This window comes from Streptomyces sp. NPDC046887 (assembly GCF_040644755.1).
In the GTDB taxonomy this organism is placed as follows: domain Bacteria; phylum Actinomycetota; class Actinomycetes; order Streptomycetales; family Streptomycetaceae; genus Streptomyces; species Streptomyces lichenis.
This window is the reverse complement of the sequence record NZ_JBEYXH010000031.1, coordinates 1-91,118: the sequence shown is the minus strand read 5'-3', so window position 1 is coordinate 91,118 and position 91,118 is coordinate 1. Positions and strand designations below refer to the sequence as shown.

Here is a 91,118-nt window from a genome sequence, read left to right as displayed (position 1 = left end):
GGAGCGCGGCAACAGCGGGGAGCGGGACGGCTCCACCGGGCTCGGCCTGGGCACGCCCGTGCGGACGGCGGGGGCTGTTTCGAGCGGCGGTGGCCGGGCCGGGGCCGTATCCGGCCGGAAACCTCCGGTACGCGGGCCCGGGCCGCCCGGCCCCGGCCCTCGGCTTTCACCCGAACACCCCGGGGCGGTACGTTGAGCGGGAAACATGACTCCGGGTGTCCGGCCCTCGGGCGCCCGGCTCCGGGCGGCTCCGGGGAACCGCAAGGCTCCGCGGGACCCGGCGGCAGGCTCAGCGGAACCAACAGAAGAGGTGCGGGGCGTCGATGGCGATTGCCAAGGCCGAGCGGCTGATGAACCTGGCGCTGTGCCTCCTCGGCACCCGGCGCCCGCTCAGCAAGCGTGAACTGCGCGGCTCGATCGAGGCCTATCTGGAGGCCGGGTCCGACGACTCCTTCAACCGCATGTTCGAGCGGGACAAGGACGATCTGCGGGAACTGGGCCTGGTCATCGAGACCGTGGAGAGCCTCGACGGCGACACCGGCTACCTCGCCCGCCGCGACTCCAACCGGCTGCCCCCCGTACAGCTCGACGCCGAGGAGGCCGCCGCACTCGGGCTCGCCGCCAAGGTCTGGCAGCAGGCCCGGCTGGCCGGCGCCGCGAGCGGCGCCCTGCAGAAGCTGCGCGCCGCCGGGATGCCCGAGGCCCAGGACGCCTACGACCTGCCGCACAGCGCCCTCGAACCCCGTATCCCGGTCCACGAGGCGGCCTTCGAACCGCTGATGCTGGCCTGCCGCGACCGGCGGCCCGTCGCCTTCGAGTACCGCAAGGGCAACGCCGCCCAGGCCGAGACCCGGCACGTCGAACCGTGGACCCTGGAGTGCTGGCGCGGCCACTGGTACCTGGCCGGCTGGGACCGCGACCGGGGCGCCGAGCGGGTCTTCCGGCTCTCCCGGATCACCGGCCGGGTGCGTTCCCGGGCCGGCGCCTTCACCGCCCCCGTACCCGACGCCTCCACCGTCCGGGAGACCGTGGAGAGCTGGGCCGGCGAGACCGCCACCCGCTCCGCGTACATCCGGCTGCGCACCGGCTGCGGCTACCCGCTGCGCGCCCGCGCCCTCGCCGTGACCGAGCTCGGCGACGGCTGGGACGAGCTGGAGATCCCGTACGGGCACGGCCTGGACGCCTGGCTCGTCGAGTTCGGCCCGGACGTCGTCGTCCTGGAACCGGCCGACCTGCGGGCCGATGTGGTGGACCGGCTGCGCGCCGTGGCCAAGGATTGATCGGTCCAGACCGGCCCGGCCCGAAGACTGAACGGTCGAGGACTGGCCGCGGCGGAGGACTGATCGGCCGAGGAGTGAGCGGCCGACGGCTGACCGGTCGATGACCGACCGGCCGAGAATGAACCGGCAAGGCTGACCGGCCAAGGCTGACCGGCCGGGAACGGACCGGCTGAAGGACTGAGAAGGGGACGACGGAAGCGACCATGGCCGCGAACGCGATCGACCAGACCCGGCGGATGCTCTCCCTGGTGACCTATCTGCGCGAGCGCCCCGGCGCGCACGTCGCCGATGTCGCCCGGGCCTTCGGCATCACCGAGGACGAGCTCATCTCCGACCTGGACGTGCTGCCCATGTGCGGCACCAGCTTCCGCGGCGGCGACCTGCTCGACATCGACACCGACGGCGACCGGATCTGGTGGCACAACCCGGACGACGTGGCCGCCCCGCTGCGGCTCGCCGCCGACGAGGCCACCGCCCTGCTGGTCGCCGCCCGGGCCGTCGCCACCCTGCCCGGGCTGCGCGAGGGCGACCGGGAGGCGCTGCTGCGCGCCACCGCCAAGCTGGAGGCCGCGGCCGGCGAGGCGGCCGGCGCCAGCTCCCGGCTCTCGGTCACCTTCGAGTCCGAGGGCGGGGTCTTCGCCGACGTGGACCGGGCCATCTCCGAGCGGCGCCGGCTCTGGCTGCGCTACTACTCGCCCGCCCGCGACGAGCTCACCGAGCGAGAGGTGGACCCGATCCGGCTGTTCGCCGTCGGCCACACCTATATGGAGGCCTGGTGCCGGCGCACCGAGGCCCGGCGCACCTTCCGGCTCGACCGGGTCGCCGAGATCCGCCTGCTCGACGAGCCCTCCGAGCCGCCGGAGATCGAGCTGCGGGACCTCTCCGAGAACCTGGTCCAGCCCTCCGCCGACGACCCCGAGGTGGTGGTGGAGGTCGGCACCGGTGGTCGCTGGGTGGCCGAGTACTACCCGCACGACAGTGCCGAGGAGCTGCCGGACGGCGGGCTGCGGATCACCCTGCGCACCCCCGACCCGGCCTCGCTGCGCCGGCTCGCGCTCCGGCTCGGCGCCGAAGGCCGTATCGTCTCCCCGCCCGAGCTGGCCGGCAGCGCCCGCCGGGCGGCCGCCGAGGCCCTGGCCGCGTACGAGGACGACCGCCGCTGACCCGCGGCCGGGAAACGGCCGGGAGACGGGCGGGAAACGGTCGGGAAGCGGGCGGGAAGCGGGCGGAGGAGAGGAAAGAATGCTGATGACGGGTGCGGCCGGATCGGTGCGGGCCGCCGGACCGGTGCTGTTCAAGGCCGCGTGCCCGGCGTGCCGGGCCCGCTTCGAGCTCTCCGCCGGATCGCTGCGCCTGGTCATCGGCGCCAGCGCCCGTACCACCTTCTACTCCTTCACCTGCCCCGAGTGCGCCAGCGCGGTGCGCAAGCCGGCCGGTGAGCGCATCGTGGAGCTGCTCACCGGCGGCGGGGTGCGCACCCTGCGCCTGCACACCTGACCGGCGCCCGCCCTTCGGGTCCCCGGCCGTTAGGCTCTGCCCATGTTCTGGCCCATGCTCGCCATCGCCCTGGGGTTCGCCGGCATCGCCATGCTCGGGGTCCTCGGTATCCGTGTGTTCGTCGAGGCCGAGCGGCTCGGCCGGCAGGTGGAGGCGGGCAGCCGGCGGATCAGCCGCGCCGCCGAGGAGCTGGAACGGGCGGCGACGGACGCGGCACGGACCGGGGACGCCCTGCGGTAGCGGCGGTTCCGCCTGCCCCCGGACGCGCCCTCCCGGGGTGCGGCGGGCCGGAGTACGCTGCTGGATGACCGGCTGATCGGCCTGGTGGTCCCGGCAGGCGCGCGGTACGCGGCGGAACGCGTAGTACGCACAGGGATTGCCCGGTGTTTACCCATCCGCGTTACGATCGCTGGCGGCCGTGGTTCGGACAGCCATCCGATCGTCGGCCGACCGACCGCCCCACGCCGCCTCGGTGAGAAGGTAGACACGCTTATGTTCCATCAGATCGGTGCCACCGAGATCGTCCTGATCCTGCTCGTGGTCGTGCTCCTCTTCGGCGCCAAGAAGCTGCCGGAGATGGCCCGCTCGCTGGGCAAGTCGGCCCGCATCCTCAAGAGCGAGGCGAAGGCGATGAAGTCGGAGGGCGGCCAGCAGAACGCCCCCGCCGACCCGCCGGCCGACCAGGTCGGCCACCGCACGATCAAGGCCTCCCCCGGCGACACCACGTCCGCCCGTCCGGTCGCCGAGCCGTCGGACTCCACCCAGCGCTGACCTGGGCCGGGACGAGAAGCCCGGCCCGCCGCACGAGATGAGGACGTGGGTTGCTCAAGCCTGCCCGCACGAAGAGGGAGAAGGACCCCGAGGGGCGGATGCCGCTCGCGGAGCACCTGCGCGAGCTGCGCAACCGGCTGGCCAAGGCCGTGCTGGCGATCACGATCACCTCCGTGGTGGCCGCCTTCTTCAGCCAGCAGCTCATGGAGTTCCTGGCGTCACCGGTGACGACCTGCACCCCGGGCACCTCCATTCAGGAGAACACCGGCGGCCGGTGCGTCATCCTCGCCTACCAGAGCGTGCTCTCGCCCTTCACCTCCACGGTGAAGGTGGTGCTGCTGGCCGGGCTGGTCGCGGCCACCCCGGTCTGGTTCTACCAGCTGTGGGCCTTCGTCGCGCCGGGACTGCACCGGCACGAGAAGCGGTACGCCTACTACTTCGTGAGCGCGGCCGTCCCGCTGTTCCTGGCCGGTGCCGCCCTCGCGTACATCGTGATGCCGATGAGCATCGGCGTGCTGATCAGCATCACCCCCGACGTGGCCTCCAACTTCCTCTCGCTTGACGACCTGCTGGACTTCGCCACCCGGATGGTGCTGGTCTTCGGCCTCGCCTTCGAGCTGCCGCTGCTGCTGATCATGCTCAATGTCACCGGCCTGGTCACCGCCAAGCGGATGGCCGGCTGGTGGCGCGGCGTGGTCATGGGGATCTTCGTCTTCGGCGCGGTCGCCACCCCCTCCACCGACCCGCTGGGCATGCTGGCGCTGTCGGTGCCGATCATCGCGCTGTACTTCCTCGCGGTCGGCGTCGCCTTCCTCAACGACCGCCGCCGACGCAAGGCCGACCCGGACGCCGAGCTGTCCGACGACGAGGCGGCCCCGCTCGACCTCACCCCCGAGCCGGTGCCCGCCGTCGGCCGGGTGCCCGCCGCGTCCGCGCTGCCGGAGCAGGCGGACGGCGACCGGGCCGCCCAGCGGCAGCTGGGCGCCGGCTACGACGACGTGACCTGAGCCCGGCCGGGCACGGCACGGCACCGAGCGGTACGGGGCCGCGGGAGCGCACGGGTGGTGCGCACCCGCGGCCCCGCGGCGTAGGGACGTGTCCCCGGCCTCCCGCACCGGTCGGTTAAAGATCGGCTGAGTGTCGGTGGCGGCGGGTAGTCTCGAAGACAAGATGACAGACGAACTCTCACCCGCGGAGGCGTACGCGGCGGCCAAGCTGCGCGCCGCGGAGCAGCGCACGGCACTCGCCCCCTTCCGCGAGCTGTACGACTTCGGCCTGGACCCGTTCCAGATCGAGGCCTGCCAGGCTCTGGAGGCCGGCAAGGGCGTCCTCGTCGCGGCACCCACCGGCTCGGGCAAGACCATCGTCGGTGAGTTCGCCGTGCACCTCGCCCTGGAGCAGGGCCGCAAGTGCTTCTACACCACGCCGATCAAGGCGCTGTCCAACCAGAAGTACGCCGACCTGGTCAAGCGGTACGGCCCCGGCAGGGTCGGCCTGCTCACCGGTGACAACAGCGTCAACGCGGACGCGCCCGTGGTCGTGATGACCACCGAGGTGCTGCGCAACATGCTCTACGCCGGCTCGCAGGCGCTCAGCGGCCTGGGGTATGTGGTGATGGACGAGGTCCACTACCTCTCCGACCGGTTCCGCGGCGCCGTCTGGGAGGAAGTGATCATCCACCTCCCCGAGTCGGTGACCCTGGTCTCGCTCTCCGCCACGGTGTCCAACGCCGAGGAGTTCGGCGACTGGCTGGACACCGTGCGCGGCGACACCGAGGTGATCGTCTCCGAGAGCCGCCCGGTGCCGCTGTGGCAGCACGTGCTGGCCGGCCGCCGGGTCTACGACCTCTTCGAGGAGGAGACCGACCACGGCGGCCGAGGCTCGGCCCGCCGCGAGGTCAACCCCGACCTGGTGCGGCTCGCCCGGATGGAGAACACCCGGCCGCTCACCCGCGGCCGCCGGGGCCGGGAGGCCGATCGGGAGCGGGAGCGCCGCCAGCGTTCCCGGATCTGGACGCCGGGCCGCCCCGAGGTCATCGAGCGGCTGGACGCGGACGGGCTGCTGCCCGCCATCACCTTCATCTTCAGCCGGGCCGGCTGCGAGGCCGCCGTGCAGCAGTGCCTCTACGCCGGGCTGCGGCTCAACGACGAGGAGGGCCGCCGCCGGGTCCGCGAGATCGTCGAGGAGCGCACCGCCTCCATCCCCCGCGGCGACCTGCACGTCCTCGGCTACTACGAGTGGCTGGAGGCGCTGGAGCGCGGGATCGCCGCCCACCACGCGGGGATGCTGCCGACCTTCAAGGAGGTCGTGGAGGAGCTGTTCGTCCGCGGCCTGGTCAAGGCGGTCTTCGCCACCGAGACCCTGGCGCTCGGCATCAACATGCCCGCCCGCACCGTGGTGCTGGAGAAGCTCGTCAAGTGGAACGGCGAGCAGCACGCCGACATCACCCCCGGCGAGTACACCCAGCTCACCGGCCGGGCCGGCCGCCGCGGCATCGATGTCGAGGGCCACGCCGTGGTCCTCTGGCAGCGCGGTATGGACCCGGCGCACCTCGCCGGGCTGGCCGGCACCCGCACCTATCCGCTGCGCTCCAGCTTCAAGCCCTCGTACAACATGGCGGTCAACCTGGTCGACCAGTTCGGCCGGCACCGCTCCCGGGAGCTGCTGGAGACCTCCTTCGCCCAGTTCCAGGCCGACCGCTCGGTGGTTGGCATCTCCCGCCAGGTCCAGCGCAACGAGGAGGGCCTGGACGGCTACCGCGAGGGCATGACCTGCCACCTCGGGGACTTCGAGGAGTACGCGCGGCTGCGCCGCGACCTCAAGGACCGGGAGAACGAGCTGGCCAAGCAGGGGGCGACGCAGCGCCGGGCGGCCGCGGCGACGGCCCTGGAGCGGCTCAAGCCGGGTGATGTGATCCATGTGCCCACCGGCAAGTTCGCCGGGCTGGCCCTGGTGCTCGACCCGGGTGTCCCGGCCGGGCGGACCAACGGCCACCGCGGCTTCGACCACTACGACGGCCCGCGCCCGCTGGTGCTCACCGCGGAACGGCAGGTCAAGCGGCTCGCCGCGATCGACTTCCCGGTACCGGTGGAGCCGCTGGAGCGGATGCGCATCCCCAAGTCGTTCAACCCGCGCTCCCCGCAGTCCCGCCGCGACCTCGCCTCGGCGCTGCGCACCAAGGCCGGGCACATAGCCCCCGAGCGGCACCGCAAGCAGCGGTCCGGGGCCGCCGACGACCGCGAGATCAACCGGCTGCGGGCCGAGCTGCGGGCCCACCCCTGCCATGGCTGCTCGGACCGGGAGGACCACGCCCGCTGGGCCGAGCGCTACCACCGCCTCCAGCGCGACACCCGCCAGCTGGAACGGCGGATCGAGGGCCGCACCAACACCATCGCCCGCACCTTCGACCGGATCGTCGCCCTTCTCACCGAGCTGGACTATCTGCGCGAGGACGAGGTCACCGAGCACGGCAAGCGGCTCGCCCGGCTCTACGGCGAGCTGGACCTGCTGGCCAGTGAGTGCCTGCGGGCCGGGGTCTGGGAGGGGCTGAAACCAGCCGAGCTGGCGGCCTGCGTCTCCGCCCTGGTGTACGAGTCGCGGCAGGCCGACGACGCGGTGGCGCCCAAGGTGCCGTCCGGCGGCGCCAAGGCCGCGCTCGGCGAGATGGTGCGCATCTGGGGTCGGCTGGACGGGCTGGAGGAGGACTTCCGGATCCACCAGGCCGAGGGCGTCGGCCAGCGCGAACCGGACCTCGGCTTCGCCTGGGCCGCCTACGAGTGGGCCTCCGGCAAGGAGCTGGACGAGGTGCTGCGCGAGGCGGAGATGCCCGCGGGCGACTTCGTCCGCTGGTGCAAGCAGGTCATCGACGTGCTCGGCCAGATCGCCGCGGCGGCGCCGAGCCAGGACAGCACCGTCGGCAAGAACGCCCGCAAGGCGGTCGAGGCGACGCTGCGCGGGGTGGTGGCGTACAGCTCGGTGAGCTGAGCCGCCTGCCTGCGGCGGGTGCGAGCCGGCGAGGGTTGCGCGGCCCCGCCCGGGGGTTCCCGGGCGGGGCCGTTCGCGGGTACGCGAGGGCGGGGCCGGACGCGTCCGCACCCCACCGCGTACGCGCGCAAGGGCTGCCCCACGTACACGCTCAGGGCACCCCCGCACCCCCCCCGCGTACGCGAACGGCGGCCGGCCCCCGTCCAGTGGGGGCCGGCCGCCGGGGCGGGAGGCGTCAGGCGGCTGCCGAGTCGCCTTCCTGCTCGCGCTCGACCTGGTCGTTCCAGGCGCGCTTGACCTCGCGCCAGGCCTCGTCGGTCTGGCCGAGCCGCCAGTAGCCCGAGATGGACAGGCGGTCGCGGTCGATGCCGCGCTCCAGGCGCAGATGGCGGCGCAGTTCCTTGACGAACGCGGCCTCGCCGTGGACGAAGGCGTGCACCTCGCCGGCCGGGAAGTCCAGGGACGTGACCGCCTCCACCAGGGCGTCGCCCACCGGGCGGCCCGCGCGGTGCAGCCAGCGCACCTCCACACCCGCCGGGGCGGTGATCTTCTGCTCCTCGGCCGGACCCTCGATCTCCACCAGCGCGTGCACCACCGCACCCTCGGGCATCCGCTCCAGCGAGGCGGCGATCGCGGGCAGGGCGCTCTCGTCGCCGACCAGCAGATGCCAGTCGGCCGCCGGGTCGGGGGTGTAGCCGCCGCCCGGGCCCAGCAGGTACATCACGGCGCCGGGCTCGGCCCGGGCCGCCCAGGGTCCGGCCAGGCCCTCGTCGCCGTGCACCACGAAGTCGATGGCCAGCTCACGCTGGGCCGGGTCCCAGGAGCGCACCGTGTAGGTGCGGTTGGCGGGCCACTGGTGGCGCGGGAACTCCTCGCGGATGCGGCCCATGTCGAAGGGCTCCGGGTAGGCCACGCCCTCGATCGGGAAGAGCAGCTTCACATAGCTGTCCGTGGACCCGTCGGTCTCGAACGCGGCCAGTCCCTCGCCGCCGAGGACGACCCGCACCATGTGCGGGGTGATGCGTTCGGTGCGCACCACCCGGCCCTCGTGGACCGTCGGTGCCTTACGGGCAGGCTGTTCCGCCACGGTGATCTCCCCTGATGGGTCACGGCGCGCTGGTCTCGGCGCTGCCTGACTGCTCATATCGCTACTTAGGTATGCCTAAGTTAGCATGCGGGGCGGGGAGGTCGACCGGCGGACCGCACCCCGGGGCGTCCGGCGGCTCAGGCGGCCAGCACCGTCAGCAGCCGCTCCAGCGAACCGCCCAGGCCCCAGCGGGCCGCCAGCCGCTCCAGCTCCGCCGGATCCTTGGGCTCGCGCGGGAGGACCGGGTCAAAGGCGGGCAGCGGGACGTCCCCGGCCACCCGTACGACCTTGGGCGCCACCGCCACGTACTCCCGGGACTCGTCCAGCCGCCGCCGCTGCGCCGGGGTGAGCTTGGAGCGCGGGTCGTCCACCGCGGCCATGATCCCGGCCACGTCCCCGTACTCCGCCAGCAGCTTGGCGGCCGTCTTCTCGCCGATCCCCGGCACGCCCGGCAGCCCGTCGCTGGGGTCGCCACGCAGCAGCGCCAGGTCCGCGTACCCCGGGCCGTCCACCGCGTACTTCTGCCGGAGCCACGCCTCGTCCGTCAGCTGGAGGGTACCGACGCCCTTCAGCGGATAGAGCACCCGTACGCCCCGGGCGTCGTCCACCAGCTGGTAGAGGTCCCGGTCGCCGGTGACGATGTCCACCGGGCCGTCCGCCCGGCCCGCGAGCGTGCCGATCACATCGTCCGCCTCGTACCCGGCGACCCCGACCCGGGCCACGCCCAGCGCGTCCAGCACCGCCTCGATCACCGGGACCTGCGGGGAGAGGGTGTCCGGCACCTGCTCCTCGTCCGGCCCGCTCGGCGTCTCCTCGGCGACCCGGTGCGCCTTGTACGAGGGGATCAGCTCCACCCGCCAGGCCGGCCGCCAGTCCGCGTCCATGCAGGCCACCAGCGCGTCCGGCCGGTGGTCCTGGACCAGCCGGGCGATGAAGTCCAGCAGCCCGCGCACCGCGTTCACCGGAGAGCCGTCCGGGGCGCGCACGGAGTCCGGGACGCCGAAGTAGGCGCGGAAGTACAGCGAGGCGGTGTCGAGCAGCATCAGTCGGCGGGGCGCGTCTGCGGTCATGCTCCCGATCATGCCGTACGCCACCGACAGCGCCCGTCGGAGCCGGGCGGCGGACGGCGGGCGGCGGGCGGCGGGCGCCCGCCCACGCCGCCGGGGGACGTGAACCGGATCACCTTTCCGTTTGCCGCGCATGCGTACGGGCAGGGACGGCATCGGAGCGGATCCTGTCCAGGTTTCCGCTGGTACGTACAGCTAGTCATGTTTCTGTGCAGCACCTTGGCGAACACCCGCTCCACGGTCTGCCGAGCGGGGGCGACGGACCGTCACGCTCCGACCCGAGAGGTGTATGTGTCCAGGCTCCAGGCCGACGGTCTGTACAAAGTGTTCGGCAGGGCGCCCGACGAGGCGGTACGCCGGCTCGCAGCGGGCGCCGACCGCGGCGAACTGCGCGCCGACGGGACCACGGCCGCGGTGATCGACGCCTCCTTCACCGTCGACCCCGGCCAGATATTCGTGGTGATGGGCCTGTCCGGCTCGGGCAAGTCCACCCTGCTGCGCATGCTCAACGGGCTGCTGGAGCCGACCGCCGGACGCGTCCTCTTCGACGGCCGCGACCTCACCTCGCTGCCCGCCCGCGAACTGCGCCAGGTCCGCGCCACCAAGATCAGCATGGTCTTCCAGCACTTCGCGCTCTTCCCGCACCGCAGCGTGCTGGAGAACGCCGCCTACGGCCTGGAGGTCCAGGGCGTGGCGCGCGCCGAACGCGAGAAGCGGGCCGCCGAGGCGCTGGAGCTGTGCGGGCTCGGCGGCTGGGCCGCCTCCTGGCCGGACGAGCTGTCCGGCGGTATGCAGCAGCGCGTCGGACTGGCCCGCGCGCTCGCCACCGACGCCGACCTGCTGCTGATGGACGAGTCCTTCAGCGCCCTGGACCCGCTGATCCGCCGGGACATGCAGGACCAGCTGCTGGAACTCCAGAAGCGGCTGAAGAAGACCATCGTCTTCATCACCCACGACCTCAACGAGGCCATGCGCCTCGGCGACCGGATCGCCGTGATGCGGGACGGCCGGATCGTCCAGCTCGGCTCCGCCGAGGACATCCTGCTGCGCCCCGAGGGCGAGTACGTCGCCTCCTTCATCCAGGACGTGGACCGCTCCCGGGTGCTCACCGCCTCCGCCGTGATGACCGAGCCGGAGCGGGACGGCGAGGGGGAGTGCGACTGCCCCTCGGTCAGCCCGGACACACCGGTCGCGGAGGTGTGCGCGGTCAGCGCCCGCGTACCGCATCCGGTCGCCGTACGGGACGCGCACGGCAACGTTGTCGGGACCGTGCCGCGGGAGCGGCTGGTGGCCTTCATCGGCGGGGCGGAGCCGGACACCCGGCCGGTGCCCTGCGCCTCCGGCACCGCCGCCCCCGAGGCATCCGCGGCCTCCGTGAAGGAGGCGGCGCATGCCTAGGCTCGCCCTCGGCGAGTGGGTCGACAGCGCCGTCGACTGGCTCCAGTCCCATCTGTCCTGGCTGTTCGACGCCATCAGCTCGGTCGTCACCGGGATGTACGACGGCATCAGCGCCGCCCTGACCGCGCCCGAACCGCTGCTCTTCGCCGGCATCCTCGCCGTACTCGCCTGGTGGCTGCGCGGGCTGCTCGCCGGGGTGCTGGCCTTCGCCGGCCTCGCCCTGGTCGACTCCATCGAGCTGTGGGAGGACGCCATGTCCACCCTCAGCCTGGTGCTGGTCGCCACCGTGGTCACCCTGGCCATCGCCGTACCGCTCGGCATCTGGGCGTCCCGCTCCAAGACCGTCAGCGCGGTCACCAAGCCGGTGCTGGACTTCATGCAGACCATGCCGGCGATGGTCTACCTCATCCCCGGAATCATCTTCTTCGGCGTGGGTGTGGTGCCCGGCATCATCGCCACCATCATCTTCGCCCTGCCGCCCGGCGTGCGGATGACCGAACTCGGCATCCGCCAGGTCGACGGCGACCTGGTCGAGGCCGCCGAGGCCTTCGGCACCAGCCCGCGCGACACCCTGCTGCGGGTGCAGCTGCCGCTCGCCCTGCCCACGATCATGGCCGGCGTCAACCAGGTGATCATGCTGGGTCTGTCCATGGTGGTCATCGCCGGCATGGTCGGCGGCGGCGGCCTCGGCGGCGCCGTCTACCGCGCCATCGGCAACGTCGACATCGGCCTCGGTTTCGAGGCGGGCGTCTCCATCGTCATCCTCGCCATGTACCTGGACCGGATCACCGGCGGACTGGGCCGCCAGGTCTCCCCGCTGGGCCGCCGCGCCGCCGCCAAGGCCCGCGCCGCCGCCGGCGGGCTGAAGATCTGGCACCACCGGCCCCGGCCGGTCGTCGCCGTCGCCGGTGTGCTGGTCCTCGCCCTGGTCGCCGGAGGACTCAACCTCTTCGGCGGCGCCGGCAAGAACGCCACCGCGGCCGGCGGCGACATCGGGCAGGGCAAGAAGGTCACCCTCGGCTACATCCCCTGGGACGAGGGCATCGCCTCCACCTTCCTCTGGAAGGAGCTGCTGGAGCGCCACGGCTTCGAGGTCGATGCCCAGCAGTACGAGGCCGGGGCGCTGTACACCGGGATGGCGAACGGCCAGATCGACGTCCAGACCGACTCCTGGCTGCCCACCACCCACGCCACCTACTGGAAGAAGTACCAGGACAAGCTGGAGGACCTCGGCTCCTGGTACGGCCCCACCTCGCTGGAGCTGACCGTCCCCTCGTACGTCAAGGGCGTCGACTCGCTGGCCGACCTCAAGGGCCAGGCCGGGCGGTTCAAGGGCCGGATCGTCGGCATCGAGCCCAGCGCCGGCGAGATGGGCCTGCTCAAGGACAAGGTGCTCAAGGAGTACGGCCTGGACGGCGAATACCAGGTCGTCGACGGCTCCACGCCCGGCATGCTCGCCGAGCTGAAGCGCGCGTACGCCAAGAAGGAGCCGATCGTCACCACCCTCTGGTCACCCCATTGGGCGTACTCCTCCTACGATCTGAAGAAGCTCAAGGACCCGCGGGGCGCCTGGGGCAAGGGCGACGGGGTGCACACCCTGGCCCGCAAGGGCTTCGCCGCCGAGAACCCCGAGGTCGCCGGCTGGCTCAAGCGCTTCAGGATGAGCGAAAAGCAGCTCACCGACCTGGAGGCCACCATCCAGGAGACCGGCAAGGGCAAGGAGCAGCAGGCCGTCCGCACCTGGCTGGACCGGCACAAGGACCTCGCCGAGAAGTGGGCCCCGGCCCCCGGCGGCGCCTCCGCGGCCTCCCGCAACGCCGACGGCAAGGACGAGCGCACCCGCCCGCTGAACGTCGCCTGGTTCCCCTGGGAGGAGGACATCGCCGCCACGTACCTGTGGAAGGCGGTCCTTGAGCGGCGCGGCTACCGCATGAACCTCCAGCAGTTCGAGGTCGGCCCGATGTACGCGGCGCTCTCCCGCGGCCAGATCGACGTCCAGTTCGACGGCTGGCTGCCCACCACCCAGAAGCGGTACTGGGACGCGTACGGGGACAAGCTCAACGACCTCGGCTCCTGGTACGGCCCCACCTCCCTGGAGATCGCCGTCCCGGACTACGTCAAGGACGTCCACTCGCTGGCCGACCTCAAGGGGAAGGGCGGGCAGTTCAAGGGCCGGATCGTGGGCATCGAACCCGGCACCGAGACCATGAACATCCTCAAGAAGAAGGTGCTGCCCGGCTACGGCCTGGACGGCGAGTACGAGGTCGTGGACAGCTCCACCCCCGGCATGCTCGCCGAGCTGAAGCGCGCGTACGCCAAGAAGGAGCCCATCGCGGTCATGCTGTGGACCCCGCACTGGGCCTACGACGAGTACGGGCTCACCAAGCTGAAGGACCCGAAGAAGGCCTTCGGCGGCGGCGACCGGCTGCACACCGTCGCCTCCAAGGAGTTCCCCCGCCAGTACCCGCAGCTGACGAAGTGGTTCAAGGACTTCACGCTGACCGAGAAGCAGCTCTCCGGCCTGGAGAACGAGATCCAGCAGCGCGGCAGCGGCCATGAGGAGGAGGCCGTGAAGGCCTGGATGGACCGCAATCCAGGGATCGTGGACACCATGGCCCCGCTGTAGTCCTCTTCTTCTCTCTCATGGGCCCCCGCCGGGGATTCGAGCGTCCGGCGGGGGCCCGTGGTTTCCGCCGGGGCCTCCGGTTTCCGCTGGGGCCGGTGGCCGGGCAGCGGCTCATTTCCGACCCCGCGCCTCCGCTTTCCCACCCGTTGCGCTACTCGGGCGTACCGCCGCTGCGTAAGGTGGTCGCAGAGGGAGGGAGACCCCGACATGGACGAGAAGGAAACGCTCCGGGTGGGCGCCGCCGTCCGCAGACGACGCAGAGCGCTCGCGCTCACCCTCTCCGCGGTCGCCGAGCGCAGCGGGCTGTCCGTGCCGTTCCTGAGCCAGGTGGAGAACGAGCGCGCCCGGCCCAGCATGCGCTCGCTCCAGCGGGTCGCCGCCGCGCTGGACACCACCACCGTCGAACTGCTCGACGCCGCCGACTCGGCCCGTACCGTCGGCGTCGTCCGGGCCACCGAGGACGCCGGACTGCCCGGCGCCCGGCCCCTGGTCCGCGGCGAGCACCAGATGCACGCCGAGGAGTTCACCGGCGACCACGACAGCGGCCGCGAGCTGGTGCTGCGCAACGACGCCATGCTCTACGTCGCCGACGGCAGCGCCCAGGTGGAGGCCGAGGGCCGCGCCTACCGGCTGGAGCGCGGCGACACCCTCTACCTCTCCGGCGGCGTACGCCACCGCTGGCGGGCCGGCGACCCCGGCACCCGGGTCCTGGTCATCGCGGTCACCGAGCACCTCGACCCGGCCGGCTGATGCCGGGCGCCCGCCCCCGGGTGGTCTCCCTGGTCCCCTCCCTCACCGAGGCGGTCGCCGTGAGCGCCCCCGGGCTGCTGGTCGGCGCCACCGACTGGTGCACCCACCCGCCCGGCCTCACCGCCGCCCGGATCGGCGGCACCAAGAACCCGGACACCGCCGCCGTCACCGCCCTCCGCCCCGACCTGGTCATCGCCAACGAGGAGGAGAACCGCGCCCCCGACCTGGACGCCCTGCGGGCCGCCGGGCTGGCGGTGCTGGTCACCGAGGTGCGCACGCTCGACCAGGCGTTCACCGAGCTGGACCGGGTGCTCACCGCCTGCGGGCTCACCTCCCGGCCGCGCTGGCTCGATGAGGCCGAGGCCGCCTGGGCCGTCCCGCCCCCGCCGCCCGCCCTCCGCACGGCCGTCGTCCCCATCTGGCGGCGCCCCTGGATGGTGCTCGGCCGGGACACCTTCGCCGGCGACCTGCTGGCCCGTCTCGGTGTCGCCAACCTCTACGCGGACCACGCCGACCGCTACCCGCGCGTCCCGCTCGACGAGCTGCGCGCCGCCGGCGCCGACCTGGTGGTGCTCCCCGACGAGCCGTACCGCTTCACCGCCGACGACGGCCCCGAGGCCTTCGCCCCGCTGCCCGCCGCGCTGGTCGACGGGCGGATGCTCACCTGGTACGGGCCCTCGCTGGCCGAGGCGCCGAGGGCGCTGGGAGCGGCGCTGGCGGGGGCGGGGCGGTAGCGAGGCCTCCGGCTCCCCGTGTACCGCCCGGTTCAGGCCTTCCGGCCGTGCTGTCGGAGGCGCGGTGCATGATAGGGCGCATGACGAGCAACGGGGGACGACACGAGGAGCCGACCAGCTACGGGCTCCAGCCGCCGGCGCCCCGCCCGGCGCCCGCCCAGCCGGGCCCCGCTGGGCCCGCCGGGCCGGCTTCGGGACCGCACCCGGGGCCGCCTTCGGATCAGCGTTCAGGGCCGCTTCCGGGGCCGCGCTCCGGTACGGAGTCGGGGCCGGCCTCTCGTACGGAGGCGGGAACGGACGGCGGCGGGTCCGGGATGCCCGGCGCCGTGGCGGCCGCTGCCGCCGGGGTGCGCACGGTCGGCCCGGACGCGGGCGCGGGGCGGTTGGTGGGTGGCCGCTACCGGCTGCTGGAGCGCCTCGGTGCCGGGGGCATGGGCACCGTCTGGCGGGCCCGCGACGAGGCCGTGGACCGCGATGTGGCGATCAAGGAGCCGCGGGTCCCGGAGCACTTCAGCCCGCACGAGCGGCGTACCGCCCATCTGCGGATGCAGCGCGAGGCCCGGGCCGCCGCCCGGATCGACCACCCCTCGGTGGTGGCCATCCACGACGTGGTCACCGAGGGCGACAGCCCCTGGATCGTGATGGAGCTGGTGCGGGGCCGCTCGCTCGCCGAGACGCTGGAGGAGGGCACGCTCGCCCCGCGCGAGGCGGCCCGGATCGGCGCCGCGGTCCTCGGCGCGCTGGCCGCGGCCCATGAGGCGGGCGTACTGCACCGCGATGTGAAGCCCGGCAATGTGATGCTCGGCCGCCATGAGCGGGTGGTGCTCACCGACTTCGGTATCGCCACAGTGGAGGGGGAGGAGAAGCTCACCGAGACCGGCGGCTTCGTCGGCTCCCCGGAGTACATCGCCCCGGAGCGGGTGCTCGGCCGCGGCTCCGGACCGGAGTCGGACCTGTGGTCCCTGGGGGTGATGCTGTACCAGGCGGTGGAGGGTGTCTCGCCGTTCCGGCGGCAGACCACCCCCTCCACCCTCCAGGCGATCCTGCTGGCCGAGCTCCCGCCGCCGCGGTACGCCGCCGGGCTGGTCCCGGTGATCACCGGGCTGCTCCGCAAGGAGCCGGAGGCCCGGCTCACCGCGCAGGCCGCGCTGCCGCTGCTGCGGTCCGCCGCCGAGCCGCAGCCGGCCCCCAGGCCACCGGACCACGCCCCCACCGCGGTGGGGGCGGGCGCCCCCGGTATCCCCGGTGGACCGGACGGCCCCGGTCGGGGGAGCACGGGGCGCGGCAACCGCCGCAACCGGCTCGCGCTGGCCGGAGGGGCCGCCGTCCTGGTGCTGGCGCTGGTGGTCACCCTGTTCCTCCAGTTCCGCGGGGAGGACGTCCCGGACGGCTGGAAGCGGTACGAGGAGTACCGGATGGGGGTGACGGTCGCGGCGCCCGCCGACTGGCGGATCGCCACCGGGGACGACCTCGACGACTCCGACGGCCCCTATCTCAGCACCCGCTACACCTCGCCCAAGGGTGAACTGTCGATCCTGGTGGACCGGCAGGCCGAAGCCACCGAGACCGCCCGGGCCACCGCCGACCGGTGGAAGGAGGAGCTGGAGCGGGCCACCCCGCCCGAGGGTGGCACCAAGGCCGTCGCCACGGTGGAGGATGCCGCCGAGCAGGGTCGCGATGCCGCGCTGCTCACCACCTCGTACAACAGCGAGCGGGACGGCGCGCCCCGGCGGCTGGAGAAGACCCTGCTGGTGGTCACCGCCGAGCAGCACCGGCTGTCCATTCGGGTGAACGTCCCCGAGGGGAAGTCCGCCGAGGCCACCGCCACCGATCTGCTGGCGAAGGCGCGTTCGCTCTACCGCATCGACGACGCCCCCGAGCGGCCCCTGCCCTCCGCGACACCCTAGGTCGTGCGTCCGGGGCCGCCGGCCGTGCGGGGCGGGGCGGGTGTCAGCCCCTCCCGGCGGTGGCCGTCCCGGCCACAGGCGTCCGGTACGGGCGTACCGGCACCGCCCGCGCCTCGGCCGGAGGCGTCCCGGCCACGGGGGGCTCCTCCGCGCCCGTCTCGGCCGGGGTCGGCTCTCCCGGGGGCGGTCGGAGCAGGGAGCCGGTGGCCAGGCCGTGCCCGGTGCGGACGGCGACCGTGCACCAGGCGGCCACCAGGAACACGTACAGCGCGATGGCCAGCCAGTGCAGTGCGCCGATCCCGGTGTGCCGTGCCAGTCCGGCCGCCCCGGTCGCACAGGTGCCCACCGGGAAGGTGAAGGCCCACCAGGTCATCGAGAAGGCCATGCCGTGCCGCCGGGCGCGCACCACCAGGGCACCGGCCAGGGCCAGCCACAGCAGGGCGAAGCCGAGCACCGGCACCCCGTACAGCACGGCCGCCGCCGGTGCGTACGGGACACCCGGGGCCGCGTCCGCGAAGGCGCCGGCCGCCGTGACCGACTGGCCGAGCGGTCCGAGGACCAGGAACAGCACCGGGGTGAGCGCGGCCGGCGGCGGCCCGTCCGCCAGCAGCCGGCCGACGACCAGCGGCAGCAGCGCGAGCGTCGCCAGCAGGCTCAGCCCGAACATCCCGTGGCAGGCCGTCAGCAGCGCCCGCTGCCCCGGCCCGGCGGGCAGGTGCGCCACCAGCGGCGGACCGAGCGCCGCCGAGACCATCGGCGGCACCACCGCGAGCAGCCACACCGGCGAGGCGGTGGCGGGCCGGCGGGCCACCACCATCAGATACGGGACCGCCACGGCGACCGCGAGCCCGAGCAGCGTCCCGGCCGTGTACAGCACCGCGTCCAGGACGACCGCCGCCGGCAGCCCGATCCACTCCCGGCCCGCGGTGAGCGCGGCGCCGCCGACCGCGAGCGGGGCCATCGCCGCACAGCCGTGGAACGGCGCCGTGGACGGGTCCCGCACCTGGGCGAGGGCCCGGTCGCGATGGCGGGCCCAGTGCACCGCGCGGGCCGCCACCAAAGCGGCCAGCATCAGCAGCGACAGCGCCCAGACCGCGGCCAGCGCCGTGGGCAGCCCGGGCACCGGCAGCCGCAGCGCCGCCCCGGCGCCCGCCACCATCGCGGTGCCCATGACCGCGGCGTACCAGTGGGGGCCGAGGTACCGGACCCCGGCCGACGGCACGGGGCGGCGACTCGGCGGGGGGACCGGGACGGGGGAGCGGCTCATGGCCACCAGCCTGTCCTGGTCCCACGTCCCCCACCAGGGACAACGACCCTATGACCTCATAAACTGACCTTATGAGTCCGAGCCCGAGCCTGAGTCCGAGTCTGTCGCATCGCGTCCCCGACCTCGGCGCGCTCGAACTCCTGCTCGCGGTCGCCCGGCACGGCAGCCTCGGCCGGGCCGCCCGCGAGGTGGGCATCACCCAGCCCGCCGCGAGCAGCCGTATCCGCTCCATGGAACGCCTGCTCGGGGTCGCCCTGGTCGACCGCTCCCCGCGCGGCTCCCGCCTCACCGACGCCGGGGCGCTGGTCACCGACTGGGCCCGGCGGGTGGTGGAGGCGGCGGAGGCCTTCGACGCGGGGGCCCAGGCGCTGCGCGACCGGCGGGACTCCCGGCTGCGGGTGGCGGCCTCCATGACCATCGCCGAGTACCTGCTGCCCGGCTGGCTGATCGCGCTGCGCGCGGCCCGCCCGGGGACGGCGGTCTCCCTCCAGGCCGGCAACTCCGCGGCCGTCGCCGAACTGCTGCTCGCGGGCGAGGCCGACCTCGGCTATGTGGAGGGCCTGGCCGTGCCCGAGGGCCTGGACGGGGCGGTCGTCGCCCGGGACCGGCTGGTGGTGGTCGCCTCTCCCGCCCACCCCTGGGCCCGCCGCCGCCGCCCGATAGCCCCCGCCGAGCTGGCCTCCGCCGCGCTGGTGCTGCGCGAGTACGGCTCCGGCACCCGCCAGGTCCTCGACGCCGCCCTCGCCGACCACGGCGGCCTGGCCGAGCCGCTGCTGGAACTGGCCTCCACCACCGCGGTGAAGGCCGCGGCGGTGACGGGCGCCGGTCCGGCCGTGCTCAGCGAACTGGCCGTCACCGAGGAACTGGCCTCCCGCCGCCTGGTGGAGGTCCCGGTCGCCGACGTCTCCCTCACCCGCGCCCTCCGCGCCGTCTGGCCCACCGGCCCCCTCCCCGCCGGCCCCGCCCGCGACCTGCTCTCCCTGGCCGCGGGCAGCGCCTCCTGAGTCGCCCCGCCGGCCCGCCCCCCCCGCCGCCCGGGCGCCGGACGTGCGCCACGCCCCGACTGCCGAGCGCGCTCTACTGTCAACCGAGGGTTGACGCCTCCTGACTGTCAACCTAAGGTTGCCTCATGGAGACGAACCCGACGAACCCTCTTCCCCTGAACCCGCCCATCCGGCTGGACGAACTGATCGAGACCATCAAGAAGGTCCACCCCGACGCCGCGCTGGAGCAGTTGACGGACGCGGTACTGGCCGCGGAGCACCTCGGCGAGCTGGCGGACCATCTGATCGGGCACTTCGTGGACCAGGCCCGGCGCTCCGGGGCCTCCTGGACCGACATCGGCAAGAGCATGGGCGTCACCCGCCAGGCGGCCCAGAAGCGCTTCGTGCCCAAGGAGCCCGGCGGCGGCGAACTCGACCCCAACCAGGGGTTCGCCCGCTTCACCCCCCGGGCCCGCAACGTGGTGGCGGCGTCCCAGAACGAGGCCCGGGAGGCGGGCAACACCGAGATCGGCACCGCCCACCTGCTCCTCGGCCTGCTCGCCGAGCCCGAGGGTCTGGCGGCGAAGGCCCTGGTGGCCCAGGGCGCGACGGCGGACGCGGTACGGCAGGCCGCATCCGCCGTACTGCCCGCGGCCGCCGCCGAACCGCCCGAGCTGGTCCCGTTCGACGCGGGGGCCAAGAAGGTGCTGGAGCTGACCTTCCGGGAGGCGCTGCGCCTGGGCCACAACTACGTCGGCACCGAGCACATCCTGCTGGCCCTGCTGGAGTTCGAGCACGGGGGCGGGCTGCTCGGCGGCCTGGGCGTGACCAAGGCCGCCACCGAGTCCGACATCACGGCGGCCCTGGCGAGGATCGCCGCGGAGAAGTAGGCCGGGGGCTGGTCAGCGGCTGGTGGCGGCTGCTACCAGTCCTTCCATGACGCGGAGGTCGTGGCCCATCTCCGGGTGCCACTGGACGCCCAGGGTCCAGGCGGGGCCTTCCGCTTCCAGGGCCTCCACGGTGCCGTCGGCGGCGTGGGCGCAGACGGTGAGGCCCTGGCCGAGGCGGTCGACGGCCTGGTGGTGGTAGGAGGGGACGGCGGCCGTCTCGGGGGTGAGGGCGGCCAGCAGGGTGCCCGGCACGGGCGTGATCTCGTGGTGGGTGAAGGTGCCCGGCCCGCCGGTGTGGCCGTCCAGATGCTGGACCAGGGTGCCGCCCAGGTGGATGTTGAGCAGCTGCATACCCCGGCAGATCCCGAGCAGCGGGGTGGAGGTGGAGAGGGCGGCCTCGATCAAGGCCAGTTCCCAGGCGTCCCGTTCGCGGGCCGGTGGGCCCGTACGGGGGTCGGGCTCCGCGCCGTAGTGAACCGGCTCCACATCGGCGCCGCCCGCCACCACCAGGGCGTCCAGCCGGGCGACCACCTCGTGGGCCGCCTCCGGCGCGTCCGGCGGCAGCAGCACCGCCGTACCGCCCGCCGCCTGCACCAGCCGGGGGTAGCCGGCCGGCAGCAGGGCGGCGGGCAGCCGCCATACGCCCCAGGCCGCCGGCTCCAGGTAAGTGGTCACGCCGATGAGGGGTTTGGGCACCAGGGGGTCCTTTGCTGTGCGGTGAGGCTGTGTGAGCTCACAAGTACGGTCGGGACCGGTCAGTCCCGGGTCAGTTCGGCTTCGGCGGCGGCCAGGGCGGCGAACTCCTCCTCGGGGGCGGCGGCGACCAGGCGGTGGCGGCTGTAGAAGGCGAAGTAGGCGAGGGCGACCGCGTAGACGGCGAGGGCGATGAGCGCCGCCGTCACGTCCACCAGGAAGGTCGCCACCAGAGCGGACAGGGCCAGGACGAACGCGGTGGTGGAGGTGACGATCCCGCCGGGGGTGCGGTAGGGGCGGGGCAGGTCCGGCTCGCGGCGGCGCAGCACGATGTGGGAGAGCGCCATCAGGGCGTACGAGATGGTGGCGCCGAACACCGCGATGTTGAGCATCCGGGCGCCGTTGCCGCTCGCGGCGGCGAGGGCGAAGCCGATGGCGCCGGGGATGAGCAGGCCGAGGTAGGGGGACTTGCGGCGGGAGGTGAGGGAGAGGAAGCGGGGCAGATAGCCCGCCCGGGAGAGGGCGAACAGCTGGCGGGAGCCCGCGTAGATGAGGGAGAAGAAGGAGGCGACCAGTCCGGCCAGGCCGGCGTAGTTGACGAAGCGGCTGAGGGGGGTCGGTTCGCCGTCGCCCTGCAGCGCCACGACGAGGGGGTTGCCGGCTTCCTGGATGGCGGCGGAGCCGCGGGCGCCGGTGGCGGCGAAGAAGGTCAGCACGGCCAGGGCCACCAGGATCAGCAGGGAGAGGGAGAGCGCCTTGGGCATGGAGCGGACCGGGTCCTTGGCCTCCTCGGCGGCGAGCGGCACGCCCTCCACGCCCAGGAAGAACCACATGCCGAAGGGGAACGCCGCCCAGATGCCGAGCAGGCCGTAGGGGAGCCAGGAGGTGGAGCCGAGGGCGGAGGTGTCCACCGGGATGTCGTTGAGGCCGTCGGCGTGGAACTCGGTGAAGGCGCCGACCGCGAAGATGAGGAGGGCGGCCACGGCGATGGCGGTGACGACCAGGCTGAAGCGCAGGGCCTCGCCGACGCCCCATAGGTGGATGCCGATGAAGATCGCGAAGCAGGCCAGATAGACGGGCCAGCCCGACTCCAGGCCGAAGAGGCCCAGGGACTCGACGTAGTCGCCGATGAAGATGGAGATCGCGGCGGGCGCGAGGACGTACTCGATAAGGATGGCCGTACCGGTGAGGAAGCCGCCCCAGGTGCCGAGTGCCCGGCGGGCGAAGCCGTAGCCGCCGCCCGCCGCGGGCAGGATGGCGGACAGCTCGGCCAGCGCGTACACCAGACAGGCGTACATCGCGCCCATCAGGACGGTGGCGATCGCCAGTCCGCCGAAGCCGCCTTGGGAGAGGCCGATGTTCCAGCCGGAGAAGTCCCCGGAGACGACGTACCCGACGCCGAGACCGGTCAGCAGCAGCCAGCCCGCGCTGCCCCGGCGCAGCGTCCGGCGTGTGAGGTAGTCGTCCGCCGGAGCCGCGGCATCCTTGGTGTCGTCCAGTGTCATGGCAGTGCTCCCGTGGTGCGTTCGGGGCCCAATGGAATGGCTACATACCATTGCGGTGGGGGAGCGGTCTGGCAAGACCCTGGCGTTACTTTCGGGTTACGGGGGGGCGGGGGGAGGGCGCGGTGATCCGGTCGCCGGCGGGCGGGGCGGCTGCCGGTCGGGGGCTCCTGCCCCGCCGGGCACGGTTCACGCCAGAAAGCCGCGGAGCAGTGCCGCCGTGCCGAGGCAGTGCTCGCGCATCACCTCGCGCGCCCCGTCCGCGTCGCCCTCCAGTACGGCCTCCACCAGGGCGGTGTGCTGGGCCTGGGAGTGCTCCAGGTTGCGCACCAGCAGCGGGATGCAGTCCAGCAGGTCGTTCACGGTGGCCCGGACCGCCGCGTAGCTGCCGGTGAGGGAGGGGGAGCCGGACAGTTCGGCCAGGGAGAGGTGGAAGAGGGTGTCGGCCCGGCGGTACTCCTCCAGCGGGGCGTCCCGGGTCGCGCGCAGCGCCGTGCGCAGCCGCTCGGCGCCCTCGTCGGAGAGTCCGTGCGCCGCGCACAGTCCGGCCGCCCCCACCTCCAGCACCTCCCGGAAGCGCAGGGTGTCCTCCAGGTCCACCGCCGCCACCCGGCGCCGCAGCTCCTCCTCGTCCGCCGAGCGGCCTGGGCGCAGGACGAAGGTGCCGCCGTAGCGGCCCCGCCGGCTCTCCACCAGCCCCTGGTCGGCCAGCACCTTCAGCACCTCGCGCAGGGTCACCCGGCTGATGCCCATCCGCTCGGCCAGCTCCCGTTCGGCCGGCAGCCGCCCGCCGTCCGGCACCAGGCCGAGCCGCACCAGCTGGAGGATCTGCTCCAGCGCCTCCTCGAAACCGCTGCCCGCCCGCACCGGACGCAGTACGGGTGCCAGGCGGTCGCCGGACTCGTTTGTCGCCACTGTGGGTCTCCCCTTCCCAAGCAAAGGTCTTCCGTCATACCTTATGGCTCCCGGCTGGCCGAAGGAGGAGCATTCCCGTGGCAGACCGCACACCCCCGCTCACCGTCGAGGAGCTTCGCGCCCTCGTCGAGAGCGGCGAGATCGACACCGTCGTCCTGGCCTTCCCCGATATGCAGGGGCGGCTGGCGGGCAAGCGGTTCGCCGCCCCGTTCTTCCTCGACGAGGTACTGGAGCACGGCGCCGAGGGCTGCGCCTATCTGCTCGCCGTCGACGTCGAGCTGAACACCGTGGACGGCTACGCCATGTCCTCCTGGGACAGCGGCTACGGCGACTTCGCCATGCGCCCCGACCTGGCCACCCTGCGCCGGGTCCCCTGGAACGAGGGCACCGCCCTGCTGATGGCCGATCTGGTCTGGCAGGACGGCTCCCCGGTCACCGCCGCGCCCCGGCAGATCCTGCGCCGCCAGCTCGACCGGCTCGCCGAGCTGGGCTACAGCGCGCACGCCGGCACCGAGCTGGAGTTCATCGTCTTCAAGGACAGCTACGAGCAGGCCTGGGACGCGAACTACCGGGGCCTCACCCCGGTCAACCAGTACAACGTCGACTACTCGGTGCTCGGCACCGGACGGGTCGAGCCGCTGCTGCGGCGTATCCGCAACGAGATGGCCGCCGCCGGCCTGATCGTGGAGTCCGCCAAGGGCGAGTGCAACCCCGGCCAGCACGAGATCGCCTTCCGCTACGACGAGGCGCTGACCACCTGCGACCAGCACTCCGTCTACAAGACCGGCGCCAAGGAGATCGCCGCCCAGGAGGGCCTGTCGCTCACCTTCATGGCCAAGTACGACCAGCGCGAAGGCAACTCCTGTCATATCCATCTGTCCTTGCAGGACGCCGACGGGCGCAATGTGATGGCGGCGGGGGACGGGGACCCGGACGACCCGTACGGGATGTCCCCGCTGATGCGGCACTTCCTGGCCGGGCAGCTCGCCGCGCTGCGGGACTTCACCCTGCTGTACGCGCCGAACATCAACTCGTACAAGCGGTTCCAGCCCGGTTCCTTCGCGCCGACGGCCGTCGCCTGGGGGCCGGACAACCGCACCTGCTCGCTGCGGGTGGTCGGCCACGGCCGCTCGCTCCGCTTCGAGAACCGGCTGCCCGGCGGGGATGTCAACCCCTATCTGGCCGTCGCCGGACTGGTCGCCGCCGGACTGTACGGGGTGGAGAACAAGCTCGAACTCCCCGAGGCGTGCGAGGGCAACGCCTACACGGCCGGTCTCCCCACCGTGCCGTCCACCCTGCGGGAGGCCGCCGAGCTGTGGGAGTCCAGCCCCATCGCCAAGGCCGCCTTCGGCGACGAGGTGGTGGCCCACTACCTCAACATGGCCCGGGTCGAACTCGCCGCCTTCGACGCCGCGGTGACCGACTGGGAGCTGCGCCGCTCCTTCGAACGGCTCTGAGACACCCCGTACACACCCATAGGCACGTCCGCACGTGAGGAAACCCGTGACCGACCTTCGGGAAACCACCGAGCTCACCGTACTGAACCCCGCCACCGAGGAGACCGTCGCCACCGTCCACGCGGCCGGTACCGCCGAGGTGGACGCCGCGGTCGCCCGGGCCGTCGCCGCCCAACGGGGGTGGGCGGCAGCCGCCCCGGCCGACCGGGCCCGGCTGCTGCGCCGCTTCGCCACCGTCGTGGACGAGCACATCGAGGAGCTGGCCCGCCTGGAGGTGACCGAGGCCGGGCACACCCTGGGCAACGCCCGCTGGGAGGCGGGAAACGTCCGCGACCTCCTGGACTACGCCGCCGGGGGAGCGGAGCGGCTGAACGGCCGGCAGATCCCGGTCCCCGGTGGACTGGACGTCACCATCCTGGAACCGCTCGGCGTCATCGGCGTCATCGCGCCATGGAATTTCCCCATGCCCATCGCCGCCTGGGGCACCGCGCCCGCCCTGGCCGCCGGCAACGCGGTGATCCTCAAGCCCGCCGAGACCACCCCGCTGACCGCGCTGCGCCTCGCCGAGCTGGCCTTGGCGGCCGGGCTGCCGGAGGGGCTGTTCCAGGTGTTGCCCGGCACCGGGCCGGTGGCGGGAAACGCGCTGGTGGAGCACCCGGACGTGGCCAAGATCGTGTTCACCGGTTCCACCCCGGTCGGCAAGTCGATCATGGCCAAGGCGGCCGGTCGGCTGAAGCCGGTCACCCTGGAACTCGGCGGCAAGAGCCCCAACATCGTCTTCGCCGACGCCGATGTGGAGGCCGCCGCGGCCGCCACCCCGATGTCCTTCCTGGACAACGCCGGGCAGGACTGCTGCGCCCGTACCCGGATCCTGGTCCAGCGCGAGGTGTACGACCGCTTCCTGGAGCTGCTGGCCCCGGCGATCGAGGCGGTACGGGTCGGCGACCCCGCCGACGAGAACACCCAGATGGGGCCGCTGATCTCGCGTGCCCAGCTGGAGCGGGTCCGCGGCTATGTCCCGGGCGGTGCCGCCGCGATCCGGGGCAAGGCGCCCGAGGGCCCCGGCTTCTGGTTCCCGCCGACCGTCCTCACCGCGGCCGGGGCGGACGACCCGGTCGCCGTGGAGGAGGTCTTCGGGCCGGTGGCCGTGGTCCTGCCCTTCGCGGACGAGGCCGACGCGGTACGGCTGGCCAACGCCACCGACTACGGCCTGGCCGGCTCGCTCTGGACCCGGGACGTCGGCCGCGCGCTGCGGGTCTCCGCCGCCGTCCGGGCCGGCAACCTCTCCGTCAACTCCCACTCGTCCGTCCGCTACTGGACCCCGTTCGGCGGCTTCAAGCAGTCCGGCATCGGCCGCGAACTGGGCCCCGACGCCCTCACCGCCTTCACCGAGACCAAGAACGTCTTCCTGAGCACGGAGGTCTGACCCCATGACCGACACCCCCGACACCACCGCCCCGGACACCACCCCCGTGGTCCCCGGCGCCGCCGCCGCGAGCGCGGCCCCGGTCTGCCGCCGGCTGGTCGGCCGCACCGCGGTGATCACCGGCGCCGGCAGCGGCATCGGGCTCGCCACCGCCCGCCGGTTCGCCGCCGAGGGCGCCAAGGTGGTCTGCGCGGACATCGACGAGCGGGCCGGCAAGGCCGCCGCCGACGAGGTCGACGGGCTCTTCGTACGGGTCGACGTGACCGACCCGGAGCAGGTCGAGGCGCTGTTCCAGACCGCGTACGACACCTACGGCAGTGTGGACGTCGCCTTCAACAACGCGGGCATCTCGCCGCCCGACGACGACTCCATCCTGGAGACCGGCCTGGAGGCCTGGAAGCGGGTCCAGGAGGTCAACCTCACCTCCGTCTACCTCTGCTGCAAGGCCGCGCTGCCGTATATGCGGCGCCAGGGCCGGGGCTCCATCATCAACACGGCCTCCTTCGTCGCCATCATGGGCGCCGCCACCAGCCAGATCTCCTACACCGCCTCCAAGGGCGGGGTGCTGGCCATGTCCCGGGAGCTGGGCGTGCAGTTCGCCCGGGAGGGCATCCGGGTCAACGCGCTCTGCCCCGGGCCGGTCAACACCCCGCTGCTCCAGGAGCTGTTCGCCAAGGACCCGGAGCGGGCGGCCCGGCGGCTGGTGCACATCCCGGTCGGCCGGTTCGCCGAGGCGGAGGAGATCGCCGCCGCGGTCGCCTTCCTGGCCAGCGACGACTCCTCGTTCATCAACGCCACGGACTTCCTGGTGGACGGCGGTATCTCGGGCGCCTACGTCACCCCGATGTAGGGCCGGGCGTGGTCGGGGCGGGGGCGGGGGCCGGAAGCCCCCGGCCCCGGAGCCCCGGGACCAGGCCCCCTACAGTGACGCCATGGCCATGACGACCCCGCCCGGCTGGTACCCGGACCCCGCCGCCCCCGCCCTGGAACGCTGGTGGGACGGCGGCGCGTGGAGCGGGAGCACCCGGCGACCGGGGACCGGTGGGGCGGGCGCTCCGGGGTCGGCCCCTGCGCCCGGTGGGGCGGCCACTCCCGGCCCGTATGCGGTGGAGGCTGGTGGGGCGGCCGCGTCTGGTGGCCCGCACCCGGTGCCCGGTGGCACGGCCAGCCCCGGCCCGTATGCGGCGGAGGCCGGTGGGACGGCCGTGCCTGGCGGCCCGTACCCCGCGCCCGGCGGGGCGGCCATTCCCGGCGGGTATGCGGTGGAGGCCGGTGGGGCGGCCGCACCTGGCCGCCCGTACCCCGCGCCCGGCGAGGCGGCCAGCCCCGGCGCGTACCCCTCGGCCCCCGGTCCGGACGGGGCCGCCCCCGGTGGGTTCGGCCCCGCCGGCTTCGGCCCGGCGGCTCCGGGCCCGTATCCGGGGAACCCGTACCGGGACCTCCCGGTGGCGGGCCCGTACGGGGGTACGGCCCAGGGGCACCCGGCCGCGGCCGCCGCCCCCGGTCGTGGTCGGCGCCGGGTCGGGCCGGTGCTGCTCGCCGCTATGGCGGTCGCCGCGGCGGTCACCCTGGCGCTGGTGCTGCTCCGCCCCGGCGACGAGCCGGGCGACGGGCCGGGGGGCACCACGGCGCCCGCGCCGACCGGGTCGGCGGGCCCGACGGCCACCGGGGTCACCTCCGCGCCCAGCCCGGAGACCGGCGGCGCGGACGACGGCTCCGAGGGCGAACCCACCGCGCTCACCGACCAGTTGAACGGCATCACCGTGCCCATCCTGGACGGCTGGGAGAAGCCGGAGTTCTCCAGCTCCGAGGTGCCCCTCGCCACCACCACCGCCACCGACGACTGCCCCGCCTCCTCCTGGCGCTCCTGTCCGCGCGGCAGCGTGAACTCCCGTACCGCCGCGACGGCGGGCGACGGCAGCCCGGCCGCGATCGCCCGCGCCGACATCGCCGAGGCCGCCGAGGAGGCCTTCGGGGAGGACCCCCTGGGCAACCGCCCCTACGGCGGCATCCGTTCCCACCAGGTCGTCGCCGAGCGGTCCGTCTCGGTGGCCGGCCGCACCGGCCATCTGGTCCGCTGGCGGGTGACCACCGAGCAGGGGCCCGGCGGTCACATCCAGTCCGTGGTGTTCCCCTCGCCGGTCGGCAGCGAGGCGCCGGTCGCCGTACGGATCGCCCTCTCGGCCGCCCCCGGCTCCCCGCCGCTCACCACCATGGACCGGATCACCGACGGCATCCGCCCCATCGGCGACGCCACCGGCGGCGGGGTCGGCAGCTCCATCGGCCCCTGAATTCCCTCGCGGGCCGGGCTCTAGAGGAAGGTGCGGCCCTCGCCGCGGTAGGTGGGCACCGAGGCCGTCACCTGGTCGCCTGCCACCAGGTGCAGGGTGTCGAACCGCTCGCACAGCTCGCCCGCCTTGGCATGCCGGAACCACACCTTGTCGCCGATCAGCAGATCGTCCGCGGCCGGGCCGAGCAGCGGGGTCTGCACCTCCCCGGCCGCCTCCAGCGGGTCGTAGCGCAGCCCCTCCGGAAGGTACGGGACGGGCAGCCGGTCCTCGCCGACCGGCCCCGACGCCGGGTAGCCGCCGCCGAGCACGGTCACACAGCCCACCCCCGGGCGGCGCACCACCGGCTGGGCGAAGAGCGCCGCGGGGCGCCCGGAGAACGACGAGTAGTGGTCGAACAGCCGAGGCTGGTACAGCCCCGACCCGGCCGCCACCTCGGTCACCGCCGCCTCCGCCACCGTGTGCTGGACGCTGCCGGTACCGCCGCCGTTGACGAACTCCAGCTCCGGCGCCACCGCCCGTACCGCCGCCACCGCGGCCGCCCGCCGCACCGCCAGCTCCCGGCGGGCCGCCGACTGCATCAGCCGGATGCCGCGCGAGCGCAGCGGGTGCCCGGCCACCGCATCACCGACCCCGGCCACATGCCCCTCGTACGCCATCAGCCCGACCACCCGGAAACCCGGGCGCCGCGCCACCGAGCGGGCCAGCTCGGCGAGTTGACCCGGCTCCCGCAGCGGCGAGCGGCGCGCCCCCACCCGTATCCGGCCGCCGAGCAGCCGCAGCGAGGTGTCCAGCTCCAGGCAGACCCGGACCTCCTCCCGGCCGCCGTCCCGGGCGCAGTCGATCAGGTCCAGCTGGGCCGGGTCGTCCACCACCACCGTCACCGCGCCGGCCAGCTTGGCGTCCCCGGTCAGCTCGGCGAAGCCCGCCTGGTCCACCGACGGATAGGCGAGGAGCACGTCCTCGAACCCGGCCCGGGCCAGCCAGAGCGACTCGGCCAGGGTGTACGACATCACCCCGGCGAACCCGTCCATGGCCAGCACCCGCTCCAGCAGCGCCCGGCAGCGTACGGACTTGCTCGCCACCCGCACCGGCTTGCCGCCCGCCCGGCGCACCAGATCGGCCGCGTTGGCGTCGAACGCGTCGAGGTCGACCACCGCGAGCGGGGCGTCGAAGGAGGCGGTGGCCCGGTCGTAGCGGGCGCGGTCGGCGGCGCGCGGAGTCATGGGCGGAGTCATGCGGCGAGCCTGCCAGAAGCCACTACCGGTGGGTAGGGGGATGTTCCGGTCAGATCCGGCCCCGCCCCTGAGTGGGGCCTCGGTCGCGTTCTCCGACGGGCCTGGCCAGCCCGTAGAGTGAGCCGTACACGCTGACGAACGGGCCTGCCCCGCGCGGCGATCCGGACGACCGCCAGGGGGGCGGATGAGCACCGAGGCGCGACGCCCGCCGGCCCGCACCACCGGCGCGCCACCGCCGCCCGTCGATCCGCCCCCGGCCCCCGCCGCCCCGCCCGGTCCCACCCGGCCCCCGGCCGGCACCTCCGCCTCCCGCCCGGCCGGGGCGCCCGCCCCCATCGCCGGCCCTGCCGCCGCGCCCGCCGCGCCTGCTTCCCGTCCGGTGACGCCCTCGTCCGCGCCTCGGCCGCCCGCGGTCGGGTCGTCCGCGCCTCGGTTGACTCTTGATCCGTCCGCGTCCAGGCCCTGGCCGACCCCTGATCCGTCCGGGGCCAGGTCGTCCGCGACTGATCCGTCCGGGTCCCGGCTGTCCGCGCTTGATTCGTCCGGGTCCGGGCCGTCCTTGCCGGTGGCGCCGCCCGCGCCCGCGGTGCCGCCCCGACCGGCGGTGCCGCCCGTGGCCGTGCCGCCGGGAGCCGGGGCCGTGCCGCCCGGGCCGCTGCCCCCGGCCGCACCCGCCTCCGCCGGGCCGCTGCGCCAGGCCGCGCCTGCCTCCGCCTCCGCCTCCGCCGGGCCGCTGCCCCCGGCCGCGCCCGCCCCCGCCGGGCCGCCGCCCGCGCCCGTACGGCGATCCGATCCGGTAGGACAGTCCGCCCCCGTACGGCGATCCGATCCGGTACGGCAATCAGCTCCCGTACGGCGATCCGCCCCCGTGCAGCGATCGGCGCCGCCCGACCGCGCGGCCGGGTCGCCTCCGTCAACGCCCACTGCGCCCCCCGCCGTTCCGGCCGCCCGACGGTCCACAACCGCCCCCCGGCCCGCGACCGCCCCTCACCCCGGAACCACCCCCGGGCCCGGAAGCACCCCCCGGCCCGCGACCGCCCCCCGGCCTGCGACGGCCCCCCGGCCCGCGACCGCCCCTCACCCCGGAACCACCCCCGGGCTGGGAAGCACTCCTCGGTCCGGCGCCGTGCCCGGTCGCCCGGCGGCGGCGCCCGGGAGCCCTCCGCCGCACTTCAGCACGGGGCCGCACCGGCCCACCGGCCTGGGCGTCCCCACCGGCCTGGGCGTCCCCACCGGCCTGGGCGTCCCCACCGGCCTGGGCGTCCCCACCGGCCTGGGCGTCCCCACGGGCCTGGGCGTCCCCACCGACCTCGGCACTCCGCTGCCCGAGGCGCCGGTGGAGAGCACCGTGCGGCTGCGGCCGATCCGTGCGCGCCGCCCGGTCCGTACCGTCGCCGCGCTGGTCTGCCTGGTCCTCGGCCTCGGGCTCACCGGCGGGGCCGCCGCCGGGGCACTGATCGCCGCCCGGCCGGACGGCGCACCGGCGGCCGACCGCTGGGAGCAGGCCCGCGAACTGTGGCACCGCGCCCCGGTCGACACCCTCTTCCCGGCCACCCTCAAGGGGTCCGGCGCCGGACCTGGCCGTGCCGACCGCAACTGGACCCGAATCGCCGTCGCCCCCGCCGGGACCTGCGCCGACGCCCTCGACCCGCTGCTCACCCGGACGCTGCGGCCGGTCGGTTGCGCCCGAGTGGTGCGGGCCACCTACCGGGAGGCCACCTCCTCCCTGGTCACCACCGTGGGCATGGTGTTCACCAAGGGCGACCGCACCCGGATGACGGCGCTGCGCGACCGGTTCACCGACGAACGGCTCGACCGCCGTGCCGATCTGATGCCGAAGGCGCTGCCCGCCCCCGGCACCGCCGCCGCGCGCTTCCACGACCCGCAGCGGGCCAGCTGGCGGGTGAGCGTGCTCACCGACGCGCCCGTGCTGGTGTACGCGGTGTCCGGCTTCGCCGACGGCCGTACCGTCTCCACCCCGCAGCCCGCCGCCGAGGCGATGGCCCCGGGCCAGACCACCGCCCCCGCCCAGTCCGGGCTCGGCCACGAGGCCAAGGGCGTCGCCGACCGGGTCGAGCGCGGCCTGCGCAAGGCCGCCGCCGCGGCCGGACGGGAGTCCGAGCAGTGACCGCTCCCGCCCGGGGCCCCGGGCGGGCCCGGGAGGCCGACGCGGCCGGACCGGCCGCCGCCCACGATCGGACGGGAGCCCGGGCAGTGACGGGCGTCCGTGCCCGGGGCTCCCGGCGGGCCCGCGCGCGGCTCGCCGCCGCCGCTCTGGCCGCCGCGTTCACCGTGCTGCCCGCGGCACCCGCGCACGCCGCCGACGGCATTCGGCCCCAGCAGTGGGGGCTGGAGGAGCTCCGCACCGAGCAGGCCTGGCGCACCACCCAGGGTGCCGGGGTCACGGTCGCGGTGCTGGACACCGGGGTCGACGCCGGCCACCCCGACCTCGCCGGCAGCGTCCTGCCCGGCAAGGACCTCATCGGCTTCGGCGCCGAGCGCGGTGAGCGGGCCTGGGCCCGGCACGGCACCGCCATGGCCGGGATCATCGCCGCCCACGGCCACGGGCCCGGCGGGCAGGACGGGGTGATGGGTATCGCGCCCGAGGCGCGGATCCTGCCGGTGCGGGTCATCCTCGAAGGCACCGACCCGGAGCGCGCGCAGGCCCGCAAGACTAAGGGCACCGCGCTCGCCCGGGGCATCCGCTGGGCCGCCGACCAGGGCGCCGACGTCATCAATCTCTCGCTGGGCGACGACAGCGCCGCCGCCCACCCCGACCCGGGCGAGGACGCGGCCGTGCAGTACGCCCTGGCCAAGGGCGCCGTGGTGGTCGCCTCGGCCGGCAACGGCGGCGAGAAGGGCGACCACATCTCCTATCCGGCCGCCTACCCCGGGGTGATCGCCGTCACGGCGGTGGACCGGTACGGGACCCGGGCCGCCTTCTCCACCCGCCGCTGGTACGCGACGGTGGCCGCGCCCGGTGTGGACATCGTGATCGCCGACCCCGACCGCGGCTACTACCAGGGCTGGGGCACCAGCGCCGCCGCCGCCTTCGTCTCCGGGGCCGCCGCGCTGCTCAAGTCGGCCCACCCGGACCTCACCCCGGTCGAGGTGAAGCGGCTGCTCGCGGACACCGCCCGGGACCGCCCGGCCGGCGGCGCGCACGACGACGCCAAGGGGTACGGGACGGTGGACCCGGCCGCCGCCCTCCGCGCGGCCGCCACCCTGCGCCCCGCCGCCGTGCCGAAGGCGGCCGACGGTGGGCCGGCCCGCTTCGGCCCGGCCCCCGTACCGCCCGCCGAGGAGGCGGACGGCCCCGGGCTGCTGGCCCCCCTGGCGGGCGCCGCCGGGGTGCTGCTGCTGGCCGCCGCGGTGGTGCTGTGGCGCGGCGGACGGGCCCGCGCGACTCCGCCGTCACGGTCCGTTTCGGGGGCCGATAGGCTCGCGGGGTGGCGCTGAAGAACATCCCCGACCCCGGTTTCTCCGACGACGACGGTACGGCCGACCCGCGGCTCGCCGAGGCCCTGGCCGCCTGGTCCGCGGACCGGTCCGCCGAGGCCCGGGCCGGGGTGCTCGCCGCCCTGAAGGAGGCCCGCCTCCTGGTGCCGGTGGTCGCGGTGCTCGGCGAGGTCGAGGAGGACCAGGCCACCGGGCTGCGCCGGGAGAAGACCAGCGATATGGCGGTGCCCACGCTCACCGCGGGCGACCGCCGGGCCCTGCCCGCCTTCACCTCCCTGGAGACGCTGGCCCGCTGGGACCCGGCCGCCCGCCCGGTGGCCGTACCGCTGCACCAGGCGCTCCAGGCGACCGCCCACGAGAAGGCCGACACGCTGGTGCTCGACCTGGCCGGTCCCGTCCCGTACGAGCTGACCGGGCCCGCGCTGCTCGCCCTCGCCGAGGGCCGCACCAGCACCGACCCGCTCACCGACCCGGCCGTCATCGAGGCGGTCCGCCGGGTGGTGGCCGCCGAGCCCGCCGTGCTCCGCGCCCACCTCGGCCCGGGCACCGCCGACGGCACCCTCGCCCTGGTGCTGGCCGAGGACGCCGTGCCCGCCGAGGCGGCCGGCCGGATCGCCCGGGCGCTGGCCGCTGACGAGACCCTCCGCGCCCGCCTGGTACGCGGCCTGGACCTGGCCCTGCTGCGGCCCACCGCCACACCCCCGGGCGAGCCCCTGCACATGCGGCCGTAAGACGGGCTCCCCGTACGGCCATGGCGAGTCAGGACGCAGCCTGGGCCTGCTCCGGCGGGGGCCCGTACGCCGGGATCGGGCCGGGCCGTCGGCCGGTGGTCGCGGCGGTGGCGGCCAGGGCCGTCTCCAGGGCGCCGAGCGCCTGCCGGGCGGTGGCGATACGGGCCGCCAGCTCATCGCCGTCGGCGCCTCCCCCCACCACCCCTGCCGCCCGCTCCTCCCGTTCCAGTTCCCGGGCCTCCTCCATCGAGCTGATGACCACGCCGATCAGCATGTTGACGAGCACGAACGAGGCGATCAGGACGTAGGAGGCGTAGTAGAGGACGCTCCACGGGGAGATCTCCAGCCCGGCGCGGACCACCTCCCCGATGCCGTCCAGGGTCATCAGCAGGAACAGGGTGAGCAGGGCACGGCCGGCCGATCCGTACTGGCGCGGGTCCTCCTCGCCGAAGGCGACCCAGCCGACCATGGCGTAGACATAGAGCACCAGGCCGCCCAGCAGCAGGAAACTGACCGTGCCGGGCAGACTGCGGCCCACCGCGACCATCAGCAGGCGCAGTTGGGGCAGAAAGCGGGCGGTGCGCAGGACGCGGGCGAGGCGCAGCAGCCGCAGCAGGGTGGTGTTGTCGCGGACCGTCGGCAGGAACGCGGAGGCGACGACGGCCAGGTCGAAGAGGTTCCACGGGTCCCGGAGGAAGGCCCGCGGATCGTCGGCGTGCGCGGACAGCCGCAGCAGCATCTCGACGGTGAAGGCGGCCAGGCAGAGGTGCTCGGCGAGGTGGAGCCAGCGCCCCCAGGAGTGGACCAGCCCGGGGTAGGTCTCCAGCCCCAGCAGGACGGCGTTGGCGAGGATGACGCCGATCATGGTGAAGGCGAACCGGCGGTCCTCGGTGACGGTGCGGGCCCGCCGGGCGAGGGTGAGGCGCACGGGGTGGACGGCCGTAGCGGCGGCGGGCAGTGGCAGCCGGCCCTCCCCGCTCACAGCCGCCACCGCACGAGTACGCCGCCCTCGTGCTCCACCAGCTCGCCCGCCCCGCGATGGTGGTGGGTCGGTACGAAGCCGGGCACGCCCCCGGTCCGCTCCCCGGTGTCCGGGTCGAAGGCGTCCAGACCGTCCGGCGCCGCCGCGTACAGGGTGCCGTCCGCCGCGAACAGCCGGCCGCGCACACCGAGGAGGACCGTCAGCTCACGGCGCCGTACCGCGTCGAAGACGCGCACCCCGGCCCGCAGGGTCCTGATCGCGGAGCCGGCCTCGCCGATGCCGCTGATGGCGATCCGCCGCTCGTCGATCCAGCACTGGGGGTTGTTCCAGTAGTACGGGCGGTGGGCGAGCTCCTTCCGGGTCCGCCCGGTCTCCGCCTCCCCGGTCCGCCCGGCGGTCCAGTTGCGCAGGTTCCACACCGTGGGCACCCCGTGCGGCCCCCAGACCCAGCCGTCGTCCGCTATCCGGGTGCCGCCGGGGGAGACGGCCAGCGCGCCGTGGAAGTAGTCCAGCGGCCGCGCCCCGTCCGGCTCGCGGGGGGTCAGCGGTGCGCCGGTCTCCGCGTCCGAGACGTCCAGCCGGTTCCAGGCGGTGCGGTGGACCGCGAGGGTGCGGCCCGCCCGCTCGGTGAACGCGAAGGCGAAGGGCACGGTGTACGCGCGGTGGTCGCCGCCGTCCAGAGGGAGGACCACCCGGCCGGTGCGCAGATCCAGCAGCTGCCCGGAGCGGCCGAAGTCGTGGACCACCGCGGCGAACCGGCCGTCGGGGGAGGCATGGAGCCGGCGCCGGGGGGCGCCGCCCGGCCGTGCGTGCGGGTGCGGTGCCTCCTCGGGCAGCCGGACCGAGCCGACGGTGTCCGCGGTGGAGCGGTCCGCGTCGAACCGTACGAGGCGGCCGTCCTGCCCCAGCAGCAGCCAGACCGATCCCGCCGCGCCGGCGACCGGGGCCAGGTCGGCCACCTCACCCGCCTCCGCCGGCAGGCGGGTGATGAGCAGCCTCCTGTCCCCGCCGCCGGCGGTTCGCCAGGGCGCTGCCGGCCGGTTCGCGCGGGGGCCGCCGGAGGACTCCAGCCGCTCCCGGAGCGCGGCCGAGCGGTCCGGCCAGCTGGGGCGCGGGTCGCCGTCCGAGGGCGCCTTGGCCGGGTCGTCGGTGAAGTCGGCGCAGGAATGGGTCTCCTGGACGTCACCGGCCCGGTCGTCCCAGAGGTCGATCAGATCGAATTTCGACCTGACGGCACGGAATTCCTCCTTCTTGTTCCGGAAACAGCCCAGCGAGCCCATGAGGGCGTAACCGCCGGGGTGGTAGTCGGAGAACGCGCAATTCGCGCAGGTCTGGAGCGCGATTCCGTCCGGGGCGTCGCGCCGCAGTTCCCACAGCCCCTGCTCCACGTCGTCCGCCCACCCGGAATCCGCGATGGCCTCGCCGTCCCGCTCCAGTTTCAGCCGCACCCCGTAGGGCTGCGCGATGGTCTCGGGGCGGCGGGGGTCCGGCACCACCAAGTCCGTGTGAAGGGAAAGGTATTCGGTCGCCGAGCCGGAACGGACCCGGACGGGCGTGGACCAGCCCAGCCAGTATCCGCACAGGTCCCGGCCGTCCAGATCGGGCGGTTCAAGGGAGTGTTCAAGTTCCGCCACGAGTTCCAGGCCGTCGGGGCTGGCCCCCTCGAACCGGTTGTCCCGGAATTCGAGCGTGAAGGTCTTTCCGTCATTGGTCAGGAAAGCGCCGGTGGATCCCCAGCGATCGGTGACGGAGGCGCGTACACGGAGCGGGGATTCGTATCCGGTTTCATCGGGCATGCGGCCACTATGCCAAGTCCCGGGCCGCCCGGGATTCCCGTTCGGCGCCGCTCCAAGAGCATGCCAAGAGCGCTCCAAGAACATGTCGGAAATGGCGTGGGCCGGGGCCGGACGGTCACCGGGCTCCGGCGAGGGTGCGGGCGGAGGCGCGGGCCGTGGCGGCGAGGTGGTCCGCCTCCCAGAGCCGGGCGACCCGCTCCGCCGTGCCGAACGCGGCCCTCGCGGCCCGGTCGTCGCCGAGCAGGGCGTACAGCTCGCCGAGGGGCTGGGCGAGGGGGCGGGTGCAGAAGGCCGTGGTCGCCGCCGAACCGAGCTGGTCCTGTACGGGTTCGAGCAGCGGTATCAGCCGGGCGGCGGCCTCCCGGTCGTCGAAGACGCAGGCCAGCCGGGCGCGGGCGCCCAGCCGCACCCCGTAGAAGTGGTCCTGCGGGGGATCGCGGTGGAAGCGGACGGCCCGTGCCTCCTCCGTCTTGCCCTGGAGGGCGAGCACCAGGGCGAGGGCTTCGCCGCCCCGGGCGCCCCAGGTCTCGTAGACCCGGCGGGTGTGCGGCTCGATCTCGTCCACCCGGCCCTGGTTGAGGCGGATGGTGATCAGTCCGCGGGTGTGGATGTCGGCCCCGTGCCAGGGGTTGTGGCCGCTCAGCCGCTCCCGGACGCGCCGATACGCCGCCTCCGCCTCGTCGAACTCGCCGCGCGCGTGGGCCAGCATCGCCAGCGCGGACAGCCCGGCGGCCTCGGCGCCCGCGATATGGAAGCGGCGGGCGATGGCCAGTCCCCGTTCGGTGTGCCGGCGGACGGCCTCGGGGTCGTTGCCGATGGCCGCGATCGTCGCGTCGATATGCTCGCAGACCCACTGGTAGGCGGGCAGTTCATGGGCCCGGACCAGCTCGCGGAGCTCGCCCACCACGGCCGAGCAGCGGGCGGCCTGGTGCTCGTGCGGCATCAGCTTGGTCATGGTGGTGAACGCCGCCGCGAGCAGCGCGGGATCGCCGGTGTCCCGGGCGATCGCCAGCTGCCGTTCGGCGGCCTCGACGACCCGCCCGGAACCGGAGTCCGCCAGCTCCTCCACCAAACGTTGCAGCAGCCGGGCCGCGATCGCCGGCGGCAGCGGCTCCCTGGCGAGCAGCCGTTCCAGGGTGCCGGCGACATGGTCGTCGTCGGCCGCCCAGTGCCGGCGGGTCAGCCACGGGGTGGGCTCGGTCCAGGCGGCGAACGCGGCGGCCACCAGGTCGTTGCGGCCCACACAGCGGGCCTCCTCCACGGCGCGCTCCCCGGTGCCCTGGGCGGCGGCGATGGCGCCGGACCGCACCTGGGCCCGGCCGAGGCGGCCGTACAGGTCGATCAGCCGCTCGGCGCGCGGCTCCGGCGGGCTCGGGATGCGCTCGGCGGCCGCGATCGCCTGGGAGAGCAGGTCCACGGCCACGTCATGGGCGTAACGGCGCTCGGCCCGCTCGGCGGCACGGACCGCGTAGCCGACGGCCGCGGCGGCCTGGCCGGGATCACCGGACCGGGCGAAGTGCAGGGCGAGGGCGTCCAGATCACCCGGGCGCAGCCGCTCCAGGGCCTCGGCGAGCCGGCCGTGCAGGGCGCCGCGGCGCAGCCCGGTGAGATCGCCGTAGGCCACATCGCGCATCAGGACGTGGGCGAAGCGCACCCGGCCGGGCATCGGCTCGGTGAGCAGCCCGGCCCGGACACACCGCTCCAGGGCGTCCACCACCTGGTCCCCGGGCAGCTCGCAGGCCTCGGTCAGCACATCGACGTCCGCGTCCCGGCCGCAGACGGCCGCCAGCGCCAGCACCGTACGCTCCGGGGCCGACCGCCGGGCGAGCCGCAGCCGCAGCACGTCCCGGATGGCCTCGGGGACCTCGGTCACCGCCTTCAGGCTGCCCTCGACCGCCAGCAGCCGGGCGCTCTCGGTGACGAAGAACGGGTTGCCGCCGGTGCGCGCGGTCAGCGCGGCGACCGTCTCGGCGGCGACCGGCCCGCCGCACACGGCCCGTACCAGGTCCGCCACCTCCGTCGCGGCCAGCCCGCGCAGGGTGATCCGGTACGCGGCCAGGCGGGCGAGCTCGGCGCGCAGCGGTCCCAGCCGCTCGCCCGCCTCGTCGGGGCGGAAGGCGGTGACCACGAGCACCGGTGCGCGCAGTGCGGCGGCGCAGTTGAGCAGCAGCAGCGTCTCGGCGTCGGCCCGGTGCAGATCGTCCACGAAGAGCGCGATGGGCTGCTCGGCGGCGGCCGAGGCCAGCCACTCCTTGAGCGCCGTGTGCACCTTGAAGCGTCCCGCGGCGGAGTCGGCGGTCGGCGGCTCGTCCGGTTCGCCGGGGTGCAGCAGGGCGGCCAGCGGGCCCACGGTGGCGGGCGGCGACAGCCGGGCCAGTTCGCCCAGCGCCTCCACCCAGGCCCACGCCGGCGGGGCGCCCTCGTTCTCGGGGCAGCGTCCGGTGATGACCAGCCAGCCCTCGGTACGCAGCAGCCGGCCGAAGTGGTCCAGCAGCGTCGACTTCCCGGACCCCGCCTCCCCGGCCACCATCGCCACGGAGCCGCGCCGGGCGGCGGCCTGGGCCGCCCCGCGCAGCACCCGCAGCTCCGCCGTACGGCCGTACAGGACCTCGTCTGCGGCACCGGCATCGGCATCGGCGGCACCGGCATCGGCGGCGGGGGTAGGGGCCGGGGCCGGTCGCGGAGTCGCCGGGGCGTGTTCCTCGGGGCGGGGGCCGGGGGCTTCCGGGGCAACCGGGGCGTGGGGAGCACGGGGGCTGCCGTGAGGGATCGTCGGGGGCGGCTCAGTGGCCTCCCGGGTCGGCGGGGCCGGTCTCTGTGCGGGGAGTGCGATGGCCTGGCGGAGCACATCGCGCTCCCCGCGCAGAATGGAGCGCTCCAGCTCCACCAGGGGTGGACCGGGGGTGAGGCCCACCGACTTGACCAGGACCGCCCGGGCACGGCGCAGCGCCGCCAGTGCCTCCGACTGCCGGCCCCCGGCCCAGAGGGCCAGCGCCAGCAGGCGCCAGGCGTCCTCCCGCAACGGCGCCTCACGGACCAGCACTTCGGCGCTGGGCACGACCTCCATGGCCCGGCCCGACTCCAGACCGGCCCGGAGCAGGAGTTCACGGGCCATCAGCCGCAACTCGTCCAGCCGGGCGGCCTCGTCCGCGGCCCACGTGTGGTCGGGCCACTCCGGGTAGGCCGGGCCCCGCCACCAGCCCAGGGCCTCACCCAGCAGGTGCCAGGCCTCCTCGGGTGCGACGTCCCGCGCCCGGCGGACGGCCGCCTCGAACCGCCAGGCGTCCACGGAGTCCTCCGGCAGCCGCAGGACGTATCCGGGCGGCGCGCTCAGGATCAGCCGCGAGGGCGACCGCGGGGGACGCCCGGGTTCCAGGACGCGCCGGAGGTTGGACACCAGCGGGTGGAGCGAGGCCATCTGCCGGCCGCGGTCGCCCTCGCGCCACAGCCGGTCCGCGATGCGCTCCGCCGGGACCACGCTGCCCCGGGCGACGACCAGCATGGCGAGCACCGCACGCTGCTGAGGTCCCCCCAGCGCCAGCCGGGTCCCCTCCGCATGGGCCTCGAACGGACCGAGGACGTGTAGGCGCACCATGGCGGAGCAATCTACCGAACTGGCGTCCGAGGGAGTGCCGTACGTTGCCCGTTGCCCGTTGCCCGTTGCCCGTTGCCCGCGGGCCACGGTGCGTCAGGGACCGACCTGGGTGGCGCTCCAGGCGCGCACCACCCCCGCCCCCGTGTCGAGTTGGAGCAGTTCACCGGCCGACCGGTCCAGGTGGGTGGGCCGGAGACCGGGGACGGTGCCGAGGCGGGCCCCGTCGGCCGGGTCCCAGACCTCCATCCCGCTCTCCCCCGAGGAGAAGAGCAGACCGCCCAGGACGTGGAACCGCTCCTTCGGGCCGGTCTTCGGGCCGGCGAAGACCGCCTCCGTGACGGGCTCCGCGCCGTCCTCACCGGTGAACGCGTAGACCGTCGCCCCGTCCACCATCAGCTCCTCCGCCTCGCCGATACCGCCGACGACCAGCCGGTCGTCGTCGAGCCAGACCATCGGGCGGTCCCAGTAGTAGTCGGCGTGGGCGACGGAGGTCCAGCCGGCCGACTCCGGCCAGGCGGCCTCCCCTTCGGCGAGCCAGGCCGCCAGGTTCCAGACGGCGACCGACCCCAGCGGGTGCCAGAACCAGCCGTCGGAGGCGATACGCGTGCCGTCGGGGCTGGGCAGGACGGTGCCGTGGAAGAGGCCCGTCCAGTCCGCTCGCTCGTCGACGGGAATGCCGGTCACCAAGCGCCCGGTCTCCGCCTCGCAGGCGGCGATCCTGTTCCAGACGGGGCGGTGCAGGGCCAGCGTGCGCCCCTCGTGGACGGTGAACGCCAGGGAGAACGGCACGGTGTCGCTGTGGTAGCCGTCGTTGTCCAGGTCCTCGGTGACCGAGCCCGTCGTCAGGTCGAGGATCTGGCCGCGGCGCCCGTAGTCGATCACCACGGCGGCGAAGCGCCCGTCCGGCGAGGCGTGCAGCCGGCGGACCTGCTGCCGGCCGAGCCACGGCTCCGAGCCCTTCTCCGGCGCGATATGGCAGCGGGCCACCTCGGTGTGGTGGTCCTCGTGCGGGTCCCAGAGCACCAGCCGCCCGTCCTCGCAGAGCAGCAGCCATCCGCGTGCCGTCACGGCCAGGTCCACCACCGTGCCCAGGCCGGCGGGGAGCGGCCGCTCGTCCACCACGGCGCCCAGCGGAACGGGCCGCTCGATGATCTCGGGGCTGCCGGCGATCCCCCGGGCGTCGTCCACCGCCGCGTCGAAGCACTCCTCGCACACCGGCTCCGCCTCCACGGAGCTCGCGTCCTTGCACGCGTCGCAGACGTTCCGGGCCTCCATGCCCACACCGGTGTACCGGATGGTGTAGCCGGCCTGGTCGGCGACGCGCAGATGCGCGCACAGGGGCCGGCCGTAGGGCGGTGCGTCGTGGCCGCAGACAAGGGTGGTCATGGTGAAGGGCTCCTCCATCGGGTGATCGGGCGCCCCGGACGCATGCGACTCATGCGCCGGTGGCACCCGACGCCATCCAACAGCCCGGTCGGGCGGGTCCTTCCGGCATGGGGCCGGCAGCCGCACGATCGGACAGGACTTCCCGCCCCGGCGGGCAGTCCCGCCCCCGCACCGCCCGGCGCGAGAGGTCCGAACCGGGCCCAAACCGGGCCCAAGCCATCTCCAAGACCCCTCTGCCACGCTGGCGGCGGCCCCTCCGGTGCCGTCCTCCCGCATCCCCGGGGCCCGTTCCCACCGACGAAGAGACACCGAGCCGACCGGATCCATGAACCTGACGCTGTCGCCTCCCCGCCCCCGCCCCCGCGGCACCCGGCGTGGTCCGTGTCCGCCCGCCGCGGCCACCATCCCGATCGCCGTGATCGCCGAACAGGCGCTCACCGGCGAGGGCACGCTCGCCCGCCTGCGGGACTATCCGGAACTCCGCATCCTGTCGCCGGCCGAGCGGCCGAAGGCCGAGGTGCTGCTGGTGCTCGCCGAGGAGATCCGCGAGTCGACCATGCGGCTGCTGGAGTCACTGGCCGCGGGCAGCCGCGAGCCGGGAGCGGCGATCGTCCTGGTCTCGGACGCGGTGCCCGAGCACTATGTGCTGCGGGCCGTGCAGGCCGGGCTGCGCAGTGTGATCCCGCGGTCGGTGGCCGGGTTCGACGTGGTGGTGGACACCATCCGGAGCGTCGCCCAGGGGGCCGCCTGCCTGCCGCCGGAGTTCCAGGGCCGGCTGGTCGACAAGGTGCGGTCGCTCCAGGGCGAGGTGCTGGACCCGCTGGGCATGACGCTCTCGGGGCTGAGCCACCGGGAGATCGAGGTGCTGCGCCTGCTGTCCGAGGGGCTGGACACCACCCGGATCGCCGGCCGCCTCAACTACTCGGAGCGCACGATCAAGCAGGTGATCAGCGGGGTCACCGGCCGCTTCGGCCTGCGCAACCGCACCCAGGCGGTCGCCTTCGCCCTGCGCCAGGGCGTGCTGTAGCGCCGGTCGCCCCCGCTCCGCCGCCTCAGCCGAAGACCGGGCCGGTGTACTTCTCGCCCGGGCCCTGGCCCGGCTCGTCGGGGACGAGGGACGCCTCGCGGAAGGCGAGTTGGAGCGACTTCAGGCCGTCCCGGAGCGGGGCGGCGTGGAAGGAGCTGATCTCCGTGACGCCCGCGTCCAGCAGCCCGGCCAGCGCGTGCACCAGCTTGCGCGCCTCGTCCAGGTCCTTGTGGGCGTCGCCGTCCTCGGTGAGGCCCAGCTTCACCGCGGCGGCGCTCATCAGGTTGACGGCGACCGTCACGATCACCTCGACCGCGGGCACCTCGGCGATGTCGCGGGTCATGGCGTCGAAGTCGGGGGTGTCGTTGCCCGGGCCGGAGCCCGCCGGGGTGGCGTCGTCGTTCATGCGTCACACCTTAGGCGTACGGGAGGAGGGGTACGGGAGCGGGCCCGGCGGCCCCCCTCGCGCGCCCGTACCGTCCCGCCGCCGGCGCGCCTGGTCGCTCCACCGACGGCGAGGTGCTAACCTTGTGTGACGACCGGCCGGACGTGTATGCGCTCCGGCCCGCAAGTGGAGGCTCCGATCTCCCACCTGGCCACCCCTCGGGGAGGCGGGTCACCGGTCAGGCGGTCCCCATCGTTCCGTACGGACGATGGATCCGCCCGATGTGCGCCCCGCGGTTGACCGCGGCGGTGCTCCGGTTTGCTTTGGAGCCCCGCCTGTGTCCCGTCCGGGGCATTTTTCATGTACCGGCGCGGTTGGTCTCAACTGTCATAAGACGTTACGCGTCCGTCCGCCAGGCGTTCGCGTGGTGCTACCGAGGAGGATCCATCAGCGCCGAGCCCCGCATCAACGACCGGATTCGCGTTCCCGAGGTGCGACTTGTCGGTCCCAGCGGCGAGCAGGTCGGGATTGTTCCGCTTGCCAAGGCCCTGGAGCTTGCGCAGGAGTACGACCTCGACCTCGTCGAGGTGGCGGCCAACGCCCGTCCGCCGGTCTGCAAGCTCATGGACTACGGCAAGTTCAAGTACGAGTCGGCCATGAAGGCCCGTGAGGCGCGCAAGAACCAGGCGCACACGGTCATCAAGGAGATGAAGCTCCGGCCGAAGATCGACCCGCACGACTACGACACCAAGAAGGGTCACGTCGTCCGGTTCCTCAAGCAGGGCGACAAGGTCAAGATCACGATCATGTTCCGCGGACGTGAGCAGTCCCGGCCGGAGCTCGGCTACCGGCTGCTGCAGCGCCTCGCGGAGGATGTCCAGGACCTGGGCTTCGTCGAGTCGAACCCCAAGCAGGACGGCCGGAACATGATCATGGTTCTCGGTCCGCACAAGAAGAAGACCGAGGCGATGGCCGAAGCCCGCGAGGCGCAGGCCGCCCGCAAGGCCGAGCGCCAGGGCCAGCCGGCCCAGGCCGACGAGTCCGCCGAGGCGGAGCAGTCGGTCGAGGCGGAGCAGCCGGCCCCGGCGGAGCAGCCCGCCGAGTAGGTCCCGCCAGGGACCCGCACCCGAGGCACCCGCCCCGGATTCAACCGATACATCTGACGCCCCCACCGCCGGTCCCGACCGGGCCGGCGGGGAGCGCCACTGACGAGGAGAGAACGGCGCGATGCCGAAGAACAAGACGCACAGCGGTGCCAAGAAGCGCTTCAAGATCACCGGCTCCGGCAAGGTGCTCCGCGAGCGCGCCGGCAAGCGCCACCTGCTGGAGCACAAGTCCTCCAAGCTGACCCGCCGCCTCACCGGCAACGCCGAGATGGCCCCGGGCGACGCCGCCAAGATCAAGAAGATGCTCGGCATCTGAGCGACGCTCGCACGCCGGATCAGCCGCCGCCCGCAGGCGCGGGCCGCCGCCGGCTGATCGGCGTCACGCCCTCGGCGACGAGGGCCGCCGGCAGCACCCGCCGGGACCCAATCGTTTCCGGGCCGTATGGGCACCACCACGGCCCCGCTACAAGGAGTTAACACGTGGCACGCGTCAAGCGGGCAGTCAACGCCCACAAGAAGCGCCGGGCGATCCTGGAGCAGGCCAGCGGCTACCGCGGCCAGCGCTCCCGCCTCTACCGCAAGGCCAAGGAGCAGGTCACCCACTCGCTGGTCTACAACTACAACGACCGGAAGAAGCGCAAGGGCGACTTCCGTCAGCTGTGGATCCAGCGCATCAACGCCGCGGCCCGCGCCAACGGCATCACCTACAACCGCTTCATCCAGGGTCTGAAGGCCGCCAACATCGAGGTGGACCGCAAGATCCTGGCCGAGCTCGCGGTCAACGACGCCGGCGCGTTCGCCGCGCTCGTCGAGGTGGCCCAGAAGGCGCTGCCGAGCGACGTCAACGCCCCGAAGGCCGCCGCCTGATCCACCGGCGTCCGCCGGCCGGCCCCGTGCCGGCCGGCTGATCCGCCAGGCGCGCACCTTCCGCGTACCCCGCCCGGACCCGCAGGCCCCGCGCCTGCGGGTCCGGTCTTTGCCCGGAGGCCTCCGCCACGGAATCCCTTACGGGAAGACGTCCGCCCCGCCCTAAGGCCCCGCCGCCCCGCCGCCGATCCACGAAGGAAGCCGCCGCCCGCCATGGCCACCCCCGAGCTGATCTCCCCCCGCTCCCCGCGCGTCACCGCCGCCCGCCGGCTCGCCAAGCGGACCTTCCGGAGCAAGGAGCGCCTGTTCATCGCCGAGGGCCCGCAGGCCGTCCGCGAGGCGGTCGCCCACCGGGGGCCGGGGGCCGGGGAGCCGACCCTGGTGGAGCTGTTCACCACCGTCGAGGCCGCCGAGCGGTACGCGGACATCGTCGCCGCCGCCCGGGCCGCCGGGGCCCGGGTGCACCACGCCTCCGCCGAGGTGCTGGCCGACGTCTCCCAGACCGTCACCCCGCAGGGGCTGCTCGGGGTGTGCCGCTTCCTGGACTCGCCGTTCGCCGAGGTGTTGGCCGCCCGCCCCCGGCTGGTCGCCGTCCTCGCCAACGTCCGCGACCCCGGCAACGCCGGCACCGTGCTGCGCTGCGCCGACGCGGCCGGAGCCGACGCGGTGGTGCTCACCGACGCCTCGGTGGACCTGTACAACCCCAAGGCGGTACGGGCCTCGGTGGGCTCCGTCTTCCACCTCCCGGTCGCCGTGGGCGTCCCCGTGGAGCAGGCCGTCGCCGGGCTGCGGGAGGCCGGGGTGCGGGTGCTGGCCGCCGACGGGGCCGGGGAGCGGGACCTGGACGCCGAGCTGGACGCCGGCACCATGGGCACCCCCACCGCCTGGGTCTTCGGCAACGAGGCCTGGGGGCTGCCCGAGGAGACCCGGGCGCTCGCCGACGCCGTGGTCCGCGTGCCCATCCACGGCCGCGCCGAGAGCCTGAACCTCGCCACCGCCGCCGCCGTGTGCCTCTACGGCTCCGCCCGTGCGCAGCGTGCTGCCGGAGGGTGCCGCTCCGTGACCTCCAGCTAGTAGGGTGACGGGCTCGGGGGCCAAGCGTCACACGACGGAGGGGTAGGGATTCGGCGATGACGCGCGCCACGAGCAGGCCCGAGACCGCCGCGGGCACTCCGGCGGCCTTACTGGGCGGCTGCGACCCGGACGACCTGCCGGACGGACTGGTCATCGCCGACGGGGACGGCCGGGTGGTCTGCTTCAACGACGCCGCCGCCCGGATCACCCGGACCCCCCGCGCCCAGGCGATCGGCGCCCCACTGGAGCGGGCGCTGCCGCTCCAGGACCTCAAGGGCCACCGCTGGTGGGCGCTGACCGACCCCTACGGCGGGCTCGCCATCCGCGGCGGGCAGCCCGAACGGAACCTGCTGCTGCCCGGCAGCAGGGAGGTGCTGGTCGCCGCCCGCTACGTCCGCGACCGGCCGCTCGGTCCGGTCGAACGGGTCGTGGTCACCCTGCGCGGCACCGAGGCCCGGCGCCGTACCGAACGCAGCCACGCCGAGCTGATCGCCACCGTCGCCCATGAGCTGCGCTCCCCGCTCACCTCGGTCAAGGGCTTCACCGCCACCCTGCTGGCCAAGTGGGAGCGGTTCACCGACGACCAGAAGCGGCTGATGCTCCAGACCGTGGACGCCGACGCCGGACGGATCACCCGGCTGATCGCCGAGCTGCTGGACATCTCCCGGATCGACTCCGGGCGCCTGGAGGTGCGGCGCCAGCCGGTGGACCTTGCCGCCGCGGTCGGCCGCCACATCCAGGCGCACCTCTCCTGCGGGGAGCCGCCGGACCGTTTCGTCGCCCGGGTGCGCCGCCCGCTGCCCGAGCTGTGGGCCGACCCCGACAAGATCGACCAGGTCCTGGGCAACCTGCTGGAAAACGCGGTGCGCCACGGCGAGGGAACCGTCACCATCGAGGTGGCGCCCGCGGACGCGGGCCCCGGCGGTGAGGGCGACCAGGAGAAGGGGACGGCGGTGACCGTGAGCGACGAGGGACCCGGCATCCCCGAGGAGTCGATGGCCCGGGTCTTCACCCGCTTCTGGCGCGGCAGCAAGCGCGGCGGTACCGGGCTCGGCCTCTATATCGTCAAGGGCATCGTGGAGGCCCACGGCGGCACCATCACCGTCGGCCGGGCGCCCTCCGGCGGCGCCCAGTTCCGATTCACCCTGCCCGTGGGCACCCCGGCCGGCCTGCTCTAGCAGCCCCGCCGCCCGGCCCACGGGCGCCTCCACCCCGGCGCGGCACCATTCCGGCGTACAGGACCCGCGGACCGCAGGGCCGCCCCGGCAGCCCCGCTCACGGGCGCCCGCCGGGCCCGCCCCGTACCCCCGCTAGACTCGACCTTTGGCACATTCACGTCCTCGGTCGTCGAGCGGGGGCCCCAGCCACCCCATCGGAAGCACGGGAAGAGATGTCGGCACCCAACAAGTCGTACGACCCAGTCGAGGTCGAGGCACTGAAACCGGAACAGATCGAGCGCACGAAGGACGAGGCGCTCGCCGCCTTCGCCGCCGCCGCCGACCTGGACGAGCTCGCCTCCGCGAAGACCGCCCACACCGGCGGCACCTCGCCGCTGGCCCTCGCCAACCGGGAGATCGGCGCCCTGCCGCCCCAGGCCAAGGCGGAGGCCGGCAAGCGCGTCGGCCAGGCCCGCGGCCAGGTCAGCAAGGCGCTCGCCGCCCGCCAGGTGGAGCTGGAGGCGGAGCGGGACGCCCGCGTGCTGGTCGAGGAGGCCGTGGACGTCACGCTGCCCCACGACCGCGTCCCGGCCGGCGCCCGCCACCCGCTCACCACCTTCATGGAGCGCGTCGCGGACGTCTTCGTCTCCATGGGCTACGAGATCGCCGAGGGCCCCGAGGCCGAGGCCGAGTGGTTCAACTTCGACGCCCTGAACTTCGTACCGGACCACCCGGCCCGGCAGATGCAGGACACCTTCTTCGTCCAGGGCGCCTCTCCGGAAGGGAAGGCCACCACCGGCGACGAGTCGGGCATCGTGCTGCGCACCCACACCTCCCCGGTGCAGGCCCGCACCCTGATCGACCGCGAGCCGCCGGTCTACGTGGTCTGCCCCGGCCGGGTCTACCGGACCGACGAGCTGGACGCCACGCACACCCCGGTCTTCCACCAGATCGAGCTGCTCGCCGTGGACGAGGGCCTGACCATGGCCGACCTCAAGGGCACCCTGGACCATATGGTCCGCGCCCTGTTCGGGCCGGACATGAAGACCCGGCTGCGGCCCAACTACTTCCCCTTCACCGAGCCGTCCGCCGAGATGGACATGCTCTGCTACGTCTGCCGCGGCGCCTCCGTCGGCGACCCGGAGCGGCCCTGCCGCACCTGCGGCAGCGAGGGCTGGATCGAGCTGGGCGGCTGCGGCATGGTCAACCCCAACGTGCTGATCGCCTGCGGGGTCGACCCGGCGAGGTACAGCGGGTTCGCCTTCGGGTTCGGCATCGAGCGGATGCTGATGTTCCGCCACAACGTCGAGGACATGCGAGACATGGTCGAGGGTGACGTCCGGTTCACCCGGCCGTTCGGGATGGAGATCTGATGCGGGTCCCGCTTTCGTGGCTGCGGGAGTACGTCGACCTGCCGGCGACGGAGACCGGCCGCGACGTACAGGCCAAGCTGGTGTCGGCCGGCCTGGAGGTCGAGACCGTCGAGCGCCTCGGCGCCGGGCTGACCGGCCCGCTGGTGGTCGGCAAGGTGCTCACCGTCGAGGAGCTGACCGAGTTCAAGAAGCCGATCCGCTTCTGCACGGTCGACGTGGGCAGCGCCAACGGCACCGGTGAGCCGCAGGAGATCATCTGCGGCGCCCGGAACTTCGCCGAGGGCGACAAGGTCGTCGTCGCGCTGCCCGGCGCGGTGCTGCCCGGGGACTTCCGGATCGCCGAGCGCAAGACGTACGGGCGGATGTCCCGCGGCATGATCTGCTCCGGCGACGAGCTGGGTATGGGCGACGACGGCAGCCACGGCATCATCGTGCTGCCGCCGGAGCACGAGGTCGGCATCGACGCCACCGTGCTGCTGGAGCTGTACGACGAGGTCCTGGATATCGCCGTCACCCCCGACCGCGGCTACTGCCTCTCGCTGCGCGGGATCGCCCGGGAGGCCGCCATCGCCTACGGGCTGCCGCTGCGCGACCCGGCACTCCTGGACGTGCCCGGCCCCAACGCGTACGGCTACCCGGTCTCCGTCTCCGACCCGATCGGCTGCTCCCGCTTCACCGCGCGCACCGTGGTCGGGCTCGACCCCGAGGCCCGCTCCCCGATCTGGCTCCGGCGCCGGCTGCAGAAGGCCGGCATGCGGCCGATCTCGCTCGCCGTGGACGTCACCAACTACGTGATGCTGGAGCTGGGCCAGCCGCTGCACGCCTACGACCGCAGCCGGCTGGACGGACCCATCGCGGTGCGCCGCGCCGAGCCCGGCGAGAAGATCACCACCCTCGACGGCACCGTCCGGGTGCTGGACGCCGAGGACCTGCTGATCACCGACAACCGCGGCCCGATCGGGATCGCCGGGGTCATGGGCGGTGCCCACACCGAGATCGCCGACCCGGTCACCGATCCGGAGACCGGCCAGGTCAGCGGCACCACCGATGTGGTGATCGAGGCCGCCCACTTCGACGCCATCGCCATCGCCCGCACCGCCCGCCGGCACCGGCTGTCCTCCGAGGCGTCCCGGCGCTTCGAGCGCGGCGTGGACCCGGCGGCGGCCGCGGCCGCGGCGCAGCGCACCGTGGACCTGCTGGTGCTGCTCGCCGGCGGCACCGCCGAGGCCGGGGTGACCGAGGTGCTGGCGCCCTCCGCGCCGCACACCGTCGCCATGCCCGCCGACCACCCCGACCGGGTGGCCGGGATGGCCTACGGCCGGGAGACGGTGGTCCGCCGCCTCCAGGAGATCGGCTGCGATGTCTACGGGCAGGACGAGCTGGTCGTCACGGCGCCGTCCTGGCGCCCCGACCTGCGCGAGCCCAACGACCTCGCCGAGGAGGTCATCCGGCTGGAGGGGTACGAGAACCTGCCCTCCACCCTGCCGAAGCCCCCGGCCGGCCGCGGGCTCACCGCCCGCCAGCGGGCGCACCGCCGGGTCGGCCGCGCGCTGGCCGGCGCCGGGTACGTCGAGGCGCTGAACTACCCGTTCATCGGCGAGCAGGTGCTCGACCAGCTGGACCTCCCGGCCGGCGACCCCGCCCGCCGCACGGTGAAGCTGGTCAACCCGCTCTCCGACGAGGAGCCGGCGCTGCGCACCACGCTGCTGCCCGGCCTCCTCGCCGCGCTGCGCCGCAACGACGGCCGTGGCAGCCATGACCTGGCCCTCTTCGAAACCGGCCTGGTCTTCACGGCGGCCGAGGAGTCCGGCATCGCCGCCCGCCTCCCGGTCGACCGCCGCCCCACCGACGAGGAGATCGCCCGCGTCAACGCCGTGCTGCCGCGGCAGCCCCGGCACGCCGCGGTGGTCCTCGCCGGGGCGCGCGAGCAGGCCGGCTGGTGGGGCCAGGGCCGCCCGGCCGACTGGGCCGACGCGGTCGAGGCCGCCCGCACGGTGGCCCGCGAGGCCGGCGCCGAACTCCTGGTCCGCCAGGGCCAGTACGGCCCCTGGCACCCGGGCCGCTGCGCCGAGCTGGTGGTGGTCGTGGACGGCGAGGAGCGGGTGGCCGGCCACGCCGGCGAGCTGCACCCCCGGGTCGTGAAGGCCCTGCACCTGCCGGCCCGGACCAGCGCCATGGAGCTGGACCTCGACCTGGTCGAGGCCGCCTCCACCGGCCCCGTCCCGGCCCCCCGGATCTCCGCCTTCCCGGTGGCCACCCAGGACGTCGCCCTGGTGGTCGACACCGCGGTGCCCGCCGCCGAGGTGGAGCGGGCCCTGCGCGAAGGGGCGGGTGAACTCCTCGAATCCCTCCGCCTGTTCGACGTGTTCACCGGCGAGCAGATCGGCGCGGGCCGCAAGTCCCTCGCCTACGCGCTCCGCTTCCGCGCCGCCGACCGCACCCTCACCGTCGAGGAGGCCTCCGCCGCCCGCGACACCGCGGTAGCCCTGGCCGCCGAACGCACCGGCGCGGTCCTGCGGGGCGCCTGACCGGACGGGATGATCCGGTGAAACGCCCCGCCCCCGGCCGCTACGGCGCCGGGGGCGGGGCGTTGCGGTAGGGGCGGGGGTGTCGCCTGGCCGGACCGGTTGCACCGGCGCGTCGGCGTGCGCCCGTCCGTGCCGGTGCGTCGGTGCGCGGCGGTCGCCACAGCCGCGTTTCAGGCGCCCCTCGCGCGCCCCTCACTCTGCCCGCCCGGGACCCGCGCCCGAAGCCCGTTCACGACCGGCGGGCCGGGCGCCCGTCCCCGGTGGGCGCCGGGCCGTAGACCGCCCCGCCACGACCGGCGGCCTCCATCCCCCGGCGCGCGCTCGTCGGCCCCTCCTCGCGCCAGGCCGCGAGGGCTCCGGTCGCGACCGGCCGCCCGGGCCACGGCCGACGACCTCGCCCGGCCGTACAGCCCCCGTGCGTCCCCCCCCCCCCCGCACGCCACCGCCCCGCCCCGCCGATCACACCACGGGGCCGCATCCCTCACTCGTTCGAGTGGGAGGGCTGGTGGACGTGCCCCGGGGCCGTGGACGATCGGGGCAGTCGCCCCGACCACGGGTGACGGCCCGGAGAAGGGCGGTCCGTATGCTCCGTTCCAGACCTCTCAGCCCGCACGTAGTGCACCCGAACGGCCCATGGTCGCGGTGGCGCCGGTTCGGGCCGCTGCTGCCGCCGCTGCTGTGGGGCGCCGCCGCGGTGCTCTGGCAGCTGCTCTGCCCGCTGGCCCGGCTCGACGGGGCCGGCGCGCGGCTGGTCACCGGCGGGGTGTTCTGCGCGGTCGGCGTCTGCCTGGTCCTCGGCGCCCGGCGCGGGCTGCTGCGCGAGTTGCACCAGGTACGTGAGGTGGCCCGGGCCGCCCAGCAGGTGCTGCTGCGCCCGCTGCCGCCGCGGCTGGACGGGCTCGCGGTGGCCGCGGGCCAGCTCTCGGTCTCGCAGGAAGCCTCGGTCGGCGGCGACCTCTACGAGGCGGTCGCCACCCCGCACGGGGTGCGCTGCGTCATCGGGGATGTGCGCGGCCACGGCATCGGCGCGCTCGGCGCGGTCGCCGCCGTGCTGGGCAGCTTCCGGGAGGCGGCCCACGATGAGGGGGAACTGGCCGGCGTACTGCACCGGTTGGACCGGGCGCACGACCGTCATCTGAGGGAACGGGACGGCGCGGGCGGCCCGGCCGCCGAGGAGTTCGTCACCCTGCTGCTGCTGGAGATCCGCCCCGACGGCACGGTGCTGGTGGTCAGTTGCGGCCACCCCCTCCCGTACCGCCTCGGCCCCCGCGGCGCCGAGCGGCTGACCGCCGGTGAACCGCTGCCGCCGCTCGGGGTGTTCCCGCTGCCGGCCGAGCCGCCGGTGCACCGGGCCGGTGTCCTGGCGCCCGGCGAGGCGCTGGTCCTGCACACCGACGGGGCGGAGGACGCCCGGGACGCCGCCGGGCGCTTCTTCGGGCTGCGCCAGCTCCTCGACGAGAGCGCCCAGGCGGCGCCGGTGCCCCCGGCGGCCCTGATCCGGCGGGTGCACACGGCGCTGCTCCGCCACACCGGCGGACGGCTCGCCGACGACGTGGCGCTGCTGGTGGTACGGGACGACGGCCGCCCGCCGCACGGCCGCCCCGGCATCCTGCCGCAGCCCTGCCGGACCGGCTCGGCGCGGGAACTCCCGTACCCCTGAGGTCGTCTCGCACCCCGGCCGGGTGAGGAGCGGCCGGCCCCGTCCGCCCGCCGCGGAGTGTGGGCGGGTCAGGCGGGCGGACGGTGCACGAGGGCCGCCGCGTTCTACGAGGGGGAGCCGGCGACCCGGCCGCTCTGTGCGAGACGACCAGTCAACCGCCCCGCCCGCCGCGGCGGCAGTGCGCGCGCCGCCCGGAGGCGGGTACTCCGTTCACACCCCGTGCGAACGCCGCCGCACTACGCTGTCGCCATCGAGCGGCCCGCCCGACGGGCCGCCCCGCGGCGCCCTCCCCCGCCCGGAAGGGCACCCGATCCGTCGTCAGGCCCACCCAGGGCACGCGACCACGAGGGGCCACCATGCAGCCCAACACCCTGCTCGACGCCCTGCTGGACGAGGCGGGCATCTCGCACGCCGGCCTCGCCGCCCATGTCAACCAGGCCGGCCGCGCCCGGGGACTGGCCCTGCGCTACGAGCACACCGCCGTCGCCCGCTGGCTGAAGGGGCAGCGCCCGCGCGGCCAGGTCCCCGACCTGATCTGCGAAGTGCTCGGCACCCGGCTGCGCCGCCCCGTCGGCCTGGACGACATCGGCCTCGGCGTACCGGGCCAGGCGCCCGCCGCGCACGGCTCCCCGCTGTCCGGCTTCGTCGAGCGGGCCACCGCCCTGTGGCGCTCCGACGAGCAGCAGCGCCCGCACATACTGGGCGCCTCCGCCGTCACCGGCACCCCCGCGGTGATGCCGGTCTGGGAGTGGGAGAACCCACCGGAGGACACCGATGTCTCCCGCGCCGGACAGGACAGGGTCGGCCCCTCCGACATCGCACTGCTGCGCGCCGCCCGCGCCCACTACGAGCTGATGTACCGAAGATCCGGCGGGGTGGCCACCCGGGCCCGGATCGTCCGGTTCCTCAACACCGAGACCGCCCCGCTGCTGCGCGGCGGCTACACCGACGCCCTGGGCCGCCAACTGCACCGCGCCACCGGCGGACTGGTCGCGGTGGCCGGGATCTGCGCCTACGACTCCGACGCCCACGGCCTGGCCCAGCGCTACTTCCACCAGGCGCTGCGGCTGGCCAAGGCCAGCGGCGACCAGGGGCTCGGCGCCTATGTGATCGCCCTGCTGGTCAACCAGTCGCTGTTCCTGGGGGAGTTCCGGCAGGCGGTGGCCTTCGCCGAGGCCGCGCTGCGCACCGCGGGCCGGCAGATCACCCCCGCGCTCGCCGCCGATCTGCACGCCATGCAGGCCAAGGCGTACGCCCATCTCGGGGACGGCTCCGAGGCACTGGCCTGCATCCGGCGGGCCGAGGCGGAGGCCGAGCGCATCCGGCCCGGCCGGGAGCCGGACGAGACCGGCTATGTGCAGCCGGGGCTGGTCAACGTCCAGGTCGCCGAGGCGCTGCTGAGTCTGGGCGAGCTGCACGCCGCGCGGGAGCACGCCACCGCCGCCGTCGCCACCCCGGCGCACGACCGCGGCCGGGTGCACCGGCTCGCCATGCTCAGCCGGATCCAGCTGCGCCAGGGCGAGCCCGACCTGGCCGCGCGCACCGCCCGGGAGATGGCCGAACGGGCCCGGGGGATGGAGTCCCAGCGGCTGCGCGACCGGTTGCGCGAGGTGCGGGGCAAGCTGGCCGCCAGCGGCTGCCAGAACGCCGAGGAGGCCGCCGAGCTGATCGACGGGGCGCTGCGCGTGCCGCTGTGACGTCCCCCGTGCGACGTTCCGCCCCGGGCCGCGAACTGCTGCGATGTTGCCATCCCTTTGTCGGAAGGTGGCAGAAACATGCAGTGGACGAACCGATCCGAACAAACTGTGTATGAGAACCGCTGGTTCAAGGTCAATCTGGCGGATGTCGCCGTGCCCGGCGGACGCCGGCTGGACCACTATCTGATCCGGCTGCGCCCGGTGGCCGCGGCCACCGTCGTCAACCCGGCGAACGAGGTGCTGCTGCTCTGGCGGCACCGCTTCATCACCGGCAGCTGGGGCTGGGAACTGGCCGCCGGGGTCGTCGAGGACGGCGAGGACATCGAGACGGCCGCCGCCCGGGAGATGGAGGAGGAGACCGGCTGGCGCCCCGGCCCGCTGACCCATCTGCTCACCGTCGAGCCGTCCAACGGCCTGAGCGACGCCCGGCACCATCTGTACTGGGCGGAAGAGGCCGAGCACATCGGCGAACCCGAGGACGCCTTCGAGTCCGCACGGCGGGAGTGGGTGCCGCTGAAGCTGGTCCCGGACATGATCGCCCGGGGCGAGGTCCCGGCCGCCAACATGGCGGCCGGGCTGCTGATGCTGCACCATCTGCGGCTGGGCTGACCAAGCCGTTCACGCCCGTGGGCCGGGCCGGGCCGGTCAGCGGCCGACGGCCTGCCACACGGTCGCGGCGAGCGCCCCGGCCGCGCTCAACGCGGCCACGGCCGGCAGCGGCCAGCGGTTGTGCTCCAGTGCCGCGACACGGGCGGCCAGCTCGGCCAGCTCGCGGTCGGCCTGGCCGTCGCGGTGGGAGTGCAGGGCGAGCCGTCCGTCGATCCGGGCGAACCCGACGTCCAGGCAGCGGCGCAGTTCGGCGAGTTCCTCGGCGGCTAAGTGGTCGGGGTCGGTGGGGGTCATGTCTCTCGCTCCTCAAGGGGCTGACGGGTACCGGGCGGTAGCGAGTCAACCCCTCGGACGGAGACCGGGGGAGCGTGTGTGCGGCGCCTCTGCGCACACGCTCCGCACACCCCGTGCGAATTTCCGTGACGCGGAGTGACGGAGGCGGCACTCCCGCCCCGCCCAACTCAGTTGTACGGGTAGAACCCGGAGCCCGTCTTGCGGCCCAGCCGGCCCGCGTCCACCATCCGCTGGAGCAGCGGGGGAGCGGCGTACAGCGGCTCCTTGTACTCGGCGTACATCGAGTCCGCCACCGAGGCGACCGTGTCCAGCCCGATCAGATCGGCGAGCTTCAGCGGGCCCATCGGGTGGGCGCAGCCCAGCTCCATGCCGTTGTCGATGTCCTCGCGGCTGGCGATGCCCGACTCGAACATCCGGATCGCGGAGAGCAGATACGGGATCAGCAGTGCGTTGACCACGAAGCCGGACCGGTCCTGGGCGCGGATGGCGTGCTTGCCGAGCACCTTCTCCACCACACCCTGCGCGCGGCTGATGGTGCCCTCAGAGGTGGTGAGCGCCGGGATCAGCTCCACCAGCTGCTGCACCGGCGCCGGGTTGAAGAAGTGGATGCCGATCACCTGGTCGGGGCGGGAGGTGGCCACCGCCAGCTTCACCAGGGGGATGGAGGAGGTGTTGGAGGCGAGGATCGCGTCCTCGCGGGTGACCACCTGGTCCAGGACCTGGAAGATCTCGGTCTTGACCTGCTCGTTCTCCACGACCGCCTCGATGACCAGATCGCGGTCGGCGAACTCGCCGAGGTCGGTGGTGAAGGTCAGCCGGGCGAGGGTCGCGTCGCGCTCCTCCTCGGTGATCTTGCCGCGCTCGGCGGCCCGGTTCAGCGAGGTGTAGAGCCGGGTGCGGCCGTACTCCAGCGCCTCACCGGTGGTCTCGGCGACCTTGACCTCCAGCCCGCTGCGGGCGCACACCTCCGCGATGCCCGCGCCCATCTGGCCGCAGCCCACCACTCCGACGCGTTCGATGTCGGTCACATCGTGCCTTTCGCTTCAGTCCTCCTGCGGCAGGTCCCCCGTGTGCTTCCGGCGCCCGCCTCGACGCCACGACGTTACTCCGTACGCGCGGATGACGGGCGGGCCGGGGCGGGCATGCTCCGGTGGGGCGGCCATGCTCGGCCAGGACGACCCGGAAGTGAGCGGAAGCGAGGGGCGAGGCGATGCGGCGGACCAGAGGGACCACGGCACCCGGCGGAACGGCGGACGCGGCGGCCGGTGAGGCGGTCGGCGGGATGGCGGACGGGCCGAACGACAGGGCGGCGGCCGGGCCGATCGGCCGGAGGGGGCTGGCGGCGGCCACCGCGGCCCTGGTGGCGGCCATGATGGCCACCGGCGGCGCGGGCGCGGCGCCCCGGCGCGGCGGCGGCCGGGACCAGGCGCAGCCGCCCGCGCCGGAGGGGCAGCCCGGGGGCGGCGGCACCGGCCGGACCTCCACCGGCTTTCGCGGGATGTGGCTGGCGACCGTCACCAACCGGGACTGGCCCTCCCGCACCGGGCTCACCGCCGCCCAGCAGCAGAGCGAGCTGCTGGCGCTGCTCGACGCGGCGGTACGGCGCCGGCTGACCGCGGTGGTCTTCCAGGTGCGGCCCACCGCCGACGCGCTCTGGCCCTCCCCGTACGAGCCGTGGGCCCAGTGCCTGACCGGCACCCAGGGCAAGGACCCCGGCTGGGACCCGCTGGGCACCGCCGTGGCCGAGGCGCACGCGCGCGGACTGGAACTGCACGCCTGGTTCAACCCCTACCGGGTGGCCACCCACACCGACCGCACCCGGCTGACCGCCGACCACCCGGCCCGGCGCAACCCCTCCTGGGCGCTGCCCTACGGCGGCAAGCTCTACTACAACCCGGGGCTGCCGGAGGTGCGGCGCTTCGTGGTGGACGCCATGCTCGACGCGGTCGCCCGCTACGAGGTGGACGGGGTCCACTTCGACGACTACTTCTACCCCTACCCGGTCGCCGGGCAGACCTTCGCCGACGACGCCGCCTACCAGGAGTACGGCGACGGCTTCCCGGACAAGGCGGCCTGGCGGCGGAACAACATCGACCAGCTGGTACGGGAGACCGCGGAGCGGATCGCGGAGGTCCGGCCGGACGCCCGGTTCGGCGTCAGCCCCTTCGGGGTCTGGCGCAACGCCGCCACCGACCCGCTCGGCTCGGCCACCCGGGCCGGGGTGCAGACCTACGACGACCTGCACGCCGACACCCGTAAATGGGCCCGGGAGGGCTGGGTCGACTACATCGCGCCCCAGCTGTACTGGCACATCGGCAACGCCGCCGCCGACTACCGGACCCTGCTGAGCTGGTGGGACGAGGTGGTACGGGACTCCGGTACGGACCTGTACGCGGGGGAGGCGCTCTACAAGTGCGGCGACCCGGCCCAGCCCGCCGCCTGGCAGGACCCGGCCGAGCTGTCCCGCCACCTCACCCTGGCCGCCGACCACCCGGGTGTGGGCGGGCACGTCTTCTTCGCGGCCAAGGAGGTGGTGGCCGACAAGTCCGGGGCGATGGCACGGGTGGTCGCCGACCACTACCCCGCCCTTTGACCCTCCCGGTCAGGTCATCGCGCCGGGCCCGCTGCCCAGGGTGCCGCCGGGCTCGCCGCCGAGTCCGGCGGGCCGCTCATGGTGCCGTACGACGCTGTCCGGGCCCGGGGACATCAGGGCCTCATGGCCGTCGTCGCGGAAGCGCACCCGGTACGGCGGCTCACCGTCGTGCCCGAGCACCTCGATCACCTCGGCGGTGCGGTCGTGCTGCCCCACGGTCCTGCCGTGCACCAGCAGCGTGTCGCCCACGGTCGCGTGCATGGGGACCTCCTCATGGCGATAGTGATTGATCCCCCTATGGCGTACTTCGTCCGTATCGCGAGTGTACGTCCGCAGGCCCGGGCCGCTCACCCGTACGGGCGCTTGCGCCCGCCCGCCGCCCCTCGGCAACTTCCGGCACACCCCGTGACAACCCCCGCCCGCCGCTGCCAGAGTCCGATCATGGACCAGGCGAGCGGGCGGACGGGCGGCGGACGGCCGGGAGACGAGGGCGGGGGCGGCACCGGCCCGGCGTACGAGATCTCCACCGACCCCGCCCGGCTGGACCGGGCCCGTATCCACCACTGGCTGTCCACCGATGCCTACTGGGCCCTCGGCCGCAGCCGCGCCCACCAGGACCGGGCCATCGACGGCTCGCTCAACTTCGGGGTGTACGAGATGGGTTCGGGCGCGCTCATCGGCTACGCCCGGGTGGTCACCGACCAGGCCACCTTCGCCTGGCTGTGCGATGTCTACGTGGACCGGGCGGCGCGCGGCCGGGGGATCGGCGACGCCCTGGTGACCGCCGTACGCGAGCGGCTGACACCGTTCGGGCTCAAGCGGATCATGCTGGCGACCGCCGACGCGCACGGGCTCTACGCCCGGCACGGCTTCACCGCCCCGCCCGACGGCGAGTTCATGCAGCTGCCCCTCGGCTGAACCGCCCGCCCGCCCGCCCGCCGGCCCCGCCCCCGGCACCGGCTAGCCTTGAGTCCACGATGAACGACCGTCTGACCACGCCCTGGGGCGAGTACCGGCTCACCCGCTTCCCCGAAGACCCGCGCGAGCGGCTGCGCGCCTGGGACGCCGCCGACGAGTATCTGCTGCGGCACCTGGCCGACCCCGAGACCGCCGTACCCTCCGGCCCGGTGGCGGTGGTCGGCGACCGCTGGGGCGCGCTCACCACCGCCCTCGCCGCCCGCCACCCCGGGCGCCCCCTGGTCCAGATCGCCGACTCCCACCTCGGTCAGCGGGCGACCCGCGCCAACCTCACCGCCGCCGGGACGGCCCCCGCGGACGTACAGCTGCTGACCACCCGGGACACGCCGCCCGAGCGGGTCGACGTCCTGCTGGTACGGGTGCCCAAGAGCCTCGCCCTGCTGGAGGACCAGCTGCACCGGCTGGCGCCCGCCGTCCACGAGGGCACGCTCGTGATCGGCACCGGCATGGTCAAGGAGGTCCACACCTCCACCCTCCGGCTCTTCGAGGGGATCATCGGCCCGACCCGCACCTCGCTCGCCGTGCGCAAGGCGCGGCTGATCCTCGCCACCCCCGACCCCGCCCTGCCCCGCACCCCGAGCCCCTGGCCGTACCGGTACGAGCTGCCCGCCGACGCCGCCCGGGTCGCCGGGCGCCCGGTGGTCAACCACGCGGGGGTCTTCTGCGCCGACCGCCTGGACCTCGGCACCCGGTTCTTCCTCCGCCATCTGCCCGAGGGGCTCGACGGACGCCGGGTGGTCGACCTGGGCTGCGGGAACGGGGTGGTCGGCCTGGCCGTCGCGGTCACCGACCCGGGAGCGGAACTGGTCCTCACCGACGAGTCGTACCAGGCGGTCGCCTCCGCCGAGGAGACCTTCCGGGCCAACCCCAAAACCGCCGCCACCCAGGCCGAGTTCCGCACCGGCGACGGACTGGCGGACTTCGCCCCCGAGTCGGTGGACGTGGTGCTCTGCAACCCGCCGTTCCACAGCCACCAGGCGACCAGCGACCTGACCGCCCGGCGGATGTTCACCGGCGCCCGGCGGGCCCTGCGCCGAGGGGGCGAACTGCGGGTCGTCGCCAACCGCCACCTCGGCCACCATGTCACCCTGCGCCGGGTGTTCGGCAACTGCGAGACCGTGGCGGGCGACCCGAAGTTCGCCGTGCTGCGCTCGGTCAGGACCTGACCGCCACGGCGGGCGCACGGCCGGTGAGCCCCAGCCGGCCGGTGCGCCGCCGGTAGTAGTGCACGGTGACCGCGGTGAGCAGCGGCCCCCACAGCACCAGCGGCGCATAGGCGACCTGGAACAGCCAGTTGCCCCAGTCGGGGCCGTCCATCCGGGCGCCGCTCAGATAGGTGCCGACCGCCAGCACGGCGTACGTGTTGGTGGCCAGCGCCCCGAACCCGGCCATCCCCACGGCCACCCGCACCGGGACCGGCCGCCCGGCCAGCCACGGCATCCAGGACGGCCACACCTCCCCCCAGGACCGGACCAGCCCCAGGGTGAGGTAGGAGAGCAGCTCGGCGACAACGGTGAGGACGATCAGATAGAGCGACCCCCAGCCGGGCGCGCCCATGTTGTCGTACTCGGACTGGTCCAGCCCCACGGGGATCCCCACGGCGATGGCGATCCGCCACAGCCCGGACGGCACGGTGGTCAGCGCTGCGGTCGCGGCGGCGATCCGGGCCCAGCGGGGGACGAGCGGCAGATGCGGTGTCTTCGGCATGGCCCCAGCCTGGCCGGGCGGCCCACCGTAGGACATCAACTCACGGTCGTGTCCGGCTCGTTCGGGCGGCCGAGCGCGTACTACGCCTGACGGCTGAAGGTGGTGCGGCCTCCGGTGCCACCACCGGCTGACGGTCATCCGGTGGCCGGCGGCACCCTGGTCAGTCACCCGGGCGGCCCGTCCTCGCCGCCCTCCCCGGTGGCAGTGAGCAGCGCGCCGACGGCCGTGCGGACGTCCTCGTCCTCGGTGAACCCCCGCCAGCCGCCCCCGCTGCGCAGCCGCCGGTCGTCGCCCGGCACCCCGCGCAGCAGCCGGGCCGCCGGACCGGCCGCCCGGCCCATCCGGGCCAGATACCGCACCGTCGGAAGCATGACCGGCCGATGGACCCCCTCGGCCAGCGGCCGCACCACCTCCGCCAGGACCGGGACGGCGGTCGTGCCGTCCCCCGTCGCCACCCACAGGGCCTACGCCGCCTCGACGCGGACCCAGTGTTCGCGGTCCGAGGTCAGCGCACGGAGCCGGTCCGCGTACGGGGCAGCCGCCGGTCCCAGCCCGGCCAGCGCGCGCACCAGGGGAAGCCCGAGGGCCCCGTTCCCCCCGGCCGCGCGGGCGCTGCTCCCGCTCGTCCGGGAGCGGCTCTCGGCTCCGGCCCGTGCGGCCCGGGCGGCCGCGGCGGCCGCGATCTGGCGGGTCACCGGTGACACCCGCACCACCGCCCCGGTCGTCGCGGACCAGCTGGCCCGCCACCACCTCCCGTACGGACCGCATCCCGCCGGCCTGCGCACCCTGCTGGCGATGCGGCTGCTCCCCCCCCCGGCGGCCCGCCCGGCGGTGCGGGACCTCGCCCACTCCCCGCGCCGCGTCCTCACCGCCCCCTCCTGCGACGGCACCCCGCACCCGACCTGGCCCCACGGATCCTGGCCCGCCGGCTGCTCTCCCTCGACCGGGGCTGAGCCCCGTACGCGCCCCCGGCGGCCGGAAAGATCCACCTCGGCGGAAGCCCCGACGTACGGTACACATGGCCGAATGCAGGCCCGGTCGGGCGGGTGGAGCCGACGCGGACGGCACCGGGCCGCGGGGCCTTCCCGCCCGCCCCGTACGCACATCACAGACGCCACACCCACGTACAGACACCTATGGAGACACGATGAGCAAGGCCACGGGGAAGCCGACGGCGCACACCGGGTCGCCCGAGCCGCACGCCGCCGACAGCCATGATCTGATCCGCGTCCAGGGCGCGCGGGAGAACAACCTCAAGGACGTCAGCGTGGAGCTGCCGAAGCGGCGGCTGACGGTGTTCACCGGCGTGTCCGGCTCGGGCAAGAGCTCCCTGGTGTTCGGCACCATCGCGGCCGAGTCGCAGCGGCTGATCAACGAGACCTACAGCGCCTTCGTCCAGGGCTTCATGCCGGCGCTGGCGCGGCCCGAGGTCGATGTGCTGGAGGGGCTGACCACGGCGATCATCGTGGACCAGGAGCGGATGGGCGCCAACTCGCGCTCCACCGTCGGTACCGCCACCGACGCCAACGCGATGCTGCGGATCGTTTTCAGCCGACTCGGTGAGCCCAGCGCCGGACCGGCCTTCCACTACAGCTTCAACCAGCCCGCCGGGGCCTGTCCGCGCTGCGAGGGCATGGGCAGCGTCACCGACATCGACCTGACCCAGCTCTACGACGCGTCCAAGTCGCTCGCCGGGGGCGCCATCACCATCCCCGGCTACACCCCGGACGGCTGGCTGGTGCGGGTCTTCGCCTCCTCGGGCTTCCTCGATCCGGACAAGCCGATCCGCGACTACACCGAGACCGAGCTGCACGACTTCCTTCACCACGAGCAGACCAAGGTGAAGATCGACAACATGAGCCTGACCTACGAGGGGCTGGTCCCGAAGGTCCAGAAGTCCTTCCTCTCCAAGGACCGGGACGCGTTGCAGCCGCACATCCGGGCCTTTGTCGACCGGGCGGTCACCTTCACCGCCTGCCCCGACTGCGGCGGCAGCCGGCTGAACGAGGCGGCCCGCGCCTCCACGGTCGGCGGCGTCAACATCGCCGACGCCTGCGCGATGCAGATCAGCGACCTGGCCGCATGGGTGCGCGGGCTGCGCGACCCCTCGGTGGCCCCGCTGCTCGCCACGCTCCAGCAGACCCTGGACTCGTTCGTGGAGATCGGGCTCGGCTACCTCTCGCTCGACCGGCCCTCCGGCACCCTGTCGGGCGGTGAGGCGCAGCGCACCAAGATGATCCGCCACCTCGGCTCCTCGCTCACCGACGCCACCTATGTCTTCGACGAGCCGACCACGGGGCTGCATCCGCACGACATCCAGCGGATGAACCAGCTGCTGCTGCGGCTGCGGGACAAGGGGAACACGGTGCTCGTCGTGGAGCACAAGCCGGAGGCGATCGCGATCGCCGACCATGTGGTGGACCTGGGCCCGGGCGCCGGTGCGGCCGGCGGCTCGGTCTGCTTCGAGGGCACCGTGGAGGGCCTGCGGGCCTCCGGCACCCTCACCGGCCGCCACCTGGACGACCGGGCCGCCCTCAAGGGCAGTGTGCGCAAGCCCACCGGTGCGCTGGAGATCCGCGGCGCGCACGCGCACAACCTGCGGGACGTGGACGTCGACATCCCGCTCGGTGTGCTCACCGTGGTCACCGGGGTCGCCGGCTCCGGCAAGAGCTCGCTGGTGCACCAGTCGATCCCGGGCCGGGAGGGCGTGGTCTCGATCGACCAGGGCGCGATCCGCGGCTCCCGGCGCAGCAACCCCGCCACCTACACCGGGCTGCTCGACCCGATCCGCAAGGCGTTCGCGAAGGCGAACGGAGTGAAGCCGGCCCTGTTCAGTGCCAACTCCGAGGGCGCCTGCCCCCACTGCAAGGGCAACGGGGTCATCTACACCGACCTGGCGATGATGGCGGGGGTGGCCACCATCTGCGAGGAGTGCGAGGGCAAGCGGTTCCAGGCCTCGGTGCTCGACCACCACCTCGGCGGCCGGGACATCAGCGAGGTGCTGGCGATGTCGGTGGCGGAGGCCGAGGAGTTCTTCAAGGCCGGCGAGGCCCGGGTGCCGGCCGCGCACGCCATCCTGCGCCGGCTCGCCGACGTGGGGCTGGGTTATCTGAGCCTGGGGCAGCCGCTCACCACCCTCTCCGGCGGCGAGCGGCAGCGGCTCAAGCTGGCCACCCACATGGCCGAGAAGGGCGGCGTCTATGTGCTCGACGAGCCGACCACCGGCCTCCACCTCGCCGATGTCGAGCAGCTGCTCGGCCTGCTCGACCGGCTGGTGGACTCGGGGAAGTCGGTCATCGTCATCGAGCACCACCAGGCGGTGATGGCGCACGCCGACTGGATCATCGACCTGGGCCCCGGGGCCGGCCACGACGGCGGCCGGATCGTCTTCGAGGGCACCCCCGCCGACCTGGTCGCCGCCCGCTCCACCCTCACCGGCGAGCACTTGGCGGAGTACATCGGCGCCTGACCGCCGGCGCCTCGGCCCCGGGACCGCCGGGAGGCGGATGGTCGTCGGCGCCTGCCCGCCCGGCGGTCTCAAGCGGCGGCCGGGGCCGACCGGCGGGTGCCCCGGCCCGCGCGCCGCGCAGGTCCCGCACCGGCACCGGGTCCGGGCACGCGGGCTAGCGCTGGGTCCACCATGTTCCCGCTATCCCGCCGGCGGTGGTGATGAGCGAGATGAGCCATACGGGTACCCGCTGAACAGTCACGTGCACCCCGCCGAAGCGGAGTTCGAACGCGGGGCTGGTCCTGTCGGTACGCATGGGTCCCCCTGCCGCTATGGATCGACTCGCCTCACGTCAAGGCGAGTCGCTGCCCCGCAAGCGTCACTGATCGGCGCGGTTCCCGCCAGCAAGGCAGGGCGTCCTTCGTGAGGCGGTCCCGCGGCCCGCCGGAGAGTGGCGGTAGGCGATGAGCCCGCGCCCCCCGCCGAGTCGGTACTGGTGTCAGCACCCGTACCGAGGAGGGCGCCATGCCGCTGGCCGGGAAGATGGCGATCGTCCACGCCGGTTCCGGAGCGGTGGGGGCGACCGCGGCCCGCGCCTTCTCGCGCGAGGGCGCCGCCGACCGCCACGCCGACGCGGTGGCGGCCGCGGGCCACGGCATCGACCGAGCGCCCGGCCTACGGCGACGTGGCCAACGCCGCGGTCTTCGCCGCCTCCGACCGGACCCGCACCATGACCGCCACCGAGCTCAACCTCACCGGCGGCCTGGTACCGGACTGACGGCCCCGGGCCACAGCTGCTCAGGGTCGACCAACCACCCATCAACCACCCATCAACCGCCAACCAACCACCGACCAACACCCCGACCAACCCGCTCACCAGCAACGATGCCGGAGCCCGGCCCGCATATCCCCCCAATCCTCGTTGCATAAAAGTACCGAGAATTGTATAGTCATGCCACGACTGAGGGAGGGCCGATGGCCATACGAGCAGCAGTGGCGGGAGCGAGCGGATACGCGGGAGGAGAGCTCCTGCGCCTTCTGCTCGCCCACCCGCGGATCGAGATCGGAGCCCTGACCGGCCACTCCAACGCCGGGCAGCGGCTGGGCGCGCTCCAGCCCCATCTTGCACCGCTCGCCGAGCGCACGCTGGAGCCGACCACCGCCGAGGTGCTGGCCGGCCACGAGGTGGTCTTCCTCGCCCTGCCGCACGGCCAGTCCGCCGCCGTCGCCGAGCAGCTCGGCGAGGAGGTGCTGGTGGTCGACCTGGGCGCCGACTTCCGGCTGGCCGACGCCGCCGCCTGGGAGGCGTTCTACGGCTCCCCGCACGCCGGGACCTGGCCCTACGGGCTCCCCGAGCTGCCGGGCGCCCGTGCCGCGCTGGCAGGCTCCCAGCGCATCGCGGTGCCCGGTTGCTACCCCACCGCCGTCTCGCTCGCGCTCTTCCCCGCGTACGCGGCGGGGCTGGCCGAGCCCGAGGCGGTCGTCGTCGCCGCCTCCGGCACCTCCGGGGCGGGCAAGTCGCTCAAGCCGCATCTGCTGGGCGCCGAGGTCATGGGCTCCATGAGCCCGTACGGCGTCGGCGGCGGCCACCGGCACACCCCCGAGATGGCCCAGAACCTCTCCGCCGCGGCCGGGCAGCCGGTCACCGTCTCCTTCACCCCGACCCTCGCCCCGATGCCCCGCGGCATCCTCGCCACCTCCAGCGCCAAGGCCCGCCCCGGCACCACCGCCGACGAGCTGCGGGCCGCCTACGCCAAGGCCTACGCCGACGAGCCGTTCGTCCATCTGCTGCCCGAGGGCCAGTGGCCCGCCACCGGCGCGGTGTACGGCTCCAACACCGTCCAGGTGCAGGTCGCCCTCGACCCGGCCGCCGGGCGGATCATCGTGGTCAGCGCCATCGACAACCTCACCAAGGGCACCGCCGGCGGCGCGGTGCAGAGCATGAACATCGCCCTCGGATGGCCCGAGGAGACCGGACTTCCCAAGAACGGAGTGGCACCGTGAGCGTCACGGCAGCACAGGGGTTCCAGGCGGCGGGCATCGCCGCCGGGATCAAGGAGAACGGCAACCCGGACCTGGCCCTCGTGGTCAACACCGGGCCCCGCCGCGCCGCCGCCGGCGTGTTCACCGCCAACCGCGTCAAGGCCGCCCCCGTCCTCTGGTCCCAGCAGGTCCTCACGGCCGGCGAGCTGCGCGCGGTCGTCCTCAACTCCGGCGGAGCCAACGCCTGTACCGGCCCCCAGGGCTTCCAGGACACCCACGCCACCGCCGAGAAGGCCGCCGAGGTGCTCGGCGTCGGCGCCGGCGAGGTCGCGGTGGCCTCCACCGGGCTGATCGGCGTCACCCTGCCGATGGACAAGCTGCTCCCGGGCGTCGAGAAGGCCGCCGCCGAGCTGTCCGCGCACGGCGGCGAGAAGGCCGCCATCGCCATCAAGACCACCGACACCGTCCACAAGACCTCCGTGGCCACCCGGGACGGCTGGACGGTCGGCGGGATGGCCAAGGGCGCCGGCATGCTCGCCCCCGGCCTGGCCACCATGCTGGTGGTGCTCACCACCGACGCCGACCTGCCGGCCGCCGAGCTGGACCGGGCGCTGCGCGAGGCCACCCGGACCACCTTCGACCGGGTCGACTCCGACGGCTGCATGTCCACCAACGACACCGTGCTGCTGCTCGCCTCCGGCGCCTCCGGCACCACCCCCGGCTCCGAGGAGTTCGCCGAGGCGGTACGGGAGGTCTGCGCCGACCTCGGCCGCCAGCTGATCGGCGACGCCGAGGGCGCCTCCAAGGACATCCGCGTCGAGGTGGTCAACGCCGCCACCGAGGACGACGCCGTCGAGGTGGGCCGCTCCATCGCCCGCAACAACCTCCTCAAGTGCGCCCTGCACGGCGAGGACCCCAACTGGGGCCGGGTGCTCTCCGCGATCGGCACCACCTCCGCCGCCTTCGAGCCCGACCGGCTGAACGTCGCCATCAACGGCGTCTGGGTCTGCAAGAACGGCTCCGTCGGGGAGGACCGCAGCCTGGTGGACATGCGCTACCGGGAGATCGTGATCACCGCCGACCTGGCCGCCGGCGGGGCCTCAGCGGTCATCTGGACCAACGACCTCACCGCCGACTACGTCCACGAGAACAGCGCGTACAGCTCATGAGCGCCCGGAAGCACAACGCCCTGCCCAAGGCGCAGACCCTCATCGAGGCGCTGCCCTGGCTCACCCGCCACCGCGGCAAGACCGTCGTCGTCAAGTTCGGCGGCAACGCCATGGTCGACGAGGAGCTGAAGGCCGCCTTCGCCCAGGACGTCGTCTTCCTCCACCATGCCGGGCTCAAGCCGGTCGTGGTGCACGGCGGCGGCCCCCAGATCAACGCGGCGCTGGACCGGCACGGCCTGGTCAGCGAGTTCCGCGCCGGACTGCGGGTCACCACCCCCGAGGCGATGGACGTGGTCCGGATGGTGCTCGCCGGACAGGTCCAGCGCGAACTGGTCGGCCTGCTCAACCAGCACGGCCCGCTCGCCGTCGGCCTCACCGGCGAGGACGCCCGGACCATCACCGCGATCAAGCACCAGCCGCGTATCGAGGGCGAGCTGGTGGACATCGGCCGGGTCGGCGAGATCACCGCCACCGACACCGGCGCCATCGAAGCCCTGCTCGCCGACGGCCGCATCCCGGTCGTCTCCTCCATCGCCCGCTCCGAGGACGACCACCATGTCTACAACGTCAATGCTGATACGGCGGCTGCGGCACTCGCTGCGGCGCTGGGCGCCGAGACGCTGATGGTCCTCACCGACGTCGAAGGCCTCTACGAGGACTGGCCGAACAGCGACGAGGTGATCAGCAAGCTCACCGCCACCCAGCTGGAGAAGCTGCTGCCCGAGCTGTCCAGCGGCATGGTCCCCAAAATGGAGGGGTGTCTGCACGCCGTGCGCAACGGCGTCACCACCGCCCGGGTCATCGACGGCCGGGTCCCGCACTCCATCCTGCTGGAGATCTTCACCGACGAGGGCATCGGCACCATGGTGGTGCCCGACGCCACCGGCCCGACCCAGGGGGGACGCACCGCATGAGCGCCAACGACACACTCCAGCAGCGCTGGGACGCCTCGCTGATGAACAACTACGGCACGCCCCGGCTGCCCCTGGTGCGCGGCGAGGGCGCCACCGTCTGGGACGCCGACGGCACCGCGTACCTCGACTTCGTCGGCGGGATCGCGGTCAACGCCCTCGGCCACGCCCACCCCGCCGTGGTCCAGGCCGTCACCGCCCAGATCGGCGCCCTCGGCCATGTCTCCAACCTCTTCACCGCCGAGCCGACCGTCGCCCTCGCCGAGAAGCTCCTCCAGCTCGCCGGCCGCCCCGGCCGCGTCTACTTCTGCAACTCCGGCGCCGAGGCCAACGAGGCCGCCCTCAAGATCGGCCGGCTCACCGGCCGCACCCATATGGTCGCCACCGAGGGCGGCTTCCACGGCCGCACCATGGGCGCCCTCGCCCTCACCGGCCAGCCCGCCAAGCAAGGCCCCTTCCTCCCCCTCCCCGGTGACGTCACCCATGTCCCCTTCGGCGACACCGAGGCGCTGGCCGCCGCCGTCACCGAGGACACCGCCATGGTGATCATCGAGCCGATCCAGGGCGAGAACGGCGTGGTCGTCCCGCCCGCCGGCTACCTCAAGGCCGCCCGCGAGATCACCCGCGCCACCGGCACCCTGCTCGTCCTGGACGAGGTGCAGACCGGCATCGGCCGCTGCGGCCACTGGTTCGAGCACCAGGCGCACGGCGTCGACCCGGACCTCGTCACCCTCGCCAAGGGCCTCGGCGGCGGACTGCCCATCGGCGCCACCCTCGCCTTCGGCCCCGCCGCCGACCTGCTTGCCCCCGGCCAGCACGGCTCCACCTTCGGCGGTAACCCGGTCGCCTGCGCCGCCGGCCTCGCCGTCATCGACGTCCTCGCCACCGACGGCACCCTCGACCAGGTCAAGCGGATCGGCGAGCGGCTGCGCGACGGAATCGAGGCGCTCGGCCACCCGCTGGTCTCCCACGTCCGGGGCGCCGGGCTGCTGCTGGGTATCGTGCTCACCGAGCCCCTCGCCCCCCAGGTGCAGCAGGCGGCTCAGGACGCCGGCCTCCTGGTGAACGCGCCCGCCCCCGATGTGGTACGGCTGATGCCGCCGCTGACCATCGGCGACGAAGTCGTGGACGCCTTCCTATCCAGCCTGCCCGGCGTCCTGGACAGCGTGAGCGGAAAGGACGACACGGGGAAGTGAAGCGACCATGACCCAAGCCCAGGACACACAGGACACGCAGGACACCCAGGACACCGAGCACGGCGGCCCGTCCGTTCCGCAGACCCGCACCGCCCGCCACCGCCGGATCGTGGACATCCTCAACCGGCTGCCGGTGCGCTCCCAGAGCCAGCTCGCCAAGCTGCTCATGGACGACGGGCTGAGCGTCACCCAGGCGACGCTCTCCCGGGACCTCGACGAGCTGGGCGCGGTCAAGCTCCGCAACACCGGCGGTGAGCTGATCTACGCCGTGCCCAGCGAGGGCGGCTTCCGCACCCCGCAGGCCCCGCTCGGCGAGTCCGCCAAGGAGGAGCGGATGCGCCGCCTCTCCGGCGAACTCCTCATCTCCGCCGAGGCCTCCGCCAACCTGGTCGTCCTGCGCACCCCGCCCGGCGCCGCCCAGTTCCTCGCCTCCGCCATCGACCAGGCCGAGCTGAACGCCATCCTCGGCACCATCGCCGGCGACGACACCCTCCTCCTCATCTCCCGCGACCCGACGGGCGGCCAGGCCCTCGCCGACCATCTGCTGCGGCTGGCGCAGGGGGCGCGGTAGGAGAGTCCTGTACGGGGACGGGGCTTACGGCCCCGGCGGCGTTCAGCAGGCGGTCACCGGCGCCACCGACACCAGTCGCCCCTGCGGCACCGTCCGCACCCTCCGCTCGGCCCCTTCCCCGCTCCGTACCACCACCCCCTTCCCGTCCGCCTTCACCAGCTCCCCGCACACCTCGGCGGACGGCGTGGACACCCGCACCAGATGGCGGGCCGGTTCGGCGGCCGTCCACACCACCCCCGTAGCCGCCACCGCCAGCACCAGCCCCAGCAGGCAGCACCCCGCCGCCCACCGCAGCGCCCGCCGTACCCGCCCGATCTCCTCCCCGGTCCACGCCTTCAGCGTCTGCCCGCCCAGCAGGATGTCCTGACCGGGCCGCCCATGCGCCGCCCGCACCGCCAGCAGCGCACCCGCCACCAGCACCACGAACGCCGAACCCGCCAGCCCCATCGCCCAGCGCCCCGCCGCCTCCGGCAGCCCGGACAGCTGCTCCTGCCCCTTCACCACGGTCAGCACCGCCAGCAGCGCGGTCAGCCCGGTGAGCCCGGTCCGCCACCCCTCCGCCTGCCGGCGCAGCTCGGGCAACTGGCTGAACTCCAACTCCCGGGCCAACGCGGCCCACCGCCGGTCCGACTGCGCCGCACTCACGGCGTACCGCCCGCGACCGGCACCGCCCCGGCCCGCCAGCTCGCCCCGCACCCGACGAACGCGGTATCCGCCGGGAGGCCCGGGTGCGGATGGCGGCACTCGCAGAAGTGCACCTCCCGGCCGATGACGTCCGGTGCCGGGGCCGGCGCGGACTGCCGCCGCCAGGAGAACAGCCCGCCCTTGGTGCCCGTCCCCGGCAGCCCGAAGCCGTACTCGGTCGCCGTGGTCCCGAAGCACCGCGGGCACACCCCCGCGACGATGACCCCGCCCCCGGCCGCCGGCTGCTGGACGAACCCGGCGCGGTCCACCACCCCGACGTCCACCTCCGCGTACTCCAACGTGGTGGCGTGCTGCGGCACCTGGCTCATGTCCCCGTCCCCTCCTCCGGCAGCCGCAGCCCGAACAGGGCCGCGTACAACTCCAACCGCCCCCGTACCCATGCCTCGCTCTCCCCGACGGCCACCGCCGCGAACGCCAGCTCCGCCCCGGTCACCTCACCCTCCAGCGCGGGCAGCATCCCGTCCGCGTGCCGGGACAGCAGGATGAGGTCCTGCCAGAGCGGGAGGACGTCGGTGGTGGCCGGAGCGTCGAGGGAGGGGAGGGCGGGCGGCACGGCCTCGAACGGGAGGTACGGCTCGATGCGCCGCCAGGTGGTGGCGACCGGCTCGCCGAGGCGGGCGGCGACGCTGACCAGGTCGAGAGGGACGAGGGGGGAGCCGGGCGGGGAAGCGCGGTACTCGTTCTTCAGGGCGTGCTGGTCCCGCAGGTCGGGCCGGGTGTCGGGCAGGGCGGCGACCTCCGCCTCGGTCAGGACCGGCACGAGGGCGCCCAGCTCCCGGAAGGGCGCGAGGCGCCGGTAGACGCTGCGAGGGCCGCCGATCCTCGCGGCGACGTGCTCCACCAGGTCGGACGCGCCCACAGGTGCCCAGTCCGGCCCCCACGCCGGCGGGAACGTCGGCACCCGCAGCAGCACCCCGCCCGGATGGCGCCCGGGGCGGACCTCGGCCAGATGCCCGGGCAGGGGCGGCAGCGGGAGACCGGAACCGGCCAGCTCCCGTTCGGCGGTCTGCCACAGTTCGGCGAGTGACAGGTCGTCGGATGCCGCCGCGGCGTACAGGGCGGAGGCCGTGGGGGGCGTCAGGCCGTTCCCCAGGCCGAATTGCCGATGGCCGGTCAGCAGGTACCGGCCCGCCGGGCTCATGGCGATCCAGGCGTCCACGAAGGCCGCGGCCGCCTGGGTGTCCAGCCCGGCGTTCTCCAGTCGTTCCAGGGCCTCGGAGAGCAGGACCCACGCCCCGTGGTCAGGCCACGCCTCCACCACCGCCCGCACCGGCAGCGGACCGAAGGGCAGGTCCGGGCCGAACAACGTGTCGAGTTCTTCGAGCACGCTGGGAGCCAGCGGATCCCGCGGGGCGGCCCCGGCCCGGGAACGAGTCTCGTGGCGCAGGCCGAGCACACCGGCCCAGTGGGCGGCCTCCCGCTCGGCGGCGGACAGGTGGGTACGGCGGAGCGCGGCGAGCTTCACCGTCGCCCCCCAGGCCAGCTCCGTGTGCGGGTCCTCCGGTTCCAGCAGTGACCCTGCCAGCAGGCTCAGCAGTTCCTCGGGGACCTGGTTCCACCGCTGGACCGCCCCGGCGTCCGGAGCCGTCCAGCCGAGCCAGGCGAAGCCTGCCAGGTGCTCCACGACGCTCGCCGGGTCACGGTCCAGAGCGCGCGCGGCCCGCACGACGTCCCACGGCCACCGGACCGGGCGGAGCCGGTCACCGTCCCGCATGTAGAAGACCTGGTGGTCGGCCGGCGCGCAGACATGGTCTCGCATCCCCGGCGGCGGCACCGGCACGGGCGCCGCCAAGAAGGGCTGGTACCGCTGGAGCGCCTCGGCCAGCCGGCCCAGGGGCTGTGCCACCGACCAGGACGTCTGCACCAGGCCCCGTAGGTCGGTGGGATGGTGCGCGCAGAGGTCTGAGCCGGGCGACCGCTCGTAGGGCTCCGGGAACGAGGCCGTGCCGCCCAGTCCGATCATGAGGTGGTTGTCGAGCAGTGAGGGGCACCAGTCCGGATCCGCGGACCGCACCGGCGGCGGAGCCAGGTCCGGGTGTGCGACGCGCAGGGCGCGGGCAGTCCGCAGGACGTCGCCCACGGTGTCGCCCTGGGCGAAGGCCGCGCGCACGGCGTGGCGCCAGTCGGCGGTGACGTCGACCGCGGCAAGCCCCCACCCCGGGGCGGGCACCGGGTGACCGTCCGTGGAGGCGGGCGGGGGTGCTTCGCCTTCATACGGCTTCACGGCCAGGACCGCCTGCCGCCATGCGGAGGCGGGCCCTCGCGGGCGTCTGTGCATCTCCGGCAGGCGGGGCGTCCACCTGGGCTTGGCCCGTCGTCCGACCAACTCGCTGTCCCAGACGAAGCAGCCGATGGCGTCCAGGTCCCAGGCGTCCGGCGCCTGCTCCAGACCCGTCCGCACTCCCCGGCCCCGCAGACCTTCCCAGATCCGGCGGGTCAACGCCAGGTCTTCCGCCTCCATCATCCAGAGCCAGTCCATCCGCGTGCCCAGCCACCCCGCGAGCGCCCCGGTGCCCCGGGCCAGCTCCTCCATGGCCCAACCGCGGTCGTAGGAGTGCAGGGTGCCGCGATCCACGCTCAGCTCACCCGCGTACCGCCCGGTCAGGTTCAGGACGTAGCCGAAGGGCCGCTGGTCGGTGGCGATCCCGTCACAGAGGATCGCGCCCTGGCCGTTCACCCACCACAGCACCTCCGATGCGACCCGCGCCGAAGCCGCGCCGGCCGTCCGGTCGGACAGGTCCAGCCGCCCCGGCGCCCAGCTGTGCTCCCGTCCCGCCGCGTCCGCGGTCCGCAGCGCGAACTCGCAGACCCGCACCTGCTCCCGCAGCGTCTCCGTACACGACACCCCCACCCCCTCCCGCAGATACAGCCGCACCCGCGTCCCGCCCTCCGGCAGCCCCGCGTCCACCCCGCGCACCTCCCGGATGCGGAAGATGCTGCCGCTGCTCGCGATGTCCACCCGCAGGGCGTCCCGGGCCAGCGAGCCGTCGGCCGCCACCGGCCGGGTGAGTACCGTCATCTCCTCGGCGAGCATGAAGTAGCTGAACACCCCGATGCCGAAACGGCTGTTGGGATACAGCCGCAGCTCGCGGTCGTGCCGCAGCCAGGCCGCCTGCTCCCGCCGGAAGGCGCGCGAGTCCTCGAACCGGCGGCCCGCCCGGGTGAACGTGGAGCGCAGCTGCTCCACGTCCATGCCGACCCCGTTGTCCCCGCACTCCACGTACCGGCCGCGCTCGTCCCCGCCCTCGGTGAAGTCGATAGCCCCCGCCCAGTCGCCCGGGTGCCCGCCGCGCGAGCGGAGGTAGCGCCAGCGCATGGCCCGGTAGCGGCAGGCGTCCAGGGCGTTCTGGTACAGCTCCCGCAGCGCCAGCTCCGGTCTCCCGCCGTACAACTGCTCGCCCATCAGCAGCCGCCGCACCTCGGTCTGCGCCAATCGGAAGCGCAGCAGAGGCAGTCCGTACGCCTTGCCGCCGGAGCCGTCCACCGCCGGGCGAAGCCCGCGCCCGATGACCCGCCCCGGCAGGACCGCCAGCAGTGCGGCCTCCGGTGCGGAGAGCCGCCCGGCGTCTTCACGCAGCCGGGCCGCCCGCTCGTCGGCCCGCTCCACCGCCTCGGACAGGGCCGCGTGCAGTGCGGGATGCGGGCAGACGGCGTCCAGATCGAGCCCGTCGGGCCCCGCGTCCCAGGCCGCCGCCCGCACCACGTTGACGACGTCCCGGGGCAGTACGCCGTCGGCCACCGCCAAGTGCTCCGCGGCCACCTCCGGCAGGGCCCGGACGTCCAACGACAGCACCGCCGCCAGCCGCAGCAGCCCGGCCAGCGGGCGCAGCCGCAGCACCTGGGCCGCCCCGCAGCCGTCCACCCGGTAGCGGACCGGGGTCGACTCCGCCTCCGGGCAGCCCAGGCTCAGCGCCGCCGCCAGCACCGCCAGGTCACCGGCGAACTCCGCCGCCGGGCCGGACGCGTCCGGCCCGGCGGCCCCGAGCAGGGCGGCCGCCGCGGGCACCGCCTCCGACGTCGCGATCGGCACCTCGTCCGTCTCCAGCCGCTCGGCGATCCACCGGTGCACCAGCCACAGTTCCGCACCGCGCCGCTCCTCCGGCGACCGCCCCCGCCCCTCGGGCAGCTTGTCGGCGATCTCCGGATGGTGCTCCACCACCTGCTCGTACAGCTTGCGCCGCTCGTCCGCGCCGCTCACCCGCCCGGTCACCGAAGTCCCGATGTCCACCGCCTCGCTCAACCGCCGCGCCCACGCCGCCTCGTGCAGGAACGGGCTGACGATCAGCGCCGCGGCCTCCACGGCCGTCAACACCCCTTCCTTCGGCAGCAGCAGCGGCAGCCGGTCGCGCAACAGCCGGACGGGGAAGTCGTCGTCCGCCCATGGATCCGGCATCCGCTGCTGAGCCAGGTGGACCGTCCGCGCCGCCGCCTCCACCACCGGCCCGATCCGCTCCCGTAACCGGTCGGCCGTGTCCGCGTGTTCCGGGCGCACCCGGTCCCAGACCGGAGTGGCCGCCACCGCCTCCTGCCACGATTCCAGCAGCCGTCGCCCCTCGCAGACCACGGTGGCCCGGGTCTCCGGCTCCAGGTCGAGGCCGTAGCGCACCGCCGGGGTCTGGCGGTTGCCCGTCCGGCGCGCGAGGGCGCCGGTACGGGCCCTGACCGCCTCGTACACCTCGTCCAGCGTCCGCGCGGGCGTCATATCGCCGAAGGCGTGCGCGAGCGCCGAGGTGAAGTGGCTGCCGGCCGGGCCGTAGCCACAGCGTTCGCCCGGCCCGCAGCCGGTCAGCACCGCGTACTGGCCGCTCGGCCGACCGTGGTCCACCCGGCTGCCGAAGCCGTGCTCCGCATCAGCACCTGGTCCGACTCCGTCACGGCAGGCGTCGATCAGCCAGATCACCGTCCGCGCCCGGCAGGCAGCCAGATACGGGCTGATATCGGCGGGAAGCAGCGAGTCCCTGATGTACGGCAGATCCCAGTCGTCGCCCTCGCCCTGCGGGGCCCGGGCGTCGGCGGGCAGCAGATAGTCCGCCGAGCCGATGCGCACCCCATGGCCGGTGAAGTGCAGCAGCAGGGTGCCACCGGGCGGCATCGCCTCCGACAGCTCGTACAGCCGCTGGGTGATCTCGTTACGCGCGGGGTCGCGGAGGATCTCCACCTCGTACCCCGAACTCTGCAGCGAGGCGCCGAAGTTGTGCAGATCGGCCGTCACCGGCTCGTCCAGCGGCTCCAGCACACCGTCCGCCGCGGGCGCGCGGCCCACCCCGATCAGCAGCGCCCTGCGCACATCCCCCGCCATTCCGCCTCCCGTGGCCATGCTGCCACCGAAAGCGGCCCGGGAGGGCGAAGATCAGGCAATGTGAGGGGTGGGCGGCAACGGCAGCGGCAGCCCCGGCAGTCCGTCGATGCTGCTGGCGATGTGCTCCTTCTTCTCGAAGTAGCGGCTCAGCGAGTCGTCGTCCTCCCGGGCGAACCGCCGGGCGTGCAGGTCCCGGTCCTGCTCGTACGCCATGAACGGCACCGCATACCCGCAGCTGTCCCGCACCAGTTCGGCCGTCACCACGATGATCGCCCGCAGCCCGTGCCGCTCGGGGTCCACCCCGTCGAACCGGGCCAGCAGCTCCGGGAAGCGGGGGTCGTCGCGGAAGACCGGCTCACCCCGGCCGTGCACCCGCACAATGTTGGGCGGTCCCTGGAAGGCGCACCACATCAGGGTGATCCGGCCGTTCTCCCGCAGATGGGCCACCGTCTCGGAGTGGGAACCGGCGAAGTCCAGGTAGGCGACGGTGTGTTCGTCCAGTACGGCGAACGAGCCGGTGACCCCCTTGGGGGAGAGGTTCACCGTGCCGTCGCCGGCGAGCGGCGCGGTCGCGGTGAAGAAGATGGGCTGTGCCTCGATGAACTCCCGCAGCCGACCGTCGATACGTTCATATGTCTTTCCCATGGCCTCGATCCTCCCCCCTCCGCCCAGCCGCCCTCCAGCCCGGCGCACCCGACAGCTATCCGTGCTCGCGGAGCACCCGCGCCGCCCGCTCCCGCAGCTTGGGCAGCGGGTCGTCCGCCAGCCGCAGGGCGGCGGCCCGGCAGACGCCCGGCCGGCCCTGCGCCAGCAGCAACCGGAAGGCGGGTTGCCGCACCTGGCGGGGGAGTGCGGCGTCGACCCGGCCCAGCAACCAGTCCGGGTCCAGCCGAGAGGTGTACGGGAGCAGGGCCCGCACCGCCTCCCGGACGACCCCGGCCGCCGGGTCGTCCAGCAGCGCCCGCAGCCGCTCCACCTCGCCGCCGGTCGCGTCCAACAGCCGCAATCCGACGACCGCCCGGGCCCGCACGCCCGCCACGGGATGGTCCAGCAGCGGCCGCAGCAGTTCCGCGTCCCGCCGCTCCCCGCACTCCGCGAGCCCCAGCGGCGCCACCGGAGGCACGTGGCTCGCCCCGGCGACGCACCACTCCCGGTAGCGGAGGACCGGCTCCGCGCCCCCGGAGCGCAGCACATACCGCGCACAGGCGCGCACCAGCCCGGAGCGGTCCAGCAGATACGGCTCCGCCTCCACCACCCGGCCCGCCCGGCGCAGTGCGGTCACCCCGGCCGACCGCACCATGGGCAGCCGGGAGGCGAGCAGCGGTCCCAGCACCTCCCCGGGGGCGCCCTCGTCCATCACCGCCAGCGCCGCGTCCGCGCACAGGGTCCGGACGGCCTGGTCCGGGTGCTCGGCGGCGCTACGGGCGAACTCCGCCGGGCCGAGCAGCCGGCGCTCGGCGACCAGCCGCCAGGCGAACCGCCGCACCACCCGGTCCTCGCTGGACAGTAGCGGCGCCAAGACCTCATACGGGGCCGCGCGCAGCCGTTCCACCACCGCGTCCCGGACGTACACCCCCCGCTCACCCCGCGCCATCCGCAGCGCGACCGGCGCGAGCGCGGCCATCGCCTCCGCTGCCAAGCCGGTCTGCAACAGCCCCGCGAACAGCTCCCGGGCCCGTGCCCGCACCGGCGGTGCCCAGTCGGCGCACCGGATCACCAGCAGCGGCAGCAGCCGGCGGTCCCGCACCGCATGCGGCAGCGCGGCTTCGCGTATCCGGCCATCGTGGTGGCAGAGCAGCAGCTCGGGCCGCTCGGGCGGGGTGGCGGGGGTAGTGGACGCGGCCCGGCCCCGGTCCGCCGGTAGCTCCTCCCACGGCCGCCAGCGCACTTCGGCGTCCAGCGCGATCCAGCCCTCCGCGTCCCCGACGTCCGGCAGACGGCCGTCGGTAAGCGGGTCGGCAGGGGGCGCGGTGAGGAATCGGCGGGTCATGCGGGTCATACAGGGGAGGCTAGCCGCGCGGCGAGGCCGCCCGCGCCCCAATTTCCCGGGCCTGACCAGGCCGTTAGGCGCCCAAGCTATCCACACCCTTTCCCCATCCCCTTTGACAAACCATACGGAGGTCCGCATAGTTATACCCAACAGTGCATGCAATTCGTAAGGAGTAAGCCGTGACCGAGCGCGTCGTACTCGCCTACTCGGGCGGACTGGACACCTCCGTCGCCATCGGCTGGATCGCCGAGGAGACGGGCGCCGAGGTCGTCGCCGTCGCCGTGGACGTCGGCCAGGGTGGCGAGGACCTGGACGTCATCCGCAAGCGCGCGCTCGCCTGCGGCGCGGTGGAGGCCGAGGTCGCGGACGCCCGGGACGAGTTCGCCGAGGAGTACTGCCTCCCGGCGATCAAGGCCAACGCGCTCTACATGGACCGCTATCCGCTGGTCTCGGCGCTCTCCCGGCCCGCCATCGTCAAGCACCTGGTCGCCGCCGCCCACAAGCACGGCGCCACCACCGTCGCCCACGGCTGCACCGGCAAGGGCAACGACCAGGTGCGGTTCGAGGCCGGTATCCAGGCCCTCGGCCCCGATCTGCGGTGCATCGCCCCGGTCCGGGACTACGCGATGACCCGGGACAAGGCCATCGCCTTCGCCGAGAAGGCCGGGCTGCCCATCGCCACCAGCAAGAAGTCCCCGTACTCCATCGACCAGAACGTCTTCGGCCGGGCCGTGGAGACCGGCTTCCTGGAGGACATCTGGAACGCGCCGATCGAGGACGTCTACGAGTACACCGCCAACCCCGCCACCCCGCGCGAGCCCGACGAGGTCGTGATCACCTTCAAGGCGGGCGTCCCGGTGGCGATCGACGGCACGCCCGTCACCGTCCTCCAGGCCATCCAGCAGCTCAACGAGCGCGCGGGGGCCCAGGGCGTCGGACGGATCGACATGGTCGAGGACCGGCTGGTCGGCATCAAGTCCCGGGAGGTGTACGAGGCGCCCGGCGCCCTCGCGCTGATCACCGCCCACCAGGAGCTGGAGAACGTCACCGTCGAGCGCGAGCTGGCCCGCTACAAGCGGCAGGTCGAGCAGCGCTGGGGCGAGCTGGTCTATGACGGCCTCTGGTTCTCGCCGCTGAAGCGCGCCCTGGACGGCTTCGTCAACGAGGCGAACCAGCATGTCTCCGGGGACATCAGGATGACCTTGCACGGCGGCCGCGCGGTGGTCACCGGCCGCCGGTCCGAGGAGTCGCTGTACGACTTCAACCTCGCCACCTACGACTCCGGCGACACCTTCGACCAGTCCAAGGCGCAGGGCTTCATCGACATCTTCGCCCTCTCCTCGAAGATCGCCGCCAAGCGCGACCTGGTCTGACGGCCGTCCCGCCCGTCCGGGCCGGGCCGGGCACGCGCGTGACCCGGCCCCCGCCCCGCTCGTTCGACCACCGCCATCACCATCACGACCACCGCCCGCACCACGCGTACCACCGACGAGGAGCAACAGCAGTGAGCAGCAACACCGGTGACGTCCGGCTCTGGGGCGGCCGTTTCGCCGACGGTCCCGCCGAGGCCCTGGCCAAGCTGTCGGCGTCCGTGCACTTCGACTGGCGCCTGGCGCCGTACGACATCGCCGGCTCCCGCGCTCACGCCCGGGTGCTGCACGGGGCCGGGCTGCTCACCGCCGACGAGCTGGCCCGCATGATCGACGGTCTCGACCGGCTGGAGGCGGACGTGGCCGACGGCTCCTTCACCGGCACCATCGCCGACGAGGACGTCCACACCGCCCTGGAGCGCGGGCTGCTGGAGCGGCTCGGCCCCGACCTGGGCGGCAAGCTGCGGGCCGGCCGCTCGCGCAACGACCAGGTCGCCACCCTCTTCCGGATGTACCTGCGCGACCACGCCCGGATCATCGGCGGGCTGATCGCCGATCTCCAGGATGCTCTGGTCGGCCTGGCCGAGGCGCACCCGGACACCGCGATGCCCGGCCGCACCCACCTCCAGCACGCCCAGCCGGTGCTCTTCGCCCACCATGTGCTCGCCCATGTCCAGGCGCTCTCCCGGGACGCCGAGCGGCTGCGCCAGTGGGACAAGCGGACCGCCGTCTCCCCGTACGGCTCCGGCGCCCTGGCCGGGTCCTCGCTCGGGCTCGACCCGGGCGCGGTCGCCCGCGACCTGGGCTTCGAGAACGGCAGCGCGGCCAACTCCATCGACGGCACCGCCTCGCGCGACTTCGCCGCCGAGTTCGCCTTCATCACCGCGATGATCGGCGTCAACCTCTCCCGGATCGCGGAGGAGGTCATCATCTGGAACACGAAGGAGTTCTCCTTCGTCACCCTGCACGACGCCTTCTCCACCGGCTCCTCGATCATGCCGCAGAAGAAGAACCCGGACATCGCCGAGCTGGCCCGGGGCAAGTCCGGCCGCCTCATCGGCAACCTCACCGGGCTGCTCGCCACCCTCAAGGCGCTGCCGCTCGCCTACAACCGCGACCTCCAGGAGGACAAGGAGCCGGTCTTCGACTCCTGCGACCAGCTGGAGGTGCTGCTGCCGGCCCTCACCGGCATGATGGCGACCCTCACCGTCCACCGGGAGCGGATGGAGGAGCTGGCCCCGGCGGGCTTCTCGCTCGCCACCGACATCGCCGAGTGGCTGGTGAAGCAGGGCGTGCCGTTCCGGGTCGCCCACGAGGTGGCCGGCGAGTGCGTCAAGGAGTGCGAGGCCGCCGGGATCGAGCTGGACGAGCTCACCGACGAGCAGTTCGCCAAGATCTCCGAGCACCTCACCCCGGAGGTCCGCACCGTCCTGGACGTCCCCGGCGCCCTCGCCTCCCGGGACGGCCGCGGCGGCACCGCCCCCTCCGCGGTGGCCGCCCAGCTCGCCGAGGTCAAGGCCGACCTGGTCATCCAGCACGCCTGGGCGGACGCCAGGAAGCCCGTCGGCTGAGCCCCAGGGCCTCCACTCACCGAAGGCGCCGCCGTCCGGAACCCCCCGGACGGCGGCGCCTTTCGCTGCCCGCCACCGGGAACATCAGTCCTCAGCCTTCCCTCCTCTCGTGAGACATGAGAACCGCTTATGAGACATCAATGTCTCATTCGATGTATGCTTGTCTCATGACTGTCGACCGTGAGCAGGCGCTGCGCACCGCCGCCGCCCTCCTGACCCGCAAGGCGACCGCCACCATGGACGAGGTCGCCCGGGCCGCGGGCATCGGCCGCGCCACCCTGCACCGGCACTTCGCCGGGCGGGACGCCCTGGTCCGGGCGCTGGAGGCACTGGGCCTCCAGGAGTGCGAGGCGGCCGTGGCGGCCGCCCGGCTGGACGAGGACTCCGCCGAGCAGGCGCTGCGCCGGCTGATCGCCGAGGTGGAGCCGGTGAGCGGACTGCTCGCCTTCCTGGTCACCGAGAACCAGCTCTTCGAGGGCGAGCAGGTCAACGAGGGCTGGGCCAGGATCGACGCCGCGGTCGCCGCCCTGTTCCGGCGGGGCCAGGAGCGCGGCGAGTTCCGGATCGACCTCACCCCCGCCTGGCTGACCGAGGCCTTCTACGGACTGGTCGGCAGCTGCGCCTGGGCCGTCCAGGACGGCCGGGTCGCCGGCAAGGACTTCCCATACATGATCGCCGAGCTGCTGCTCGGCGGAGCGCGCAGGAGCGTGGAGAAATGACCCGTACCGACCGGCTCACCGCGGAAGCGGAGACCGTCCGCAGCCCGGGCCGCTGGCTGGCACTGGCCGTACTCGTGCTGGCCGTACTGCTGGTGGCGGTGGACGCCACCGTGCTGGGGCTGGCGACGCCGTTCCTCAGCGAGGACCTTGAGCCCACCGGCACCCAGCTGCTGTGGATCGGTGACGTCTACTCGTTCGTCATCGCCGGACTGCTGGTCTCCATGGGCAGCCTCGGCGACCGCATCGGCCGCAAGAAGCTGCTGCTCGTCGGCGCCACCGCGTTCGGCGCGGTCTCCGTGCTCAACGCGTACGCCACCACCCCCGAGATGATGATCGTCGCCCGGGCGCTGCTCGGCGTGGCCGGTGCCACCCTGATGCCGTCCACCCTGGCGCTCATCCGCAACCTCTTCCACGACCCGCGCGAGCGCAGCCTGGCGATCGGCATCTGGGGCGCCATGGCCTCGGCCGGCGCGGCCGTCGGCCCGGTCGTCGGCGGCTTCCTGCTGGAGCACTTCTGGTGGGGCTCGGTCTTCCTGATCAACCTGCCCGTGATGGTGGTGCTGGTGGTCGTCGGCGCCAAGTTCATCCCGGAGTCCAAGAACCCGGCCCCCGGACCCTGGGACCTGCCGAGCGTGGGGCTCTCGCTGGTCGGCATGATCGGCGTGGTGTACGCGATCAAGGAGCTGGCCGCGTACGGGTTCCGGCCGGACGCCGCCGCGGCGGCCGTGCTGGGCCTCACCGCGCTGATCTGGTTCGCCCGGCGGCAGCTGAAGCTCCCCGCGCCGCTGCTCGATGTGCGGCTCTTCCACCACCGGGGCTTCTCCGGCGCGGTCCTCGCCGACCTGCTGACCATCCTCGGGCTGTCCGGTCTGGTGTTCTTCCTGTCCCAGTTCCTCCAGCTGGTGCAGGACCGCCGACCGCTGGAGGCGGGCCTGGCCGAACTGCCCGCCGCCATCGGCGCCGTGACCGCCGGTCTGATCGCCGGTGCCGTCGCCCGGCGCTTCTCGGTCCGCGCGGTGGTCGCGGGCGGGCTCGCCGCCGTCGGCCTGGCGCTGGCGGTGCTCACCACGCTCGACCGGGAGACCGGCTACCCGGCGCTCGGCGCCAGCCTGCTGGTGGTCGGCGTCGGCGCGGGCTTCGCGTTCACCGTCACCGCCGACGTCATCCTCTCCACGGTGCCCAAGGAGCAGGCCGGGGCCGCCTCCGCGGTCTCCGAGACGGCGTACGAGCTCGGCGCGGCCCTGGGCATCGCCCTGCTCGGCTCCATCGTGACCGGCGTCTACCGGGGCTTCCCCACCCCGTCGGGCGTCCCGGCCGAGGCCAAGGCCGCGGCCCATGAGTCGCTGGGCGGTGCGGTGGAGGCCTCCTCGGCGCTGCCGCCGGCCACCGGTGACGCCCTGGTCACCGCCGCGCAGGACTCCTTCGTACACGGACTGCACCTGGCCTCCGGCGCCGGCGCGGCCGTCCTGCTGGCCGCCGCGGTCGCCGCCTGGTTCCTGCTGAAGGGCCAGAAGCTGGAAGAGGGCGTCGAGCACCCCTGAGACCACCACGACGCCGCCCCCGCACCCTGACGTCAGGGTGCGGGGGCGGCGCCTTCGTGTGCGTACCGGCGCTACGCGGCCTTCGCCTTGGTGGCGTACATGTCCACGTACTCCTGCCCCGACAGCCGCAGCACCTCGGCCATCACCGAGTCGGTCACCGCCCGCAGCACATAGCGGTCGCGGTCCATGCCCTCGTAGCGGGAGAACTCCATCGGCTCCCCGAAGCGGACCGTCACCCGGCCCGGCCGGGGCAGCCCCGCGCCGCCCGGCTGGAGCTTGTCGGTGCCGATCACCGCGAAGGGCACCACCGGGGCACCGGTCATCAGCGTCAGCCGGGCGACGCCGGTGCGGCCGCGGTACAGCCGGCCGTCCGGGGAGCGGGTGCCCTCGGGGTAGATGGCGAACACCCGCCCCTCCTCCAGGATGCGGCGGCCCGTCATCAGCGCGGCGACCCCGCCGTTGGCGCCGTCCCGGTCCACCGGGACCATGCCCGAGCCGGTGAAGAACCAGGCCATCAGCCGGCCCTTCAGCCCCGTGCCGGTCACATACTCGTCCTTGCCGATGAAGCTGACCTGGCGCTCGCAGACCACCGACAGCACCATCGAGTCGATGAACGTCAGATGGTTGCCCGCCAGCAGCACCGGTCCGGTGCCCGGGATGTTCTCCATCCCCTCCAGACGCGTGCGGAACCACAGCCGCAGAACCGGGCCGAGCACTGCCTTGAAGACGGCGAAGCGGGACAACGAGTCCTCCGAATAGTGAGCCGGTGTGCGGTTCAGGACGATACTCGCGGGTCACCCCCGGTCGCACCTCGGGTTGACGCAGCCGAAACGCGATATTGACCCGGCCGTGGCTGTACCCGCCGCGCGCACCACCGCGCTTACCCGCGACCCGCGGGGGACCACCCAGCGTTTTCCCGCCGTTCGCTCCGGGGTCCCCGCCCGTGTATCCGACCGGGCCGACCACCCCCTAGGTTCGGACCGTCACCGCATCCGTACCGCGATTCCGGTGATGGTGACGGTGACGGTGAGAGTGACCGAGAACGGCGGACGGGCCGCGAGCCCCCGGACGAAGGAGAACCCCATGACCCAGGGCGAGCGGCGCGGACCCGGCCGACGGACCATGATCGGCGCGGCCGTGCTCGGCTCGGCCGCCCTCACCGCCACCGCGGCGGCCGGCACCGCCCAGGCCCGCACCGGCGGCCACGGCTCCGGCGCCAGGCTGCCGGTCCCGGCGGTCATCGCCCACCGCGGCGCCAGCGGCCACCGGCCCGAGCACACCCTCGGCTCCTACCAGCTCGCCCTGGACATGGGCGCCGACATCATCGAGCAGGACCTCGTCCCCACCCGGGACGGCCATCTGGTCTGCCGCCACGAGAACGACATCACCGGCACCACCGACATCGCCGACCGCCCCGAGTTCGCCTCCCTGCGCACCACCAAGACCGTCGACGGGGTCAAGCTGACCGGCTGGTTCACCGAGGACCTCACCCTCGCCGAGCTGAAGACCCTGCGGGCCAAGGAGCGCATCCCGGCCGTCCGCCAGGAGAACACCCTCTACGACGGCCGCTGGACCGTGCCCACCTTCGCCGAGGTGCTGCGCTGGGCCGACCGCGAGGGCCGCCGCCGCGGCCGCCCGGTCTGGCTGCACGCCGAGACCAAGCACCCCACCTACTTCCGGAAGCTCGGCCTCGGCCTGGAGGAGCCGCTCGCCGCGCTGCTGCGCCGCCACGGCCGGCACCGCGCCGACGCGCCGATGTTCCTCCAGTCCTTCGAGCCCACCAGCATCCAGCGGCTCGCCCGGCTGGTCTCCACTCCCAGGGTGGTGCTGCTCTCCGACGCGAAGTCCCGCCCCTGGGACTTCACCGAGTCCGGCGACCCGCGCACCGTCGCCGACCTGATCACCCCGGCCGGGCTGAAGGAGATCGCCCGCTACGCCCAGGGCATCGGCCCCACCCTCGACCTGATCATCCCGCGTACCGCCGACGGCCGCCTGGGCCGCCCCACCACCCTGGTGCGGGACGCGCACGCCCGGGGCCTGGTCCTCCACCCGTACACCCTGCGCAACGAGAACAGCTTCCTGCCCGCCGACTTCCGCCGGGGCACCGACCCGAACGCCTACGGGGACGCCTTCGGCGCCTACCGGGCCTACTTCGCCACCGGCATCGACGGCATCTTCACCGACCAGCCGGACACCGGGCTGCTGGCCGCCGCCGACCACCGGGACGCCCGCGACTGACCCCCGCTACGGCCGCCGCGCCTCCGGCCCACCGAGGAAGTCACCGCTCCCCACCCCCGTATACCGACAATTCGCAGGGGAGTCGGCTATCTCACAGTGATCTTCCAGGTCGAAGCGTTCCGGTGACCTGGGATCACTGAGCAGAATGCTCCCGACAGAGGTTGCCGCAGCCCCACTTCGGGAAGGGTGCGGTAGACCGACAGGGCGCATCAGGTGAGCCGGAGGCATGCACACATGGGCATGAGCGTGACCATCCAAGCGGCGGACGAGCGGGACGTCGAGCAGATCCTCAAGCTGCAGTACCTGTGCTACCAGAGCGAGGCCGAGCTGTACGGCGACTACGGCATCGAGCCGCTCACCCAGTCCCTCGACGACCTGCGGGCCGAACTCGCCCGCGGCCACGCGCTGGTGGCGCGCCTCGGCGACGAGGTCATCGCCTCCGTACGCGGGGAGCTGGACGAGACGGGCACGGCCAGGATCGCCAAGCTGATCGTCCACCCCCGGCTGCGCCGGCACGGCCTCGGCGGGCGGCTGCTGGACGCCATCGAGCGGCGGTTCGCCGAGGACGCGGCCTCCGCCGCCAAGCGCTTCCAGCTGTTCACCGGCCACCGCAGCGACGGCAACCTCCGCCTCTACCGCAAGAAGGGGTACGCGGCGGTCGGCACCGAGCAGATCGGGCCCCGGCTCACCGTGGTCACCCTGGAGAAGGCGGCCTGACCGCCGTACGGGAGCGGGCGGCCTGACCGCCGTATGAGAGCAGGCGGCCCGAAGCCGGCCGCCCGTCCACCCCGCTCAGGCGGCCCGGGTCCTGCGCAGCCAGGCGATGCCCGTCACCGGCAGCAGCACCGGGATGAACAGATAGCCCATCCCGTACTCCGACCAGACCGAGGAGTCGGGGAAGGCGCCCGGGTCCGCCAGCGTCCACGTCCCCACCGCCAGCACGCCCACCAGCTCGGCGGCGCAGCACACCAGCGCCGCCCGGCGGGCCGTCTCCCCGCCGCGTACCAGGGTGTAGGTGATGAAGCAGTAGACGACGGCCGCCACCATGGACAGCGAGTAGGGCAGCGGCGCGTGCGCGAACTTGGTCGCCACCTCGTAGACCGAACGGGACACCGAGCCGACCGACATCACCCCGTACAGCCACACCAGCAGGATGCCGGGGCCCTTCACCAGCCGGTTGCCGCCGGCGGCCTCCGGCACGTCCCGCCGCTCCTCGGTCCGCTCACCCATCTCAGCCCACCGTCCAGATGTCGTGCAGCCGCACTTCCAGCACCGCCAGGACCACCCCGCCGGCGGCGACCACCGCCGAACCCCAGCGGCTCCGCTCCACCAGCGACATGAAGCCGGCCGCCGGGATCGCCAGGAACGCCCCGACCAGGTACGACACGAAGATCGCCGTACCCTCCTCGGCCTCGGCCCCCTGCGCCAGCCGCACCACGCCCACCACCAGCTGCGCCAGCGCCAGCACCGTCACCACGGCCATGCCGATGAAGTGCCAGTCCTTGGTGGGCTGGTCCCGGAAGGCGGCGAAACCGCACCAGGCGGCCAGGGCGAGCGCGGCCGCCGAGAGGGCGACCGTCAGGGCGACGAGCATGCGCCCGAGACTATTACGGACCCGGGGCCACTCCCTGACCGCCCCCGGGCTACGACGGACCCGGGCCACCCCCTGAAAGCCCCCCGACCGCCCCCCGACCGCCCCCGGGACGGCGGTCCACGGCTGGTGCCCCGCCCCCCGGGACGGCGGCCCGCTCACCAGCCCCCAGCCCCGGCCCCCGGTGGCCCCGCCGCCCGCCCGGCAACCGTAGGGTCGATGACCATGACCTTCCACGCCCAGGCACTCCTGTTCGACAACGACGGCACCCTTGTCTCCACCCTGGAATCCGTCCGCCGCTGCTGGACCCGGTGGGCCCGGGAGTACGGGGTGTCCGCCGAGGACTTCGCCCGGGTGGAGCTGCACGGCCGCCCCGCCGTCGAGATCATCGCCGAGCTGCTGCCCGCCGAGCGGGTCGCCGGGGCGCTGGCCCGGATCGAGGAGCTGGAGGTCGAGGACGTACCCGGCGGGGTGGAGCTGCTGCCCGGCACCAAGGACCTGCTCGGCGCGCTGCCCGAGGGGCGCTGGGCGGTGGTCACCTCCGCCACCCGTCCGCTCGCCGACGCCCGGCTGCGCGAGGTGGGCATAGCGCCGCCCGTGCTGGTGTGCGCCGAGGACGTCACCCGGGGCAAACCCGACCCGGAGCCCTATCTGCTGGCCGCCGCCCGGCTCGGCGTCGACCCGGCCGCCTGCGTGGTCTTCGAGGACGCCCCCGCCGGACTGGCCGCGGGCCGGGCGGCCGGGATGCGGACCGTGGCCTTGGCCACAACCCACCGCCGCGAGGAGCTGTCCGCGGACGCCGTCACCACCGACCTCTCCGGGGTGTCCGTGCAGGTCAGCGCCGGGGGAGTGGAGGTCTCCACTCACCCCTGACCGAGCCCGCCCCGTCCACATGGCGCGACAATGAAGTCCGCTATTCGGACAGACTTCCGGGCTCCGAATCCCCTTCTGCTTTACTGGCGCCCATGACCACGACGAGCAACCGCACCCCTGCGACCGAGGCGACCCTGACGCCCGGTGCTCGTTGTATGTGTCGAATGTGCGCCTTCTGAGGGCCCCTGCCTGAGCCTCGCGCCCCGAAGCGAGTGCCCTGCCACCCCACCCGCACCGCCGCCCGTCCGCCACCATCCGGCGGGCCGCGCCGGCCCCGCGCACGCGCCGCCCCGGCCACCCCGCCGCGATCAGCCGTGCCACGTCGGACCGACGAATGCCCCGTGCCCGGCACCATCCGCGCCGCGCACTCGACAGTGACGGAAACCCTGTGATCACCACCAAGGGCCTGACCAAGGTCTACCAGTCGCGAGGCCGCCAGGTCACCGCTCTGGACGGCGTCGACCTCCATGTCCGCGAGGGCGAGGTCTTCGGCGTCATCGGCCAGAGCGGCGCCGGCAAGTCCTCCCTCATCCGCTGCGTCAACCTGCTGGAGCGCCCCACCTCCGGCACCGTGACCGTGGACGGCACCGACCTCACCGCCCTGGCCGGTCGCGGCCGCCGCCCGAACAAGGACCTGCGGGCCGCCCGCAGCCGGATCGGGATGGTCTTCCAGCACTTCAACCTGCTGTCCTCGCGCACCGTCCGGGACAACGTCGAACTGCCCCTGGAGATCCTCGGCGTCTCCGGCGCCGAACGCACCCGCCGCGCGCTGGAACTCCTCGACCTGGTCGGCCTCGCCGACAAGGCCAAGGCCTACCCCGCCCAGCTCTCCGGCGGCCAGAAGCAGCGCGTCGGCATCGCCCGCGCCCTGGCCGGCAACCCCAAGGTGCTGCTCTCCGACGAGGCCACCAGCGCCCTGGACCCCGAGACCACCCGCTCCATCCTCCAGCTGCTGCGCGACCTCAACCGGCAGCTCGGGCTGACCGTGCTGCTGATCACCCACGAGATGGACGTCGTCAAGACCGTCTGCGACTCCGCCGCGCTGATGGAGCACGGCAAGGTCGTGGAGACCGGCACCCTCGCCGACCTGCTCGCCACCCCCGGCTCCCAGCTGGCCCGCGAGCTGTTCCCGGTCACCGGCGACGCCTCCGGCCCGGACAGCACCGTCATCGACGTCACCTTCCACGGGGAGACCGCCACCCAGCCGGTCATCTCCCAGCTGTCGCGCACCTACAACATCGACATCTCCATCCTCGGCGCCGCCATGGACACCATCGGCGGCCGCCAGGTCGGCAGGATGCGGATCGAACTGCCCGGCCGCTACGAGGAGAACGTCGTCCCCGTCGGCTTCCTGCGCGAGCAGGGACTCCAGGTCGACATCGTGCCCGCCGGCGACACCGAGACCGCCACCCCCGCCCCGGTCACCGAAACCCTGGTCAAGGAGGCCGCCAAGTGAGCTGGTCCCAGATGCAGCCCCTGCTGACCCAGGGCACCATCGACACCCTCTACATGGTCCTGTGGGCCACCGTCGTCTCGGTCCTCGGCGGACTGCCGCTCGGCATCCTGCTGGTCCTCACCGACAAGGGCGGGCTGCTGCAGAACCGCCCGGTCAACAAGGTCGTCGGCGTGATCGTGAACATCGGCCGCTCGCTGCCGTTCATCATCCTGCTGATCGCGCTGATCCCGTTCACCAAGCTGGTCGTCGGCACCTTCATCGGCCCCACCGCGATGATCGTGCCGCTCGCCATCGGCGCCATCCCGTTCTTCGCCCGCCTGGTCGAGACCGCGATCCGCGAGGTGGACCACGGACTGGTCGAGGCCGTGCAGTCGATGGGCGGCTCCGTCCCCACCATCATCCGCAAGGTGCTGCTCCCGCAGGCCCTGCCGTCCCTGGTCGCCGGTACCACCACCACCGTGATCGTCCTCGTCGGCTACTCGGCGATGGCCGGCGCGGTCGGCGGCGAAGGCCTCGGTTCCAAGGCCGTCACCTACGGCTACCAGCGCTTCGACACCGCGTTCATGCTGGTCACCGTCGCCGTGCTGATCGTCCTGGTCACCCTCGCCCAGCTGATCGGCGACGGCGTGATCCGGCTGCTGGCCCGCCGCGGCCGCACCGCGAGCTGACCCGCCCCGGGCGCCCCGCACACCTCCCTCCCCAGCCCGCACTCCTTGTCCGGGCGCAGTCCGCACCACCCTGAAAGAGGCACTCTTCGTGCGCAAGAACACCACCTCCCTGGCCGCCTTCGCCGGCATCACCGTCCTCGCCCTCGGCCTCACCGCCTGCGGCACCGCCTCCGACCCGTCCTCCTCCACCGACGGGGCCAAGGCCGACCCGAACAAGCCGCTGGTCGTCGCGGCCTCCCCGACGCCGCACGCCGACATCCTGAACTACGTCAAGGACAACCTGGCGGAGAAGGCCGGACTCAAGCTGGAGGTGAAGGAGTTCACCGACTACGTCCTGCCCAACACCGCCACCGACGAGGGCCAGGTCGACGCCAACTACTTCCAGCACAAGCCGTACCTGGACGACTTCAACAAGAAGCAGGGCACCCACATCGTGCCCGTCGTCAACGTCCACCTGGAGCCCCTGGCCCTCTACTCCAAGAAGGTCAAGGACATCAAGGGCCTCAAGGCCGGCCAGTCCATCGCCATCCCCAACGACACCACCAACGGCGGCCGCGCCCTCAAGCTGCTCGCCGACAACGGGGTGATCACCCTCAAGGCCGGCGTCGGTTCCAACGCCACCCTCTCCGACGTCACCGACAAGAAGGGGCTGGAGTTCAAGGAGCTGGAGGCCGCCACCGTGCCCCGCGCCCTCAACGACGTGGACGCCGCGGTCGTCAACGGCAACTACGCCATCGAGGCCAAGCTCAGCCCCGCCAAGGACGCCATCGCCTCCGAGAAGACCGAAGGCAACCCCTACGCCAACTTCCTCGCCGTGAAGAAGGGCAACGAGAAGGACCCGCGGGTGCAGAAGCTCGCCAAGCTCCTCAACTCGCCCGAGGTGAAGAAGTACATCGAGGACAGCCACCAGGACGGCGCCGTCGTCCCGGCCTTCGGCGCGGTCAAGTAACCCCCGCCGAAACGCACCCGGGTGCCCGAGGGCAGGGGGAAGAAGCGATGACCGGAACCGACCCGACGACCGCGAGATTCGAACAGCAGCGTGCGCGGCTCCGCTC

The 91,118-nt window shown here is 74.0% G+C and carries 76 protein-coding genes and 1 pseudogene; 51 read left to right on the top strand and 26 right to left on the bottom strand.

What is annotated here, in order from left to right; genetic code table 11:
* Window positions 1–323 precede the first annotated feature (323 nt).
* From ABZ945_RS24665 to ABZ945_RS24635, 7 genes are all read left to right on the top strand, one after another.
* Window positions 324–1,280 (top strand): WYL domain-containing protein, encoded by a 957-nt coding sequence (locus ABZ945_RS24665; RefSeq protein ID WP_248635065.1) that lies wholly within the window; start codon window positions 324–326, stop codon window positions 1,278–1,280.
* 203 nt (window positions 1,281–1,483) lie between these two features.
* Window positions 1,484–2,443 (top strand): WYL domain-containing protein, encoded by a 960-nt coding sequence (locus ABZ945_RS24660; RefSeq protein ID WP_248635066.1) that lies wholly within the window; start codon window positions 1,484–1,486, stop codon window positions 2,441–2,443.
* A 79-nt stretch (window positions 2,444–2,522) separates the two neighbouring features.
* Window positions 2,523–2,777, top strand: a complete 255-nt coding sequence (locus tag ABZ945_RS24655; RefSeq protein ID WP_361273333.1) for a hypothetical protein — start codon at window positions 2,523–2,525, stop codon at window positions 2,775–2,777.
* A gap of 42 nt (window positions 2,778–2,819) precedes the next feature.
* Window positions 2,820–3,017: a hypothetical protein gene (locus tag ABZ945_RS24650; RefSeq protein WP_361273331.1), complete on the top strand. Its 198-nt coding sequence runs from the start codon at window positions 2,820–2,822 to the stop codon at window positions 3,015–3,017.
* 252 nt (window positions 3,018–3,269) lie between these two features.
* Window positions 3,270–3,548, top strand: coding sequence for a Sec-independent protein translocase subunit TatA (gene tatA, locus ABZ945_RS24645; RefSeq protein WP_361273328.1), 279 nt, complete (start codon window positions 3,270–3,272; stop codon window positions 3,546–3,548).
* A gap of 98 nt (window positions 3,549–3,646) precedes the next feature.
* The gene (gene tatC, locus ABZ945_RS24640; protein WP_361273350.1) at window positions 3,647–4,555 is read left to right on the top strand and encodes a twin-arginine translocase subunit TatC; all 909 of its coding nucleotides are present in this window, start codon (window positions 3,647–3,649) and stop codon (window positions 4,553–4,555) included.
* A gap of 163 nt (window positions 4,556–4,718) precedes the next feature.
* Window positions 4,719–7,532 (top strand): DEAD/DEAH box helicase, encoded by a 2,814-nt coding sequence (locus ABZ945_RS24635; protein WP_361273326.1) that lies wholly within the window; start codon window positions 4,719–4,721, stop codon window positions 7,530–7,532.
* A gap of 235 nt (window positions 7,533–7,767) precedes the next feature.
* Here ABZ945_RS24635 and ABZ945_RS24630 read toward each other — a convergent pair whose 3' ends face one another.
* Entirely contained in the window at window positions 7,768–8,619 is an 852-nt protein-coding gene (locus ABZ945_RS24630; protein ID WP_361273323.1) for a siderophore-interacting protein, read from the bottom strand.
* Between the two features lie 137 nt (window positions 8,620–8,756).
* The gene (locus ABZ945_RS24625) at window positions 8,757–9,689 is read right to left on the bottom strand and encodes a 5'-3' exonuclease (protein WP_361273320.1); all 933 of its coding nucleotides are present in this window, start codon (window positions 9,687–9,689) and stop codon (window positions 8,757–8,759) included.
* A gap of 288 nt (window positions 9,690–9,977) precedes the next feature.
* Between ABZ945_RS24625 and ABZ945_RS24620 the strand changes: the two genes are divergently transcribed.
* From ABZ945_RS24620 to ABZ945_RS24600, 5 genes are all read left to right on the top strand, one after another.
* The gene (locus ABZ945_RS24620) at window positions 9,978–11,084 is read left to right on the top strand and encodes a glycine betaine/L-proline ABC transporter ATP-binding protein (RefSeq protein ID WP_361273318.1); all 1,107 of its coding nucleotides are present in this window, start codon (window positions 9,978–9,980) and stop codon (window positions 11,082–11,084) included.
* Window positions 11,077–13,710 (top strand): ABC transporter permease/substrate binding protein, encoded by a 2,634-nt coding sequence (locus ABZ945_RS24615; protein WP_361273315.1) that lies wholly within the window; start codon window positions 11,077–11,079, stop codon window positions 13,708–13,710. Before ABZ945_RS24620 ends, ABZ945_RS24615 begins: the two co-directional genes overlap by 8 nt.
* Before the next feature lie 207 nt (window positions 13,711–13,917).
* The gene (locus ABZ945_RS24610; protein WP_248635075.1) at window positions 13,918–14,460 is read left to right on the top strand and encodes a helix-turn-helix domain-containing protein; all 543 of its coding nucleotides are present in this window, start codon (window positions 13,918–13,920) and stop codon (window positions 14,458–14,460) included.
* A complete protein-coding gene (locus ABZ945_RS24605) occupies window positions 14,460–15,194 on the top strand; it encodes a helical backbone metal receptor (RefSeq protein WP_361273311.1) in 735 nt (244 codons plus the stop codon). The genes ABZ945_RS24610 and ABZ945_RS24605 overlap by 1 nt, the downstream gene beginning before the upstream one ends.
* Before the next feature lie 326 nt (window positions 15,195–15,520).
* A complete protein-coding gene (locus ABZ945_RS24600) occupies window positions 15,521–17,101 on the top strand; it encodes a serine/threonine-protein kinase (protein WP_361273309.1) in 1,581 nt (526 codons plus the stop codon).
* A 163-nt stretch (window positions 17,102–17,264) separates the two neighbouring features.
* On the opposite strand, the pseudogene ABZ945_RS24595 reads toward ABZ945_RS24600, so the two are convergent.
* A pseudogene (locus tag ABZ945_RS24595) lies at window positions 17,265–18,368 on the bottom strand (C4-dicarboxylate ABC transporter); the annotation flags it as partial.
* A 71-nt stretch (window positions 18,369–18,439) separates the two neighbouring features.
* On the opposite strand from ABZ945_RS24595, the gene ABZ945_RS24590 reads away from it, so the two are divergent.
* Complete coding sequence (locus ABZ945_RS24590; protein WP_361273306.1) at window positions 18,440–19,372, top strand: LysR family transcriptional regulator; 933 nt, start codon at window positions 18,440–18,442, stop codon at window positions 19,370–19,372.
* Between the two features lie 125 nt (window positions 19,373–19,497).
* Window positions 19,498–20,241 carry a Clp protease N-terminal domain-containing protein gene (locus tag ABZ945_RS24585; RefSeq protein WP_361273304.1) on the top strand — a complete coding sequence of 248 codons (744 nt, stop codon included), beginning with the start codon at window positions 19,498–19,500 and terminating at the stop codon, window positions 20,239–20,241.
* Window positions 20,242–20,253: 12 nt separating this feature from the next.
* Here the strand turns inward: ABZ945_RS24585 and ABZ945_RS24580 are convergent, their stop codons facing one another.
* From ABZ945_RS24580 to ABZ945_RS24570, 3 genes are all read right to left on the bottom strand, one after another.
* The gene (locus ABZ945_RS24580) at window positions 20,254–20,937 is read right to left on the bottom strand and encodes a gamma-glutamyl-gamma-aminobutyrate hydrolase family protein (RefSeq protein WP_361273301.1); all 684 of its coding nucleotides are present in this window, start codon (window positions 20,935–20,937) and stop codon (window positions 20,254–20,256) included.
* Between the two features lie 59 nt (window positions 20,938–20,996).
* Window positions 20,997–22,439 carry an ethanolamine permease gene (gene eat, locus ABZ945_RS24575; RefSeq protein WP_361273298.1) on the bottom strand — a complete coding sequence of 481 codons (1,443 nt, stop codon included), beginning with the start codon at window positions 22,437–22,439 and terminating at the stop codon, window positions 20,997–20,999.
* A gap of 186 nt (window positions 22,440–22,625) precedes the next feature.
* Entirely contained in the window at window positions 22,626–23,351 is a 726-nt protein-coding gene (locus tag ABZ945_RS24570; protein WP_361273296.1) for an FCD domain-containing protein, read from the bottom strand.
* Between the two features lie 77 nt (window positions 23,352–23,428).
* Between ABZ945_RS24570 and ABZ945_RS24565 the strand changes: the two genes are divergently transcribed.
* The 4 genes from ABZ945_RS24565 (at window position 23,429) to ABZ945_RS24550 (ending at window position 28,525) form a co-directional block, all read left to right on the top strand.
* Window positions 23,429–24,808, top strand: coding sequence for a glutamine synthetase family protein (locus tag ABZ945_RS24565; RefSeq protein WP_361273294.1), 1,380 nt, complete (start codon window positions 23,429–23,431; stop codon window positions 24,806–24,808).
* A gap of 46 nt (window positions 24,809–24,854) precedes the next feature.
* Window positions 24,855–26,234, top strand: a complete 1,380-nt coding sequence (locus ABZ945_RS24560; RefSeq protein ID WP_361273291.1) for an aldehyde dehydrogenase family protein — start codon at window positions 24,855–24,857, stop codon at window positions 26,232–26,234.
* A gap of 4 nt (window positions 26,235–26,238) precedes the next feature.
* Window positions 26,239–27,084 carry a 3-oxoacyl-ACP reductase gene (locus ABZ945_RS24555; RefSeq protein WP_361273289.1) on the top strand — a complete coding sequence of 282 codons (846 nt, stop codon included), beginning with the start codon at window positions 26,239–26,241 and terminating at the stop codon, window positions 27,082–27,084.
* Window positions 27,085–27,166: 82 nt separating this feature from the next.
* Window positions 27,167–28,525, top strand: a complete 1,359-nt coding sequence (locus tag ABZ945_RS24550; RefSeq protein WP_361273287.1) for a DUF2510 domain-containing protein — start codon at window positions 27,167–27,169, stop codon at window positions 28,523–28,525.
* A gap of 20 nt (window positions 28,526–28,545) precedes the next feature.
* Here the strand turns inward: ABZ945_RS24550 and ABZ945_RS24545 are convergent, their stop codons facing one another.
* Window positions 28,546–29,748: an amino acid deaminase/aldolase gene (locus tag ABZ945_RS24545; protein WP_361273348.1), complete on the bottom strand. Its 1,203-nt coding sequence runs from the start codon at window positions 29,746–29,748 to the stop codon at window positions 28,546–28,548.
* Window positions 29,749–30,886: 1,138 nt separating this feature from the next.
* Between ABZ945_RS24545 and ABZ945_RS24540 the strand changes: the two genes are divergently transcribed.
* From ABZ945_RS24540 to ABZ945_RS24530, 3 genes are all read left to right on the top strand, one after another.
* Entirely contained in the window at window positions 30,887–31,888 is a 1,002-nt protein-coding gene (locus ABZ945_RS24540; protein ID WP_361273285.1) for a hypothetical protein, read from the top strand.
* A gap of 86 nt (window positions 31,889–31,974) precedes the next feature.
* Window positions 31,975–33,219 carry a type VII secretion-associated serine protease mycosin gene (gene mycP / locus ABZ945_RS24535; protein ID WP_361273282.1) on the top strand — a complete coding sequence of 415 codons (1,245 nt, stop codon included), beginning with the start codon at window positions 31,975–31,977 and terminating at the stop codon, window positions 33,217–33,219.
* Window positions 33,210–33,950 (top strand): SseB family protein, encoded by a 741-nt coding sequence (locus tag ABZ945_RS24530; RefSeq protein ID WP_361273280.1) that lies wholly within the window; start codon window positions 33,210–33,212, stop codon window positions 33,948–33,950. Before mycP ends, ABZ945_RS24530 begins: the two co-directional genes overlap by 10 nt.
* Window positions 33,951–33,978: 28 nt before the next feature.
* On the opposite strand, the gene ABZ945_RS24525 is transcribed toward ABZ945_RS24530, so the two are convergent.
* From ABZ945_RS24525 to ABZ945_RS24510, 4 genes are all read right to left on the bottom strand, one after another.
* The gene (locus tag ABZ945_RS24525) at window positions 33,979–34,908 is read right to left on the bottom strand and encodes an ion transporter (RefSeq protein ID WP_361273346.1); all 930 of its coding nucleotides are present in this window, start codon (window positions 34,906–34,908) and stop codon (window positions 33,979–33,981) included.
* Between the two features lie 20 nt (window positions 34,909–34,928).
* Window positions 34,929–36,728, bottom strand: a complete 1,800-nt coding sequence (locus tag ABZ945_RS24520) for a DUF6304 family protein (RefSeq protein ID WP_361273277.1) — start codon at window positions 36,726–36,728, stop codon at window positions 34,929–34,931.
* Between the two features lie 115 nt (window positions 36,729–36,843).
* The gene (locus ABZ945_RS24515; protein ID WP_361273275.1) at window positions 36,844–40,323 is read right to left on the bottom strand and encodes a BTAD domain-containing putative transcriptional regulator; all 3,480 of its coding nucleotides are present in this window, start codon (window positions 40,321–40,323) and stop codon (window positions 36,844–36,846) included.
* A gap of 93 nt (window positions 40,324–40,416) precedes the next feature.
* Window positions 40,417–41,709, bottom strand: a complete 1,293-nt coding sequence (locus ABZ945_RS24510; protein WP_361273273.1) for a hypothetical protein — start codon at window positions 41,707–41,709, stop codon at window positions 40,417–40,419.
* 415 nt (window positions 41,710–42,124) lie between these two features.
* Between ABZ945_RS24510 and ABZ945_RS24505 the strand changes: the two genes are divergently transcribed.
* Window positions 42,125–42,736 carry a response regulator transcription factor gene (locus tag ABZ945_RS24505; RefSeq protein ID WP_361273271.1) on the top strand — a complete coding sequence of 204 codons (612 nt, stop codon included), beginning with the start codon at window positions 42,125–42,127 and terminating at the stop codon, window positions 42,734–42,736.
* A gap of 25 nt (window positions 42,737–42,761) precedes the next feature.
* On the opposite strand, the gene ABZ945_RS24500 is transcribed toward ABZ945_RS24505, so the two are convergent.
* Window positions 42,762–43,142 carry a DUF1844 domain-containing protein gene (locus tag ABZ945_RS24500; protein WP_248637080.1) on the bottom strand — a complete coding sequence of 127 codons (381 nt, stop codon included), beginning with the start codon at window positions 43,140–43,142 and terminating at the stop codon, window positions 42,762–42,764.
* 368 nt (window positions 43,143–43,510) lie between these two features.
* Here ABZ945_RS24500 and infC point away from each other — a divergent pair, with 368 nt between their 5' ends.
* The 10 genes from infC (at window position 43,511) to ABZ945_RS24450 (ending at window position 55,192) form a co-directional block, all read left to right on the top strand.
* On the top strand, window positions 43,511–44,227 hold the full coding sequence (gene infC / locus ABZ945_RS24495; RefSeq protein ID WP_361273344.1) for a translation initiation factor IF-3: 717 nt from the start codon (window positions 43,511–43,513) through the stop codon (window positions 44,225–44,227).
* Between the two features lie 121 nt (window positions 44,228–44,348).
* A complete protein-coding gene (gene rpmI, locus ABZ945_RS24490) occupies window positions 44,349–44,543 on the top strand; it encodes a 50S ribosomal protein L35 (RefSeq protein WP_019884943.1) in 195 nt (64 codons plus the stop codon).
* A gap of 164 nt (window positions 44,544–44,707) precedes the next feature.
* Entirely contained in the window at window positions 44,708–45,094 is a 387-nt protein-coding gene (gene rplT / locus ABZ945_RS24485) for a 50S ribosomal protein L20 (RefSeq protein WP_248637081.1), read from the top strand.
* Window positions 45,095–45,307: 213 nt separating this feature from the next.
* The gene (locus ABZ945_RS24480) at window positions 45,308–46,168 is read left to right on the top strand and encodes an RNA methyltransferase (protein ID WP_361273268.1); all 861 of its coding nucleotides are present in this window, start codon (window positions 45,308–45,310) and stop codon (window positions 46,166–46,168) included.
* Window positions 46,169–46,224: 56 nt separating this feature from the next.
* Window positions 46,225–47,346 (top strand): ATP-binding protein, encoded by a 1,122-nt coding sequence (locus ABZ945_RS24475; protein WP_361273265.1) that lies wholly within the window; start codon window positions 46,225–46,227, stop codon window positions 47,344–47,346.
* Window positions 47,347–47,558: 212 nt separating this feature from the next.
* Window positions 47,559–48,698: a phenylalanine--tRNA ligase subunit alpha gene (gene pheS, locus ABZ945_RS24470; RefSeq protein ID WP_361273263.1), complete on the top strand. Its 1,140-nt coding sequence runs from the start codon at window positions 47,559–47,561 to the stop codon at window positions 48,696–48,698.
* Window positions 48,698–51,226 carry a phenylalanine--tRNA ligase subunit beta gene (gene pheT / locus ABZ945_RS24465; RefSeq protein ID WP_361273261.1) on the top strand — a complete coding sequence of 843 codons (2,529 nt, stop codon included), beginning with the start codon at window positions 48,698–48,700 and terminating at the stop codon, window positions 51,224–51,226. Before pheS ends, pheT begins: the two co-directional genes overlap by 1 nt.
* Window positions 51,227–51,842: 616 nt before the next feature.
* Entirely contained in the window at window positions 51,843–52,886 is a 1,044-nt protein-coding gene (locus tag ABZ945_RS24460) for a PP2C family protein-serine/threonine phosphatase (RefSeq protein WP_361273258.1), read from the top strand.
* 356 nt (window positions 52,887–53,242) lie between these two features.
* Window positions 53,243–54,583 (top strand): transcriptional regulator, encoded by a 1,341-nt coding sequence (locus ABZ945_RS24455; protein ID WP_361273256.1) that lies wholly within the window; start codon window positions 53,243–53,245, stop codon window positions 54,581–54,583.
* 78 nt (window positions 54,584–54,661) lie between these two features.
* Window positions 54,662–55,192 (top strand): NUDIX hydrolase, encoded by a 531-nt coding sequence (locus ABZ945_RS24450; protein WP_248637091.1) that lies wholly within the window; start codon window positions 54,662–54,664, stop codon window positions 55,190–55,192.
* A 36-nt stretch (window positions 55,193–55,228) separates the two neighbouring features.
* Here ABZ945_RS24450 and ABZ945_RS24445 read toward each other — a convergent pair whose 3' ends face one another.
* Together ABZ945_RS24445 and ABZ945_RS24440 are read right to left on the bottom strand one after the other, a co-directional pair.
* Complete coding sequence (locus tag ABZ945_RS24445; protein WP_361273253.1) at window positions 55,229–55,486, bottom strand: hypothetical protein; 258 nt, start codon at window positions 55,484–55,486, stop codon at window positions 55,229–55,231.
* Between the two features lie 167 nt (window positions 55,487–55,653).
* Window positions 55,654–56,514 (bottom strand): 3-hydroxybutyryl-CoA dehydrogenase, encoded by an 861-nt coding sequence (locus tag ABZ945_RS24440; RefSeq protein ID WP_361273250.1) that lies wholly within the window; start codon window positions 56,512–56,514, stop codon window positions 55,654–55,656.
* A 341-nt stretch (window positions 56,515–56,855) separates the two neighbouring features.
* Between ABZ945_RS24440 and ABZ945_RS24435 the strand changes: the two genes are divergently transcribed.
* Entirely contained in the window at window positions 56,856–58,079 is a 1,224-nt protein-coding gene (locus tag ABZ945_RS24435; protein WP_361273341.1) for a family 10 glycosylhydrolase, read from the top strand.
* Window positions 58,080–58,088: 9 nt separating this feature from the next.
* Here the strand turns inward: ABZ945_RS24435 and ABZ945_RS24430 are convergent, their stop codons facing one another.
* Complete coding sequence (locus tag ABZ945_RS24430; protein WP_361273247.1) at window positions 58,089–58,340, bottom strand: DUF1918 domain-containing protein; 252 nt, start codon at window positions 58,338–58,340, stop codon at window positions 58,089–58,091.
* A 180-nt stretch (window positions 58,341–58,520) separates the two neighbouring features.
* Here ABZ945_RS24430 and ABZ945_RS24425 point away from each other — a divergent pair, with 180 nt between their 5' ends.
* Entirely contained in the window at window positions 58,521–58,997 is a 477-nt protein-coding gene (locus ABZ945_RS24425) for a GNAT family N-acetyltransferase (RefSeq protein WP_361273245.1), read from the top strand.
* A gap of 59 nt (window positions 58,998–59,056) precedes the next feature.
* On the top strand, window positions 59,057–60,223 hold the full coding sequence (locus ABZ945_RS24420) for a methyltransferase (protein ID WP_361273243.1): 1,167 nt from the start codon (window positions 59,057–59,059) through the stop codon (window positions 60,221–60,223).
* On the opposite strand, the gene ABZ945_RS24415 is transcribed toward ABZ945_RS24420, so the two are convergent.
* The 3 genes from ABZ945_RS24415 to ABZ945_RS24405 all read right to left on the bottom strand — a co-directional run bounded on the left by ABZ945_RS24415 (window position 60,213) and on the right by ABZ945_RS24405 (window position 61,459).
* A complete protein-coding gene (locus ABZ945_RS24415) occupies window positions 60,213–60,764 on the bottom strand; it encodes a hypothetical protein (protein ID WP_361273241.1) in 552 nt (183 codons plus the stop codon). The genes ABZ945_RS24420 and ABZ945_RS24415 overlap by 11 nt on opposite strands.
* Window positions 60,765–60,928: 164 nt before the next feature.
* Window positions 60,929–61,219, bottom strand: coding sequence for a hypothetical protein (locus tag ABZ945_RS24410; protein ID WP_361273238.1), 291 nt, complete (start codon window positions 61,217–61,219; stop codon window positions 60,929–60,931).
* 9 nt (window positions 61,220–61,228) lie between these two features.
* On the bottom strand, window positions 61,229–61,459 hold the full coding sequence (locus ABZ945_RS24405) for a hypothetical protein (protein ID WP_361273236.1): 231 nt from the start codon (window positions 61,457–61,459) through the stop codon (window positions 61,229–61,231).
* 452 nt (window positions 61,460–61,911) lie between these two features.
* Here ABZ945_RS24405 and ABZ945_RS24400 point away from each other — a divergent pair, with 452 nt between their 5' ends.
* From ABZ945_RS24400 to ABZ945_RS24375, 6 genes are all read left to right on the top strand, one after another.
* A complete protein-coding gene (locus ABZ945_RS24400) occupies window positions 61,912–64,233 on the top strand; it encodes an excinuclease ABC subunit UvrA (RefSeq protein ID WP_361273233.1) in 2,322 nt (773 codons plus the stop codon).
* A gap of 954 nt (window positions 64,234–65,187) precedes the next feature.
* A complete protein-coding gene (argC, locus tag ABZ945_RS24395) occupies window positions 65,188–66,216 on the top strand; it encodes an N-acetyl-gamma-glutamyl-phosphate reductase (RefSeq protein WP_361273231.1) in 1,029 nt (342 codons plus the stop codon).
* Window positions 66,213–67,364: a bifunctional glutamate N-acetyltransferase/amino-acid acetyltransferase ArgJ gene (argJ, locus tag ABZ945_RS24390; protein ID WP_361273228.1), complete on the top strand. Its 1,152-nt coding sequence runs from the start codon at window positions 66,213–66,215 to the stop codon at window positions 67,362–67,364. Before argC ends, argJ begins: the two co-directional genes overlap by 4 nt.
* Window positions 67,361–68,278: an acetylglutamate kinase gene (gene argB, locus ABZ945_RS24385; protein WP_361273225.1), complete on the top strand. Its 918-nt coding sequence runs from the start codon at window positions 67,361–67,363 to the stop codon at window positions 68,276–68,278. The genes argJ and argB overlap by 4 nt, the downstream gene beginning before the upstream one ends.
* A complete protein-coding gene (locus tag ABZ945_RS24380; RefSeq protein WP_361273222.1) occupies window positions 68,275–69,471 on the top strand; it encodes an acetylornithine transaminase in 1,197 nt (398 codons plus the stop codon). The genes argB and ABZ945_RS24380 overlap by 4 nt, the downstream gene beginning before the upstream one ends.
* 7 nt (window positions 69,472–69,478) lie before the next feature.
* Window positions 69,479–70,042, top strand: coding sequence for an arginine repressor (locus ABZ945_RS24375; protein WP_361273219.1), 564 nt, complete (start codon window positions 69,479–69,481; stop codon window positions 70,040–70,042).
* 42 nt (window positions 70,043–70,084) lie between these two features.
* Here the strand turns inward: ABZ945_RS24375 and ABZ945_RS24370 are convergent, their stop codons facing one another.
* From ABZ945_RS24370 to ABZ945_RS24350, 5 genes are read right to left on the bottom strand one after another with little or no spacing between them, the layout of a single operon-like run.
* A complete protein-coding gene (locus ABZ945_RS24370) occupies window positions 70,085–70,687 on the bottom strand; it encodes a hypothetical protein (protein WP_361273217.1) in 603 nt (200 codons plus the stop codon).
* Window positions 70,684–71,055: a hypothetical protein gene (locus tag ABZ945_RS24365; protein WP_361273214.1), complete on the bottom strand. Its 372-nt coding sequence runs from the start codon at window positions 71,053–71,055 to the stop codon at window positions 70,684–70,686. Before ABZ945_RS24365 ends, ABZ945_RS24370 begins: the two co-directional genes overlap by 4 nt.
* Window positions 71,052–76,064, bottom strand: a complete 5,013-nt coding sequence (locus ABZ945_RS24360) for a caspase family protein (RefSeq protein WP_361273212.1) — start codon at window positions 76,062–76,064, stop codon at window positions 71,052–71,054. The genes ABZ945_RS24365 and ABZ945_RS24360 overlap by 4 nt, the downstream gene beginning before the upstream one ends.
* A 33-nt stretch (window positions 76,065–76,097) precedes the next feature.
* The gene (locus ABZ945_RS24355; protein WP_361273210.1) at window positions 76,098–76,691 is read right to left on the bottom strand and encodes a pyridoxamine 5'-phosphate oxidase family protein; all 594 of its coding nucleotides are present in this window, start codon (window positions 76,689–76,691) and stop codon (window positions 76,098–76,100) included.
* Between the two features lie 55 nt (window positions 76,692–76,746).
* Complete coding sequence (locus ABZ945_RS24350; protein ID WP_361273207.1) at window positions 76,747–78,045, bottom strand: hypothetical protein; 1,299 nt, start codon at window positions 78,043–78,045, stop codon at window positions 76,747–76,749.
* A gap of 170 nt (window positions 78,046–78,215) precedes the next feature.
* On the opposite strand from ABZ945_RS24350, the gene ABZ945_RS24345 reads away from it, so the two are divergent.
* The 4 genes from ABZ945_RS24345 to ABZ945_RS24330 all read left to right on the top strand — a co-directional run bounded on the left by ABZ945_RS24345 (window position 78,216) and on the right by ABZ945_RS24330 (window position 83,237).
* Window positions 78,216–79,409, top strand: a complete 1,194-nt coding sequence (locus ABZ945_RS24345; RefSeq protein WP_361273204.1) for an argininosuccinate synthase — start codon at window positions 78,216–78,218, stop codon at window positions 79,407–79,409.
* Window positions 79,410–79,540: 131 nt separating this feature from the next.
* On the top strand, window positions 79,541–80,977 hold the full coding sequence (gene argH / locus ABZ945_RS24340; protein WP_361273201.1) for an argininosuccinate lyase: 1,437 nt from the start codon (window positions 79,541–79,543) through the stop codon (window positions 80,975–80,977).
* A 167-nt stretch (window positions 80,978–81,144) separates the two neighbouring features.
* The gene (locus ABZ945_RS24335; protein ID WP_361273199.1) at window positions 81,145–81,696 is read left to right on the top strand and encodes a helix-turn-helix domain-containing protein; all 552 of its coding nucleotides are present in this window, start codon (window positions 81,145–81,147) and stop codon (window positions 81,694–81,696) included.
* Entirely contained in the window at window positions 81,693–83,237 is a 1,545-nt protein-coding gene (locus ABZ945_RS24330; protein WP_361273196.1) for an MFS transporter, read from the top strand. Before ABZ945_RS24335 ends, ABZ945_RS24330 begins: the two co-directional genes overlap by 4 nt.
* Before the next feature lie 71 nt (window positions 83,238–83,308).
* On the opposite strand, the gene ABZ945_RS24325 is transcribed toward ABZ945_RS24330, so the two are convergent.
* On the bottom strand, window positions 83,309–84,016 hold the full coding sequence (locus tag ABZ945_RS24325) for a lysophospholipid acyltransferase family protein (RefSeq protein ID WP_361273338.1): 708 nt from the start codon (window positions 84,014–84,016) through the stop codon (window positions 83,309–83,311).
* A 304-nt stretch (window positions 84,017–84,320) separates the two neighbouring features.
* Here ABZ945_RS24325 and ABZ945_RS24320 point away from each other — a divergent pair, with 304 nt between their 5' ends.
* Together ABZ945_RS24320 and ABZ945_RS24315 are read left to right on the top strand one after the other, a co-directional pair.
* Window positions 84,321–85,475, top strand: coding sequence for a glycerophosphodiester phosphodiesterase (locus ABZ945_RS24320; RefSeq protein WP_361273193.1), 1,155 nt, complete (start codon window positions 84,321–84,323; stop codon window positions 85,473–85,475).
* Window positions 85,476–85,709: 234 nt separating this feature from the next.
* Window positions 85,710–86,192, top strand: a complete 483-nt coding sequence (locus tag ABZ945_RS24315) for a GNAT family N-acetyltransferase (RefSeq protein ID WP_361273190.1) — start codon at window positions 85,710–85,712, stop codon at window positions 86,190–86,192.
* Window positions 86,193–86,267: 75 nt separating this feature from the next.
* On the opposite strand, the gene ABZ945_RS24310 is transcribed toward ABZ945_RS24315, so the two are convergent.
* Window positions 86,268–86,705, bottom strand: coding sequence for a hypothetical protein (locus tag ABZ945_RS24310; RefSeq protein ID WP_361273187.1), 438 nt, complete (start codon window positions 86,703–86,705; stop codon window positions 86,268–86,270).
* Window position 86,706: 1 nt separating this feature from the next.
* A complete protein-coding gene (locus ABZ945_RS24305; RefSeq protein ID WP_361273184.1) occupies window positions 86,707–87,069 on the bottom strand; it encodes a hypothetical protein in 363 nt (120 codons plus the stop codon).
* 222 nt (window positions 87,070–87,291) lie between these two features.
* Here ABZ945_RS24305 and ABZ945_RS24300 point away from each other — a divergent pair, with 222 nt between their 5' ends.
* From ABZ945_RS24300 to ABZ945_RS24285, 4 genes are all read left to right on the top strand, one after another.
* Window positions 87,292–87,939 (top strand): HAD-IA family hydrolase, encoded by a 648-nt coding sequence (locus ABZ945_RS24300; protein ID WP_361273336.1) that lies wholly within the window; start codon window positions 87,292–87,294, stop codon window positions 87,937–87,939.
* A gap of 388 nt (window positions 87,940–88,327) precedes the next feature.
* Window positions 88,328–89,395 (top strand): ATP-binding cassette domain-containing protein, encoded by a 1,068-nt coding sequence (locus ABZ945_RS24295; protein WP_361273182.1) that lies wholly within the window; start codon window positions 88,328–88,330, stop codon window positions 89,393–89,395.
* A complete protein-coding gene (locus ABZ945_RS24290; RefSeq protein ID WP_361273179.1) occupies window positions 89,392–90,063 on the top strand; it encodes a methionine ABC transporter permease in 672 nt (223 codons plus the stop codon). Before ABZ945_RS24295 ends, ABZ945_RS24290 begins: the two co-directional genes overlap by 4 nt.
* 88 nt (window positions 90,064–90,151) lie before the next feature.
* Window positions 90,152–91,012, top strand: coding sequence for a MetQ/NlpA family ABC transporter substrate-binding protein (locus ABZ945_RS24285; RefSeq protein WP_361273177.1), 861 nt, complete (start codon window positions 90,152–90,154; stop codon window positions 91,010–91,012).
* Window positions 91,013–91,118: the final 106 nt, after the last annotated feature.

Excerpts from the sequence above, each read along its gene's own strand:
- ABZ945_RS24665 (WP_248635065.1), top strand. The coding sequence starts at position 324 with ATGGCGATTGCCAAGGCCGAGCGGCTGATGAACCTGGCGCTGTGCCTC.
- ABZ945_RS24660 (WP_248635066.1), top strand. The coding sequence starts at position 1,484 with ATGGCCGCGAACGCGATCGACCAGACCCGGCGGATGCTCTCCCTGGTG.
- ABZ945_RS24655 (WP_361273333.1), top strand. The coding sequence starts at position 2,523 with ATGCTGATGACGGGTGCGGCCGGATCGGTGCGGGCCGCCGGACCGGTG.
- ABZ945_RS24650 (WP_361273331.1), top strand. The coding sequence starts at position 2,820 with ATGTTCTGGCCCATGCTCGCCATCGCCCTGGGGTTCGCCGGCATCGCC.
- tatA (WP_361273328.1), top strand. The coding sequence starts at position 3,270 with ATGTTCCATCAGATCGGTGCCACCGAGATCGTCCTGATCCTGCTCGTG.
- tatC (WP_361273350.1), top strand. The coding sequence starts at position 3,647 with ATGCCGCTCGCGGAGCACCTGCGCGAGCTGCGCAACCGGCTGGCCAAG.
- ABZ945_RS24635 (WP_361273326.1), top strand. The coding sequence starts at position 4,719 with ATGACAGACGAACTCTCACCCGCGGAGGCGTACGCGGCGGCCAAGCTG.
- ABZ945_RS24625 (WP_361273320.1), bottom strand. The coding sequence starts at position 9,689 with ATGACCGCAGACGCGCCCCGCCGACTGATGCTGCTCGACACCGCCTCG.
- ABZ945_RS24615 (WP_361273315.1), top strand. The coding sequence starts at position 11,077 with ATGCCTAGGCTCGCCCTCGGCGAGTGGGTCGACAGCGCCGTCGACTGG.
- ABZ945_RS24610 (WP_248635075.1), top strand. The coding sequence starts at position 13,918 with ATGGACGAGAAGGAAACGCTCCGGGTGGGCGCCGCCGTCCGCAGACGA.
- ABZ945_RS24605 (WP_361273311.1), top strand. The coding sequence starts at position 14,460 with ATGCCGGGCGCCCGCCCCCGGGTGGTCTCCCTGGTCCCCTCCCTCACC.
- ABZ945_RS24590 (WP_361273306.1), top strand. The coding sequence starts at position 18,440 with ATGAGTCCGAGCCCGAGCCTGAGTCCGAGTCTGTCGCATCGCGTCCCC.
- ABZ945_RS24585 (WP_361273304.1), top strand. The coding sequence starts at position 19,498 with ATGGAGACGAACCCGACGAACCCTCTTCCCCTGAACCCGCCCATCCGG.
- eat (WP_361273298.1), bottom strand. The coding sequence starts at position 22,439 with ATGACACTGGACGACACCAAGGATGCCGCGGCTCCGGCGGACGACTAC.
- ABZ945_RS24555 (WP_361273289.1), top strand. The coding sequence starts at position 26,239 with ATGACCGACACCCCCGACACCACCGCCCCGGACACCACCCCCGTGGTC.
- ABZ945_RS24550 (WP_361273287.1), top strand. The coding sequence starts at position 27,167 with ATGGCCATGACGACCCCGCCCGGCTGGTACCCGGACCCCGCCGCCCCC.
- ABZ945_RS24545 (WP_361273348.1), bottom strand. The coding sequence starts at position 29,748 with ATGACTCCGCGCGCCGCCGACCGCGCCCGCTACGACCGGGCCACCGCC.
- ABZ945_RS24520 (WP_361273277.1), bottom strand. The coding sequence starts at position 36,728 with ATGCCCGATGAAACCGGATACGAATCCCCGCTCCGTGTACGCGCCTCC.
- ABZ945_RS24515 (WP_361273275.1), bottom strand. The coding sequence starts at position 40,323 with ATGGTGCGCCTACACGTCCTCGGTCCGTTCGAGGCCCATGCGGAGGGG.
- ABZ945_RS24510 (WP_361273273.1), bottom strand. The coding sequence starts at position 41,709 with ATGACCACCCTTGTCTGCGGCCACGACGCACCGCCCTACGGCCGGCCC.
- ABZ945_RS24500 (WP_248637080.1), bottom strand. The coding sequence starts at position 43,142 with ATGAACGACGACGCCACCCCGGCGGGCTCCGGCCCGGGCAACGACACC.
- rpmI (WP_019884943.1), top strand. The coding sequence starts at position 44,349 with ATGCCGAAGAACAAGACGCACAGCGGTGCCAAGAAGCGCTTCAAGATC.
- ABZ945_RS24480 (WP_361273268.1), top strand. The coding sequence starts at position 45,308 with ATGGCCACCCCCGAGCTGATCTCCCCCCGCTCCCCGCGCGTCACCGCC.
- ABZ945_RS24475 (WP_361273265.1), top strand. The coding sequence starts at position 46,225 with ATGACGCGCGCCACGAGCAGGCCCGAGACCGCCGCGGGCACTCCGGCG.
- pheS (WP_361273263.1), top strand. The coding sequence starts at position 47,559 with ATGTCGGCACCCAACAAGTCGTACGACCCAGTCGAGGTCGAGGCACTG.
- pheT (WP_361273261.1), top strand. The coding sequence starts at position 48,698 with ATGCGGGTCCCGCTTTCGTGGCTGCGGGAGTACGTCGACCTGCCGGCG.
- ABZ945_RS24455 (WP_361273256.1), top strand. The coding sequence starts at position 53,243 with ATGCAGCCCAACACCCTGCTCGACGCCCTGCTGGACGAGGCGGGCATC.
- ABZ945_RS24450 (WP_248637091.1), top strand. The coding sequence starts at position 54,662 with ATGCAGTGGACGAACCGATCCGAACAAACTGTGTATGAGAACCGCTGG.
- ABZ945_RS24445 (WP_361273253.1), bottom strand. The coding sequence starts at position 55,486 with ATGACCCCCACCGACCCCGACCACTTAGCCGCCGAGGAACTCGCCGAA.
- ABZ945_RS24435 (WP_361273341.1), top strand. The coding sequence starts at position 56,856 with ATGATGGCCACCGGCGGCGCGGGCGCGGCGCCCCGGCGCGGCGGCGGC.
- ABZ945_RS24430 (WP_361273247.1), bottom strand. The coding sequence starts at position 58,340 with ATGCACGCGACCGTGGGCGACACGCTGCTGGTGCACGGCAGGACCGTG.
- ABZ945_RS24425 (WP_361273245.1), top strand. The coding sequence starts at position 58,521 with ATGGACCAGGCGAGCGGGCGGACGGGCGGCGGACGGCCGGGAGACGAG.
- ABZ945_RS24420 (WP_361273243.1), top strand. The coding sequence starts at position 59,057 with ATGAACGACCGTCTGACCACGCCCTGGGGCGAGTACCGGCTCACCCGC.
- ABZ945_RS24415 (WP_361273241.1), bottom strand. The coding sequence starts at position 60,764 with ATGCCGAAGACACCGCATCTGCCGCTCGTCCCCCGCTGGGCCCGGATC.
- ABZ945_RS24400 (WP_361273233.1), top strand. The coding sequence starts at position 61,912 with ATGAGCAAGGCCACGGGGAAGCCGACGGCGCACACCGGGTCGCCCGAG.
- argC (WP_361273231.1), top strand. The coding sequence starts at position 65,188 with ATGGCCATACGAGCAGCAGTGGCGGGAGCGAGCGGATACGCGGGAGGA.
- argB (WP_361273225.1), top strand. The coding sequence starts at position 67,361 with ATGAGCGCCCGGAAGCACAACGCCCTGCCCAAGGCGCAGACCCTCATC.
- ABZ945_RS24380 (WP_361273222.1), top strand. The coding sequence starts at position 68,275 with ATGAGCGCCAACGACACACTCCAGCAGCGCTGGGACGCCTCGCTGATG.
- ABZ945_RS24375 (WP_361273219.1), top strand. The coding sequence starts at position 69,479 with ATGACCCAAGCCCAGGACACACAGGACACGCAGGACACCCAGGACACC.
- ABZ945_RS24365 (WP_361273214.1), bottom strand. The coding sequence starts at position 71,055 with ATGAGCCAGGTGCCGCAGCACGCCACCACGTTGGAGTACGCGGAGGTG.
- ABZ945_RS24360 (WP_361273212.1), bottom strand. The coding sequence starts at position 76,064 with ATGGCCACGGGAGGCGGAATGGCGGGGGATGTGCGCAGGGCGCTGCTG.
- ABZ945_RS24355 (WP_361273210.1), bottom strand. The coding sequence starts at position 76,691 with ATGGGAAAGACATATGAACGTATCGACGGTCGGCTGCGGGAGTTCATC.
- ABZ945_RS24350 (WP_361273207.1), bottom strand. The coding sequence starts at position 78,045 with ATGACCCGCATGACCCGCCGATTCCTCACCGCGCCCCCTGCCGACCCG.
- ABZ945_RS24335 (WP_361273199.1), top strand. The coding sequence starts at position 81,145 with ATGACTGTCGACCGTGAGCAGGCGCTGCGCACCGCCGCCGCCCTCCTG.
- ABZ945_RS24330 (WP_361273196.1), top strand. The coding sequence starts at position 81,693 with ATGACCCGTACCGACCGGCTCACCGCGGAAGCGGAGACCGTCCGCAGC.
- ABZ945_RS24320 (WP_361273193.1), top strand. The coding sequence starts at position 84,321 with ATGACCCAGGGCGAGCGGCGCGGACCCGGCCGACGGACCATGATCGGC.
- ABZ945_RS24315 (WP_361273190.1), top strand. The coding sequence starts at position 85,710 with ATGGGCATGAGCGTGACCATCCAAGCGGCGGACGAGCGGGACGTCGAG.
- ABZ945_RS24310 (WP_361273187.1), bottom strand. The coding sequence starts at position 86,705 with ATGGGTGAGCGGACCGAGGAGCGGCGGGACGTGCCGGAGGCCGCCGGC.
- ABZ945_RS24305 (WP_361273184.1), bottom strand. The coding sequence starts at position 87,069 with ATGCTCGTCGCCCTGACGGTCGCCCTCTCGGCGGCCGCGCTCGCCCTG.
- ABZ945_RS24300 (WP_361273336.1), top strand. The coding sequence starts at position 87,292 with ATGACCTTCCACGCCCAGGCACTCCTGTTCGACAACGACGGCACCCTT.